This is a genomic window from Nocardioides jejuensis (genome assembly GCF_004337475.1).
GTDB lineage: Bacteria > Actinomycetota > Actinomycetes > Propionibacteriales > Nocardioidaceae > Nocardioides > Nocardioides jejuensis.
The window spans coordinates 1-100,833 of sequence record NZ_SJZJ01000009.1 but is presented as its reverse complement, the minus strand read 5'-3'; the positions used below and the strand labels follow the sequence as shown (position 1 = coordinate 100,833).

The window sequence follows — 100,833 nt, the reverse complement described above, 5'->3', positions numbered from 1 at the left end:
CGGCGCGCTGATCAGATGAAGAAGGCCGCGAGCGCCAGCGTTGCGGTGAAGGTTGTCTCGACGACGGCGCCGTAGACGTCGCCCGTCGTACCGCCGAAGCGGGAGACGGCGCGCAGCGCGATGAGGTGGCCGCAGGCACTGCCCACGAGCGCGGCGAGGAGGGCGGCCTCCACGCGCGGGGGATCCATCCAGCCGGGCAGGCCGAGGAGGCCGGTGGCCGCCAGGACCAGTCCGATCTCGAGCACGATCGCGAGCACGAGCTGGCGACGCGAGACGCTGCTGGAGACGGTGGCCCCGAGACCCCCGGGACGCGCGGCGCGGAAGCGGGGTCCGCAGAGCACGGGCAGCATGCCTCGGCTCGCGACCAGCGCGACGAGCAACGCCGGGAAGCCGCGCCCGGTGCCGATCAGATCGCTCAGTGCGATGACCTGCACCAGCAGGACGATCACCAGCGTCGCGACGCCGAAGGGTCCGATGTCGGACTTCTTCATCACGGCCAGCGCGTCGTCGCCGCGACGGCCGGACCCGAGTCCGTCGGCGACGTCGGCGAGCCCGTCCAGGTGCATCGCCCGGGTGAGCACCGCCAGGGCACCGACCACCAGTACAGCCAGCAGCGCGCTCGAGCCATGGCCCCAGCGCCACGCAAGCTGCATGGGGACGCCGACGAGCAGCGCGAGGACGATGCCGGCGACGGGCGCGAGCGTCATCGCGCGCCCCGCGACCAGGCGGTTCACCACCCGAGGCGGTTGCACCGGGAGCACCGTCAAGGTGCCAAAGAGCAGGCGGAACGGATCGAAGAGCGCGGGCTTCACCACGCGCGTCGCGGGGCCGCTCACAGGCGCACCTGCCGTCCGGCAACGCACCACACGACGTCGGCGACGACGGCCCCGAGCGCGCTGTTGAGGGCGCCCATCTCGTCGACGAACCGGCGCGTGCCCGGGTCGGGCGGGACGATGCCCTGGCCGACCTCGTTGGTCACGAGGACCAGCTCGCGGGGCGACGCTGACACGGCATCCACGAGGGCATCGACCTCTGCAACGAGGCCGGCACGGCGTGTGGCCCAGCCGTCGACCGTCCACGCATCGTGCGCGTCCATCGCGCGGGTGAGCCACAGCGTCATGCAGTCGATGAGCAGCGGTCCGCCCTGGGCGCCGAGCAGCGCTGTCAGGTCGATCGACTCCACCGATGTCCAGGACGCGGGACGCCGGGACCGGTGCAGCGCGACCCGCATGGCCCAGTCGGCGTCGTCTGCAGCGGCCGGGTAGCCGGTGGCGACGTACGTCGTGTCCGGACGGTCGAGCAGCAGGGACTCGGCGTACCGGCTCTTGCCCGACCGGGCGCCACCGATCACCAACGTCTTCACGCGGGGAACCTACCGCCTAGGGTGGAGCCATGAGCGACTTCGACCAGTCCGGAGCCCGTGCGACCGAGGCCCAGCCGTGGCGCTGGCGGCTCGAGGACGGCGCCGGTGGCGTCGTCGAGGCGGCGCCCGACCTGACCGACAAGAGCTTCCCGAGCCAGGCCGATGCGGAGTCCTGGGTGGGCGAGTTCTGGCCCGACCTCGCCGACGCCGGTGTGGCAGCGGTGACGCTCTTCGAGGCGGACCGCGAGGTCTACGGCCCGATGTCGCTCGAGGCGTGAGCCTGAGCCTTCCCGACGAGGTCGCTGAGGTCTGCGATGCCTGGCTGCAGATCGTCGACGGGCTCGCGCCGGGCCTCGTGACCGGGCTGCACGTCCGGGGCGGCCTCGGCTTCGGCGAGTACGTCGCGGAGGTCAGCGACATCGACATGGTGGCGGTGCTCGCGCGACGTCCGGACGACGCGGACATCTCCGCGCTGGAGGAGTCGCACCAGCAGCTCGCCGAGGTGGGCGCGGGGGCGCCGCTCGACGGCTTCCATGTCTTCGCCGACGATCTCGCCGCGGACCCCGATGACTGTCCGGACCTGCCGTGCATCCTGCACGGCTGGTTCGACCCGGCCGGGCGTTTCGACGTGACGCCCGTCGGGTGGCACGAGCTGGCGTTCCACTCGATGGCCGTCCGCGGCGACCTCCCGCCCGTATGGACCGACGCGGCACGGCTGCGTGACTTCACCCGGGACTGCTTCACCGGTGAGTGGGCCGGGATCGCGGCGTCGCTGGAGAAGTTCCCCGCGGAGTCCGCCACCGACGACGCGACCTGGCACGTGCTCGGTGCCGCACGCATGCACCACCTGCTGGTCACCGGTGAGCAGACCTCGAAGTCGGCGGCCGGGCGTTGGGCGCTCGCCACGATGGGGGAGCGGTGGCAGCCCGTCCTGCGCGAGGCGCTGCGGATCCGCGGCGCGAGCGAGGCGGACCGCGCCCACCCTCCGGCGTACGCCGACCCGGCCGAGCGTGGTCGTGACGTGGCGGCGTTCGTCGCGCACGTCGTTGCGTCGGCCTGAGCCGGGTCTCGCCTAGGCTGCATCCGTGCAGACCTATCTCGATCTCCTCACCCGCGTCCTCGAGGAAGGCACCGAGAAGGGTGACCGCACCGGCACTGGCACGCGGAGCGTCTTCGGCCACCAGATGCGCTTCGACCTGTCGGCCGGCTTCCCGCTGCTGACGACGAAGAAGATCCACACGCGCTCGGTCTTCGGCGAGCTGCTCTGGTTCCTGCGCGGCGAGACCAACGTCCGCTGGCTGCAGGAGCGCGGCATCACGATCTGGGACGAGTGGGCCGACGACAACGGTGACCTCGGTCCGGTCTACGGCGCGCAGTGGCGCTCGTGGCCCGCGCCCGATGGTCGACACATCGACCAGCTCGCGCAGGTGATCGACCAGATCCGCGCCAACCCCGACAGTCGCCGCCACATCGTCTCCGCGTGGAACCCGGCCGAGGTCGACAACATGGCGCTGCCGCCGTGCCACTCGCTCTTCCAGTTCTACGTCGCCGACGGCAAGCTCTCCTGCCAGCTCTACCAGCGCAGCGCCGACATCTTCCTCGGAGTGCCGTTCAACATCGCGTCGTACGCCCTGCTGACGCACATGGTCGCCCAGGTGACCGGGCTCGAGGTCGGCGACTTCGTCCACACGCTCGGCGACGCGCACCTCTACTCCAACCACGTCGAGCAGGCGCAGCTGCAGCTCACCCGCGAGCCGCGCGCGCTCCCGACGCTCGTGCTGAACCCCGAGGTGAAGGAGATCGACGCGTTCGAGCTCGAGGACATCTCGGTCGAGGGCTACGACCCGCACCCTGCGATCAAGGCGCCGATCGCCGTATGAGCAAGCACGTCGTGATGGTCGCGGCCGTCGCCCGCAACGGCGTCATCGGCCACGAGGGCGACATCCCCTGGTCGATCTCCGAGGACCTCAAGCACTTCCGGGCCGTCACCAAGGGCCACACGGTGGTCATGGGGCGCAAGACGTTCGACTCCATCGGTCACCCGCTGCCGTTCCGCACCAACATCGTCGTGACCCGTGACCCGGAGTGGTCCCACGACAACGTCTTCACGGCCACCTCGCTCGAGGAGGCCGTCGAGGTGGCCTCCGGGCATACCGGCGACACCGTGATCATGGGCGGCGCGCAGATCTACGCCCAGGCCCTGCCGCTGGCCACGCACCAGATCCTGACCGAGGTCGACCTCGAGCCCGAGGGCGACACGTTCTACCCGGTGTTCGAGGCTGAGGAGTGGGTGGAGACCCGCCGCGAGGAGTACGCCGGGGACCCGGCGTACGCGTTCGTCTGGCTGTCTCGAAGGTAGGACCACGCCGCATGCCCGTTTTGGCATGAATGGCGTGTCTGGGTGGCTAGTCTTCCGCCCATGCTTGAACCTGGGCCTGGCGTCGCCTTCGGCCGTTACCGGATGACCGGGGCACCGGCGTACCACGGGGCCGGGTCCGTCGTCGAGGCTGTCGAGGCGCGCACCGGACAGCCGCGCACGCTGTGGCTGGTGATGCCGCACATCGTCAACGAGCCTGCGCAGCGCGACGAGGTGGTCCGTGTCGCCCGGCTGCTGCGGCGGCTGGAGTCCGACCACCTGGTCCGGCTGTACGAGTTCGGCGAGATCGACGGTCAGCCGTTCTTCGCCACCGGGTCGGTCGGCGGTGTGGCGGACCTGGCGCGGGTCGCGGCACCCGACGGCATCCCGCCCGTCGACGCCATCGAGCTCGTCGCGCAGGTCGGCGCCGGCATCAGCCACCTCCACCACGCCGGGCTCGTCGACGGGGCCCTCGGGCCGCGGCGCGTGCTTGTCGCCGAGCGCGACGGGCGGATCGTCGCGACCGTCCGCGACGCCGGCATCCTGTCCGCGCTCCTGGGCACCAGTGCGCTGTTCGGCACCCTGAAGCAGGAGGCGCTGGACTTCGGCGCCCCCGAGCTGCACCACGGCGGCGAACCGACGACGCGTGCGGACATCTACTCGCTCGGCTGTCTCCTGTGGTTGACGCTGACCGGCGAGACACCGTTCGCGACGTACGTCGGGCACCGGGCCGACGCGGTCCCGCAGGTCGCAGGCGACGGCGCCGTCGAGGAGGCGATCAACGCTGTCCTGCGCACGGCACTCGCGAAGGACCCGGCGGAGCGCTACCGCGACGTGTCGGCGTTCGTCGGAACGCTGCGCGCCATCGCTGGCCTGGCACGCGACGGCGCGGCGGGTCCACTTCCGGACCGGTTCGTGCCACTGCGCGAGGACGTCGAGGACTACCGCGAGCCGGACGAGGCTGCCGCTGATCTGGTCGAGCCCGAGCCGGTTGCGGCTGAGGCACCCGAAGCCGAGGCACCCGAAGCCGAGGCCCCCGAGCCCGAGGCACCCGAGCCCGAGACTCCCACGGAGCCGGCGACCCCGACCGCGGAGGAGCCGGCGCTCGCCAAGGCGCGTGCGGCGTTCGAGGCCAAGGAGCACAGCGCGCTCAACACCTCACCCACAGAGCGTTCTACCCTCGCCGAGGTGGCGGCGGGCTGGGCCCCGATCGAGAGCCTCCGTCCAGAGGACGCGCCCGTCGGCCAGGCCCTGGCGCCGGATCCGGTGGCATCCGGGTCGGAGGTCGCCGGGGACGATGCGCGCGTGGAGCCCGCCATGCTGACCGCGATCGACCACTGGGCTGCAGGTCGCGCCGTCTCGCGGTTGCGCAACCGCCGGGGCAAGGGCGCCCGTGGCACGGCGCGCGCACTTTCGGTGGCGGCCGTCCTCGGCACGATCGCCGTGGTGAGCGTCTGGGGCGTCCGGCACTTCCAGGCGCTGGAGACGAAGGACGCCGCGGCGGACCCATTGGCCAGCAGCCTCCCCGACGCGCACACCAACGGAGCAGGTGTGCCGTCTGACGACGCGACGAAGCCGCTGGCCCGGCTCTTCCCGATCGTCGGCAAGGACGACTGCGTCCAGGACTCTGCGAAGGTGCCGCACCGCCTCGAGCGCTGGACCTGCGAGCGCAACGGCTACCGCGTCGTCCTCACGCACTGGGACAGCCAGCAGCACGCTCGCCAGCTCGTCGCCCACAAGGGCGACGGTCGCGCCTGGTCGCTGCACGGCCAGGGTGCCGGCACCCAGTGGACGTGGCATGCGTCGGACGGCGCCGAGCGGGCCTTCCGCTGGACCGCGGCGTACGCCGATGCGCCGTACGCGGTGATCATCGAGGCCCGCACCCCGGCTCGTCGCGACTACGGGCGCACGCACGTGGTCTTCCAGCCGTCCACCGCGCTCGGCTGACCCCACGCCGCCGGTGCGCGAGCGATAGCCTTGCCCCATGACTGCTCCCGCCGCTCCCTTCGGCCGTGTGCTGACCGCGATGGCAACGGCCTTCACGCCGACCGGCGAGCTGGACCTCGACGCGATCGCGCGCACGGCGGTGCACCTCGTCGACAACGGCAACGACGGCATCGTCGTCTCCGGCACCACCGGTGAGTCCGCGACGACGACGATCGAGGAGGACGGCCGCACCCTCGCTGCAGTGAAGGACGCCGTCGGCGACCGCGCGAAGATCATCGCCGGCGTGGGCACCAACGACACGCCGCACTCGGTCGAGCTGGCCCTGCAGGCCGCGAAGCTCGGCGCCGACGGCCTGCTGCTCGTCACGCCGTACTACAACAAGCCCAGCCAGGCCGGCATCGTGCACCACTTCCAGCAGGTCGTGGACGCCACCGACGTCCCGGTCATGCTCTACGACGTGCCGGGCCGCACCGGCGTCCGGCTCGCGCCCTCGACGTACGAGGCGTTCGCCGACAACGACAAGGTCGGCGCGGTCAAGGACGCCACTGGCGACGTGACCAACGCCGTCCTGCTCCGGGGTCTCGGCTACGACGTCTACTCCGGTGACGACGCGCTGACCCTCGGCTTCCTGGCGTACGGCGCCTGCGGTGTCGTGTCCGTGCTCGGCCACGCCGCCGGCACGCAGCTCTCCACCATGATCGGGGCGTTCCTCGCCGGCGATCTCGCGACCGCGCAGCAGATCGACGCGACGCTCCGTCCCGCGCTCGACGCTGTCATGGGCGTGCCCAACTACGGAGCCACGACCGCCAAGGGAGCCCTGCAGGCGCTCGGCGTCCTCGACAACCGGTCGGTGCGCTCCCCGCTGATGGCCCTCGACGACGAGGAGTACGCCGCGCTGCGTGCCGGCCTCGTCGCCTCCGGCCTGCTCTGACCAACCTGTCCCTCCTGTCCCTAAGGACCTCATGAGCCACCCGCACCTGGAACTCTCCGCCCCCGCCGAGCTCCCCGAGGGAGCCCTGCGCGTCATCCCGCTGGGCGGTCTGGGTGAGGTCGGCCGCAACATGACGGCCTTCGAGTACGCCGGTCGGCTGCTCATCGTGGACTGTGGCGTGCTCTTCCCGGAGGAGAACCACCCGGGCGTCGACCTGATCCTCCCGGACTGGTCCTCGATCCGCTCGAAGCTCGACGCGGTCGAGGCGCTCGTCCTGACGCACGGTCACGAGGACCACATCGGCGCGACGCCGTACCTCCTGCGCGAGCGGGGCGACATCCCGCTCGTCGGCTCCGAGCTGACGCTGGCGCTGCTCGGTTCCAAGCTCCGCGAGCACCGTCTCCGCGAGACCGTGCACCACGTGGTCAAGGAAGGCGACCGGGTCTCGTTCGGTCCGTTCGACCTCGAGTTCGTCGCGGTCAACCACTCGATCCCGGACGCGCTCGCCGTTGCGATCCGCACCGGTGCCGGCCTGGTCCTGCACACGGGTGACTTCAAGATGGACCAGCTGCCGCTCGACGGCCGGATCACCGACCTGCGTGCCTTCGCGCGACTCGGCGAGGAGGGCGTGGACCTGTTCATGACCGACTCGACCAACGCCGAGGTGCCCGGCTTCACGACCGCCGAGCGCTCGATCGCGCCGGTGCTCGACCGGGTCTTCCACCAGAGTTCGCAGCGGATCATCGTGGCCTGCTTCGCCTCCCACGTGCACCGCGTCCAGCAGGTGCTCGACGCCGCCGCGAGCCACGGCCGCAAGGTCGGCTACGTCGGCCGGTCGATGGTGCGCAACATGGCGATCGCGCAGGAACTCGGCTACCTGCACGTGCCGGCCGGTGTCGTGGTCGAGGCCAAGGAGCTCGCGCAGCTCCCGCCGGAGAAGCAGGTGCTGATCTCCACCGGCTCGCAGGGTGAGCCGCTCTCGGCGCTCTCGCGCATCGCCCAGCGCAACCACAACTTCGTGCACATCGAGGAGGGCGACACGGTCGTCTTCGCCTCGTCGCTGATCCCGGGCAACGAGAACTCCGTCTACCGCGTGATCAACGGCCTGGCCCGCTGGGGTGCCAACGTCGTGCACAAGGGCAACGCCAACGTGCACGTGTCGGGTCACGCCTCGGCCGGCGAGCTCCTCTACTGCTACAACATCGTCAAGCCGCGCAACGTGCTGCCGGTCCACGGCGAGATCCGGCACATGCAGGCCAACGCGGCGCTCGCGAAGGCCACCGGCGTACCGGACGAGCACGTGGTCATCGCCGAGGACGGTGTGGTCGTCGACCTCGTCGACGGCAAGGCGCAGATCGCCGGCAAGGTCGACTGTGGCTACGTCTTCGTCGACGGCTCGTCGATCGGTGACATCACCGAGGCCGACCTCAAGGACCGCCGGATCCTCGGCGAGGAGGGCTTCATCACCGTCATCACGGTCGTCGACCTCCAGGCCGGCAAGGTCATGTCCGGCCCCGAGATCCACGCGCGCGGCTTCGCTGAGGACGAGTCGGTCTTCGACGAGATCCGCCCGAAGATCGTCACCGCCCTCAACAACCTCCTGGCCGAGGGCTGCGACGACCAGCACCAGCTGCAGCAGGCCGTACGCCGCACCATCGGCCGCTGGGTCGGCACCAAGGTCAAGCGTCGCCCGATGATCGTGCCGGTCATCATCGAGGCGTGACTGGTCTCGGCTGACGGCCGCTGCCTCCGGGAGGTGCGGTCCCGGCCGACGGCTCGCTCGCTGCGCTCGCTAACACCGCCGAAGTGCCGGGACTCGCACCTCCCTGCGGCACCAGCCGTCAGTCGCTCCCTAGGTGACCCGGACGTCGCTCAGCGCAGCAGGCCGGCGACGATCAGCGCCTGCCCGACGAGGTACGTGATCATCACCAGCAGGTGACCGCGGGGGAGGGGAGCGACGAACCGGTCCCGCGCGAGGATCGAGTCGCTGGCCACGAAGATCGCGGCGCCGAGCGCCACGAGTCCCAGACCGGTGGCGAAGGCGAACCAGAGCATCGTCGCGATGACGAGCGTGTACGTCGCCATGGGCACGGCGAGCGCCGGACCGCCGGACTTCCAGGCGTTCGGCAGGACCTGCTGGGTGAAGGCGAGCGCCGCCGCCATGAGCGCCACGAAGATCCACGGGCCGAAGCCCGTGGCGAGGTCGGTTGCGCCCCACATGCCTGCTCCGACGGCGGCAAACGCCAGCACGTAGGCCAGGTGCCCGACGAGGAACGCCGCGAGGCCGGCCTTGAAGCGCGCCACGGAATCCGACAGCAGCAACACGTCGCCAAGCAGCCCGAAGGCGAGGGCCACGAAGAGCCACGGGCTGACCACGGCCACGTGGCCGGCGCCGACGGTGCCCATCGTCCCGTGCCACGACCCCAGGAAGGTGGAGGGGTCCGAGGCCACCGCAGCAGCCGGCACTGCCAGCAGGGCGAGCGTCGCCGCCGGCTTGAAGATCGTCTCCAGTCGCTTCGACCCGCGGGCGACCGCCACCCAGTCGGCGAGTGCGAGGACGGCGAACAGGGACCACGCGGCGTACGTCATGGGCGGGAGTCTGCACCAGAACCCGCGACTCAAGACGTCAAAACCCGGGTCTCGACGCGTCAAAACCCGGGTCTCGGCACCTCGACAACCACTGGGGCGCGACACGCACCCTGTGGTCCCTGTGACGGGTGGGGCGATCGCCTAGTGTGCTGAACATGGCGACCCGTACGTCTTCCCCGGCGGGTTCGCGGAGCAAGAGCACGTCTCCTGCGCCCCGGACCCGTAGTACTGGCAGCCAGGCCAAGCGACCCTCGTCGTCCGCTCGGAAGCCTTCCCAGGCCCGACCGGCACCGCGAGCCGTCCGCAGTGGACCTGGCCCGATCTTCCGTGCCTTCCAGGCGATCTTCCGCGCGCTCGCAGCGATGTGGATGGGTCTGGCTGCAGGCGTGGGCTCCATCGCGCGCTCGATCGGCCACACGGCCGGCGAGCTCGAGCCGGAGCACCGTCGCGACGGCGTCGGCCTGTCGCTGATCGGCCTCGGCATCGTCGTCGCCGCAGCGGTCTGGTGGGACCTCCCGGGCTCCGTCATGGAGGGCACGCGCACGATCGTCGCGGGCTCCGTGGGCAAGGTCGCCTGGTTCGTCCCGCTCGCCCTGTGGTTCATGGGCTGGCGCACCCTGCGCGACCCCGAGCAGAACGGCCCGGTCGGCCGTCAGGTCATCGGCTGGTCCGCGCTGGTGTTCGGCATCCTCGGCATCGTCGACATCGCCAACGGCAGCCCCGAGCCGGGCGACGTCGCCGGGCTCCAGGCCGCCGGCGGTGCCGTCGGCTTCGTCGTCAGCTCGCTGCTGATGGACCTGCTGCAGACGCCGTACGTCGTCATCCCGCTGCTCGCGCTGGTCTCCGTCTTCGGCATCCTGGTCATCAGCGCCACGCCGGTGTACCTCATCCCGACGCGGCTGCGCGAGCTGCGCGACACGCTCCTCGGCACGCACCACCTCGACCGGCAGCCGATGGCGCTCGAGCGCGGTCGCAAGCACACGGTCGGCGAGCTCGAGCCCTTCGAGACCCCCATGCTCGAGGAGCGCGAGGTCAAGAAGCGCAAGCGCCTGGCCACCGGCATCGCGGAAGAGGCCGACGCGGTCGACGTCGCCACCTCGTTCACCGGCTCCGCCAGCCCCGACGAGGAGCCGACCGGCCCCATCGCCGGCCTGGTCTCGCGGGTCACCCCCAAGCCCCGCGCCAAGGCGGACGCCAAGGCCGACAAGAGCGACCTCGAGCCGCCCCCGCACAGCCAGCTCCCGCAGCGCGTCGAGCAGCTCGCTCTCTCCGGCGACATCACCTACACGCTGCCGGACTCCAAGGTGCTCAAGGTCGGCGACGCCCACCAGGCGCGCACCAAGGCCAGCGACGACATCGTCGGTCGCCTCCAGGGCGTTCTCGACGAGTTCGGCATCGACGCCCAGGTCACCGACTACACGCGTGGCCCGACGGTCACGCGCTACGTGGTCGAGGTCGGCACCGGCGTCAAGGTCGAGAAGATCCTCGGCATCCAGAAGAACATCGCGTACGCCGTCGCCTCGGCCGACGTCCGCATCCTCAGCCCGATCCCCGGCAAGTCCGCGGTCGGTGTCGAGATCCCCAACCCGGACAAGGAGATCGTCACCCTCGGTGACGTGCTCCGCTCCGGTTCGGCGCGCAACAGCCCGCACCCGATGGTGGTCGGCCTCGGCAAGGACGTCGAGGGCGGCTTCGTCGTCGCGAACCTCGCCAAGATGCCGCACCTCCTCGTCGCGGGTGCCACGGGCTCCGGCAAGTCGTCCTTCATCAACTCGATGATCACCTCGCTCCTCATGCGGTCCACGCCGGACGAGGTGCGGATGATCATGGTCGACCCGAAGCGCGTCGAGCTGACGGCGTACGAGGGTGTCCCGCACCTGATCACGCCGATCATCACGAACCCGAAGAAGGCCGCCGAGGCGCTCGAGTGGGTCTGTCGCGAGATGGACATGCGCTACGACGACCTCGCCAACTTCGGCTTCCGCCACATCGACGACTTCAACAAGGCCGTCAAGGCCGGCCAGGTCGAGGTGCCGGCGGGTTCCGAGCGCGTGCTCGCGCCGTACCCGTACCTCCTGGTCGTCATCGACGAGCTCGCCGACCTGATGATGGTCGCCCCGCGCGACGTCGAGGCCTCGGTCGTCCGCATCACCCAGCTCGCGCGTGCCGCCGGTATCCACCTGATCCTCGCCACGCAGCGTCCGTCCGTCGATGTCGTCACCGGTCTGATCAAGGCCAACGTCCCGTCGCGTCTCGCGTTCGCGACGTCCAGCCTCGCCGACTCCCGCGTCGTCCTCGACCAGCCGGGTGCGGAGAAGCTCGTCGGCCAGGGTGACGGCCTCTTCCTCCCGATGGGTGCCTCCAAGCCGGTCCGCGTCCAGGGCGCCTGGGTCGGCGACAAGGAGATCGACGCGGTCGTCAAGCACGTCAAGGCCCAGCTCGAGCCGACGTACATCGAGGAGGTCACCGCTCCGGCGGCGTCCAACAAGGTCCTCGACGACGACATCGGCGACGACCTGGACCTGGTCATCCAGGCGGTGGAGCTCGTCGTGTCGACCCAGTTCGGCTCGACCTCGATGCTCCAGCGCAAGCTGCGCGTCGGCTTCGCCAAGGCCGGCCGCCTCATGGACATCCTCGAGAGCCGCGGCATCGTCGGCCCGTCCGAGGGCTCGAAGGCTCGCGACGTCCTCGTGAAGCCCGATGAAGTCGATTCCGTCATCGCGACCCTGCAGGGGGAGATGTGAGCACCAACGAAGCCATGCCGTACGACGACCACGAGGGCGGTCGCGAGTCGACCTCGTCCGTGATGCTGTCGGCTGCGCCCGACGCCGTCGAGGTACGCCGCAACGGCGGCCTCGCCGCGCTGCTCGGCGGCGCGTCGTCCGCGGTCGCGATCGGCTACCTGGCGCGCGCCGTCTCGACGGGCTCGGTGTTCGACTGGGCGCTGGCGGTCGTGCTCGGCCTGCTCGGCGGCTACTACCTCCACGCCTTCGTCGACGCGCGTACGCCGCTCATGGTCGCCGACTCGCAGGGTGTCCGGATCCGCCTCGGTCGCGCCTGGCGCGGTATCCCGTGGGGCGGCCTTGCCTCCGTCGAGGTGACGCCGAGCACCGGCTTTGCCCGTGACGGTCGCCTGACTCTGGTCCCGCGCAACGCCGAGCGCGTGCTCGCTTCCTTCGATGCCTCGGGCCGCCGTCAGGGACGTCTCGCCGAGCGCCTGTACGGCTCGCCGTTCGCGGTGCCGCTGGGTCTCTCGACCCGCGTCGCCGGTGCCGAGGAAGACCTGACCACCTCGCTGCGCCAGCTCGCCGGCAGCGGTGCCCGGGTCGTCGAGCTGGTCCGCGACCAGCCGGAGGCGGCAGCCGAGGTCGAGGTCGTCGAGACCACGACCGACGCGGATGTCGAGCGCGGCACGCGGCACCTCGTCGACCCCCGTCCGGCTGTCGCCCACGCCATCTCCACGGTGTCCGACGCCCTCAAGTCGCGCTCGGAGGCGCGGGCCGAGGCCCGCACCGAGCGGCGTACGGCCAAGGAGGCTGCTGCCGAGGAGGAGCGCGTTGCCGCCGAGGCTGCGGCTGCGGAGGCTGCCACGCCCGTCGTCGCGTCGCCCACCCCGGTGCCGCTGCGCGAGGCCCGCGCACCGCGTCGTGCCGAGCTCACGTCGGTGCCCGCCGAGATCGACGGCCGTCAGCTGCGCCGGCCCGGCTCGGTCGACCTGGTCGAGGAGAAGGCGTCGTGGGGCGATCGCGTCCGCCCGCTGGCCCGTCTGCGCGAGTCGGTCGAGCCGCTGGTCATCGACGACTTCGCCGTGCAGCCTGCTGCCGACCCGGTGATTGGTCCGGACCTGAAGGCCGCCCGCACGCGCATCGGCCTCACGGTCGAGCAGCTCGCCGAGCGCACCCGGATCCGTCCGCACGTCATCGAGTCGATCGAGGTCGACGACTTCGTCCCGTGCGGTGGCGACTTCTACGCCCGCGGTCACCTGCGCACGCTCTCCCGCGTCCTCGGTCTCGACCCGGCGCCGCTCCTCGCGACGTACGACGAGCGCTACGCCGACGCGGAGATCAGCCCGCGCCGGATCTTCGAGGCCGAGCTTGCCTCGGGTGCCGCCGGTGGCATGCGCTCCATGCGTGGCGGTCCGAACTGGTCGATCCTCGTCGCTGCCGTCATGGCCGTCGTGCTCGCCTGGTCGATCGCGCACCTGATCATGTCCGAGCCCGCCGAGGTCCGTACGCCGACGGCGCCGTCGATCGTGGCCGGCCCGGATGGCTCCGGTGTGCCCAACTACATCGGCACGCAGCCGGTGAAGCTGCACCTCGAGGGTCTCGAAGACGGCGCCCGTGTCCTGGTCAAGGATGACGACGGCGTCGCGTTCCGTGGCTCCATCGCGGCTCTCGGCAGCCAGGAGCTGACCGTCATGCCGCCGTTCACGGTCAGCGTGAAGGACCAGGGCGCCGTGCAGGTGACCGTCGACGGCAAGGACAAGGGTGTCCTCGACGGCGCCACCGACCAGTCGAGCCGCGACTTCAAGCCGAAGCAGTAGTCCGCTCCGCAGGTAACGCGCCGTTACCCGCACCTCTGCGCCCGTCGGTGGGCGCCGTTGTGCAGGTAACGGCGCGTTACTGCGTTTCGGTGGGCGGAGAGGGGCCGTGGGATACTCGGCGGGCCATGACTCAGACCCCGACGGCGCCTGCCGAGACCGAACTCCTGTCCGTTGCGATGGTCACCCTCGGGTGTGCGCGCAACGAGGTTGACTCCGAGGAGCTGGCCGGCCGGCTCCAGGCCGGAGGCTTCCGGCTGGTCGCTGACCCGGAGGACGCCGACACGGTCGTCGTCAACACCTGCGGCTTCGTCGAGGCGGCGAAGAAGGACTCCGTCGACACCCTGCTCGAGGCCGCGGACCTGAAGGCCGCAGGCAAGACGCAGGCCGTCGTGGCCGTCGGCTGCATGGCCGAGCGCTACGGCAAGGACCTCGCGGAGAGCCTGCCTGAGGCGGACGCGATCCTGGGCTTCGACGACTACCCGGACATTGCTGCCCGGCTCAAGGGCATCCTGGCGGGGGAGCAGCACCACTCGCACACGCCGCAGGACCGTCGCAAGCTGCTCCCGGTCTCGCCGACCTCGCGTGACGCCTCCGCGATCTCGGTGCCCGGTGTCTCCGACGGCAGCGGTGACCTTCTGGGCATGCCGTTCCGTGCGCGCCTCGACTCCGGCCCGATGGCGCCGCTGAAGCTGGCCTCCGGCTGCGACCGCCGCTGCACGTTCTGCGCGATCCCCGCCTTCCGCGGCTCGTTCGTGAGCCGCCGGCCGAGCGACGTCCTCAACGAGGCGCGCTGGCTCGCGGAGCAGGGCGTGCGTGAGGTCTTCCTGGTCAGCGAGAACAACACGTCGTACGGCAAGGACCTCGGCGACATCCGGCTGCTCGAGACGCTGCTGCCCGAGGTGGCGGCGATCGACGGCATCGACTGGGTGCGTGTCTCGTACCTCCAGCCGGCCGAGATGCGCCCGACGCTGATCGACGCGATCGCGCAGACGCCGGGCGTGGTGCCGTATTACGACCTCTCCTTCCAGCACGCCTCCGCGACCGTGCTCCGTCGCATGAAGCGCTTCGGCGACCCGGAGAGCTTCCTCGGCCTGCTCGAGCAGGTGCGGGCCAAGTCGCCCGAGGCCGGTGTGCGCTCCAACGTCATCGTCGGCTTCCCGGGGGAGACCGAGGAGGAGTTCCAGACGCTGTGCGACTTCCTCGAGGCCGCGCGTCTCGACGTCACCGGTGTCTTCGGCTACTCCGACGAGGACGGCACCGAGGCCGAGCGCTTCGAGGGCAAGCTCGACCAGGACGAGATCGACGCCCGCGTGGCTCACCTGCAGGACCTCGTGGAGGAGCTCACGGCGCAGCGCGCCGAGGAGCGCATCGGCGAGCGGGTGCAGGTCCTCGTGGAGTCCCTGACGGACGAGGACGGCGATCCTGCGGTCGTCGGCCGCGCGGCGTTCCAGGGTCCGGAGGTGGATGGCACCACACTGGTGCTCGACGCCCCCGAGGGCGTCAAGGTCGGCGACCTGCTGACCGCCGAAGTGACCGGCTCCGAGGGCGTTGACCTCGTGGCCGGTTTCGCGAACGAGGAGACGCGCCGATGACCACCGAGACCCCGGTCAAGACCAGCAACTGGAACGTGCCCAATGCGCTGACCACGCTGCGGATCGTGATGGTGCCGTTCTTCGGCTACGCGCTCCTGCACGACGGCGGCGACTCGATCGGCTGGCGCATCACGGCGTACGTCCTCTTCGCGCTCGCGATGGTGACCGACAAGATCGACGGCGACCTCGCCCGCAAGCACAACCTGGTCACGGACTTCGGCAAGATCGCCGACCCGATCGCCGACAAGGCGATCACCGGCATGGCGTTCATCGGCCTCTCGATCGTCGGCTCCCAGTCGGGCGAGGCCTGGTACGTCGCCGGCGGCGAGATCTGGTGGTGGGTCACGATCCTCGTGCTCGTGCGCGAGTGGAGCGTCACGCTGCTCCGCCTGTCGATCATGAAGGACGTCGTGATCCCGGCCGCCCAGCTCGGCAAGATCAAGACCACCGCGCAGGGCGTGGCTCTCGGCCTGCTGTCGCTGCCCCTGGTTGCCGATGACAACGCCTGGGGTGACACCGGACGCGTGATCTTCTACGTGTCCCAGGTGATCCTCGCCGTGGCCGTGGGCCTGACCCTGTGGTCGGGCTACGAGTTCTTCCGCGACGCCTTCCGCCAGAAGCGCGCCGCGCGCGCCTGACGCGCCTCGTTAGTCTCGGACCCATGAGCTCCGGGGAGATCATCGAGGCAGAGACGGTGGCGGTCCAGCTGGTCGTAACGCTCGCGGCCCGCGGTCAGACCGTCGCCACGGCGGAGTCGCTGACCGGCGGGCTCGTGGCGGGCGCGCTGACGGACGTACCCGGCGCCTCCGCGGTCTACGTCGGTGGGGTGGTCAGCTATGCCACCCACGCCAAGGAGGAGTTGCTCGCGGTCTCTCCAGAGGTGATCGAGGGCGCGGGTGTGGTGTCCGCAGCGTGCGTCGAGGCGATGGCCCGCGGCGTACGACGGCTGCTCGGCACGACGTACGGCGTGGCGACGACCGGGGTCGCGGGGCCGGACGAGCAGGAGGGCAAGCCGGTCGGCACGGTCTTCATCGGCCTGGCCGGTCCAGGCGGCGTCACCTCGGTCGCGCTGCGTCTCGGCGGGGACCGCCGCGCCATCCGGGCCGCGACCGTCGAAGCCGCGCTCGCGCTGCTCCGCGAACAGGTCCCGCGGGAAGAACCACGCCTCGGGTAGCGTTGCCCCCACCCAACGATACGAAGGAGATCGCCATGGTGCTGTTCCGTCGAGTGCTCGGCGACGTGCTCCGCAGCCAGCGCGTCCAGCGCGGCATGACGCTGCGCGAGGTCTCCGCCGGTGCCCGTGTGTCGCTGGGCTACATCTCCGAGATCGAGCGCGGCCAGAAGGAAGCCTCCTCGGAGCTCCTCGCCTCGCTCTGCGGTGCGATGGACCTGACGCTCTCGCAGGTGATCCGTGAGGTGTCCGACCAGGTTGCGCTCGAGGAGGCCGCACTGGCCCCGATCCCGCTGCCCGTCCGTGTGGACGCCCCGGCCGCGTCGTCCGCTGCCTGACGGCGAGAGGGCAGCACCGCCGGATTTGATCAGAGCGGGAGAAGCTTCGCGCTGCGGAAGCAGCGTTCGCTCCCGTCCACCGGGTCGGGGAACGCAAGCTCGCTCGCGAGCAGCTGAAGAGGCGTCGAGAAGTCGTCGACGCTCACACCGGTCGCGCGGGGGTAGAGCGGGTCGCCCTCGATCGGGATCCCGAGCCCGTGCAGATGCAGCCGGAGCTGGTGGGTCCGGCCGGTCAGCGGCGTCAGCTTGTAGATCGCCCGCCCGTCGTCGAGGCGGGTCTCCACCTCGACGTACGTCTCCGCATTGACGGGCGCATCCGGCACGACCTCGCCCTGCCACTGGCCGCGCGGCTTCTGCAGGTGGTTGCGGACCCAGACGGGCTGCTCGCGCGCCGCGTCGTACGGGGCGACGGCGCGGTAGGTCTTGCGCGCCGTTCCGTTCTCGAAGACTCCCTGGTACGCCGCGCGCCACCGCTTCGCTGCGGTGAGCATGAGGACGCCGGAGGTCACGCGGTCGAGCCGGTGGGCCGGTGAGAGCTCGGGAAGACCGAGCTCCTCGCGGGCACGGACCACGACGCTCTGCACGACGTGGCTGCCACGGGGGATCGTCGACAGGAAGGCCGGCTTGTCGATGACGACGATCCGCTCGTCCTGGTGGAGGACGGTGAGGTCGCCCGGGACGACCGGCTCCTCCCGCAGGTCGCGGTGGAACCACACGAACGTGTGCGGCCGGTAGGTGTCGTCGGGGCGCACGGCCGTGCCGTCCTGCCAGACGAAGCGGCCGCTGGCGAGGAACCCGTCGACGTCGACGCTGGGCTGCTGGCCGTCGCCCAGCGGCACGGCCAGGTCCGCCATCGCGTGGACGCCGGTGGCCTCGAGGTTGCGCGGCGGCAGGCGGTAGTGCAGCCAGTCACGCATCGAGCCCTCGTGCTCCGCCACGGTGCCGGCGTGCGGAAGCCGCACCCACGCGGCGTTCAACCCATGGCGCGGCGGCAGCGGGGAGCGGGGAGGCACGGGTGGAATCGTAGGCGCGCGCCGAGCGGGTGGCCGCGGCCGGGGGAGCGTCTGTGATGATCAGGCCCATGACTGACGTGTTTTCTCGGGCGCGTGGCAGGCAGAAGTGGGCTGTCGTGGTGCTTTTCGGTGTCCTGGCAGGGCTCATGGTGTGGTGGTGGTCGCATGCGACCGTCTTCGAGGGCAGGCTCGGCGCGAAGCCGGTGGCAGCAATGCAGAAGGGCGCTGGTTCGCGGGCGGTCTTCGTCGGCGTCGGCATCCCCGACGCCCACGGTGACGGTGACGAGACGATCACCTTCCGGAGCACGTCCGTCGACGTCGCCGAGAACACCGCCGGTGCTCACGCGAGCCTTGCTGTCTGCGAACGAGCCGGTCGGACCGACCTCGTGGGATCGGTCCTGGGCACTCCGCTGCAGTACTGCTCGGCGATCCGGCCGGTGGTCAAGGGCACGAGGATGCGGTGGCAGGAAGGCGGTCAGCCGTCGGAGTACCTGGTGCTGCGGGTCGTGCCGACCCACCCGGGGACGGTGGCGGTCGACGGGATCTCGGTCTCCTACCGACGCTCGTGGTCGCACGGATGGCAGCAGGGCACGGAGAAGGCTGCGGTTAACGTCAGGGTCGAGGGCGCTCCGGCGCCGCCTCGGTGACCCTCAGCGCTGGCAGCTCGGGCACCAGTAGCGGATCCGTTCGCGCCCGGGCTCGCCCTGCTCTTCGCGGCGTACGGCGGTGCCGCAGCGCTGGCATGCCCGCTGGCCGTAGACCCAGTGCGACCGGCCGCGGCGGGTGTCACCGGTCGTCACCATGCCCGGTCGGTCGCGGTTGAGCATCAGCAGCTGGTGCGCCCGGGCGAGGAGGCGCTCGAGCCGCTCCACCTCGCCGACCGGAGTTGTCGGCAGGCGCCCGGTCAGGAAGCAGAGCTCGGCGGCGTAGACGTTGCCGATGCCGGCCAGGTTGCGTTGATCCAGAAGTGCCTGCGCGAGAGGCCGCGCGGGGTCGCGCAGCAGGTTGCCGAGGGCCCGGTCCACGGACCAGTCGGCGCCGAGGAGATCAGGACCGAGGTGGCCGACAGCGTCCGCCTCCGCCGATCGGGGCAGTAGCTCGACGACGCCGAGCGAGAAGCCGACCGCCTCGACGTCACCCGCGCGCAGCACCACGCGGGCGGTGTGGGCCGGGCTGCGCCATCGGTCACCGACGCGCCCGGTGACCCACGACCCCTCCATCTTCAGATGGGTGTGGAGCGTGACGTCGTTGCCGATCCGGGTGAGCAGGTGCTTGCCGCGCGCGATGCTCCCGGTGACCGGCTGACCGCTCAGGTCGGCGGTGGCGTGCGCCGGCACCCGGAAGTCGGTGGAGGTGAGGACACGCCCCGACAGGGCCCGATCCAGCGACCGGGCGGTCCGCCAGACCGCGTCACCTTCAGGCACGGATCCGCAGGCCCTGCGGCGTCGCGATGAATCCCGCCGCCGTGAGTGCCTCGCGCAACGGCGTGGAACCGCTGCCGAGGACCTGCTCGCCGTCGGCCCGCTGGACCGTGAGGCGGCCGAGCTGCCCGCGGCGTACGGCGTCGGCGAGCGCAGCGCTGGCCGGACCGAGGAGGTCGTGGGATTCGGTGAACGTCAGCAACGTGCGGCCGCCACGCTCGACGTAGAGGACGAGGGCGCCGTCGACGAGCACGACGATCGCTCCGGCCTTGCGGCCGGGACGATGGCCCGGACCGCTCTCCGCGGTCGGGTCGGACACCGGCCTCTCGGGCCAGGGCAGGGCGGCGCCGAACGGGTTCGCCGGATCGGTCGCGGCCAGGGCGACGGCGACGGTCTCCTCACCGGGCTCCGAGAAGGTGCGGAGCCGGTCCACCGCTCCCGCGGAGCCGAACTGGGCGGCGCCGAGCCCGGCCACGAAGTAGCCGCGACGGCAGCGGCCGGACTCCTCGAACTGGCTCAGCACCTTGTACGCCGCGGCGAAGCCTCCCGGAGCCCGCTCGGCCTGCACTGCGCCGCGGGTGACGACACCGTGGCGCTCGAGCAGTCCTTCGGCGAGGGCATGGGCGCGTCGCGTGGGATCGAGGTCGACGGCAGGTAGCGCGCTCCATCGGCCCGAGGTCTGCGGAGGGCCGCTCCGGCTGGGCATCGCGGGGCGGCGGGAGGCCGCGCGGGCGCGCGGCGCCGGTCGGCGCGTGCGGTGGGTGGTGGAGCCGCCACCGAGGAGCGCACGCACGGGAGCGAGGGTGTCGTTGCCGATGCGTCCCGCCCACACGAGCTCCCACAGCACGGCGGCCAGCGCGGCATCATCGGTCGCGCCCACTGCATCGGCGAGCTGACGGAAGAACCAGGCACCACCCGGTGCGAGCGCGTCGAGCACAGCCTGGTGCAGCTCGGAGTGCTCGAACGCCACCGGCGCCGGCAGCGTCAGGTCGCACTGGTCGGCGAGGTGGAGCGAGACCCACCCGTCGTCGCCGGGAAGCGCGCCGTGGCCGGCCCAGAGGACCTCGCCCGTCGTGGTCAGCTCGTCGAGGAACGCCGGGGAGTAGTCGCGCACGCGGGCCGGCAGCACGAGCGACTCGAGTGCGCTGGCGGGCACGGGACAGCCGGCGAGCTGCTCGACGGCAGCTAGCACTCCGTCGACGCCACGAAGCGCGCCCTGCTTGCGGGTGACGCCCTGCCAGTGCGGCAGGAAGCGCCCCAACGCCTCGGGATCGACCGGCTCGACCTCGGCACGCAGCCGGGCCAGCGAACGCCGACGCAGCCGGCGCAGGACCTCCGCGTCGCACCACTCGGCGCCAGCACCGGCAGGGCGGAACTCGCCTTCGAGCACCCGGCCTTCACCCGCGAGACGGGTCAGCGTGTGGCGCACGACGGCGATGCCGAGGCCGAAGCGCGTCGCCACCTCGTCGGCGGTGAACGGGCCGTGCGTGCGGGCGTGCCGGGCGACCAGGTCGCCGAGCGGATCGTCGACCGACTCGGCGAAGACCGAGGGGGTGCCGGGTGGCACGGGGACGCCGAGACCGTCGCGTAGTCGCGCCACGTCCTCGATCGCCGCCCACCGCTCGATGCCGGCGACGCGCAGGAGGGCGGCGCGGCGAGCGCCGGCGAGGGTGGCCAGATCGGCGGCGGCGTCCGGTCCGGAGTAACGCGCCTCGATCTCGTCGATGGCCAGGGGCCCGAGCAGGCGCAGCAGGTCGGCGATGCCCTCGGCGTCACGCGCCTTGCGGTCCTCGACGAGGCGCTGGAGCTCGGCCTCGGTCTCGGTCAGCACGGCCGGATCGAGCAGCTCGCGGAGCTCGGCCCGTCCGAGCAGCTCGGCGAGCAGGCCCTGGTCGAGCTGCAGCGCGGCGGCGCGGCGTTCGGCGATGGGGGAGTCGCCCTCGTAGACGAACTGGGCCACGTAGCCGAACAGCAGCGACCGGGCGTACGGCGAGGGCAGCGGCGTATCGACGTCGACGACCTGGACCTCGCGCTGGTCGATCCGGGTCAGCAGCCCGACGAGCCCCGGCAGGTCGTAGACGTCCTGGAGGACCTCGCGGACGGCCTCGAGCACGATCGGGAACGACGGGTACTTCGCGGCGACCTCGAGCAGCTGTGCCGAGCGCTGGCGCTGCTGCCACAGGGGCGAGCGCTTGCCGGGATCGCGCCGGGGGAGCAGCAGGGCGCGGGCAGCACACTCGCGGAACCGTGAGGCGAACAGCGCCGAGCCGCCCACCTCCGTCGTGACGATGTCCTCGATCTCACCGGGCTCGAAGACCACGACGTCACCGCCCGGTGGCTCGGCGGACGTGTCGGGCACCCGCAGCACGATGCCGTCGTCGGACGCGACCGCCGAGGCTTCGACGCCATAGCGCTCCCGGAGGCGCGCGTTGATCGCCAGCGCCCAGGGTGCATGGACCGGCGTGCCGTACGGCGAGTGGACCACGAGACGCCAGTCGCCGAGCTCGTCGCGGCATCGCTCGACCACGATCGACCGGTCGCTCGGCACGATGCGGGTCGCCTCCGCCTGCTCCCCGACGTACGCCGCGAGGTTGCTCGCCGCCCACTCGTCGAGGCCCGCCTCGCGTGCCCGCGCAACGGCCGCTGCGGTCGGCAGGGCGGCGAGCTCGCGGCCCAGCGCGCCCACTGCTTCGCCCAGCTCGGCGGGGCGGCCGAGGGTGTCGCCCTTCCAGAACGGCAGCCGCCCGGGCACACCGGGAGCAGGCGTCACGAGCACGCGGTCGTGGGTGATGTCCTCGATCCGCCAGCTGGTCGCGCCAAGGGCGAAGACGTCGCCCACGCGGGACTCGTAGACCATCTCCTCGTCGAGCTCGCCCACGCGCTTGCCGGTCGTGTCGGAGCCGACCAGGAAGACACCGAAGAGCCCGCGGTCGGGGATGGTGCCGCCACTGGTCACCGCGAGGCGCTGCGCACCGGGACGTCCTGTCACCTGCCCCGTGACGCGGTCCCAGACGACGCGCGGCCGCAGCTCGGCGAACTCGTCCGAGGGATAGCGCCCGGCGAGCAGGTCGAGGGTCGTGTCGAAGGCTGCCCGGGGCAGCTGGGCGTAGGGAGCGGAACGGCACGCCAGCTCGTAGAGCTCGTCGACGTGCCAGGCATCGAGGGCGGTCATCGCGACGACCTGCTGGGCGAGGACGTCGAGAGGATTGGTCGGCACCCGGAGCGACTCGATCGCGCCGCTCCGCATGCGCTCCACCGCTACGGCGGTCTGGGCGAGGTCGCCACGGTGCTTCGGGTAGAGCACCCCGCGGGAGACCTCCCCGACCTGGTGGCCCGCGCGCCCGACCCGCTGGAGCGCAGAGGCGACCGACGGTGGCGACTCGATCTGCACCACGAGGTCGACGTCGCCCATGTCGATGCCCAGCTCGAGTGAGGAGGTCGCGACGACGCAGGGGAGCCGACCGCGCTTGAGGTCGTCCTCGATGAGGGCGCGCTGCTCCTTCGAGACAGAGCCGTGGTGCGCCTTGGCGATCACCGCCCCCGCGGCGTACGCCGTGCCCGACTGCGCCATCACGGCGGCGGGCGTTGCCCCATTGCGCTCGACCGCGAGTCCTGCGCGCTCTGTGGCGATCTCGTTGAAGCGCGCGGTCAGCCTCTCCGCGAGCCGCCGCGAGTTGGCGAAGACGATCGTGGAGCGGTGCTGCTCGATCAGGTCGACGACGCTCTCCTCCACGTGCGGCCACAGCGAGCCGGAGCGTGCAGGGTCCTCGCCCTCCTCGTCGTAGTCGCCCGGGCTGGTCATGTCCTCGACCGGCACGACCACGCGGAGGTCCCACTCCTTGGTCGAGGGCGGCGCGACGATCTCGACCGGCGCCGAGCCGCCCAGGAAGCGCGCCACCTCGTCGAGCGGGCGCACGGTCGCCGAGAGGCCGATCCGCTGGGCCGGTCGCTCGAGCAGGGCGTCCAGTCGCTCGAGCGAGAGGGCGAGGTGGGCGCCGCGCTTCGTCCCCGCGACGGCGTGGACCTCGTCGATGATCACGGTCTGCACACCGCGGAGCGCATCGCGAGCACCGGAGGTCAGCATCAGGAAGAGCGACTCGGGCGTCGTGATCATGATGTCCGGCGGAGCGGTGGCGAGCTTGCGGCGCTCGGCTGCCGGGGTGTCACCCGACCGCACGCCGACACGCACGTCGTTGACGGGCAGACCGAGCCGGTCGGCGGTGTGCCGGATGCCGGTCAGCGGCGCCCGCAGGTTGCGCTCGACGTCGACGGCCAGTGCCTTGAGCGGCGACACGTAGAGCACACGGCAGCGCAGCTTGCGGTCCTCGGGCGGCGCCTCGCTCAGCAGCTGGTCGAGCGCTGCGAGGAACGCCGACAGCGTCTTGCCCGATCCTGTCGGGGCCACGACGAGCGCATGGCGACTTGCCGCGATCGCGTCCCAGGCGCCCGCCTGTGCAGGCGTGGGCTCGGCGAACGCGGCACGGAACCACGTCCGTGTCGCCTCGCCGAAGCGCTCCAGGGGATCAGCCATGGGGCCATCCTTGCGGACGGCACTGACAACGTCAGCGGGCGACGTCAGCCGACGAGGTCCTCGAGGGCGTCGGCCTCGTCGTCGTTGGTTGCATCGACGGCCTCCGCGAGGTCCCGCGCGTCCGCATTGGCTCCGGCCTTCTCCTCGACAGAGGCGATCCGGTCGCTGTCCTCGAGCTCGGCGAGCCAGGCCGCCACCCAGACATCCTGGAAGGTGCTGCCGGAGGCGTTCTCGACCTCCGGGAGCGGATGGGCACCGGAGTGCTCCGAGGCGTGGTCGCGCACCGTCCTCGGGACCTCCTTGCCCCAGTCCGTGAGCCACCGTGTCGTCGTGTCCACCTCCGACGCCCGCACCTCCCGCGCATCGTCGAGGAACGAGGTCAGCCGCCCGTCGAGCGTGCGCCCCACCGTCAGGTCGATGAGCGCGAACTCCTCGGCGCGCTGCTTCAGCAGGTCGCTCGCGAACGCCGCGTCAGCCGCGTTGAAGACGTCGCCGTTGGGAGCGGTCTGGCGCGGTGCAGGTGCGGCCGATTCCTCCGCCGTGCAGGCGGCGGTGCCGAGCACGAGGGCGACCGGGACGACGGCAGCAGCCACGCGGCGTACGACGGAGGGGTGCATGGCAGGGATGCTGCCATGTCTGGCAGGAACTCCTGCGACGCGGAGGGTGCTGACTGGTTCAATGAGCCGCATGTCGACGCTGCAACCGATCCCTGACGACAAGGACTGGACCTGGGTGCTGAGCCGTCCCTGCCCGGAGTGCGGGTTCGCGGCCGACACCGTGGAGACGAACGAGCTCGGCGAGATGGTCCGGATCAATGCGGAGCGGTGGGTCGCGGTGCTCGAGCGCGCCGACGCTGCAGCGCGACCGGCCGAGCGCACGTGGTCGGCCCTGGAGTATGCGTGCCACGTCCGCGACGTGCACCGGATCTTTGCCGAGCGCCTCGTGCTGATGCTCGAGACCGACAACCCCCGGTTCCCCAACTGGGACCAGGACGCGACCGCCGTCGAGGAGCGCTACGCAGACCAGGACCCGGCGGTCGTGGCGGCCGAGCTCGTGGAGGCCGCGGCGCACGTCGCGTCGATCTACGACGGAGTCCGCGGTGAGCAGTGGCTCCGTGCCGGCACGCGCAGCAACGGTTCGGTCTTCACCGTCGACTCGATCGGTCGCTATCACCTGCACGACGACGTGCACCATCTCTTCGACGTGCGCGGCTGATGCGGCACACGGAGTTCTGGGAGCGGATGACCGAGGCCCTGCGCGACGAGGCGTACGCCCGCTACTGGGCGAGCAGCACCGTCATGGGCAGCCTCGAGGGTCGCACCGTCCAGGAGGCGCTGGCGGCCGGAGAGAGCCCCAAGACGGTGTGGCGGGCGGTGCACGACGTGCTCGACCTGCCCGCGCGCGACCGGTGAGCAAGCACCGATGAGCAACGCTGATGGGTTCGCGATGAGCCTCGAGACCGGGCTGGTCGACACGGCGCAGCTGCAGCGCCGGACGGTGCGCAGCCTCGTCGCCACGCAGGCGGTGGGTGCGCTGGGCATCACGATCGCGCTGGCGACGGCGTCGCTCCTGGCGCGTGACCTCAGCGGCTCGGACAGCCTGGCCGGCCTGGCCCAGACGAGCCAGGTCCTTGGGGCCGCCGTGGCCTCCTGGACGCTCGCCTCGGTGATGGCGACCCGTGGGCGCCGTGTCGGCCTGCTGTCCGGCATCGGCTTCGCCACGGTCGGGTCGCTTATCTGCGTCGTTGCGGGCGTCCTGGGATCGATGACCCTGCTCCTGCTCGGCACGTTCCTCGTCGGGTCGATGACCGCCGCCAACGCGGCAGCGCGGTATGCCGCCACGGACCTCGCGGCCCCGGCGACCCGGGCGAGGGACCTGTCGCTCGTCGTGTGGGCGACCACGATCGGCGCCGTGCTGGGTCCCAACCTCGCCGAACCCTCTGCTCGGCTCGCCGCATGGCTCCGCCTGCCGCCGTTGACGGGGCCCTTCCTCGTCGGCGCGATCGGCATGGCCGTCGCCGCGGTGGTCGTCGCCGTCCTGCTCCGGCCGGACCCCCTGCTCGTCGCGCGGCAGCTGGCGGGCGACACCGTGCCCCGGCGTACCGGCCCGGGTGGGGTGATTGCGGGCGCCCGGGCAGTGATGCGGCAGGAGCCCCTGGTGGCCTGGGCGATGGCTGCGGTCGCCGCTGCCCACGCCGTCATGGTCGGCGTGATGGTGATGACGCCGCTGCACATGGAGCACGGTGGGGCACACCTGCACGTGATCGGCCTCGTCATCAGCGTCCACGTGCTCGGGATGTTCGCGTTCGCACCGCTCGTCGGCTGGTTCACCGACCAGATCGGTCGCCCGCAGATGATCGTCCTGGGTGCGCTCGTGCTGCTGGTCGCGCTCACGCTGGCGGGCGTCTCACCGCGGGGCAGCTCGTGGCAGGTGTTCGCTGGTCTCTTCCTGCTCGGTGTCGGCTGGTCCTTTGTCACGATCGCCGGCTCGACGATGCTCACCGACCTGACGCCGCTGGCCTCGCGCACCGACGTCCAGGGCGCGTCCGACCTCGCGATGGGCCTGTCTGCAGGCCTGGCGGGCGGTGTCTCGGGAGCGATCGTCGGGATGTTCGGCTACGGCTCGCTCAACGCGTTCGCGGCCGTGCTCGCCGTGGCGGTTCTGGTCGCAGGGATCGCGGCGTCGCGGGTCGTCAGTAGCGGGTCCGGTCCGCTCGCTCCAGCCATGCGGTGAAGGGCGCCGCCGCGTCCGGCGTACGACGGTGGGCGATGTCGGCCGGCCAGTCACTGCGCTCGCCGGTGAGGAGCTCGCGGAACCGGCGGTCGTCGAAGCCGGCGTGTGCCGCGTCATCACGATCAGCGGCGAAGACGACCCGGTCGACGCGGGCCCACAGGGCCGCACCCAGGCACATGGGGCAGGGCTCGCAGGAGGCGTAGAGCGTCAGCCCCGCCAGATCGTGGGTGCCGAGCACCTGGCCGGCTCGGCGCAGGGCCACGACCTCGGCGTGCGCCGTGGGATCGGCGTCGGCGGTGACGCGGTTGGTGCCGGTGGCGATCAGGTCGGCGCCGCGGACCAGGACGGCGCCAAAGGGCCCGCCGCTGTCGGCGACGTTGTCGCAGGCGAGGGCGACTGCGCGCTCGAGCCAGTGCAGGTCGTCCACGTCAGCCCTCGAGGAGTGCCTTGGCCTTCGCCAGGCCGGCGACCTCGGCGTCCATGCTCTTCTGCACGGCCGCGCCCATCATCAGCTTCTTGAGGCCGGTGATCTCGGCACTCAACGAGAAGTGCACGTGCGTGCCGTCTTCGACGACGGTGAACGTGTAGCGGCCCACCGGGCGCACCGGCCCGGTGATACCGCGGAAGCCGTACGCCGCGTCCTGCTCGAGCGCGGTGATCTCGATGTCGGCCGGGATGCCCTTGCCCATCGGACCGGCGATCGTCTGCTTCACGACTGCGCCGACGGCCGGGGTGCCACCGCTGATCTCCTTCACGCCGCTACGCCACGTGGGGTCGTTGGCAGGCGTGGTGAAGAACGCGAAGACGTCCGCGACGGGACGTGCGATGACGACGGTGTTGGCGGCCTGCGGCACGGTGTCCTCCTGCGATCGGGTGCGTCCCTCCATCCTGCCCGGGTGGTGTGCGACACGCCGCTCGACACGACGACGTTCGAACAGTTGTTCGGGTAGGTTGTGGTCACCGGGTACGACGTCCGGGCGAGGTTTTCCACAGGTGTCGACAGGGCTGATCAGGCTGTGTCGGTGGTTCGTCCTAACGTCGCCGATGTACTCGGCTGGTGACTACGTGAAGAGGAAATGAAGATGGCTGGAGACCGCGGCAAGGCGCTCGACGCAGCGCTCGCAAACATTGAGAAGCAGTTCGGCAAGGGCTCGATCATGCGCCTGGGTGATGAGACCCGCGCTCCGCTCGAGGTGATCCCGACCGGCGCGATCGCTCTCGACGTCGCCCTCGGCATCGGAGGCCTCCCGCGTGGCCGCGTCGTCGAGGTCTACGGCCCCGAGTCGTCCGGTAAGACGACGGTCGCGCTGCACGCGGTCGCCAACGCCCAGCGCAACGGAGGCCTGGTCGCCTTCATCGACGCCGAGCACGCGCTCGACCCGGAGTATGCGAAGAACCTCGGCGTCGACACCGACGCCCTGCTGGTCTCGCAGCCCGACTCCGGAGAGCAGGCGCTCGAGATCGCAGACATGCTGATCCGCTCCGGTGCGCTCTCGCTGATCGTCATCGACTCCGTCGCCGCGCTCGTGCCCCGTGCCGAGATCGAGGGCGAGATGGGTGACAGCCACGTCGGTCTCCAGGCCCGCCTGATGTCCCAGGCGCTCCGCAAGATGACCGGCGCGCTCAACCAGACCGGCACGACCGCGATCTTCATCAACCAGCTCCGCGAGAAGATCGGCGTCATGTTCGGCTCGCCGGAGACCACCACCGGTGGTCGCGCGCTGAAGTTCTACTCCTCGGTCCGCCTCGACGTGCGCCGCATCGAGACGCTCAAGGACGGCACCGACATGGTCGGCAACCGGACCCGCGTCAAGGTCGTGAAGAACAAGGTGGCTCCGCCGTTCAAGCAGGCCGAGTTCGACATCATGTACGGCAAGGGCATCTCCCGCGAGGGCGGCCTGATCGACGTCGGTGTCGACGCGGGCCTCGTCCGCAAGGCCGGTGCCTGGTACACGTACGAGGGCGATCAGCTCGGCCAGGGCAAGGAAAACGCGCGCAACTTCCTGCGCGACAACCCTGACCTCGCCAACGAGCTCGAGAAGAAGATCCTCGAGAAGCTCGGTGTCGGTCCGACCGTCGACGCTCCCGCTGAGGAGCCGACGAACGTCGACTTCTGATGTCTGACCCCACCACGGCGGCCCCGGCGTGGCACGGCGACGTGCACGCCGGGGTGGCCGCGTGGCTCGGCCAGGCCGGTCCGCCGCCGGACTTCGCCTCGACCGCCGACGCCATGCCGCCCGATGACCTCGAGGCGCTCGGGCCCGAGGCCGATCACGAAGCCGTCGCCCGCAAGATCCTCCTCGACGCCCTGACCGGTGCGGCCCGCTCGCGCAAGGAGCTCGCCGACAAGCTGGCGAAGAAGGACGTGCCGCCGGCGATCGCGAGCCGGCTGCTCGACCGGTTCACCGACGTCGGCCTGATCGACGACGCCGCCTTCGCCCGTCAGTGGATCGCTTCCCGCCAGCCCGGCAAGGGGCTCGCCTCGCGAGCCCTGGCACAGGAGCTGCGTCGCAAGGGCATCGACGACGAGGTCGCGCGTGAGGCCCTCGACGAGATCGACCCCGACGATGAGCTCGAGGTCGCGCGCCGCCTCGTGCAGCGCAAGCTGCGCTCGATGCGCGGCCTCGCTCCCGAGGTCGCCACCCGACGCCTCGTCGGGATGCTCGCCCGCAAGGGCCACGGCCCCGGCGTGGCCTTCGCCGTGGTCCGCGAGGAGCTCGGCGCAATCGACGACGAGTGACGTCGAAACCCGGGTTTTGACGGGTTGAGACCCGGGTTTTGACCCGTTCAGTCGCGGGTTCTGGCCGCGGTTCTAGTGTTCTGCCATGAGCTCCTTCGCTGACGCGCACGCGCTCGCGCCAGGCCCCGTCGACCTGACCGCGATCGACCCGGCCGCCACGCCGGCGTACGACGGGAAGAAGGGCGACGCCGAAGCAGCCCTGGAGGAGCTGGGCCCGGAGCTCGCCGACCTCCAGGAGCGCCTGTACGCCAACAAGGACAGCGGACGCAGCGTCCTCCTCGTCCTGCAGGGGATGGACACCTCCGGCAAGGGAGGCGTGCTCGAGCACACCGTGGGGCTGGTCAGCCCGGCCGGCGTGAAGGTGACCAGCTTCAAGGCACCGACCGACGAGGAGCGTGCGCACGACTTCCTCTGGAGGATCGAGAAGGCGCTCGCCCCGGCCGGGCTGATTGGCGTCTTCGACCGGTCGCACTACGAGGACGTGCTGATCGGCCGGGTCCGTGAGCTGGCGCCAAGCGAGGAGATCGAGCGTCGCTACGGCGCCATCAACGAGTTCGAGCAACGCATTGCAGACGCGGGCACGACGATCGTGAAGTGCATGCTCCACATCTCCGCGGCCGAGCAGAAGGAGCGTCTGCTCGCCCGGCTGGACGATCCGACCAAGCACTGGAAGTACAACCCGGGCGACATCGACGAGCGCGCCCGCTGGGCGGCGTACCGCGAGGCCTATGAGATCGCCCTGGAGCGGACCAATACCGAGGCAGCGCCCTGGCACGTGATCCCCAGTGACCACAAGTGGTACCGCAATCTCGCCATCGGCCACCTCCTGCTCGACGCCCTGCGCGGCCTGGATCTCAGCTGGCCTACCGCCGACTTCGACGTCGAACACGAGAAGCAGCGACTGCGTGACGAGGTGCCGGTCCAGTGATGCCCACCGTCTCCGTCACCCGCTACGTCGCACCGCTTCGCGAGGGCGGCTCGCTCCCGGGCATCGTGGAGGCCGACGACCTCGGCACCTACGTCTGCAAGTTCCGGGGCGCCGGGCAGGGTCTGCGTGTGCTTGTCGCCGAGACCATCGCCAGTGGACTGGCGACGCGCCTCGGGTTGCAGACCCCGCGCCTCGTCGCCCTGGAGCTGGCCGACGCGCTGGCTCGCTACGAGGCGGACGAGGAGATCCAGGACCTGCTGCGTGCCAGCCTCGGGCTCAACCTGGGCGTGGACTTCCTGCCGGGATCCTTCGGTTTCGACGGCACGACGAGCCTGCCCGAGGGCGTGGCCGGCACCGTCTTCTGGCTCGACGCCTTCATCGCCAACGTCGACCGCTCCTGGCGCAACCCGAACCTCCTGCTGTGGCACGGAGACCTCTGGGTCATCGACCACGGAGCATCGCTCTACTTCCACCACGGCTGGAGCGGGGGAGTCGGCGACCCCGCCCGCTTCGCCGCCCTCCGATGGAACGCCGACGACCACGTCCTCCTCGAAGCGGCCAAGGCAGACGATCTCGAGGCGATCGACCGGCGCGCGCGGGCGACGCTGAGCCGCGCGGCCTTCGAGGAGATCCTGGCCGACGTGCCGGACGCCTGGCTGGAGCCCGTGCCGGGTGCCGACTCGCCGGATGCCGTGCGCGCCGCGTACGTCGCGTTCCTCGATGCCCGTCTGCAAGCCACCGCGTGGTGGGAAGCGGTGTCCCGATGACCGAGCGCCATCCCTACCAGTACGTCGTGCTGCGGTGCGTTCCTCGCGTCGAGCGCGAGGAGTTCCTCAACGTCGGCGTCGTCGTGTACTGCCAGGAGACGAAGTTCCTTGCGGCCGCCTGGAGCTGCGACACGGCGCGCCTGCGCGCCCTCGACGCCACGCTCGACGTGAGCCGGGTCTGCGACGCGCTGTCGTACGTCGAGGGGGTCTGCGCCGGCGACGCGGCGGTCGGCGCCGCTGGTCGTGGGGACCTCGGCACCCGCTTCGGGTTCGTGAAGGCCCCGCGGAGCACCGTCCTGCAGCCGGGCCCGGTGCATGGCGGCATCACTGCCGATCCTGCGCGCGAGCTCGCGCACCTGCTGCAGCGCTTCGTCGGCTAGCCCGCTGAGACGGGCCTCGTGCCAACGCGAAACGGGCCCCGTGCCAACGCGAAACGGGGCCCGTGCCGCAGCACGAGCCCCGTTTCGACGGGGCACAAGGCCCGTCTCGGCAGAGGTGGGTCAGACGGGGACGAGCTCGACGGCGCCGACGGCGTACCGCGCGAGGATCGTGCGCGCCAGCTCCGGGTGGGCGCCCAGAGGCTCGGAGACCGCGACGGCGCCCGCCTCGACGGCGAGCTCGGAGGCACGGTCGATGAGCGACCCGGGGGCCAGGAAGAGGGACGCGACCGCGATGTGACGACGGCCCTCGTTACGGAAGGCGCGGACGGCCTCGCCGGTCGCTGGCGGAGCGGTCGACGCGTAGGCAGCCTTGACCGGCAGCTTGTGGTGCGCGCCCCAGACACGGGCCAGGCGGGCGACTGCCTGGTTGGCGAGCGGGTCGGACGAGCCTGCCGCGGCGAGGACGAGGGCGTCCAGCTCGCGACATCGGGCAGCGGCCAGCGCCTCACGCAGGCGCTGGTCGAGCACCTCGAGGAACGACATCTCGTGACCGAGGATCGCCGTGGCGCGGATCTGCAGGCCCTCGTGACGCGCGGCCTGCTCGGCAACGGCCGTCGGGACGTCGATCTTGGCGTGGAACGCCTCGCTGAGCAGGAGCGGAACGACGACGATCTCGTCGAATCCGGCCTTCACCAGGCGGTCCACGACGGTCGAGAACGACGGACGCGACAGGTCCAGGAACGCGGCCTCGATGCGCAGGTCGGGGCGCAGTGCCCGGACCTCCGCCACGAGGGCGTTGATCGTCGCGGCCGACCGCGGGTCACGGGAACCATGAGCCAGGGCAACCAGTGCAGGAGCAGCCATCGTGTGCGGCCTCCCTTCGGGATATCGGTGCGAGTCGACAACGCTGTCGATTAGACGGTCAATTCAGTTATCGAAAGTTCACGCTGCGGCTCAGGTGTGGATGCCGCACTCGGTCTTGTTCTGGCCGGCCCAGCGTCCCGAGCGCGGGTCGTCGCCGGGCTTGACGCGCGAGGTGCACGGCCAGCAACCGATCGAGGGGTAGTCGTCGTAGACGAGGGGGTTCACGAGCACACCGTTGTCCTGGATGTACTGCTCGACCTGCTCGTCGGTCCACCGCGCGATCGGGGAGACCTTGACCTTCTTCTTCTTGGCATCCCAGCCGACGACCGGAGCGGACACCCGGTTGTGGGTCTCGGCCCGGCGCAGGCCGGTCGCCCAGGCGTCGTAGCCGTCGAGGGAGGTCGCGAGAGGCTCGACCTTGCGCAGCTTGCAGCACAGGTCGGGGTCGCGCTTGTAGAGATCCGGGCCGTACTGCGCGTCCTGCTCGGCCACCGACTGCACGGGCGTGATCGTGATCAGGTTGACGGGCATCGTGTGCTTGACGGCGTCGGCGGTGCCGATCGTCTCGGCGAAGTGATACCCGGTGTCGAGGAAGACCACGTCGACGCCCGGCACGACCTTGGACGCGAGGTGCGCGAGCACCGCGTCGCCCATCGAGGACGTGATGCAGAAGCGCTCGCCGAAGGTGGCGGCAGCCCACTCGATGATGTGCTCGGCGGGGGCGAGCTCCAGCTCGGCACCCACGTGGGACACGATCTCGCGCAGCTCCTCCTGGGAGCGGCCCTCGATCTGCGAGCCTCGCGAGAGGCGCGCGGCGCGCGTCGTTGCGGCGGTCATGCGAGATCCTCCGATGCAGATACGGACCCGCTGGATCCGTTCGGTCGGATGAGACCCAGCAGGGTGACGGTGAACGCCCGGAGGCAGCTGCGGCATTCCCACTCGCCCGCGGACGCGGAGTGGGGACGGAGGTCCTCCTCGCCGCAGTACGGGCAGTGGTAGATCTCCGCGCGGGAGCTCATCGTCGAGGTGGTCATCAGCGCAGCAGGTCCTCGTCGGCACGCTGCACCCAGGTCTGGAACGACTCACCCGCGGCGCGACCCGCGAGGTAGTTCGTCACGACCTTGGTGATGTAGTCGTCCAGGCCGGCCGAGGTCACCTTGTGCGCACGCAGCTTGCGGCCGAAGTTCGCGCCGAGCGCCAGGCCGCCACCGAGGTGGACCTGGTAGCCGGAGACCTGCTCGCCGTTCTCGTCGAGGACGAGCTGGCCCTTGAGGCCGATGTCCGCGACCTGCGTACGCGCGCAGGCGTTCGGGCAGCCGTTGAGGTTGACCGAGATGGGGGAGTCGAGCTCGGGGAAGCGCTTCTCCAGCTCCTCGATCAGGTCCTTGGCGCGGTCCTTGGTCTCGACGATCGCGAGCTTGCAGTACTCGATGCCGGTGCAGGCCATCGTGCGGCGGCGCCAGTTGGACGGGGCCGCCGTGAGGCCGATCTTCTCGAGCCCCGCAGCGAACGCCTCCGTGTCGGCGCCGTCGACGCCGATCACCACGAGCTTCTGGTACGCCGTCAGGCGGGCGCCCTGGGCGCCGTACTGCTCGACGAGGTCAGCCAGACCGAGCAGCACGTCGCCGTTGATGCGGCCGACGACCGGCGCGGCGCCGATGAAGAACTTGCCGTCCTTCTGCTCGTGCACGCCGATGTGGTCACCCTGGTGCTCCGGCACGGCCGGCGACTCGCACCGGACCATCTCGCGCTTGAGGTACTTGACCTCCATGACCTCGCGGAACTTCTCCATGCCCCAGTCGGCCACGAGGAACTTCAGGCGGGCACGCGAGCGCAGGCGGCGGTAGCCGTAGTCACGGAAGATGCCGGCAACGGCCTCCCAGACATCCGGGACCTCCTCGAGCGGGATCCACACGCCGAGCTTCTGCGCGAGGTGCGGGTTGGTCGAGAGACCGCCGCCAACCCAGCAGTCGAAGCCGACGCCGAGCTCGGGGTGGACGGTCGCGACGAAGGCGACGTCGTTGACCTCCGGCGCCACGTCGTGCGACGGGTGGCCGGTCAGCGCGGTCTTGAACTTGCGCGGGAAGTTGGAGTACTCCGGGTTGCCCAGCGAGCGACGCTTGATCTCGGCGAGCGCGGAGGAGCCGTCGATCAGCTCGTCCTTCGCGATGCCAGCGACGGGGGAGCCGAGGAACGGACGCGGCGAGTCACCGCAGGCCTCGATGGTGGTGAGACCGACCGCGTCGAGGCGCTCCCACATGTCCGGGACGGAGCCGATCTCGATCCAGTGGTACTGGATGTTGTTGCGGTCCGTGATGTCGGCGGTGCCGCGGGCGTACTCGTTGGAGAGCGAGCCGAGGGTGCGCAGCGCGGCACCGGTCAGGATCTGACCGTCGGTGCGCACGCGCATCATGAAGAAGCTGTCGTCCAGCTCCTCCTCTTCGAGCGTCGCGGTCTTGCCGCCGTCGAAGCCGGGGGCGCGCTGCGTGTAGAGGCCGGCCCAGCGGAAGCGACCGCGCTTGTCGGCCGGGTCGATCCGGTCGAACTCGGCCTGCGCCCAGGTGCTCTTGATGCGGCCGATCGCGTTGAGCGGGTTGTCGTCCCGCTTGGACTGCTCGTTCTTGTTGAGCGGCTCGAGATAGCCGAGTCCCCACTGACCCTCTCCGCGCTTCGGACGGGGGATCTCCACCTTGACGGCAGGGGTGGGCTGGTCGTTCATCGATGTCCTTCGAACGGGGCAACGGGAATGCGGACGCAGGCCGGGGCCGGGTCCCACATTGACGCGGGCAAGTCTCACGTTGCGGACACCCGCATCACAAGCCGAAATCTCGTGATGTGGACGGAGAGTCCGTGATTCGAGACATCGTGGGCCGGTTTCCCGGTGGCGAGGGCCTGACGTGTGACCGACCCGACACGACCTGACGCGAGCGACCGGTCAGGCCGGAGGGATGTTCTGGTTGTGCCTGAAGACGTTCTCAGGATCCCATGCCCGCTTGATCTCCCGGAGCCGGGCGTACTTCGCCGGGCCGTACGCCGACTCGACCCGCGTCAGCCCTTCGTCGCCGATGAAGTTCAGGTAGACGCTTCCGGTGGTCCACGGCTTCATGGCGGCGGCCAGGCCACGGATGTGGTCGATGTTCGCCTGGTCCTGTGAGGGATCGGGCGGCCACATCCCCAGCATGTGCAGGTTGAACGGCGCACTGCGGTTGCCGAACGCCGTGGCATCGTCGGAGACGCGCGCGATCGCTCCGCCGCCGGCCACGACGATCAGCTGGGTGAGGGGTGACACGGGCGGGAAGCCGTGCTCGACCCATGCCGCGACCGCCTCGTCGGGGAAGTCGGTCAGGAAGTCGCCGGTCCAGTAGTTGTGCATGCCCTTCTGGTTCGGCGGGTCGAGCAGCTGCTGCACGGCGACGTAGGGCATCGGCTGGCACAGGTTTGCGGCGGGCGGGCCGAACTCCAGCAGCGGAGCCAGTACGCCGGGTGCGGCGGCCGGGTCGCCGGCGTACGCGATGACGACCCCGACGCAGGGCTGGCCGCGTGCGGGCTCGGGCACGAACTCCTCCGGCGGCGCCGTGATCAGGGCGACGCCGGATCCGACCTCGTCGGGAGCGGTACGCATGAAGTCCCGCCAGTTGCGGAGCACGTCGACGGCCATGAAGCCGGGGTAGAGGAGCATTCCGCCGAAGACGATCGGCCCGAGCGGGTGCAGGTGGAGGGTGAACTCGGTGACCACGCCGAAGTTGCCACCGCCGCCGCGGATCGCCCAGAAGAGGTCGGGGTTCTCGGTGTCGCTCGCGGTCACGATGCGGCCATCCGCGGTCACGACCTCAGCCGCGAGCAGGTTGTCGCAGACGAAACCGAACGCCCGCTCCAGCCAGCCGCTGCCGGAGCCGAGGCTCAGCCCGCCGACACCGGTCGTGGAGACCCGTCCGCCGGTGACGGCCAGTCCGTGCTCCTGCGTTGCCGCGTCGACGACACCCCACGTGGCACCGCCGCCGACGCGCGCGATCCGGGCCTCCGGGTCGACCGCGACCCCGTCGAGCCCGCGCAGGTCGACGCACACGCCGCCGTCGACCACGGCGGAGCCGGTGACACCATGACCGCCGCCGTACACGCTGAGGGGGAGACCGTCGGCACGAGCGGAGGCGATCGCCGCCGCCACGTCCGCGGCAGAGCTGCACCGCATGATCCGCTGCGGACGTCGGTCGACCAGCCCGTTGAAGACGGTCCGCGCTGCGTCGTACCCGGGGCTCGCCGGGGTAAGCGTCTCGCCGTTGAAGCTCTGGTTCACGGTCTCGGTCATGACAGCGCCACCTCCGTGTGAAAGGTCCGGGATTCGAGCGTCCTGCGCCGCGCGAGGGGGCGACAACCGACCCCGGCGAACACTGGAGGGGGCACTGGGGTTCAGGACGATGCAGGACCAGTCCGAAGACGTCACTAGGATCTGCGGCATGACCGATCTCTCTGCCCTCACCAGCTCTGCGTACAAGCAGGCCCTCGAAGTGATCGCCTCCGTCGAGCCGCGCGTTGCCGAGGCGACCCGCAAGGAGCTCGAGGACCAGCGCGCGTCGCTGAAGCTCATCGCGTCCGAGAACTACGCCAGCCCCGCCGTCCTGATGACGATGGGCACCTGGTTCTCCGACAAGTACGCCGAGGGCACGGTCGGTCACCGCTTCTACGCCGGTTGTCAGAACGTCGACACCGTCGAGACGCTCGCCGCCGAGCACGCCAAGGAGCTCTTCGGCGCCGAGTACGCCTACGCGCAGCCGCACTCCGGCATCGACGCCAACCTCACGGCGTACTGGGCGATCCTGGCGCAGCGCGTCGAGGGCCCGTGGCTGGAGAACGTCGGCGTCAAGAACATGAACGACCTGTCCGAGGCCGACTGGGAGAAGCTGCGCCACGAGCTCGGCAACCAGCGCCTCCTCGGCATGAGCCTGGACGCCGGTGGCCACCTGACGCACGGCTTCCGCCCGAACATCTCCGGCAAGATGTTCCACCAGAACCAGTACGGCACGGACCCGGTCACGGGCCTCATCGACTACGACGCCCTCCGCGCGAAGGCGAAGGAGTTCAAGCCGCTCATCCTGGTCGCCGGCTACTCGGCGTACCCGCGTCGGGTGAACTTCGCCAAGATGCGCGAGATCGCCGACGAGGTGGGCGCGACCCTCATGGTCGACATGGCGCACTTCGCCGGTCTGGTCGCGGGCAAGGTCTTCACGGGCGACGAGAACCCGGTTCCGTTCGCCGACGTCGTCACCACCACCACGCACAAGTCGCTTCGCGGCCCGCGCGGCGGTCTGATCCTCGCGACCAAGGAGTACGCCGGCAACGTCGACCGCGGCTGCCCGATGGTCCTCGGCGGACCGCTCTCGCACGTCATGGCCGCCAAGGCTGTGGCGCTCGCGGAGGCGAAGACCGAGTCGTTCCAGACGTACGCGCAGAACGTTGCGGACAACGCCAAGTCGCTGGCCGACGGCTTCCTCAAGCGGGGCGCCAAGCTCGTCACGGGCGGCACGGACAACCACCTCGTGCTCCTCGACGTCACGAGCTTCGGCCTGACCGGTCGCCAGGCCGAGCAGGCCCTGCTCGACGCCGGTGTCGTCACCAACCGCAACTCGGTCCCGGCCGACCCGAACGGCGCCTGGTACACCTCCGGCATCCGCTTCGGCACGCCCGCGCTCACCACGCGTGGCTTCGGGCACGACGAGTTCGACAACGTCGCCGACCTGGTCGTCGACGTCCTGAAGAACACGACGCCGGGCGTCACCAAGGACGGCGGCTCGTCGAAGGCGACGTACAAGCTGGCGGACGGCGTCGCGGACAAGACCCGCGCCGCGTCGGCCGAGATGCTCGACAAGCACCCGCTCTACCCCGGTCTCGACCTGGCCTGAGCGACGACAGGGTCCCGGCACAGCGCTCAGGCGCCGGCCGGGACCCTTCGGCATTTCACCGCCAGCGGTAGGCGATCTCGGGTCGGCCGGCCCCGCCGTAGCGCTGGGTGCGCTCGACGGAGCCGGTGTCGGCAAGGTGCTCCAGATAACGACGTGCCGTGACCCGCGAGGCGCCGATCTCCGCAGCGACCTCGGAGGCGGACATGCTCGCCTCGGCCGCGCGCAGCGCGTCGGCCACGTCGCGCAGTGACTCGGCGGACATCCCCTTGGGGAGCGGTGCGCTGCCACCCCGCGAGCGCAACGCTCCGAACATGGCGTCGACGTCGTGCTGCGCGACCTGCGTGCCGCTCGAGGAGAGCTGCGCGCGGTACGCGGCGTACTGCTCGAGCTTGTCGCGGAACGTCGCGAACGTGAACGGCTTCAGCAGGTACTGCACGACGCCCTGCGCCACCGCAGCACGGACGACGTCGGCGTCACGCGCGGAGGTCACCGCGATGACGTCACAGAGATGCCCGGCGGCGCGCAGGCGCTGCACGAGCCCCAGGCCGTGGCCGTCGGGGAGGTGCATGTCGAGGAGCACGAGCTGGATGTCCGGGTCGGCGCCGAGCATCCGGAGCGCTTCGCCCGCGGAGCGCGCGACGCCAGCGGTCTCGAACCCCGTGACCCGCTCCGTGTACGCCGCGTGGGCGCGCGCCGCGATCTCCTCGTCCTCGACGACCAGCACCCGGATGCTCATGGCGCCTCCACGGGGATCGCGACGTGGAAGCGGGCGCCGCCCAGCGGGGCGTCGCCGACGGTGACCGTGCCGCCATGTCGGCGGACCAGCTGGGCCACGAGGGCGAGCCCGACGCCGCGCCCCGAGGCGGCCTTGGTGGACCAGCCGCGCTCCAGCACCCGGTCCACGTCGCCTATGGGGATGCCGGGGCCGCTGTCGTCGACGGTGACCGCGAACCAGCCGCCCCCGCTGTCGAACGCGACGCGCACCCGGCGTACCTCGGAGCTCGTGGCGGCGTCGAGGGCGTTGTCGACGAGATTGCCGACGAGCGTGAGCAGCTCGCGCGACGACAACGGCAGTCCCGCGGTCGTGAGCCGGCCGGCGACCTCCAGCGCGATGCCGCGCTCGGCGGCCTCGGCGCTCTTGCCGAGCAGGAGTGCGGCGACCACGGGTTCCTCGATGGAGGCCGTCAGCCGGTCGGTGAGCAGCTGGGCGACGTGGAGCTCGCCGATGGCGAACTCGACTGCTTCCTCCGGCTGGCCCATCTCGATGAGCGACACGACGGCGTGCAGCCGGTTGGCTGCCTCGTGGTTCTGCGCGCGCAGCGAGTCTGTCAGCCCGCGGACCAGGTCGAGCTCACCGGACACGTCCTGGAGCTCGGTCCGGTCCCGTAGCGAGACCACGGAGCCGACGGTGCGCCCGCGCCAGACGGCAGGGGAGGAGCTCACGACGAGCACGTGGCGGTCGGTGACGTAGATGTCGTCGGCTGCGGCGTTCTCCCCGACCGCTGCGCGGCTCAGGGCCGGAGGCAGACCCAGCTCGTGGACCGAGCGGCCAGCCACGTCGTCAGGCAGGGAGAGCAGGCGCCGCGCTTCGTCGTTGACGAGCTGGACGCGGTCGCGGGTGTCCACCAGGACCAGGCCCTCACGCACCGCGTGGAGGACCGCGTCGTAGTACTCGTACATCCGGGTGATCTCGTCGGCGCCCATGCCGTGGGTCTGGCGGCGGAGGCGCCTGTTGACGAGGAAGGCTCCGGCTGTGCCGGCGAGCAGCACGAGCCCGCCCGCGATGCCGAGCGGCAACAGGGCGCGCACCAGCTGGCTGTTGAGCCGGTCGAGCGTGATGCCGACGGCCACGTAGGCGATGACCTCCCCGCCGTCGGTGACCGGCACGACCGTGCGGACCGAGGGGCCCAACGTGCCGGCGTACTCCTGGCTGAAGGGGCGTCCCTGCGGCGCAGTGCCGAGGTCGCCGATGAAGAGCTTGCCGATCTGCGTCGGGTCGGGGTGGGTGCAGCGGGTCCGGTCGGGACGCATGATCACCACGAAGTCCGTCCCCGTGTCCTGCCGCACGTCCTCGGCGTACGGCTCCAGCGCACGGCAGGGCTCCGGGCCCCGCAGCGCCGCCAGCACAGTGGGGGAGTCGGCCACCGCGCGGGCGGTCACCAGCGTCTCGGCCCTCGCCTGGGTCCGCACATCACCCCGTGCGTCGTACGCCGCCAGGCCGAGCGCGGCAGCGACCAGCACGGTCACGAGCAGCAGCTGCAGGAGCAGGATCTGCCGCGCGACGGAGCTGTCACGACGGGGTCGGCGCATGTCGGTGATTCTGCACGGTTCGCGGCTGCCGTGCAGGGCCGTGAACTCTGTGAACAGAACGGTGACGGCCGTCACATCGGTGGACAGCATGAGGTGGTCGGGAGGGACCCGCACACCGCTGGAGGAACTGATGAGCGACAGCACCGCACGGCCGAACGGCCAGGCAACGGGCCGCAAGGACCGCACCCACTACCTCTACCTCGCCGTGATCGGCGCGGTCGCCCTCGGCATCGCCGTCGGCATCCTCGCGCCGGACTTCGCGGTGCAGCTCAAGCCGCTCGGCCAGGCCTTCGTCGCCCTGATCAAGATGATGATCCAGCCGGTCATCTTCTGCACGATCGTCCTGGGCGTCGGTTCGGTACGCAGCGCGGCCAGGGTCGGTCGCGTCGGCGGCCTGGCGCTCGGCTACTTCCTGGTGATGTCGACGGTGGCCCTGGGCATCGGCCTGGTCGTCGGCAACCTGCTCCACCCCGGCAGCGGCCTGCACATCACGGCCGCCACGGCGTCCGCGGGTTCGGGTCTCGCCGAAGGCGCTCACGCCACGACGGCCGACTTCCTGCTGGGCATCATCCCGACCTCGATGCTCGGCGGCCTGACGTCGGGCGAGGTGCTGCAGACGCTCCTGGTTGCGCTCCTGGTCGGCTTCGCGCTCCAGGCGATGGGTGCGTCCGGCGAGCCGGTGCTCCGGGGCGTGGGCCACGTGCAGCGCCTGGTCTTCCGGGTGCTCTCGATGATCATGTGGGTGGCGCCCGTCGGTGCCTTCGGCGCCATGGCCGCGGTCGTCGGGGAGACGGGCGTTGACGCCCTCAAGAGCCTGGCTGTGCTGATGCTCGGCTTCTACCTGACCTGTGCGCTCTTCGTCTTCGTCGTGCTCGGCACGATCCTGCGCGTGGCGGCCGGCGTGAACCTCTTCAGCCTGCTCCGCTACCTCGGCCGCGAGTTCCTGCTGATCCTGTCGACCTCGTCCTCCGAGTCGGCCCTGCCGCGTCTCATCGCCAAGATGGAGCACGCGGGCGTCGACCGACCGACGGTCGGTGTGGTCGTGCCGACCGGCTACTCGTTCAACCTCGACGGCACCGCGATCTACCTGACGATGGCCTCGCTCTTCATCGCGTCCGCCATGGGCAACCCGCTGTCCGTGGGGGAGCAGATCTCGCTGCTTCTCTTCATGATGATCGCCTCGAAGGGCGCCGCGGGCGTCACCGGTGCCGGCATGGCCACGCTCGCCGGCGGCCTGTCGTCCCACCGCCCCGAGCTGCTCGACGGGGTCGGCCTGATCGTCGGCATCGACCGCTTCATGTCCGAGGCGCGCGCCCTCACCAACTTCGCTGGCAACGCTGTCGCCACGGTGCTCGTCGCCGGGTGGACCGGCGGCATCGACCGCGCCCAGCTGGACCGGGTGCTGTCGGGCGAGGACCCCTTCGACGAGTCCAGCATGGTGGACGACGGTCATGGCGACACGGGCAACCCGGCCGTCGTTCCGGCCACTCAGGAGCACGCCACGGTGTGAGTCACACCGCCAAGTCGGCGCTGGGGGCGTTTCCCGGCGCCGACTTGGCATTTCCGGTCGCTAGGTTGATCCCCATGACGTCGGACGAGCTGCTTGCGCTGCTCCGCCGCGTCGTACGCCGGGTGGGTCATGACCTCTGGCGGTTGATCACTGCGACGGTCGCGTCCTGCCTGCGCTGGCGGGTGACCGGCCTCGCGGCCGAGGCGGCGTTCTTTGCGGTGCTGTCGGTGCCGCCCCTCGTCTTCGCGCTCACGGGGGCGATCGGCTTCTTCGTGCGGGAGTTCACGGCGGTCCAGATGCGGGAGATCCGCTCCGACGTGATCGACCTGGCCAGTCAGGCGATGACGGAGAGCACGGTCAACGCGGTGATCGCGCCGACGTTCGACATCGTCACCAAGGGCGGTCGCCTCGACGTCATCTCGATCGGCTTCGTGCTGGCGCTCTGGTCAGGGTCGCGCGCGCTCAACGTCTTCGTCGACACCATCACGATCATGCACGGGCTCGGCGGCGAGCGGGGGATCATCCGGACCCGCGTGCTCTCCTTCGGTCTCTACATCCTCGGCCTGCTGACGGGCATGGTCACGATCCCACTGGTCATCGCCGGGCCGTCGCTGGTCCGCCGGTGGATCCCCGACCGCCTGGACTTCCTGGAGAGCCTCTACTGGCCCACGGTGTTGCTGCTCTGCGTGTGCTTCCTGACGACGCTCTACCACGTGAGCGTGCCGTCGCGATCGGCCTGGCGCTACCACCTGCCGGGGGCCTTCTTCACGATCGTCTGCTGGATCGGGGGCTCCTGGCTGCTTCGCACGGTCCTCACCGCGACGGCGGGGGAGTCGACGAGCGTCTACGGCCCGCTCTCCGCGCCGATCACCGTCCTGATCTGGCTCTACATCGTCTCGATCGCCGTCCTCATCGGAGCCGCGGTCAACGCCTCGGTCGACGTCGTGTGGCCGCACCTGACAAACAGGTCCGTGCGAGACTGACGCCTGTGGGAAACGTGAACCTTCCGACCCCCGTTGTCATCGCTGCGGGCGTCATCGTCTTCGCTGGCGGCTACCTGACGGGGGCGGTCACCGGCTGGGACTCACCCGACCGCACCACAGCCGTCGTCTCGTCGTACGACGCGAAGACGCACCGTCTCTGCCTGAAGTCCGACGCGGTCTCCGACCTGGCGGGCGCCGAGGGCAACACGATCTGCGGCCAGTGGGAGCGGGTCTCCGGATCCGCCCTGCCGGCGGTCGGTGACGACTTCCGCTTCGTCTCCTCGGTGACCAAGGGCCAGTCCGGCACTGCCGACGACCGGGTCAGCATCTTCGGCGAAGTCGCCGACTGACCGACGTACCGCCTCCGCGCCCGCTCAGCGGGTGGGGCGTGCGCGCGTCAGGTAGCCGACTCCGGCTCCGACGACGACACCGATGATCGTCTCGATCCAGCGGTCCCAGAGCAGGACACCGGTGGGCGTCGGGCTGGCCAGGTGGACCATGAGCAGCGCCAGCGGCGTGATCGTGACCAGCGCCAGCGCGTAGTTGCGACCGACCAGCGCCTCGGTCATGGCGAGCAACGCGGTCACGATGAGGATCACCACCAGGCCGCTCAGCCGCAGTTCGAGGAGGACGGCGGCGAGCAGGAGGCCGATCGTCGTCCCGGCTGCACGCTGCAGTGCCCGGGTCAGCTGCGCGTCGAGCTCGCGAGCCGCAAGAGGTACGACGGCGGCGATCATCGCCCAGTAGGGCCGCCCGATCCCGACAGAGGTGGCGATCGTCCCGGCCAGCGCAACGGCCACGACGCTCCGGGCGACGTGGCGGCGCAGCGCATGGTCGATCGTGCGCGCGGGGCGGGGCCGCGGCGCGCCCCACCCGCTCCGGACGGCGCCGACGGCTCCGACGAGGACGGCGAACGCGGCAGCAGCCGAGGCGACGACGGCAGCTGTCGCCGCGGTGCCCGGCTGGGCCGGGATGGAGGCCGTCGAGGCGACGGCGAAGACGAAGAACATCGGGCCGGGCGGGTGCCACTGCTGCAGGTCCGACAGCACGGCTCCGACGGCTGCGATGGCCGCGGACGCGACGATCGCGATCCACGCGCGGCTGTCGAGGCAGCCGACCAGGGTGCCCAGCGAGACGGCGACGGTGAGCAGCATCCCCACCGTCACCTGCATGACGAAGCGCGCCCGGTGCGACTCTCCGCGGCCGTAGACGGAGGCGAAGGCACCGAAGGTTGAGAAGAGCGACCACTCCAGGTGCCCGGTCGCCCAGAGGAGGAGCAGCGGTACGCCGGTCGAGGCCGCGGCGCGGAGCGCGACCCAGCGCGTGCCTTCCTGCGGTTGCAGCACGAAGGCCGCCTGCACCGGCCCCGGAATGCTCACGCCCATCCTCCTCGCAGGAATGAGAAAACCCCGCTGGTCGCGTTACCGCGGACCAGCGGGGCTTTTCCCGCGGTGGGTGATACTGGGTTCGAACCAGTGACCCCTTCGGTGTGAACGAAGTGCGCTACCACTGCGCCAATCACCCGTGGTGTGTCAGAAACCCTAGCGCACAGGGTTGAGCGAGCCGAAACCGGGCCAGCCGAACTGCCAGACCAGCACTGTTGCGATGCCGCCGACGAGGGCGACCGCGAGCGCCAGCAGGAGCGTGCGGCGCCGGCGTACGGCCGGGTCCATGGTGCGCGCCTGCTCGGCGGTCGCCGCCGCCTTGTGCCGCGCAGCGGCGAGCCAGCGGCGTGCCCAGTCCCACTCGAGAGCCAGCAGACCGAGGCCGGCCAGGATCCCGACGACGCCGGGGCCGGGCGTGACCATCATGACCAGCCCGGCCGTGAGCACGAGGAGGCCGAGCACGGTGATCACGACCTTGGTGATCGCACCGCTCACGGGATGCGCGTGCAGGCGCTGGTGGATCCGCCTGAACCAGTGCACCTCCGCCATGGGGCGAGGTTAGTCGGCGCGCGTGCGGACGGCAGTTGGTTGCACCCGGCCAGTTTCGTGTGACTGGGGTCACCCGAGAACTGATGTCGAAACCGCGTCATGACGGATGTCAAGGACCGTTCCTCTCGCGTAGGGCCCATGACGAGGGGCCCCTCGACGGAGGTAATCACCATGAAGTTCGACGAGATCAGGACCATGACGGTCACCGAGGCCGTCACCCTCGACTGTGTCGACGGCGGTGGTCAGACGATGACCCTGCCTGGTGAGCTCGGCTACACCTCCGTCGACCCGTACGCCGTCACCACGACGTTCCGCACCGCGGGTGGCGACGTCGTCTGGACCTTCGCCCGTGACCTGATGGTCCGTGGCCTGACCACGCCGGCCGGCGACGGTGACGTCCACGTGTGGCCGTGCCTCGACGCCGAGGGCCAGGCCGTCGTGATCATCGAGCTCCACTCGCCCGACGGCGAGCTGCTGGTCCAGGTCGCGACGAAGGACCTCTACCGCTTCGTCAACCGCACGCTCGCCGCTGTGCCGCTCGGCACCGAGGGCGAGCACCTCGATCTCGACATGCTGATCGGACAGCTGATGGCTGCCTGACCTGCTGCTCGTCGACATGGGTCCGAACCCCGGAGGGAGGGGTTCGGACCTTGTGTCATTTCCGGGGCGTGTTGCGGCCGGACTGTCAGTCGTCGGTGGCGAGTGCCGCCCACGCCTGCTGGGCTGCTCTCGTGACGGGACCCGGCCCGCCGATCTCCCTGCCGTCGACAGCAGTCACCGGTTGTACGCCGCGCAGGCTGCTGGTCAGGAAGACCTCGTCGGCCCGGCCGAGGACGTCGTACGGCGCGTCGACCTCCACGGCGCCGGTCGCGTCCAGGAGTAGCTGCCGCGCGATGCCGTTGAGCAGGCCCGTGTGGAGCGTGGGTGTCCGGAGCTCGCCGTCGACCACGTAGAAGACGTTGCTCGTGGCTCCCTCGCACAGCAGGCCGGCCGTGGTGGCGAGCAGTGTTTCGCCTGCGCCGTGCTCCTGGGCCCACGCGACGAGAGCGCGGCCCTGGCTGCCCAGCGCGTCGGTCTTGGCGCCGGCGGTGGGGGAGTCGGACTCGCGCGGATCCGGAGCCCTCAGGACGGTCGTGGTGCGCGGGTGGCCGGCGAAGGGCGCGATGGCCACAGTCGCCTCGGTGCCGTCCCAGTCGAGACGCATGCGGGCTGCTGTCGTGGGCGCATCGGGTGCCGTCAGGGCGACGGTGACCCGGCGGCGTACGGCGTCGGGTGTGGGCTGGGGGAGCCCGACGATGCGGGCGCTCTCGACCAGCCGCGCGAGGTGCAGGCCGAGGTGGTGCGGCTGCCCGTCTCGCACGAGGGCGGTCGTGAAGACGCCGTTCGACCTTGCCTGCATGGGCAAAGCCTCCCACCCGACACGCTCGGGACCCCCGATTTTGCACGCCGGATGCGTTCCGCTAATGTTCTCGTCGTTGCCCGGGGCGGAAACGCCAAGGAAAACAAGCGGACGTAGCTCAGTTGGTAGAGCACAACCTTGCCAAGGTTGGGGTCGCGAGTTCGAGTCTCGTCGTCCGCTCGGAGAAGTCAAGTGCACCTTGACTGGGCCACACCAGGCCTCCATGGTGGGTTGGCCGAGAGGCGAGGCAACGGACTGCAAATCCGTGTACACCGGTTCAAATCCGGTACCCACCTCCAACTCACCACAACTCAAAAGCTTGGGCGATTGGCGCAGCGGTAGCGCGCTTCCTTGACACGGAAGAGGTCACTGGTTCAAACCCAGTATCGCCCACCACCACGTAGCCCCTCCGGTCCTCCGGAGGGGCTTCGTCGTTCTCGGCGCGAGGCGTTGTTCGACGCTCTCTTCCTGGGACCTGGGCGGCGCGCCGAGACCCCGAAGCGGCGGTTTCACCACAGAGGCCCTACGCTGGTGATGTTGAAGGGGCGGTTTCACCGTCCTGGCCGCACACCACGCGCGGCCTGTATCTCGTAGTTCCTGGTTTTCGGCTTGCCGGTCATCAGCACATTCGAATGGCTTCGGCAGCTCGGACTGCACAGTGCGTCCGGCGAAAACAGAAGGACACAGATCATGGCTCAGGGCACCGTCAAGTGGTTCAACGCTGAGAAGGGCTTCGGCTTCATCGCCCAGGACGGCGGCGGCGAGGACGTCTTCGTTCACTTCTCCGCGATCCAGACCAACGGCTACAAGTCGCTGGATGAGAACCAGAAGGTCGAGTTCGACGTCGTTGCTGGCCCCAAGGGTCCGCAGGCCGAGAACGTTCGCGGCATCTGATTTCACTCGTGGGGCCCCGACCGCAGCTGCGGTCGGGGCCCTTCGTGCATTTGCGTGGACTCAGGCGGCTGCCTTGAGCGCGTCGACCGCTGACTTGAAGACCGGCCAGCCGTTCAGGCCGCCGTTGACCTTCCGGCGTACGAGCTCCCACTGGCCGCGCCGGGCGGCGTCGTCCACGCCCCGCTGGTCGAAGTACGCCACCAGGACCTGCGCAGCCACCGCCGGGTCGAGCGCGATCTCCGGACGGTCCTCGAGCGGGAGTCCGAGGCGCGCCCCGTAGGTGCGGTAGTTGGCCCGCCCGGTCAGCTGGATGTAGCCGCGGCCGTGGTAGCGCGCGCCATCGCCCGGTTCGGTGTTGCCGAGGTCGGTGCGCCCTTCGTACATGCGGGTGAAGTAGTCGGCGTCGCCGAACTCGTTGATCGGCTGGAAGCCGGCGCCGACCTCGACACGGACGGTTGCTGCAGCGGCGATCTTCGCGCGGGGTCCGCGCATGCCTGCCCGGCGTAGTGCACGGGCAATCAGCGGCCAGTTGCGCGCGACACCCGAGGGGTCGGCGCCCACGGCGGCCGCGATCCGGGCGGGGGAGAGCCAGCCACCACCTGCCCCGGCCTCGGCCTGGTCGGCCGCCTGGTCCGCTGCCTGCAACGCGGCGAAGGTGGCCCGGTCGACGACACCGTTGGTGGCGAGGCCCTTGCCCGGGGCGACGTCGGCACCCGCGGCGTCGTGAGTGACCTGGAACGCCGTCACCGCCGCTTCGGTGTCGTCGCCGAAATACCCGTCGGCGTGGACCTGGACCAGCCGCTGGACCTGCGCGACGAGGCCGGTCCCGGCGTCCGGGTCGGGATCCTTCGTGCCGTTGCGCAGCGGCAGTGCCGTGGCCTCCCTCCACCGCGAACGCGCCGCCGTGCCGCGCCACCCGTGCGGGAACGACGCGATCAGCTCCGCCAGCGACGGCGCGCCCGCAACCTGGAGATGCGGGAAGTCCTTGAAGGAGCGCCAGTCGCCGCCCCACTCGAAGTTGTGGCCCTTGCAGATCTGGACGAAGCGGCGCCAGTCAGCGTCGTTCTGGTCCCAGACCGCCTGGCCGTTGCGGACCACGACGAAGTCGAACGCGAGGCCGAAGTTGTGATAGCTCTGGCCCGGACGCGCCCGGGTGACGATCTGGCCGGGAGTCGTCCGGCCCTGGTCGAAGAGGCGCTGCTGCTCGGCAAACGTGCGCAGCCCTTGCGTGACCATCACGCCGACGCCCTCCTTGGCGGCGTCATCGAACGCCGCCTGGGCAAGGCGTCGCGCCTTCGGCTGGAGGCCGTCGATCCGTTCCAGATGCGCGTCACTCATCTCGCGCTCCCGTCTGCTGAGTCGCGTCTGGTCCGATCGTCCGACAGCGCCTGTCACGACGGCGTCACCACCTCGGGTGCCGCTGCGGACCCGCGGTGCCGCTGACGCTGCGGTGACGCGGGCGGAGGACGCTGAGGGGATGGCCGGAGTACTCCCGTTCCCGCTCCTCATCGCCCACAAACCGGAGTGGCGGACCTATCGCTTCTACAACGGCGCGGACGGGCCGGCGCGCGTGGCGAGGACGGGGGCCAACGCCTGGGACAACGACACCTGCGTCGACGGCGACGACGTGCAGCAGTCGAACCACTGGCCGGTGCCCGGCGTGCACGAGGGCTTCCGGGCCGGAGACGTCGCGCGCCACGCGCGCCTCGACCGACTCCGGTCGGTGGTCGTGGCACGGCTCCGCACAGACCGCGGCAGGACCCGGATCCCGACATGCGCCGAGCAGCTGATCGAGGGGAAGAAGCACGGGGTGACGCCGTGCTTCGAGATCAAGACCTGGACCGAGGCTGGCCTGCGCCGGCTGAAGGCGGACGCCGACGCAGCCGGCGTACCGCTGGTCATCATGGGGCAGCCCGGCCGCGTCGACGCGCTGCGCTTCGGCCACGAGATCGGCTGCGTCACGATCCTGCTGACCCGCGGTGTCGTACCCGCTGACTGGGGTGACTTCCTCACGTACGCCAAGGGGTCGGCGGCGGCGTGCCGCGGCATTCCCGCCGTTGCCCGCCTCGGCACGGGGCCGCGCAACGCCACCGCGTTCGGCGCCGGATGCAACGCCGCGAACGTGCGATCCGTACGCCGCGCGGTCGAGCGCGAACAGCGGGAGGGCGTCCGTTGACACGCCGAATTCGCCGCTGCCACGCTGAACGAGCCGGTCGCTCGGCCGGCGTACTCCGGACTGTGTGAGGTGCCCATGCAGGTGTCCCGTCGCCGTTTCTGGATCGCGACCGTGCTCGCCGCGGCGTCGGCGTTACTCGGACTGCTCACGCTGGTCTGGCAGACCTGGATCGAGGGCGCGAGCGGTCTCGAGCCCGACGGGGGCAGCGGTGAGCTCGAGTGGCTGATCGTCGCGGGGTGCGCCGTTGCGAGCCTGGCCTTCAGCGGGCTGGCGCGGCGCGAGTGGGTGCGGATGCGCACGGTTGGTGTGGCCAGATGATTGGGGAGCGTCCCTCCCTGTCGTGACGTACTCTCGATCTCGAGCGTTTCTGGATCGTCACGGCTGCGTTCGGCCGACACGCTCAGGTGACGCGTGAAGGGGGACGTTGGTGGACATGAGGGGCGACCTGCGCAGCGGTGTCATCTGCCTGGTGACGGCAGAGGTGCAGGGCGAGGGCGTCCTGATCAAGGTCCGGACCAGCTCGGGCACGGAGCGCAACCGCCAGGATCACGAGCGCAGCTACGTCGATCCGGACGAGGCGCTGGCCGCGGTGTCGTCGTTCCTGCACTCCTTCACGGACACGATCGGGCCCACCACGCACGAGCCACGCACCGAGCTCGGCTGAACGGCGCCATCTGGTGGGCGCCACCTGACGTGCAGCACCCCAGAGTTTCCCGGTTTCGGTGACGGACCGGTGACGAGCGCGCCACTATTTTCGGACGGGGCTTTCCTTCTCGTTCGAGAGGTTTGCGATGGTCGTACAGGACGTGCACCCGGCGCTCCCGGGGACGACGGTGCACCTCTTCGATGGCCCGTTCGTGACCATCACCGGCTCCCGGATCTCGGTGCCGGAGGGCAGCAAGCGGCTGCTCGCCTTCGTCGCGCTGCGGCAGGGCAGGGTCGAGCGGCGCCACGCTGCGGGCATGCTCTGGCCCACCTGCGATGACCAGCGTGCTGCCGGCAACCTCCGCTCGGCTCTCTGGCGGCTACGCGGTGCCGGTATCGACATCGTCGCCTCGGACAAGTGGGCGCTCGAGCTGCGCAGCGGCGTCCAGGTCGACGTCATCCAGTCGCTCGAATGGGCGAGCCGCTTGATCCGCAACCTGGCGCTGCCGACGGACCTGACCCTGGAGACGGGGCGGATCGACGGCCTCGACCTCCTGCCCGGCTGGTACGACGACTGGGCCGTGATCGAGCGCGAACGCGTCCGCCAGCGGATGCTCCACGCGCTCGAGGCGCTGAGCACGGCTCTCGTCGTCGTCGGCAGGTACGCCGAGGCGGTGGAGGTCGCGATGACAGCCGTCAATGCCGAGCCGCTGCGCGAGAGCGCCCAACGGATCTTGCTCGAGGCGCATGCCGCCGAGGGCAACTGGGTCGAGGTACGCCGCAGCCACGACCGCTATCGCGAGCTCGCCCGTCGCGAACTCGGCGTGGACCCGTCGCAGTCGTACACGGCGTTCGCCTATGGGCAGCAGCTCGGGCACCCGTTGCGGGTGCCGGGGCAGCGCCCGCCGACGTCCGCGCCGTACTACAGCCGCGGCTGAGGAGGGCGCGAGGCAGCAAGCGGCGGGTCAGAGGGTCGCGGCGAGCCGCCACCGGTTGAGCTTGCCGACGTCCTGCCCGGCACGATCGGCGACAGTCAGGGCCCAGGTGCCCTGCACCTGCTTGCCCACGAACGACGCCAGCACACCGGACTCGGACGTGTAGGTGGTGATCAGGTTGTCGTTGCCCGCACCCGTGCGGCCGTGGACCTTCACTCGCGTCCCGTCGGGCCCGACCAGCTTCACCTCGAGGTCGCCGATGTAGGTGTGGGTGATGTCGACGTCGAGCAGCAACGCGGAGATCACCCCGGTCTCGGTGATCGTGACCTCGCTGCGGATGCCCGTCGCCTTGTTGTCGGGGATCGGCAGCGCCGGGGTGGCGGACGCCTCGACGCCGGTGCGCTTCTCTCCGACGGCGATCTCCAGCGACCAGCTGTCGAGGCGACCGGTGTCACGGGCGGCCCGGTCGGCTACGGCCAGCGTCCAGGTCCCGCCGGACGGACCGCCCGTGAGCGTCCCCAGCCCCGGGAGGTCGGCGTTCGTCCAGGTGTGGTGCAGGTCGTGGCCGCTGCTCCCGGCGCGGGAGTGCAGAGCCACGCTGTGACCATCGGGGGAGGTCAGCGCGACCTCGAGGTCGCCGATGTAGGTGTGGGTGATGTCGACGGTCACCGAGACGGATTCGACCGGTCCGCTCTCGGGCAGCTCGATCCGGCTGATCACGCCGGCCACCTGGTTGTCGGGGATCGCGAGGGCGGGGGCAGCGGCGCCGTGCAGCGTGGCTGTCGCGGTGGGCCGCGGGGGAGGTGCAAAGTCCGTGACGATCCCCGTCAGGTTGGCGGCGCCTCCGGTGCGGGCCTGCGGCCCCATGCCGCGCTGCGCGAAGACCGTCCACACCGAGTGGACGAAGTCGGCGCGGGTCGTCGCGTCGTCGCCGCGGGCCTGGGAGTAGTGGTCGGCCGCCAGCAGGATGCCGTCCCGTGCAGCGAGGAAGCTCGGGTTCGCTGCGGTCAGCTTGAGCGCATCGACGACCACCTGGGCCGCGGTCCAGGCGCCGATGACGCGGGAGAGCGACATGAGCGTGGCGCACCAGAGCTCGCCGATGTTGTGCACCTCGTCGTACCGGCCGGTGCCGAGGTCGCCGTAGTCGTCGGGGAACGACTCGTCGTAGCGGAACCGCCGGATGCCGCCCGGCTGGTTGACCACCCAGTCGCCCACCACCGTCTTGCCCATCGCGGTGCACGCGAAGAAGTCGCTCCAGCCCTCGCCCATCCCGGCGGACTGGATCGCGTCGAGGGAGGCGTCGTCCAGGGCACCACCGACGAGCCGGTTCGTGAGCCCGTGGGTGTACTCGTGGAAGACGACGTCGGCGTCGAGGGCGGTGTGGCGGTTGGTCGAGGTGACCAGCCCCATGTTCATGGTCGGCTGGCTGCCATCAGGCGGCGAGCCCATGTTGGCCGTGCCCCAGACGGCACCGGGGTGCACGTGCGCGAGGACAGCATCGGCAGGCCGTCCGCCGTTCCCGAGGTTGTCGGCCTGGAAGTTCCCGTCGACCTCACGGAAGCCCAGCAGGTACAGCAGGTCGTGCATGCTGCTGCAGAGCGCGAAGAGGTTCACCGCCAGTCCGTCGGGCGTGGCCGGATCGGTCTGGAAGGTGACCTTCCCGTTCTGCGAGGTCCCGGAGACCGTCGTCGATCCTGGCTCGATGACGGCCTGCACGGAGCTGCCCCGCGTGGTCGTGTCCGTGAGCCAGTCGTAGGGGAAGCCTGCCGGGAGGTTCGCCGGCACCGGGGCGCCGTACGTCGTCGCGGCGAGTGGGAAGTCGACTGCTGCCGCCGGGGCACCGGGCCGGAGGACCACCGTCGCCCTCCCGGCGACAGCCTGCGTGAGCCGCTTGACGAGCAGCAGCCGGCCGTCCTGCGCGTCGACGATGATCCGGAACGCCGCTCCGCCGGGCACGGCGAGCTTGGTGTGCCACGCCAGGCGCAGCGAGTCACCCAGCGGGAACCAGACCAGCGACACCGTCACGACATGGGTGAACGGGGGCGCGTCGAACGTCGTCGGCCGATCGGCGCGGTCGGCGCCACTGGTCCGCTGGACCGGCGCGAAGGCGGTCAGGTCGAGCCCGGGATCGGTCATCGGCTGACCGAACTGGTCGAGCGGTGCGTCTGCCGGATCTCCCGGCTGCGCGACGTGGTCTGCCGCGGACCGGAGTGCCTGCTCGGGCGTGACGGTCGGGGCGACGGGGAGGTCCGGGGGCGCTGTGACCGAGCTGCCGGCCACCTCACGGATGCTGCCGTCGGGCTCGAAGCGCACGGTCTCGGCAGCGTCGTAGATCAGGATCCCCTTGTACTGCTGACGCAGGTGGACGGCGACCGCCCCGGCGGAGGTCGTCTGCTCGACGGGGTCAGCGACGTACTCCGGCGGCTGGTCGGCGGTAAGTCCAAGGGCCGGACTGATCCGCTGCACGTGCCGCAGGGCGCGCGCCACGTGGTCGCCCTGACCCGGGCTCGCGTCGTGCGAGGAGACCACGGCTGCGTTGCCGGTGGTTGCGTCGAGGCTCATCACCTCGACGCGGTGGTCGCCGGGCAGGACGTTGTCGGACACCTCTTCCGCGGCAGCCTGGAGCGTTTCTCGGCGGCTGTTGTCGGCGCGGTCCCCGGGCTCTCTGACGTCGATCTCGTGGATCATGACTCACTCCTTTGCGCGGGTCGGGTGGATCAGGTGAGGCCCATGTCGAGCAGCCAGGCAACGGCCTGGGTGAGCTCCCGGTTGGTGGGACGCTTCTTGGTGCCGCCGGGCATCGTGACCTCGGGATTGCCGGTGGTGCCGGTGCCGCCGGCGTTCAGGGTCGGGGACGTGGCGATGCGCAGCCAGGCCCGCCAGAGCGGGAGCCAGCCCATGGCCTCGGCGAGCTGGCGGCCTGCGTCGCCGGGAGCCTGGAAGCCGGTCGGGACGGTGCGGCGGTGGGCCGATTCGTCGGGCGGGGCAGCAGCGCCGTGACCCGTGACGAGGGTCCGCCACTCGTTCATGCGACGGTGGTCGAGGTTCCACCGACGAAAGACCTGAACGACCTCGCCGACCGCAGGCGTCGGAAGTGCCGGCCTCGTGTCGTTGACGGTCACGGTCGCGAAGCTCGGCGCTGCCGCGACGAGGAGCAGGGTGGCCAGATCAGCAGCGTCACCGATGCCGGTGCCGGCCTCGGAGTCGTTGGCGCCCGTGGGGAGGAGCGGGTACGGCGTGGAGGCGGTCGGCGTGCGTCCTGCGACCGTCGACTGCTCCAGCCGGGGAGACTGACGGAGGACGAGCGCGTGGCTCTCCGTCTCGGGCACGCGCTGGAACGCCGTGCGCAAGGCCTCGGCACGCTCGAACGGGACGCTGTCTCCGGGGTCGGAGAGGGACCGCGGTCGGGGAACTTCCAGCGGGGGCGTATCGGGCCCGATGAGGCTCGCGTGGAGGCCGGTCACCGCTCCCTCGAGGCGGGAGGCGATCGCGGTCGCGGTGGGGTGGTCGGGGAGCACGACCTCCTGGTCCGGTCTGCCTTCCCGGCGGAAGCGCAGGATCTCCTCGCCGACCTTCACCTCCAGCGGGGGCGGTGCCGGGGTCCCTGCCTGCGGCTGCGCCCAGATCCGGGCCAGCGGTCGAACGCCGGCGGGGTAGCGCTGCTGGTCGACGGTCGCGGCGGCTCCTGGTGGGACCCAGAGCTGGGCGGCGTCGAACACCCGCGCTGCCGAACTCGGGATCAGTCCGGCTGTGCCGGGCGCCGGGTCACCTGGCAACGGCGGGCTCGGCGGAGCCGTTGGGTCGGCGGGTGTCGGCACGGAGGGCACGAGACCGGTGTGGGCGGCAGCGTCGAGGAGCGACGGGCTGGTGCCGGAGCCGAACCACGAATGCCACCCTGCGCCGTTCGACAGCGCCATCGCCGACAGGCTCGCGCCGACGATTCCCAGGGCGCCGCTGATGCCGGTGATGAGCCCGTAGGCAACGTCTCGTCCGGTCTGGTCGTCGGGCGTGGCTGGTTCGCTCCCGGTGATCGCGCGACCGATGCCGAGGAGCCCGAGCGTCGTGAGGGCGGTCAGCGACGGCAGCGTCTGCAGGCCGAAGACCTTGCTGATCCCGGGAAGCCGGCCGGAGTCCGCGAGGGCGCGGATGGCGGCGTACGCGTCGGCGCCGATCAGCGGCGGGAACAGGCCCGCCCACCGCACGGCAGGGGACTGGCCCTCGTCACCGGAGGTGGCCAGCGCCGCGGTCGTCACTCCGAGCCGGGCCAGGCCCATGACGAGCGCGGTCGTGAACGCTTCGGTGCGGTCCGGCACCTTGCTCCACATGATCATCGAGTAGACGAACGGCGTCAGCGACCCGAGCCCCATCGAGAGGGCGAGCGCTTCGAAGACCTCTCGTTCGCCGAGCGGGCCGCCCTGGATGAAGGCCTTGCCGTGCGGCAGCGCGCGGGCTGCGGCAAACGCCACGGTGGGCATGGTGAAGATCGGGAGCATGAGGCCCAGCCACGGCCAGAAGCCCCAGTTGGCGATGCGGGTGTCGTCGTGGAGGAGTGCATAGCTGTCCGCGAATCCGCTGGAAGTCGCTGCTGGCGGTGGGCCGGCGAGATCGCGTTCGAACGGGCCGAATCCCGGCACGAGATGGGACGGAAAGCCGGCCAGCGCGGTCACGGAGGTCACGAACGGTTGCCAGGCGTCGGCAGGGAGCTGGCCGGGTGCTGGCAGCCAAGGCGTGAGGGGAGCCGTCGGCCCGCCGAGGTAGCGGGATCGGAGCTGGTACTCGAGGGCGCGCATGCCCCGCGATGGCGCGAACGGCGACCAGTCGGCGTTCGTCTCCTGGGCGAAGAGGCCGGTCAGCTGCGGCGACAGGACGACGTTCGCGGCAGCGCCGCTGAGCAGGCCGAGGCCGAAGGCATCGACGGCGTCCTTCGCCGGCAGTGTCTTGGCCAGCTGGGCCAACCGGAAGGGGATCTCGGTGGCGTTGACCGCGACGAGACTCATGTGGGGGTCGGCGGTGCCGTGGCGGATCGTGTCCGAGAACCAGGCTCCACCCGGTGTGAACGCCCCCAGGTAGCGCGGGATCTCGAAGCCGAGCGAGCCGAGGACGGCGAAGCCGCTCAGTCGGTTGCTGACGGCCGGCACCCCTGCGATCGCGGTGCGCTGGGGGCCGGTCTCGAGCCGTTGCTGGGTGACGCGCGCCATCGCGAGGACGCGGCGTTCGACCGGGTGGACCGTGGCATGCGCCGTGCCGACCTTGATCTGCAGCTTGTCGGCCAGGTCGACCAGCCGCCGGTGGGCGAGCACCGTGGTGGCAAGCGGCGCGAAGAGGCCCGTGCCTCCGGCTGGCGCCGCGCGTCCGGCGCCGTCGATCACCGTGACCTTGCGGACAGCGACCAGCCTGGACGTCGTGGTGAGCGCCACCGCTTGCGTGAGATCGGAGCCGGCGGCGGTGGCTACGTCTGCAAAGCGGTCGGCGTCGTGGTGGAGCAAGGCCACCAGGCGGTAGTTCTTGTTGGCGATGGTGCTCAGCCTCGGCAGCAGCGCAGAGGACAGCGCGAACGTCGCCACGCCCGGCCGGTTGTTGATCAGGCCGCTCAGCGTCGTGGTGCCGACGGCCTTCCAGGTGTCGGTCGTCCCTGGATCAGACCCCGCCGCGTAGCCGGCGACCCAGCCGGGCAGGGCGTCGGTGGCCGGGCCGACGAGGAGGCTCACCCGGACGTTGTCCGCACGCCGCCAGCCGCGGTTGCGTACGACGACGTGCACGCGGGTGATCGCTTCGGCGTTGCTGTCGTCGGTGGCGAGCACCTCCGGCTGCGGGCGCAGGTTGAAGAGCTCGGTCACGTTGGGCGCCACGTCTCCGCGGAGGCTGAAGAGTCCGTTGACCTGCTGCGGTTCGACGTAGATGTCCGGGCTCTCGTCGAGGGTGCTCGGGTTGCCGTCCGTCAGGGGGCCGACGTCGGTGCGCGCGCTCCGGTAGCGGCGGTCCATGCCGTTGGCGCGGATGTACAGCTCGATGCCTGGCTGGGGCCGGTCGAGGCGGAGCTCGAAGACGCCGCGCCCGTGGGTGGTCGCGCGGAGCAGGCGGACCGGGCCCGCGGTGACGAAGTCGAGATCGACCACCGCGACGTCGGGGAGATTCTTTTCCAGGGGCCGCCAGCTGGCACCGGAGTCCGTGGACTCCCACACGCCGAGGTCGGCTGCGGTGAAGAGGTGCGTCGCGTCGCTGGGGTCGACGAGGAGCGCGTTGTGCTGGATCGGCAGCAGACCGGTCGAGCGCGGAGCCCACCGCGTGGCGCGCGAGGTGTCCACCTGGAAGACGTGACTGGCGAACGCCGCAGGGGTGGAGACCCCACCGACGGTGACGTAGAAGGCGGAGCCGTCCGCCTTCGAGCGGTCGATGCAGATCCCCGTGATGGGCCGGGTCTCCGGCGTCGCCGGGGCGTCATCGCGGGCGAACTCGGTCGGGGCACCCCACGTGGTGCCGGCTCGTTGGTAGCGGAACACCCGTCCGCGGGTAGTCCCGACGTAGAAGAGGTCCCGCGAGTGCACGGCGACCGCACGGATCAGTCCGGAGTGGGCGGGAAGAGCCGGCAGCGAAGAGTTCCAGGTCCGGGTGAAGTCCGAGCTGACGTAGGGCTTCTGACCACCGAAGACCACGAAGCTTCCCTGACCGGCCACGGGTGACGACGCCATCGGCGGGTAGAAGAGGGTGTCGCTGGCCGGGGGATTGCCGAGCGAGCGGGTGTAGCGCTGGCCGTTCACCGCGAACCGGCGTACCTCCTTGTTGGTGTAACCGCTGAGCACCTCACGGTCGGGTGGCTTCGGAGGGTGCGCGGCGTTCGGATGGGCAGAGACGGGGGTGTCGTGGTTGACGACGGTGGTGCCTCCGTCGCCGTACATCTGGTGGTCCCAGACGTCGCCCCCGCGCCAGCGCAGGCCACCGTTGTCCTGCGCGCCGCAGAAGGCGTATGACTCGTCACCCGGGATGTGGTCGAGTCCCATGAGCATGGCTGTCGAGAGCCCGGTGTTGCGGTCTTCGAACAGCAGCCGGCCCGACGCGGTGGAGTCCGCCGCGACGTAGATGCCGCCGTCGCAGCCGACCCAGAGCTCGCGGGACGAGCCGGGCCGGAAGCGGGCCCGGTGAACGTCGGAGTGGACGGCGTCGCCGATCAGCGTCGAGGTGCAGGTGAACGCCGTCGCGGTCGCCCTGACCTTGCAGCGATACAGCGCCGCTGCCCATTCGGTCGTGCCGGCGGGGCCGCCCTGGCGCGGCACCTCGGCGGCCGATCCGCCGACGTAGACAGTGTCGGGGTCGTCCGGAGCCACCGCGATCGCCTGGTCGTAGGACCCCTGCCCCCAGGCGTCGCCGCCCGCGGTGCCGAACAGGCCCCGCAGCTTGCCGGATGGATCGGAGACGGTCCGCCACGTCGGCGTGGCCGCCCCGAGGTCGAGCCGCTGCAGGCTGTGGAAGAAGAAGCGGCCAGGGCTCTGCAACCGGGCGGAGAGCGCGTACAGCTGGACGGGCGCCGACGCGGAGCAGGCGATGCTGACGCGACCGATGTCCGTGCTTCCCCACGGGACGGACGGAAGGCTGGTCCACGGCTGGCTGCCGCCCGTCGCCGCGGGTGGTGATTGCCAGCAGGTGCCGCCGTTCTCCACCGCGTAGAACGCGCCTGACGGACCCATCACGACGGACGTGCACGAGAACATCGGGCCGCCCGGTACCGGTGGGACTCCCATCGGTGCGTACTGCTGCTGGATCCACTTCCAGGCGTGATCGGGTGCGCCCTGATCGGTACGTCGGTACAGACCGTTCGACGTGGCCGCGACGGCGTCGTCGGGGTTGGCCGGATCGAACGCGACGGCGTAGACACCCTGGCCCGCGAGAGGGACGTCAGCCTCCTCGGTCACCCAGGTGAGACCGCCGTCGTCGGAGCGCAGGACGCCGACGCCGAGGTATCCCGACTCCGGGGTGTTGTCCGTCGTGATGCCCCATTGACCCGTTCCGACGTAGAGCCGGTCGGGTCGGCCCGGGCGCTCCACGAGGGCAATCGCCCCGCAGGCGAGTGAGTCGGCCTGGCGGGTGATTCCCGCAGCGGGTACGGGGCCGCCCGGTTCCAGCACCTCGAGCCCGTCGGACATCGGCTCCCAGGTGCGCCCTGCGTCGAGGCTGCGCCACACGCCGCCGTTGGCGGTCGCGACGTACACCCGGAGGCCGTCCTCGGAGATCGCGACGTCGTGGACGCGTCCGCTGACGGTCGGCAGGGTGCCGCCCTGCCCACGGACGACCGCGAACGGGCCAAGCGGGGTCCAGTTGCGAGCACCTGCGGTGTCGTCCGCCGCGAAGCCCGCGGCGGCAGGCTCTGCCGACGCTGCCCGGTACAGAGCCAGCGCAGCGAGCCGCTCCTCGGCCGGTGACGGCGGCGCCGTGAACGCCGACGGCCCGTCGACTGCTCCCGCCGATCGCTCGCTGTAGAAGGCGTCGAGGCGCTTGAAGGCATTCCCTGACCCGGGCACTAGAAGCTCACCCCCACGTCGACCGAGACCGATCCGCCGATGCTGTTCTCCTGGACCTCGGACGGCAGCGCGTCCTGCAGTTCCTGCAGCGCGTCGCCGGTGTGGTCGAAGCCCTCGTCGAGCTGCGCCGCGATCCCGTCGAACGCCGTCAGGACCGGCTGCAGCAGCGAGACCAGGTCGAGGCCGGAGACGATCGCCATCACCTGCTGGTAGAGCGTGAGCACGGGCGCGAAGACGACCGTCGGTCGCACGGAGTCGAAGACCTGGTCAGCTGCGTCCAGGGCGGCCTGCACGATCTGCTTGACCGGCGCGAGGGGGTCGAAGGCGTTGAGGCGGTCGACCACCTGCGTGCCGCTCGCGACGACCGGACCGAGCAGGGCGTCGGGGGAGAGCTGGGCGACCTCGTCGTGGATCTGCGTGTGCAGGGCGGTGAGCTCGTCGACGATCGGGGTCAGGTCGAGCAGGCTCAGCACCGAGTCGAGCGCCTCGACCGCGTCCAGGCCGGACTGGGTGACGACGTCCAGGGCCTCCAGCACCTTGGCGGTGGCGTCGCTGATCAGCCCGGCCAGCTCACCGGGAACCGGTCCATGGACGGCCTCCCGGAGCAGATCGGTGAGGACGACACGGAGAGGGCGGCCGGCAGGGTCGAGACCGAGTGCGGTGAGCACGTCGCGCAGCCGGGAGGGGAAGGCTCCGAGCGGTTCGAGCGCGACGTGGAGCTGTGAGGCCGCTTCGGTCACCTCGCTGCGCCCCGACGCGGCGAGCGTTCCGAGCAGGAGGGCGTCCGCATCGAGGGCGATCTGGTAGCGCCGCCGGTTGTCGGCCAGCCCAGCCAGCAGGTCGTCGGGTACGACGGCGTTCAGCAGCGGGGTGATCGCCTGCGCAAGGGGACTGTCGTCGGGATGTCCGGCGACGGCCTCCCGTAGCGCGCGGTGGTACGCCGACGCGGCTGCTGCCACGGGAGCCGGGTCGAGGGAGGCCACCGCTGCGCTGGTGGCGGTGACCCGCCCGTGCGCCTCGGCCAGCCGCCCCTGGACCACGACGCCGCCGACGCTGACCCCGCTCACCCAGTCGATGACGTCCTGGACGGCCGGTTCGTCGGCACGGAATCCGCTGGCCTGGGCCAGCGAGACGAGGATCGAGCCGAAGGGGCCCGCGGGCGGTCCGGACGGCATCTCGGCCAGCGCCCCGATGACCCGGTCATCGAGGACGTCGACGACTCCGTGCGCGTCGATGCGGCCGAGCACTCCGGCGGCCCGCGTGCGCAGGTCGAGCAGCGTCTCGCGGGCCTCCGCGACCGGGAGAGCGTCCGTGATGGACGTGCGGAGGTCGTCGACGGCCTGCTGTGCCGGGGCGAGCAGCGCGGCAGGATCGAGCCCCTCGATGGCGTCGAGAACGGGAGCGAAGAGCTCCTGCAGCGGGGCGAGCACCTCGGCCTGCAGGTCGAGGTCGGCGAGCAGGTCGCGCACCGAGGCGATGCCCTCGTCGACGGGTGCCAGCAGCGCCATCGGGTCCACGGCGTCGAGCTGGGTGCGCAGCTGGCTCAGGACCGTGCTCTCGAACTCGGCGAGATGCGGCGCCGGGTCGAAACCCGCGAGCACACCCACGACCTCCTGGTAGCCGGCATCGATCTGCTGGAGCGCGTCGGCGCTGAAGCCCTCCCGGATCGTGGCCAGCTCGGCACGCAGCGTGTCCTCGACGGGCTGCAGGTCGAGCTGCTTGATGGGCCGGCACGCGTCGACGATCTCCTGCTGGACGTCGGTCGGAAGCATCCCGAACGGCACCTGGGCGATGATGTCCGCGGCAGTCGTGATGACGTCGATCGCGGCGTCGAAGTACGGGCGCAGCTGGGCTGCCGCCAGCGCCTGGGCGACCGTGCGGAGCGACTGCGAGAGCGTGTCCGCGAGCTCCTGCAGGTGCAGCTCGCCCAGCAGCCCGCTGACCTCGCCGATGCTCGTCTGGACGGACGTCGACGCCGTCGTGACGAACGCCGCCGCGTCGTGCAGACCGCTCTCGATCTCTCCGGCGACGGTGGTCAGCGTCGCCTCGGCACCGCCGATGCCAGCCTCGATCGCGTCCAGCACCGTGACGACCGGCTGGAGGATCGCGTCGAGCGCGGTTGCGACCGGGGTCAGGTCGACCTCGCCGACCGCCGAACGCAGGCTGCGCAGTGCTCCGGTGATCTCGGTGCCGACACCGGCGAGTGCCTGCTGGAACTGGAGGACCGGTGCCAACACGGTGTCGCTCAGGTTGGTCACCGGTGCCAGTGCCCCGGCCACGTCCCAGGTCTGCACCGCCAGCCGGGCCTCGGCCGTCAGCAGCGCCGCCTGACCCAGGAACCCGTCGACGAAGACGTGCGGGTCGGGGAGCGGTGCCTCGAGGAGCGGCCCGGCCATCCGGCGTACGTCAGCTGTCAGGGTGGTGACACCGGACAGGTCGACTCCGGTGAGCACCACCGAGGCCACCTCGATCGCGCCTGAGGTGCCGGTGGCGTCGAGGCCGAGGAGCGCGGCTTCCCCGAAGCCCATCCCGGGTGCCCAGGTCGTCGCGACCTCCGTGACCGCGTCGAGGTAGGCCTCGACGCGGCCCGCCAGCTCAGCCGCCACGGCCGCGTCAGCCGGGTCCGCGTTGCGGAGGGCTGCGACGAGCGACGCGTCACCGGCGAGACCGAGCAGGGTGGCACCTGCCGCGTCGGCCGCATCGCGGTCCAGCAGCCCGGCGAAGCCTGCGGACTGCTCGAGGAGGTGCCGGCTCGTGGTCGCCATGGCGGTGAGTCCCGCCAGGGTCCGGAGCAGGTCGATGATCGCGCCGAGCGAGCCGCCCGCGCGCGTCAGCGTGCCGCTCCACTGGAGCCCCGGCACGAGCCCGAGGAGATCCGCCAGCGGCCCCGTCTCGATCAGGGCGCGCACGCTGTCGATACGTACGCCGAGGCCATCGAGGCCCGTCAGCTCGGGGACGTCGAACGACGGCAGCGCGGTGCGGATCGATCCGAGGTGGGCCACGAGGTCGGCGAGGCCAGGGGGCAGGGACGGGGTCGGCACCTGGAGGTCGAGCCGCGCGCCGGTGACGTCGATCGTCCCGCTGACGGAGGCACGGAGGCCGCCGAGGTCGGGCGGCGCGGCCCCCTCGATCACCGCGAGCAGCGCGGACGGGTCGAAGCCCGTGCTTCCGAAGCTCACCCCGAGCACGTCGGACGCAAGCGTCGTGAACACGTCGGAGAGGTCGAGGTTCGCCCTGACCGTGAGGTCTGCGGAGAGTGCCATCGCTAGCCCTGCCTCACGACCAGCGCCAGCCGCAGGAGACCGCCCGGGGTCCGGTCCCGGTCCATTCCGGTGAGCATCGGGCTCAGCGACGAGGAGAACGGCAGGCCGTTGCCGTCGACGAGGAAGTCGCAGACGACATCGATGAGCAGGGCCCCACCCGCACGCATCAGCTCCTCGAACCCGATCTGACCAGGGTCGATGCTGAGGAAGAGGTTGTTCTTCGACGGCTTGACGATCCGCATGAGTGACCGGACCGGGAACTCGGGGCTGTCCGGTGCGGAGAAGACCTGCACCGCCGACCGCTCTGCCCGCAGCAACCGGTCGGCGTCCATGACCGCGGTCCAGCTGAGGGCAAGGCGCTTGACCAGTGTCGCGGCGTCGGGGGCCGCGACGGGTTCACCGAAGGACCAGTTGACCCCCTTGAGGAACGCGACATCGAGGCCGCCGCCCGGTTCGCCCGGGAAGCCCTGTGGTCCCTGTTCACCCTGAGGTCCCGGCGGGCCGGCGATGCCCGGCGCACCCGGCGTGCCGGTGGCTCCCGGAGTGCCCTGCTGACCCGGCACGCCCTGCGGCCCGGCCGGGCCGGGCACTCCCTGGGGCCCGACCGGGCCAGGTGCACCCTGCGGGCCGACCTTGCCCTGCGGTCCCGCGGCACCGGGTGCGCCCGCGGGACCTGCAGGCCCAATCTCGCCTTGGGGTCCGGCGGGACCTGGGGCTCCCGCCTCGGCCGCGTCGCCGGGAAGTCCTTGCGGACCCTGCTCGCCAGCCGGGCCCGCGGGGCCGGGCTCACCCGGTGCTCCGTTCTCACCGGCCGGCCCCGGAGGGCCCTCCGGTCCGACAGCGCCCGCTGGCCCCTGAGGGCCTTCCGGCCCTGCGGCTCCCGGCTCACCGGCGGGCCCGGCTTCTCCGGCAGGTCCTGCCTCTCCTGCCGGCCCGGTCTCACCGGCCGGCCCCGCAGGCCCTTCCGGTCCCGCAGGCCCTTCCGGCCCCGCGGGCCCTTCGGGTCCCGCAGGTCCAGCCGGTCCGACCGGACCGACACCCCCGGCGCCGCCCTCGAGCAGCGCACCATCGAAGCGCCAGAAACCCGCCTGGTCCCGTACCCACCCGCCACCGTGCTTGTGCCCGTGGCTCGTCGCGACCCGCGAGGCGTCCTGGTCGACCGTGACGCCGCCGGCCTCGCGGTGCACGGTGCCGACGACGAGGGTGTCGGCGTCCTCGGCGATGTCAGGTCCGGTAACCACCTCGGTGGCCAGGAAGACAATGGTCGCCTGGTCGCCGACCTTCGTCGCGGCATCGTCCCGGCTGACCGCGCGGACGGCGACGACGATGCTCGCGTTGTCGTCCGGCAAGGTGACTGCGGTGCTTTCGTCGCGGCGTACGGGCTGGCCGCCGGCGGTGAAGCCGAGGCCGGGGGAGAGGGTGACGGCGAGGTCGTCGTCGACCTCGATCCGGAACCCAAAGCCGATCCGGCCGAGACCGACCACGCGTCGCAGGTCGTCGAGTGCCGTCGTGGCGACGGCCTGGACGTGATTGAGGTGGGCCGGCGTCACCCGCAGGCCGTCGACGAAGCGTGTCCCCGGAGCAGCGGTCATGTCGTCTTGTCTCCCTTCTGGTACAGCACGACGACGTCCTCGAGCGTGAGAGAGCCGGCGGCCCCGACCCGGAGGTGGACCGGTACGACGAGGCGCACCGGGCTTCCCGATGCGGTGGGCGCGACACCGTCACCCAGGCCGATCTCGAGGCCGAGCCCCTCGGGCGTCGGCGTGGCCCCGGTGACCACGGCTGTCAGCGGGCCATCCACCCGGACCGTGACGGCTGGCAGCGGCTGCTTCTTGCCAGGCAGTCCGACCACCCGCAGCGGCGCGAGCAGCGGCGCCTCGTCGCCGACGAGGGGGAGCGGCCTGCCGAGGATGCTGAGCGGCTGGACGCCGCCTCCCGGGAGCCGGCGGAGCAGCGGCGCGGCCGGCACCGACGCGTCGCGCGTGACCTCACAGGCCACCTCGCCGTACGTCGCCGTGAGCTCGAGCCAGTACGGCACGGCCGGGAGCGTGTCGGGAGGAGCGGGTTCCGCGAGGGTGACGGCAGCGGGGAACGGGATGGTGAGCCAGGCCGGCGCCGGCGTGGGTGTCAGGGCGACGGGTGGGACCTCGCCGCCCTTCACCGGATCGCCCGGACGGCCTAGATGGTCGCCGACGAGCAGGCGTCCGGCGAGCTCGCCTCCCCGCGACGCGGAGACCTTCAGGCGGATCGCCTGGAGGGCACCGAACGGCGCGACGAGCTCCGAAGGGATCCCCAGGAGCATCGTCCGACCGCCGCCGAGCACCAGCCTCGTGGCGGGGACCGCCACCGGTTCCTCGACGGGCTCCACGCGCTCGGGGCCGAACGTTCCGCGCACCGTCAGGCTGACCTTCCGGATGCTGTCGCCGGCTGCGAAGGGGCTCGTGATGTCGTTCTCGGCGAGTGCCAGGGTCAGCAGCTGTTCCTCGGCCAGCGGCATCGTGGTGGTGAACGCATGTGGTGCCAGGGGTGGCCGGTACTCGTGGAGGATCTCCGCGCGGACGGTCAGTGCCAGCTGTCCGGGGATGGTGGCGCGCAGGGTCGCCGTCACCACCCGGTTTCCGTTGGCAGGCCGGGCCTTGGCGAGTGCATCGCGCACCGCGTCGGTCCGGTCGACGACGTACGACCCGGGTGTGGTGGATGACGGAGCCAGGGCCGCGGTACTGCCCTGGCGCTCGAACCAGACGGTGCTTCCCTCGACCTGCAGCTCCAGGCCCGTCGGCTGAGTCGGCAGGTCGACGACGCCGTAGTGCTCCAGGGTGTCGGCCAGGTCGTCGGCGGCACCGGAGGTCGTGATGAGCAGGCGTTCGGTCTGCATCTCCGGGACCTTCGAGCCGGACACGGCCGCGGTCGCCCAGCCGACCCCCGTCCACGGGAAGATCCGCGAGATCCCACCGGAGCTGCCGCCCTTCCGGACATGCCCGGTGGTGGTGACGTAGAGGTCGGCGACGGAGACGAGCCGACCGAAGTCGATGGTGCAGCCGTGCTCCTTGTCGAGCCGGGCGTCCCCCGTGGGCGGAACGACGGCTTCGCGCACCGTGGCGACGGAGCTGATGCTGGTCGGACCGCCGGGTGCGGCGCTGATCTCGAAGACCGCGCGGTCCAGCCGCGTTCCCTCAGGAAGGGTGATGCGGGCCTGCACCTCGCTGGCGGCCTCGTCGCCGCCGCGCAGGCGCGTCGAGAACTGCACCTCGGCGTACTTCTCGGTCTTTCCCACGGCGACCTTCGCCATGCCGTCGACGAGCCCCAATTGCGCCTCGACGAGTTCTCCGACTTGCCCGACCCCCAGCACGTCAGCCCCCGAAGGTCTTGATCGCCTTGAGCGTCTCGAGCGCCGCGTCGAGGTCGTGGCCGGGCTCGTCGGTGATCTCGACGCCGGCCCCGGAGAAGATCGCCTTCACCGCGACCGTGTCGGCCGGGGTGACCTGGTCGGAGATCGCGCGGGTGACGATGCCGTTGACCTCGGGATGACCGGGCACGATCTTGTCGAAGACCTGGGCCACGCTGAGGTCCTTGAATGCCTCATGGACGCCGGTGATGACCTTGATCGGCAGGTCGAAGGGCCGTGCCATCACCACGTTGACCGTCGTGCCGACCGGCACCGGCGTGCCGGGAGCGACGCTCTGCGACACCACCTTCACCAGCAGGACCGGCTTGTCGACGATGAACGTGCCGAGCAGACCCGGGTCGATCGCCAGCGGTCCGACCGGCACGCCGTTGCGGGAGATGTTGCTGGAGATGTTGGTCGTGCCGACGTCGACGAAGACGTCGCGCGCCAGGCGGGACGCCCGGAAGTCGGTGGCGGCTGCCCTGATGGGGGACACCTCGGCTACCGGATCGATCTCGTTGAAGTCGGGCAATCCTCCGGTGATCTCGAACGGCATGACGTTCTCCTCTCAGCTCCGCACGCTGGTGTCGCCGAGCACGAGGCCCAGCCGCTCGAGGACCTGACGGGCCTCGGTCATGGACAGGCCGATCAGGCTCGGCATCGTGACGACGGGGTCGCGGCGCAGTGCGGAGGCCACCACGAGCCGCACCCGCCCGATGCCCACCGGTACGACGGTGCCGGCCCCGGGCAGCTGGTACAGCACCGGCGCATCGGCGTACTCGGGCGGGAGCGCAACCCGCGATACCTCGCGGCCCGTGGTGTCGAGCAGCGCATCTGCGTCGACGCCGAGCGCACGCAGCCGGTCGAGCACGGCCCGCGTCGGGACCCCGAAGAAGTCGGGGACGACGACGCCGTCCGTGGTCAGCGTGACCGGCAGCGGATCGGTGCTCGGCAGGGTGACGTCGCGGGTCTCGGTGACGTAGCCGTGCGCCGCGACGTGGATGCGCCACGGCCCGTCGGTCAGGCCGACCAGCAGGTGGCTCGATCGCGTGCCGAACGGCGGCAGCGCGCGCACCGGCCGACCTTCGCCGAGCGGCTCGGCGATGACAGTGACCGCCTCCGCATCAGGCCCGGTGACGGGCACCTCCAGCATCGCTCCGCCGAGCGCGATCACGGCGTCGTAGAGCCCGTCGAGACCGGAGACGATCGCGTTCCAGCCCTGCGCGGTGATCGGTTCACCGGCGCTCACGGCGGTCAGGGTGGGTTTCGTCAGGGGCATGGTGCCTCCTCCGCTCTCTCAGCTCGGTCCTGGTTGCGGTGTGCCGTCGGGCCACAGCTCGGTGCCTGCGACGACGGTCCCGATGGCGTCGTCCTCGGTGTCGCGGACGACGCCGGTGCCGACGGTCCAGCGTGGGTCGGCGTACTCGATGCGGACGTCGACGCCGGCCGCCCGGTGGCGGTCGAGCAGCTGCCGCAGGGGTTCGCGGAGCTTGCTGCCCTTGTCGTCGTCGACCGCTGCGAGCCGGCGCGGGAGCAGGATCCGGACCGCGAACGGCTCGCGCTCCTCCCATGCGAAGCCGATCCGGAACGACGGGTCGCCGGCGGTCGGGCCGTCGATGCCGTTGCTGTCGGCAAGCACGGCCTGGTCGAAGCGGGCGTGCTTGGTCCGCGGCGCGAGGGCGCCCGGTGTCACCGTGCTCGTGTGGTCGACCCGGACGAACGCCGCCCAGTAGGTCTGGCCGAGCCGGAGCCGCAGTGGACCGGTGGTCGCTGCCCCGTGCGGGAACGCCGCGGAGGCCTCCAGCGCGTCGGCGAGCGGCGCAGTGGTGACGAAGTGTCCGTCGTGCTCCCGAGTGGTGGCATCGGTGAAGGCGAAGTCGCCCTGGAGTCGCGCGCGGCCGTCGGCGAAGACCGCTCCGTGGAACTCCCAGGCCGACCCGGTCACCACGTCACCGTCGAGCGTGACGGCCCCCGACGCCTCGAAGCGCAGCTCCGAGCCATCGGGCACGCTGCCCTCCCACACGAGCCCGTGCCCGGCGAGCACATCGACGACCATCGGGCGCACGGTGCGTGCGCCGACGCCGAGGACCCGCACGGTGACATCGACGTCTTCCAGGCCGCCGCGCACGATCCGGAACCGCTGGCCGTGCGGCCGGGGCGCCGGCTCGAGGTCGGCGTGGCGGAACGGGTTCTCCTCGAGCGCGAGCAGGTCCTGATGGGTCTCCAGCAGGTCGTCGCAGTGGGCCAGCGTCCACCAGCGACCGGGCGTCGGCACGACGGTCCCCATGCTGAACCCGAGGTACGCCGCAGTCGCCGCGAGCACGGCGTGCGGCGTGGCGTTCCCGATGCCGTGCGCACCGATCGCCCCCGAGACGACGGCCCGCCGGAGCGCCAGCGCGGCGTCGTACCCGGGCTGCTCGGACTGGTGCTTGAGCCGCTCCAGGAGCGGGCCGTAGACGGGTGCGCGTAGTGCGTGCAGGCCGGCCAGCAGCGCGAGGTCGGCGACGGTCGGCTCCTCGGCGAGCCGGTGTGCGCGGCGTACGTCGGCGGCCTGGCGGGTGAGCACCTCGAGCGACTCGACCAGGCTCCCGACGACCAGCTCGAACCGCTTCTCCGGGTCGCTCGCGGCGATGTGCCGGGGGAACCGGTCGAGGACGGCGATCGCCCGGGCGCTCATGACGTCATCCCCGCGGGCTCGCTGACCCGGACCGAGCGCAGCGTGACCACCTGGCCCGGGTCGAGGGTGAGCGGGACGTTGCTCTGCTGGACCACCAGCCCTTCGTCGGTGAGCTCGAAGGTCCACGAGATCGACTCCACCGTGTACCGGTCATCGGCCGGGAGCATGCCGAGAAGGTGGGCCTGGTCCAGCTGGCTGGGGCTGAGCGCGAAGGCCTGCTTCAGCCGGGCGCTGATGTCCTTCCGGATCGTCTCGAGGGCGTCGGAGGTCTCGATGCCCGAGGTCAGCGGACCGCGCTCGACCTCGACGCTGACGTCGAGGACGACCCGGTCGCCGCGGAGCGTCACGGTGAGGTCGGCGTCGGCGAGGGACGGCCGGCGCCCGGCGTTCGGCCGGAGGTTGTAGCGGGTCAGATCGACCGGTCCGGCCGTGGACTGGAAGCCGATCTCCACGACGGCGTCGAGGACGCCGTCGACGAGCATCACGGCGGCGACGATCCGGTTGTAGACGAGGACCTCGCCTGCACCCACCTCGTCGACGACCGCATGCACGGCAGCCTGCACGTCGGCGGTGAGGCGCGCGCGTTGATCCTCGGTGAGCTGCAGGGACGCGGGCGTCACGACGACCTCGGCGACGACCGGGTCGAAGACGTGGTCCGGGGGTACGACGCCGGCCGGCGCCGGGTCGCCGTCGCCGCCTCCGCCGGTGGCCTCGGCGAGCGTCGGCAGCGGCAGGGCGGGGTCGGGCAGGTTGTGCGCGATCCGCACGCCCGCGGGGCGGTACTCCTCGAGCAGCTGGCTGGCCAGGAGGGCCGTGGCGTCGTCGATCTTCGCCGACACGGTCAGGTGCACGAGGCCGGGGGAGTTGAGGTGGTCCTCCTGCACGAGGACGTCCTGCTCGCGGATGCCGTCGATGCTGGCCAGTGCACCCCGCAGCGCGCCCACGGTCGAGCGACCGCTCGTCTCCAGGGCACGCCGCACGCGGCCGCGCAGTTCGTCGTCGGTCTCGCTGCCGCCGCCGACGGTGAGCTGGTCGGGGTTGAGCACCTGGTCGATGCCGAAGATCGGCCGGTGGAGGACGGAGAGGGCTTCGCGCGGGGCGACGCCTGCCGGCCCGGAGACCTGGGAACGCACCGGGGCACCGACGGAGAAGGCTCCGCGCCGAAGCGTCACGGTCTCGGTGGTCTCGACCGTCACCCGCGGTGCCTCGCTCGTGGAGACGAGGGTCCCGGCGGGGACCGTGATGTCGGCCGGTGCGGGCGTCGTACGTCGCAGCGCCACCTCGCCGCGCGCGTGCGTCGCCCCGCGGCGTACGACGCCCACCAGGGCAGCGACCTGGTCCAGGTCGCGGCCGGTGGCCGTGTCGACGAAGGCCGCGTCGTAGACGAGCTCGAGCTGCTGCGAAAGGACCGCGAACTCACGCGCGAAGGACTCGGCGAGCGTCCGCAGGACGCTGCCGGGGTTGCGGTCGTTGAGCAGCGGTGGGCTGTCGCCGGGCACCCGGTCAAAGCCGACCCAGACATCGGTGCCCTCGTCAGGCAGCCGTGCTGCTGCGGGCTTGAAGTCGGTCGCGTCGCCCGCCCACGTGATCGTGCCGTCCACCTCGACGCGGAAGTCCGTGCCGCGCACGAACTCGGCGAAGGATCCGTCGACCAGGCCGTGCACACGCACGGTCCCGGGCTGCACGCGTTCGTGCTCGGCGAGCCGGAACGGGCGCTCGGCCGGCACGAAGAGGAAGCGGACCCGGCTGGTGCCGCCGGTCAGGTTGGCCAGCAGGTCCTCGACGAACGTGCCGAACGGCTCGGCAGCGAAGCTCATGACGCACCTCCGCCGAGGTCGAAGGGCACCACGAGGTTGAGCGGTTCGTCCTTCTCGATGAGCCGGATCTGGAGCACGACGCGGACCGTGTCGCGTTCGTAGGGACGCGAGGTGACTGTGCAGGAGAGCACCTTCGCCACGCGTGGCTCCTGCCGCAGCGCGTCGAGGATGTAGAGCTTCACGAGGTTGCGGGTGCGCTCGTTGTTGGGCTCGCCGATCAGCTCGTGGTGCCGGCTGCCGTAGTCGGGGTGCCCCAGCGGTGCGAGCTCACCGCGCCGGGTCATCAGCCGGTTGACGAGGAACTGCGCCGCCTGCGGCACCTCTGCTGCCACCGCCAGGTCCAGGAGTACGCCGGGCGGTCCCGGCTCGCGGGTCGTCGCGAGGTCGCCGTCGGTGAAGGCACCGGACGGTCCTGCCCACGCGAGCTGCAGGTCCCGGCCGAGGCGCTGGTGCAGCCGCGTCAGCTCGGCGTACGTCCGGCGGCTCATGGCGCACTCCCGTCGATGACGGTGGGGGTCGCCGGCGGGCCGAGGATCGCCAGCACCCCCGAGCCGGACGGGATCATGTCGCCGATGCGGACCAGTGCCTGTCCGTCGATGGTGACGCCGGTCGAGGCGCCCGCGGAGCCGATCGGCAGCGGATAGGGCACGCCGCTCACCGAGTTGATCATCTGGCAGATCGACCCGGTCACCGCGAGCGGGAGACCGTTGGCCAGCGCTGTGGCCTGAGTGACCGCGACGATCACGCCGGTGTCCGGGGGACCGGAGGCACCGGGTGTCAACAACACCGTGCAGCCGAGGGAGACAGGAAGACCGGACATGTCGCTCACCCCGCCGAGAAGCTCGTGAGTCCGGCGATCCTGGTGACCGCGCCCTTCAGGGTGGCGGTGGCGCTGCTCTGCACGGTCGCGTTGGCCGACGCCTTCGCCTCGAGGTTGGCGAGCGCCTTGATCTCGACGTTGCCGTTGGACTCGAGCTTGAGGTTGCCGCCGGCGGTGATGCTGATGTCGCCCGCTGCCTGGAGCGTGATCCCGCCGCCGTTCTCGACCTTCACCGAGGTGCCCCCGAAGTCGATGGTGACCTCCTCGTCGGTGACGGTCACGGTGTTGCCGTTGGGCAGCTTCAGCTGCACGCGTCGTGCCGAGCCACCGGCGTCCGGCACCTCGTAGACGACCTCGTCCGGGCTGGCATCGGGTGAGGGGACGCCGTCGGCGTGCAGCGAGCCGAGCAGGATCGGACCGTTGACCTCGCCGTCGAGGAACCCGAGCACGACCAGGTCGCCGACGCGCGGGACGGCAGAGAGGCCCGGACGCGCCACGGCCACGGGCACGTGCTGCAGGATCAGGCCCGATCCGTGCAGGCGCACGTTGCAGTCCAGGTGGTGCTCGCCGCTGCCGCCGGCGTTGGTGAAGCTCTCCGTGACCACACCGAGCGACAGGGCACGATGGGATGCGAGCTCGCGGCGCGCCACCTCGCTCATCACCCCCACGAACGTCGTCACTGGTCCCCCTCGAGCAGCAGGTCGCACCGGTAGCCGGTCACGCTGTCGAGCACGTGCCGCACCTCGAGGACCCGGAAGTCGCCGTCCCGCGCGGTCACGGTGCTTCCCGCGCGCAGTCCCGGCCGCCCCGGCACGGAGATCCGGCCCCTGCGCGTACGCCGGCGCGCGGCCGCGTCGCGCGTCGAGGTCGCCGCATCCGCAAGCTCGGGAGTCCGTGCGGACGGCAGTACGTCGACGGGCGCCCCGGAGCCGCTGTCAGGCTCGGCGAGCAGCAGGCCCGCGGGCACCGCGATCGGCGACTGCACCGCCACCGCCGTGATCGGCTGGCGCGGACCGATCCGGAACGACAGGAGCTCGGCGCCCTCCCGGAGCTCGTCCGTGCCGCCCAGTCCGACGGCCGAAGCCACGGATGCGGCAGCTGCGCCCAGACCGCCGCCGGCGCTCGCGCCAGGGACTGGGGTGAACGAGAGCGAACCGTCGGCCCCGGTGCTGATCTGGCATCCCGAGAGGCGGGCGAGGTCGTGCAGCGTCGCCCAGGCCGACCGGCGCGGGTCCACGTGGAAGCTGGGCAGGTTGAGGCCGGAGTCGAGGGTGCCCGCGTCCACTCCGCCCTCGCCGAGCAGGTCGGAGACGACGTCGGCGACCGAGCTGTCGACGTACGCGCGCCCGACGAAGGTGGAGGAGAGGCGGCGGCTCGGGGCGTAGCCGGTGAGGACTGCGCCCCACGCCGAGACGTCGCAGCCGGCGACCTCGACGGTCAGGACGTCTTCCGTGCTGTCAGCCTCGCCGAGTCCGACGACGAGCTTCGCACCGGGGGACGCCTCGGCGAGCAGCGAGTCGCGCCAGAGCTGCAGCTCGACCCAGTCGTGCGCTTCGTCGACCGACAGGACGACGGTCAGTCGGAGCAGTGCCGCCTGGGCCGCGTCGAGCGGGCCGCCGAACGGGCTCGCGCCGTCGAGCTGGAGGCTGGCCGTGGGCCGGGAGAGCGCCATCAGCGTCCTCCTTCGAGTCCGTGCCGCTCGACCTCGCGGCGCAGGATCTGCTCGAGCGCGACCTCGATGCGGTCCTCGTCGTCGAGGCGGAGGGGGCGCTCGTGGTCGAAGGTCGTGCTCGACAGGGGCGTCCACACGGGCGAGCCGCCGATCGAGCCGCCCTCGGGTGCGTCCGGCGCTCCGGGGCCTTCACCGTCCTGCCAGCGGGCGACGAGCTCTGCGAGGCCACCGCCGGAGAAGTCCCGCTGGGTGGTGTTGGCGGCGCGGGCCAGATCGGGGTACGCCGCGGACACCCCGTCCGGTGCGATCGCCGTCCTGTCGACGCTTCGCGTGATTCCACCGGCGTTCGCCTGGCGGGAGGAACCGGAGGCCACGCCGGGGTCATTCGCCCGCTCGGGCGCTCGGCCGCTGGGGACGTGCGAGCGCATTGCTGGTGCCTGCGGGACGTCTGGTTCAGCGCCTGCGCGACGGCCCGGCCGGGTGGCCTGGCGCAGGGCGTTGGTGGACGTTGGCGCGCTGACGCGGGTCGGGTCGAGTCCATCGGCGGGCCGGGCGGTGCCGCCACCCTGAGCGGCTGCGGTCGCCCGGGATCCCGTCGCGCGCGCGGCGCTCGCGGTGCTGCTCGCTCGGGTAGCGGCGGCCGTGCTGCGCGCTGCGTTTCGAGTCGACGCCGTGCGCGTGCGAGCTGCTGCGACCGAGGAGCCCACGCCTGCCGCGGGCTGCAGGGCACGCGCCGAGGCCGCGGCGACGGCGCCGATGCCGCGGGGTGTCGCTGACCCGGCACCGGCCACCGCTCCAGCGGCGGCTGCACCGATCCCGCCATGGTGCGCTGCGGTGCCAGCGCCGGGGAGGGGCGACCCTGCAGCGGCCTGGCGGCCGCCGCTGCGGCGTACCGGGTGAGCATCGGGGGAGCCGCCGACCAGCCGGTCGAGCGCGGAGAGGTCGAGCGCATCGCCGAGCAGGCGGCTGAGCGGATTGTCGAACACCGAGAGAGGCACCGTGGCACCGAGCGCGAGCGAGCGCAGGGCGGCCGCCTCGACGGCTGCCGCGGCACGGAGGACGCTGCGTCCTCCGCGTGCGCTCACCTGCACGCTTCCCCGGTTCACGGTGCCCGGGTTCACGGCCGGTCACCTCGTGCGAGCATCTCGAGGTAGAGCAGCACCTGGCCCACGGTGAGCTCGGCGCACTTGTCCGGCGTCCAGCCGAACTCGCGGGCCAGGATGAAGCAGGCGCGAGCCAGCGGCGCGTGCACCGCCTCGTCGAGGTCGTCGGCTCCCAGTGAGAGTCCGCTCGTGCGGTTGACCTCGCCGAGCAGAAACTCCACCAGACCCGCCGGCAGCCGGTGGACCTGCTCCAGGCTCAGCACCGGATCCACCAGCGCCTTCTGCACCATCAGCGCGCTGGCCAGCTCCCCGTCGTCTCCGGCAGCACGCTGCAGGGTCATGACGTCCGCCAGCACGAGCGGCCGCAGCACGACCTCGCTCGCGGCATCGGCACCTGCCGCACCGGATGCCGGGGCAGCGAGCAGGTGCCCGGGCACCGTCACCCGGTGGGTGACCTCGGCGCCCGCGAGGAGATCGTCGGTGGAGAGGATGGCCATGGTGGTCGGCCTGTCACGAGGCGGTCGCGTCCTGGACGGAGATCCAGAGCGCCTTGAAGGTGACCTGCTCCATGACGAAGTCGTCCTCCGGCATGGCGTAGCTCCAGCCGTCGAGCTTCACCCCGTGCACCGTGAGCGTGGAACGGTCACCGGGCTTGGCAGGGTTCTCGAGCAGCAGGCTGAGGTTGAAGCTCGGGCTGACGAACGCCCCCGCGGGTCGCGTGCCCGCGGCGGCATCGCCGAGCATCAGCCGGAGGAGCGCGCCGTTGATGTGGGCGCGACCCATCGTGCCGGTGATGTTGACGTTGCCCGGACGCAGCTCGGTGGCGTACCGCTGACCCACTTCGTGGAACGGCCGCAGCTCGGAGTGCACCTGCACGCTGACGTTCGAGGCTCGCCCGATGGGGGAGAGCGCGAAGGCCTCCGCGACCGCGTTCGCGGCCTGACCCTCGGGGGACTCGGCGTCGTCGACGGCGACGGTGATCGAGCCGTCCATCCCGGTGAAGACGTTGCTGTTCGGCATGGCTGCTCCTGGCTCACTCGAGGTTCATGGTCACGCGGATGAAGTCGATGGAGAACGTCGGCTTGAGGTTCATGACGACGGCACAGACGCCGGCGATCTCCTGGGCCCGGGTGGCGGTGACGGAGAGTTCGTAGCCCGTGAGCATCTCGTCGAGGACCATCTGGGAGAGGAAGCCGTCGAGTGTGGCCTGCAGGGCCGCGCGGACGCGGGCGTTGTTGAGGCGACCGATGTACGGGTCGGATCCGAGGCGGACGCCGGCCTTCGCGTAGTCGACGGTCCGGCGCACGCTGATCTGGCTGAACGGCGGAGCCGACGTCGTGATCCCGCGGACCACCTGGTTCCCGAACTTCTCCCGTACGACGAGCACCTGGGCGCCGAGCAGGGTCGTCACCGAGCCTGTCGAGTAGCGGACGCTCGGGGTGACCGGCAGGCTCTTGTTGGTCAGCGACACGTGGGGAGCGAGGGTGGCCAGCTTCCCCGCGACGACCGCGGCCGTGTAGGACGCCGGCAGGGTGTCCGTGCCCGAGACGAGACCCGGAGCAACGAGGACGACCCGGTCGTTCTCGAGGGCACCGGCCTCGTCCGTCACGTCGCCGACGTCGGTGGCGCTTCCGTCGGCGGCGACGCCGAGGATCGCGATCCGCTCCCGTCCCTCATTGAGGGTGCGCTGGAGGTGGCCCTGCACGATGTTGCCCACGCGCTTCGACGCCTCGCCCGCGACCAGCAGGATGTTGACCGGCTCGTTCTCCAGCTCGCCGAGGGCGTCCGCGAGGTCGGTGACCCCGACGTTCGCGCCGTCGGCGCCACCGGTCATCGGCCCCTTGGCGGGCGTCGGCCCGCCGGTCGCAGCTCCGGTCAGCGCCGAGACGTCGACGAGCCGGGACGCCGTTGCGGCGGTTCGCAGGTCGCCGAGGGTGGCGGCCTCGAAGACCTCCGTCTGCTTGCGGTAGCTCAGTGCGAGGCGGTGGGTGCCGGTGGCCGCGTCGGTCGACGTCGTGACGGTGATGTCCTGGCCCCACGTGCCGCTGCTGTTGGCGATGGGCGCCTTGTCGCGGTCGAGGTGTCCCTTGGCGGTCAGCGTGAACGCAGCGCTCGCGTCCGAGGCACGGGTGACGCCGAACGACGCTGCCACCGGCAGCTCGTCGTTGCCCGTCGCGAGGTTGGCCGCGCGTACGGCGAGCACCGTGCGGGCGCCGCCCTCGAAGGCCTGCTGCAGAGCGCGGACGAGCGTCAGCGGCGTGTTCGTCAGACGGGGTGCTCCGAAGGCGTCGGGCAGGCCGTAGATGTCGATCGCGTCGGCGAGCGAGCTGAGCGTGCGGACCGCGCCGACGGGGCCGCGCGCGGCGGTGCCGACGATGCCGATGTTGCCGGTCACGATTCCGCCGACCCCGATCAGGCCCTCAGCGCGTACCTCGATATAGGTGCCCGGGATCACCATCTCGGCAATGGACTCAGTCATCCTGCTCTCCTCACGGGTCAGACGATGTGGAAGGTCTCGGTGTGGGTGGTGCCGTTCTCGTCGGCGTGGGCGGTGGCCGCCACGTCGCGGATGACTCCGCCCCCGGCGCCGAGCAGCGGCTGCTCGACCTCGGCGTCGAAGCGGTAGCGGAGGAGCTGGACCCGGGTCTTCGCCGGGACGCCCGGGGTGGTGGCGGTCGCGCCGCTGCCCCAGGCCGTCGGGGTGAGCCGCATCGACGCGTTCGGTCGCGCGAGCTCGGTGGCCACCCGGCGTACGAGGGTGGGGAGGGCGGTCGCCTCGGCCGCGATGCTGAGCTCGCACACGCCCTGGTGGCGGCTGACGACGACGTCCCACTGGCCGATCCGGTACTCGACGTGCAGCGTGCCGGTCGTGCCCACCGCGGTCCCGAACCGGAGCACACCGGCGTCGACGTCCGGCCGGACCTGACGCCCCGTAGGCGTCGCGGCCGTCACCGCCCACGTCCCCGTCGCATCGCGTACGAGGAGGTCTCCGCCGGTGAAGGAGCCGGTGTCGGTGCCGTCCGCCCGCACCAGCGGTCCGTGCGGCAGCACCAGGGACCGCCGGTCTGCCGGGACCAGTTGCAGTGTCTCGCCGCCGTCGAGGTCCAGCGTCGGGTGGGCCAGGTCGACGTCGAGAGTGAGCTGCAGCGCCCCGGAGCGCGTGCCCCGCGGGCTCCGGCCGACGCCGGCCACTTGTTGTGTCACCTCGTCCAGTGCGACCGTCACCGAGGGAACCTCGGCCGCTGCGGTCGGCAGCAGGTCGTCGACACGCGTGCCTGCTCCCAGCCCGGTGCTGATCCGGGCCACCAGGGCATCGACGATCACGGCGAGGCTCATCAGATCCCCAGGGCTCCAGCGAGGGCGGTCAGACGGTCCGGCACGTCGCCGACGGCATCGCGGACCGCGTCCATGGCCGGACGGAGTGCTTCGGTCGGATCCGCCAGCGACGGCACGCCGCCGAGCAGCCCCGGCAGGTCCATGGCGTCCATGAGTGCACCCGCGAGGTCGGCCAGGTCGCCCAGCAGGTCGTCGGGGAGGGAGGGAAGCCCCGACGGCGGCGCAGGTGGCTCGACGTACTGCCGCAGCACCAGGCGGTAGTGGGTGTCGCCGCCGACCTCGCGGGTCTCGGTGAGGTCGAAGCCGACGATCACGACGTTCTCGAGCTCGCTGCTCTCGAGGATGTCGGCGACAAACGTCAGCGGGTCTCCGGCCTGGAAGGGCTCCTGGAGGGCGTCGAGCAGATCGGTGCGGGCCTGGTCGCCCGAGAGGCTGCCCGTGATGGCGACCGTCAGGCTCTCCTTGCCGAGGTCCTGGTGCAGGTCGCCGACCAGCCCGGGAACGCCGAGGCGGGCGAGGCGGCGGGCCTCGAGGAGCTCGACGCGCTCGACGCAGGGAAGTTCGTAGGACCCGAGCATCGGTCGGATGATCATGTGCGTCCCTCTCCCGTGAGGCCCACCCGCGCTCCGAAGGTAGGGGCATCGCGTCACCGGGTCGTCGCACCGGCGTCACGGGTCTGCGGCGCGGGCATCACGTGTGCGGGATCAGGCCCGGCGGGCCGTGACGCGTGCGTGACGCGACAGCGCGATAACGGGTCTGTGAGGAACCTGGTGATCTGCCTGGACGGCACCAGCAACGAACCCGAGCACGGCTCGACCAACGTCGCGCGGATCTACGCCGCCGCGGCCAAGAGCGACGACCAGCTGGCGTACTACGACCCCGGCGTCGGCACGATGGGCGCGCGCGGCGCAGTCACTGCGCTGGGCCGGGATGCCACGCGCGTGGCCGGCCTCGTCGTCGGCTTCGGGGTGAAGGAGAACGTCGAGGAGGCCTACACGTTCCTCATGCAGCACTACCAGCGGGACGACCGGATCTTCGTGTTCGGCTTCTCCCGCGGCGCCTACACGGCCCGCGCTCTCACCGGGATGCTGCGCACCGTCGGGTTGTTGCGCCCGGGTGCGGAGAACCTCGTGCCCTATGCGTTGAAGCTCTACGCGCAGAGCGGCACCGAGCACCCGTCACCGGCCGAGGAAAAGGCCTTCTGGAAGGTACGCAGCGACTTCACCGAGCGCTTCGGCAACCCGGAGTTCCCCAACCCGTTCGACCCCCATCGCGACCAGGTCCACTTCCTCGGCGTGTGGGACACCGTGAAGTCCGTCGGCTGGCTCAACGCGAAGGCGCGGTGGGAAGAGGCCAAGTGGCCCTTCACCCGGCGGATCACGAACGTCGGCACGGCGCGCCACGCGCTCGCCATCGACGAACGGCGTCGTCCGTTCACCGAGTACCGCTTCGACAAGGACGTCGTGGCAGAGCACCCCGACAGGTACGTCGAGATGTGGTTCGCCGGTGTGCACTCCGACGTCGGTGGGGTCTTCGGTGACGACCACCGCCTCTCCGACCTCGCCTTCGCGTGGATGGCCGACGAGGCGCGCGAGGCGGGGCTGGTCGTCGACGGGGCGGCGTACAAGCACGCGCTCGGGGTCCGTCCCGGCGAGGCGTTGCCCGACGACCTGCCGCTCGGTCGGATCCACCGCAACAGTGGCATCTGGGTGCTGGCCGGTGGGTGGCGGACCCGGCCGGTCCTGCCCGGCGACCACGTGCATCCCAGCGTGCAGGAGCGGATCGACCGCACCGCGGGTGACCGCAAGCCGTACCGGCCGGCGCTGCCCGGGCGCAGGACGCGGGGCTGACGGGTGCCCGCCGACGTGAAGCCCGATCCGCTGGCGGTCCCGTTGCCGGGGAGCCGCTGGCTGCGGACGTTCGCCTTCGACCCGATGTCGACGCGGCTGTCCGGACGCCACCTCCGCGTCGAGGTGCCGTTCGAGACGCTGGCGCCGGGCCCGATGGGGCGCAGTGTGCACGTGGTCGACTACGACGACGCACGCCGCACCTGGTACCAGCCGGTCGACCTCGACCTCGGCATCGTGCTGGCCCAGGACGGGCTGCGGCCGTCCGAGAACGACCCGCGCTCCCACCAGCAGATCGTGTACGCCGTGGCGATGAGCGTCATCGACCGGTTCGAGCGCTTCATGGGCCGGCGCTTCCGGTGGCGCCAGGAGCAGGTGCTGCGGCTGGTGCCGCACGCGTTCGAGGGACGCAACGCCTACTTCGATCCGCGCCGTCAGGCGGTGCTGTTCGGGTACTACACCGCGGAGCTCGACGACCCCGGTGCCAACCTGCCCGGCCAGGTGATCTTCACCTGCCTCTCGAACGACATCATCGCCCACGAGGTGACCCACGCGATCGTGCACCGGCTCCGTCGCCGCTACGCGGAGGCGACCAATCCGGATGTGTTCGCGCTCCACGAGGCACTCGCGGACCTGGTCGCCCTGTTCCACCACTTCAACTACCCCGAGGTGGTGCGCGAGGCGATCGCGAGTACGTCGGGCGACCTCCGCTCCGGTGGTGGCCTGCTCGACCTGGCGCGGGAGTTCGGCGAGTCGACGGGCCGGGGCGCGGCGCTGAGGTCGGCGCTGGCGCAGGAGCACGCGGGGGAGAAGCCGCGCCCGTTCGCCACGTTGACCGAACCGCACGAGCGCGGCGCGTCGTTCGTGGTGGCGGTCTTCCGGGCCTATCTCGACTCCTACCAGCACGCCATCGCCGACCTGTTGCGCATCGCGACCGGCGGCAGCGGGGTGCTCCCGCAAGGTGCGCTGCACCCGGACCTCGTCGACCGGGTGACGACCGAGGCCATCCACACGGCCGATCGCATGCTGCGCATGGTGGTGCGGGCCTTCGACTACCTCCCTGTGGTCGACCCGAGCTTCGGCGACCTCGTTCGCGGCATCGTGACGGCGGACCGTGACCTCTACCCGGACGATGCCGCGCACCTGCGCGGCCGGCTGGTGGAGTCCCTGCGCGTGTCCGGCACCTATCCGTCCGGCGTGGGATCACTGGCCGACGACGCGCTCACCTGGCCGGTTCCCGAGAAGGAGATCCGGCTGGGTGATGAAGCGTCGGACGTCGACGTCCGGGGGATCCTCGCCTCGGCGACCCAGGACCTCGACATCGGCGCTGATGCGGGCGACATGGGGTCGGCGTCGTTCGAGACGTGGCTCTCGCCGCAGCAGGCTCCGGGTGAGGTGTCGGCCCAGGGGGAGAAGCTCGGGCAGGCCATCTCGGAGTGGGCCAACCACCATGCGCTGGACCTCGGCCTGGACCCGGAGGCGATCACGACGCTCGCCGGCCTGCACGTGTCGTTCCGGATCGGCGAGGACCAGCAGCCCCGGCCGGAGATCGTGCTGCAGCTCGCCCAGCGGCGCGCCGACCTCGAGGACCAGTCGCTGGACCCGCAGAAGCGGCCGCGCATGCGGTCGGGCACCACGGTGATCCTCCGCGCCGACGGCGTGGTGTCGCGGATCATCGCCAAGCCGCTCCCGCTGCGTGATGACTCCTTGCTCAACGGGCTGCCGAAGCACTCCCCGGCGCGGCGCTTCGACGCCTGGGGGACGGAGCGCCTCGCAGCACTGCGGGCCTGGCAGTCGACGGTCGCCGACGCAGATCCGCTGACCGCGTGGACGGCCGAGCCGGCGCAGTGGCGGCTCAACTTCGCCTCGCTCCACGCCGAGCCTGCGGGGGTGCTCGATGTCGGCGCCTGAGCCGGACCGCGTGACGGTGCGGATGTACCACGTCGGCTTCGGCGACGCCTTCCTCGTGACCGTACGCCGCGGGGGTGGCACGTGGCGGCTCCTTGTTGACTGCGGCGTGCACCGCAGCGGCCAGGCACGTCCGATCGTCGACGTGGTCAACGCGATCATCGCGGACCTCGTGGCCGACGCCGGAGGTGGTCCGCCGCATCTCGATGCCGTGGTGGCGACGCACCATCACGCGGACCACATCTCGGGCTACGCCCGCCCGGAATGGGAGCAGGTCGAGGTCGACGAGGTCTGGCTGCCCTACGTCGAGGACGCCGAGGATGCCGACGCAACCATGCTGCGTACGGCCCAGGCGTCGGCAGCCAAGGAGCTGGTCCGCCTGGTTGAGTCGCGTACGTCGGTGCTCGCCGCCGACGGCGCCGAACCGTCGGCCAAGCTGATGCTGGCGCACGACTTCGCCATCAACGCTCTGACGAACGACGACGCGCTCGACCGGCTGCTGGGCCGCAACGGCCGCGGCTTCGCGGGCGACACGGTCGTCCGTTTCTTCCCGAAGCACGATGCCGCCGACAACACGCTGACCCCGTTGCCCGGCGTGACGGTGACGATCCTCGGTCCGTCGCGCGACCCCGACGAGCTGCGCCGGATGGACCCTCCGACGAGCGCCGGCTGGCAGCGACTCGCCCTGTCAGCGGATACCGCCATGTCACCTGCGATCGGGGACCTCTTCGGGCTTGCGTACGCCGTGAAGGACCACGACGTGCCCGAGGCGCTGCGCACGGCGCGGGACTCGCTCGAGCTGGCCGAGGTCACCAACGACGCGGGCCTCCTCGGGGCCGCAGCGCTGCTCGACCGGGTCGTCAACAACACCAGTCTCTTCTTCCTGCTGGATGTCGCCGGCACCCGACTGCTCTTCCCGGGCGATGCGCAGCAGGGCGCGTGGGAGCACGTCCTGAACGATCCGGCGAAGCGGCTGCTCGTCCGCGACTGCGTCTTCTACAAGATCGGCCACCACGGCTCCGGCAACGCGACGCCGCGCGACTTCGTGGAGGCCGCGTGGGCGGACGGCGGTCACGCGATGTTGCCGTGGGGTCTCGTGAAGGCCTGGGAGGACACGATCCCGCAGGAGAACCTGATGGCGGCGCTCACTGCGCACCACCACACGATCATCCGGAACGACGAGCAGGAGCCCGAGCCCGGCGTGGTGTCGTATCAGGGCGACATGTGGAGCGAGTGGACGATGGTGCTGCCGCCGGCCGGCGAGGTCGACGTTCCCCGTCCGCGTCAGGTCACGGTCGACCGGTGAGGGCGGCTGATCTGTCTGGTCGGAGGTGGTGCGCTAGATGCCGCTCGCGCCCACGGCGCGGCCGACGGCGTACGTGATGGCCATCGCGATCAGGCCGCCGACGAGGACGCGTGACATCGCGCGGCGCCGCCCGGCATCGCCGAGGTGCGCCGAGACGTAGCCAGTGACGACCAGGCCGATGGCAACCGCACCCACGATCCAGAGCAACCGGTGCCAGGCGATGAGGGAGGCGAGGATCGGGACGAGGGCACCGAGGCTGAACGAGATCGCCGACGAGATCGCGGCGTGCCACGGGTTGGTCAGGTCCTCCTGGTCGATGCCCAGCTCCAGCGCCAGGTGCGCACGCAACGGGTCTGCCTCGGTCAGCTCGTGGGCGACCTTCCTCGAGGTCTCGGGGGAGAGGCCGCGCTGCTCGAGCAGTCCGATCAGCTCGAGGAACTCCTCCTCGGGCTCGTGCTTGAGCTCGTGCTTCTCCTTGGCGATCAGCGCCAGCTCGGTGTCCCGCTGGGTGCTGACGGAGACGTACTCGCCCAGGGCCATCGAGACCGCACCGGCGGCCAGACCTGCGATGCCCGCGGTGAGGATCGCCGTCGGCTCCGGCGTGGCGGCGGCGACGCCGATGACGAGGCCTGCCGTCGAGACCAGGCCGTCGTTCGCGCCGAGCACGCCGGCCCGCAGCCAGTTCAGGCGGCTCGCCGTCGAGTCGTGATGCGGCTCGTCGGGGTGAGCCAGAGGCGGTTGCGGGGTGGTGTCGTTCGCCATGGCGGCGACGCTAGCAGCGGCGAGCGTCGCCGGTGGGTCGGCCGCGTGACCAGCTAGTGGGTCGGCACCTGGTCGGCGGATGCGTCGCGGGCGCTGCACTTTTGGCAAAAGTCCAGCGCATGCCCAGCGCACCGAGCAGGATGGCACTGCACGGGATGACATTCGGGAGATTCTTGGGAGTGCAGATGTACGGAAAAATGCTGGTCGCCGGTCTGGTCGGAGCAGCGGTGATGGTGCCGTCGGCGGCGTCCGCGACATTCCTGCCGGGAACGGAGCCCCCGGTCGAGTACGACTGCTCGGCCACGTCCGCTCATGCCGGTGTCAGCGGCCGTTGCGAGCAGCAGCTGACGAAGTCGGTCGCCTCGCACACCGACGTCATCGGCGCGGCCGTTGTCACGACGAAGGGCGCATCGTTCGCCTTCAGCGGTGACGGCGCCTCGACCGCGACCTCGTCCGCTTCCGTCGCCTCCAGCGTGGTCAACGTGAACCTCGGTCTGCTCCGGGTGCGGGCGGTGGGTGCCCGGTCGACCGTCCACAGCGTGTGTGGCGACCCGAGCAACTACGGCAACGATCTCTTCACGGGCAGCGTCCACGTGGACCGCCTGGTCATCAACGGGCACGTCTACACGGACCTCTCGTCCGGCACGTTCACGACGCCGTACGGCAAGGTCACCGTCGGCGCGACCTGGCGCAACTACTTCGACAGCTCCTTCGACGCGGACGAGGGCCTGACGAAGGTCGCCGTGCTGGTGACCTCGGGTCACACGTCGGTTCGCATCGCGGCGTCCGACGTGACGGTGTGGAGCTTCCCCTGCCGGTGACGTGGCGCCTGCGCCTGCCGTGAACGGGCTGTGCCAACCCGGTTTCTGTCCACAGGAAAAGTGGCCCTGACCTGCGGAAACGTGTGGACCAACGGTTGACATCGAACATGCGTTCGATAAATAATGCTGCGTATGGACTACTTCTCGGGGTCCGGGCATGAGCCGCTGTTGGTGGCGGCGGCGCATGCGCTGGATGAGCAGCTCAAGGCGGTGGCGGGCAGTGACCCGACGTTCTTGAGCGTGCTTGAGAAAGAGGATCTGCTGCTGACGTTGTCGTCGGTGCGGGCGAAGGTCGAGGGCCTGCTGGTCGACGCCCTGTCGGTGGCTGGTGATGTCGCCGACGAGCACGGTTCCCGGTCGGCGGGTGCCTGGCTGGCGGCTGTGCTGCACGACGACGGCGCGGTCACGGGTCGGATGCAGCGCCTGGCGGGCGATGTCTGCCGGCACCCGGAGCTGCGGACGGCTTTGCGATCGGGACGGATGTCGGTGCGGCACGCCGAGGTGATCGTGCGAGCAGTCGATGCGTTCGGGCCCGACGTGCCGTCGGCGGTGCGCGACGAAGCGGTGGGTCACCTGATCGAGCGCGCGGGGGAGTTCGCTCCGGCGGAGCTGCGGCGGCTCGGTGACGGGATCCTGGCGGTGATCGACCCCGCGTCCTACGACGACGCCGAGCGGGCGAAGCTCGAGGCTGAGCTGGCCCGGGCGCGTGCCGCGACGCGGCTGACGCTGCGTTCGGCGGGTGACGGTGTGACCAGGGTCAGCGGCGTGCTGCCGGATTCCGTGGCTGCGCGGCTGCGGATCTACCTGGAGTCGTTCTCATCTCCGCGGCACGACGCCGCGACAGGCGCTGGTGAGGCTCCGTCGCGGTACCTGGACCCGGTCACCGGCCGTCGTCTGACGCACGAGCGCGTGCTGGGTGAGGCGTTCGCGGCGATGCTGGAGTGCATGGACGTCGATCGGCTGCCGATCCATGGTGGTGACGCGACGCAGGTGGTCGTGACGATCGACTGGAAGGACCTCCTCGCGGGCACTGGTGTCGCGATGGCGGGCGATGAGGCGATCCCGGTGGGGGAGGTCCGCCGGCTGGCGTGTCAGGCGGGCGTCCTGCCGGCAGTGCTGGGTGGGCGTTCGGAGGTGCTGGATCTGGGGCGCTCGCGGCGGTTGTTCAGCAAGGCGCAGCGACGGGCGATGGGGCTGCGGCAGCACACCTGTGCCTTTAACGGATGTGACGTCCCCGGCCGGTGGTGCGAGGCGCACCATCTGGACCCCTGGTCCGCTGGCGGGAAGACGGATCTGGCGCGTGGTGTGCTGATCTGTCCGCGTCATCATCACGTGGTCCATGACGAGCGGTATGTGGTCACGCGTCTGCCCGGCGGCGCGATGACGGCGGTGCTGCGGCGCTGAGCCGCACTGTGGAGGAGCACTTCCCGGGTTGGGGTGGGTCGGCTTACGGTGCTGGGGCGTGCCCTGGTCCTGGGGTGTGCGCTCTCGGGATCAAGGGACGGCCCTTCATGGCTCTTCATCGACTGACCGCTGCCGCTGCGGCTGGTGTGCTCGTGCTCGGACTCGCCGGTTGTGGTGGTGACCCGCAGCCGTCGGCCTCCTCGGCTGCGCCGAAGCCGACGCCCTCGGTATCCGCGACGGGTCCGGTCGCGCCGGTGTTGCCTGACCTGGCCAAGCGCGATGACGCAATTGGTGCGAAGGCCTTTGTGAAGTACTGGTTCGACGCGGTCACCTACGCGATGCACACGGGCGACACGGAACCGTTCATGGCTGTGTCGGCGAAGGAGTGCAAGACGTGCTCAAACCTTGTTCGGGAGGTCAGGGCGATTTATGACGAAGGTCGCTTGAGCGGCGGCGGATGGACGGTCGAGGCAGTCGAGGCAGATCCGAAGTCGAATGCACCGCTGTATCGGTTTGCGGTGCGAGTGCGGCAGGCGCCTCAGTCGATCAGGCATCAGTCTGGGCGTGTCACCGACCGACAAGGGAAGCAGTCCTTCTTGTTCTACGCGGGCACCCGCTGGTCCAACGGATTCGAGTTCCTCGGGCTGGATCGAATCGATGAGTAGAGAGTTGTCGCTCGGGGCGCGACATGGCGCATGGGGACTTGCGGTTGCGGCGCCCGTGTCCCTGGTTCTTGTCCCGGCTGGCGCGGCTTCAGCCCACCACACGACCGACGTGTCTGTGGGGCATGGAGACTTCGTCGGTTCGGCGGAGGATTACGCGGGCGGAACTATTGCGAAGCCATCGCGAGGAGGCGAGGACGCATCGATTTCGCAGGATCACACACTGCCTATGTGCGGGGCGCCGGCGCTCGACGTTGACTGTCGGCCGGTGACCTCATGTGCTCCGTTCGTGGACTCACCCACTGGGTACATCCTCCAGACGGTGTTCGCGTTCGGCGGGGGCGCCACCGACTTCTCTTACGGCGGCCCCTGCACACCGTCGACGCCTGCCGCACAGCCCAGCCTCCCGTCGCTCGTGCTCCGCGCGTTCCAGCGGGTGCCGCTTCCGGTGTCGGAGCTCAGCATCCAGCCGCCGAAGGGCAAGACCCTCGTCGGGTTGGAGACGATCTTCTCCACGAAGGCTGCGCCGTTCACGAAGACCCTGACGCTGCTCAATCGCCAGGTGCAGCTGAGGATCCGGCCGGCCAGCTTCGTCTGGCATCACGGTGACGGCACGACACAGCCGACCGATTGGGCGGGCAAGGCCTGGGACCACGACGATCCCGATATCGACGGCTACATCACGCACGTCTTCGAGCACGCGGGCACGGTGCGGCCCAGCGTGGAGGTCACGTGGGAGGCCGACTATCGCTTGGGCACCGGAGCGTGGCAGCCGGTCAACGGCACCGTCACGCGCCAGGGCCCGAGCACCGATCTGAGGATCGTCGAGGGTCAGCCTGTCCTCAACGGCTACTGAAAAACCCATCCGATACGCGTTCGAGCCGAGCAGGCAGCCTCGCTAGGATCTCGCCACGAGGCGGGGCCGTAGCCCGCCCGCAACCTGAGGGAGCTCAACCGTGTCCGAGATCAAGGTCAGCATCGTCACCGCAGACGGCACGGAGGAGCGCACCGTCGCCGCCGGCACGAAGGCGTGGGAGCTCTTCACCGAGCAGCCCGACGTCATCGCTGCCCGCGTCGGTGGTCTCGACGGCGCCCTCAAGGACCTGAGCTACGAGCTCGTCGACGGCGACACCGTGCAGGGTGTCGAGATGGCCTCCAAGGATGGCCGCGACATCCTGCGCCACTCCTGCGCCCACGTCCTGGCGCAGGCCGTGCAGGAGATCTTCCCGGACGCGAAGCTCGGTATCGGCCCGCCGATCGAGAACGGCTTCTACTACGACTTCGACGTCGAGATCCCGTTCACCCCGGCCGACCTCGACAAGATCGAGAGCCGGATGAAGAAGATCATCAAGGAGAACCAGAAGTTCTCCCGTCGCGTCACCAACGACGCCGACGCGCTCGTCGAGCTGGCCGACGAGCCGTACAAGATCGAGCTGATCGGCCTCAAGGGCAACAGCGCCGAGGCCGCCGAGGGCGCGAGCGCCGAGGTCGGTGCCGGCGAGCTCACCATCTACGACAACCTCAACCGCAACGGCGAGACGGTCTGGAAGGACCTCTGCCGTGGTCCGCACCTCCCGACCACGAAGCGCATCCCGGCGTTCAAGCTGATGCGGTCGGCGGCGGCGTACTGGCGCGGCAACGAGAAGAACAAGCAGCTGCAGCGCGTCTACGGCACCGCCTGGGAGTCGAAGGAGGCGCTCGACGACTACCTGCACCTCCTCGAGGAGGCCGAGCGCCGCGACCACCGCAAGCTCGGCAAGGAGCTCGACCTCTTCTCGTTCCCGGACGAGATCGGCTCCGGCCTGCCCGTCTTCCACCCCAAGGGTGGCGTCATCAAGCGGGTCATGGAGGACTACGTCCGCCAGCGGCACATCGAGGAGGGCTTCTCCTACGTCGGCACCCCGCACATCACCAAGGACGGCCTCTTCCACACCAGTGGTCACCTGCCGTACTACGCGGACACGATGTTCCCGCCGATGGAGTTCGAGGGTCAGAACTACCAGCTGAAGGCGATGAACTGCCCGATGCACAACCTGATCTACAGCTCTCGCGGTCGTTCCTACCGCGAGCTGCCGCTGCGCCTCTTCGAGTTCGGTCACGTCTACCGCTACGAGAAGTCCGGCGTCATCCACGGCCTGACCCGTGTCCGTGGCTTCGCCCAGGACGACTCGCACAGCTACTGCACCAAGGAGCAGGCGCCGGCCGAGGTGAAGCACCTGCTCAACTTCATGCTCACGGTGCTCCGCGACTTCGGCCTGCAGGACTTCTACCTCGAGCTCTCGACCCGCGACGACTCCAAGAAGGACAAGTTCGTGGGCTCGGACGAGGACTGGGCCGTCGCCACGCAGGTGCTCGCCGACGTCTGTGCCGAGACCGGCCTCGAGCTCGTGCCCGACCCGGGAGGCGCTGCGTTCTACGGCCCCAAGGTCTCCGTCCAGGCGAAGGACGCGATCGGCCGTACGTGGCAGATGGGCACCGTCCAGTACGACTTCAACCAGCCCAAGGGCTTCGGTCTGGAGTACGTCGGCCCCGACGGCACCAAGCACCAGCCGGTGATGATCCACTCGGCCAAGTTCGGCTCGATCGAGCGCTTCTTCGGCGTGCTGCTGGAGCACTACGCCGGCGCGATGCCGCCGTGGCTCGCCCCGGTCCAGGTCACCGCGATCCCGATCGCTGAGCGCCACGTCGACTACCTGTACGACGTCGCGAAGCGCATGAACGCGCAGGGTCTCCGCGTCGAGGTCGACGAGTCCGACGACCGCATGCAGAAGAAGATCCGCAACGCGCAGCTGCAGAAGGTGCCGTTCATGATGATCGCGGGCGACGACGACGTCGAGAAGGGCGCGGTCTCGTTCCGTTACCGCGACGGGCGCCAGGACAACGGCGTGCCGATCGAGGAAGCGATCGCGCGCGTCCAGGCCGCGGTCGCCTCCCGCGAGCAGGTCTGACCCACGCACGACACGAACGCCCCGCCGGCCGGTCCGGCGGGGCGTTCCTGCGTGATGCGCTCAGGCGTTGCAGGGACTTCCGTTGGGATAGACCACGTCCGACTTCGCCAACGAGGCCCAGTACGGCGACTTGGGATTTCGGCGCTCGATGTAGACGGCGTACTGCACCGCGGCCACCTTGGGTTGGGGTGCGCCGTTCATCCAGGGGCCGGACGCGGTGTCGCGCAGGATCTGCGTGTAGTTGAGCGCGATCAGCCACTCGCCGAGGACATAGGTCTTCGGCTCGTGGATCGGGCCGAGGTCCAGCACGACGGCCGGCACGCCGGGGACACCGCTCGCCTGGCGGATGACCAGGCGATCGATGCCGGAGGCCAGATCCAGCGTGGGCTCGCCGCCCAGGCTGGCGCAGGTCGCGGCCGCTTCCGTGTGCATGCCCCACGCCTCGATGCTGAGCGGCCCCACGCTCCAGGTTGCGCGGGTGACATCGCCGCTGGTCCGGCCGAGGTCGCCCACGGCCGGTGCGGTCCGATAGGGGTCCACGATGTTGGTGGACGTGTGGTGCGAGACCCCCGTCAGCGTGCCCGACCCGTCGGGGAGGGTGACCGACCCCCAGCTCTTCTCTTCGTTCGGACAGAAACCGGTCGGGGTGCCGGTGTAGTCGGTCGGTGCGACGAGGTCCACGTCCCAGCCGGAGGAGCAGAACAGCTCGCCGTCGCGGGTCGTGTCGGTCACCGGGGTGAAGGCCCAGCCCGACGAGACTCCGGCTGGGGCCGCGATCACCTGGGAGATGTAGGTGGCTGCGACGTCCCGGTCGTCACCGACGATCGCGAAGGTTGCGACCGCTCCCACCTCGCCGGCGCTGATGGTGACGGTCCGGGTCTGGTCCCAGCTCGAAGGCCAGTAGGTGCCTGTGTAGCGGGTGAATCCGACCGTCAGCGTCATGTCCGTGGCGGCTGGTTCCGACAGCTGGAGGGTCACCGGAGCCGGGATGGTCTCTCCCCACGCGGGCTCGACGAGGCTGCTGCCCGTGAGGTCCACGTTCATGGATCCGGCGGCTGCGGCCGGGAACGGAGCAAGCGCAGCCGCGGCCATGGCGAGTGCGACGGCGCCCCGGCGTACGACGGAGGGCAAGGTGGTCATGGGCGCACTCCTGGTCAGTCACCTACCCGAGAGTGCCCGAGCGGCGGGCTGAGCGACGTTATACGCCACTGCCAGCGCGAAATACAGGGCGCCCTGCAACCATCCCGCCCGTCACTGGCTGGAAGGATGACGCCATGCAGACTGAGGAGCAGGCGATCCGTCAGGACGGCGTCGGGGAGCCCGACGGGCTCGAGCGACTGTGGACCCCGCACCGGATGGCGTACATCAAGGGCGAGTCGAAGCCCGACGACGAGAGCGTCGCGCAGTGCCCGTTCTGCCGTATCCCGACGCTGGAGGACGGCCCGGGCCTGGTCATTCACCGTGGCACCACCGCGTACGTCGTGCTCAACCTCTACCCGTACTCGCCGGGCCACCTGATGGTCGTGCCGTACCGCCACATCGCCGACTACACCGAGACGTCGGCGGAGGAGGCGGTCGAGATCGCGGACCTGACCAAGCGCGCGATGGAGGTCATCCGCTCGGTCTCGGGCGCGCACGGCTTCAACATCGGCATGAACCAGGGCTCCATCGCCGGGGCCGGCATTGCTGCGCACCTGCACCAGCACGTGGTCCCGCGCTGGTCGGGCGATGCGAACTTCATGCCGATCATCGGACGCACGAAGGTGCTGCCGCAGGTCATGGGCGACACGCGACAGCTCCTCGCCGACGCCTGGTGACGCGAGCTCGGTGACTGGTACCCCAGAAGGGGTTGCGTTACCCGCCAGTCGGGCGGACGGTGGAGGGGAGCGGCGGCGCCGCCGGGGCGCCGTCCCCGTCCGAGGGAGACCGACGTGTTTGCACGCTCCACCACGATCCACGGGAAGCCGGAGAACGTCGACCGGCTGATCGACTTCGTCCGCGACACGGTCATGCCGTCGCTCACGGAGGCAGAAGGATGTCTCGGCATCTCGCTCATGGTCGACCGCGTACAGGGTCACTGCATCGGCACCAGCTCGTGGATCGACGAGGAGTCGCTCCAGTCGAGCTTCGAGAGCTTCAGCTCACTGCGAGACGAGGCGGCCCGCGTGCTCGGCGGCTTCGCCGGCGTCGAGGAGTGGGAGATCGCGGCGATGCACCGCGAGCACTTCACCCACACCGGTGCGTGCGCCCGTTCCGTCTGGCTGCGCACCGACCACACCGAGCTGGACCGGGGGATCGGCATCTACCGCGATGTCCTGCTGCCGATGCTGGAGGAGCTCCCGGGCTTCTGCAGTGCGAGCCTGCTCGTCGACCGCGAAATGCGGCGTGCCTGCGCGACGACCGCGTTCACGAGCCGCGAGGCGATGGAAGCGAGCCGGGAGGACAGCTGGGCCATCCGCGAGCGCGGCGTACGTGAGGCAGGGGTCGACGTGGTCGACGTCGCCGAGTTCGACCTCGCGATCGCCCACCTGCGGGTGCCCGAGCTGACCTGAGAGACGAGGACGGGAAGGGTGCGCGGCACTCCTGTTCGCCGCATCGCCGCGCACCCGACTCCGACCGGCAACCTCCCGGCGGTAGCGTGCGCGGCATGGACGACCTCCGTGCCGACCTGCAGTTCGCCGCCACCCTGGTCCGCGAGGCCGGCCACCTCGCGGCGACGATGCGCGCCGACGGACTGGCCGCCGACCACAAGACGTCGCTGTCGGACATCGTGACCGCAGCGGACCACGCCGCCGAGGCGCACGTCGTCGCGCGGCTGCGAGCGTTCCGACCCGACGACTCGATCGTCGGTGAGGAGGGCGCAGCGCACGACGGCAGCTCGGGTCGCACCTGGGTGATCGACCCGGTCGACGGCACGTGGAACTTCTTCCACGGCCTCGACTGGTGGTGCTCCGCGATCGCGCTGACCACCGACGAGGACGTGCTCCTTGGCGCGATCCACCACCCCGCCACCGACACGACGTACGCCGGCGGGCCCGGGTTGCCCGCGACCGCCAACGGGCAGCCCATCACCGTGCCGGACGACCGCCCGCTGGCCGCCGTCTGCGCGGCGACGTACCTGCACCCCGACCGGTACGCCTCGCCGGCCGGGGCCGCCTGGCTCCGCGTAGCCGCGCGGCCTGCCACGCTGCGGATGCTCGGCTCGGGCAGCATGGACGCTGTGGCCATCGCGACGGGCACGCTCGGTGTCAGTTTCCAGCACGACGTACCGCTGTGGGACCGGCTGCCCGGCGAGGCGATCGTTCGTTCCCTCGGCGGTGCACGGTGCGGCGTCGAGGCCGGGGGAGTCACCTGGAACGTCGTCGGTCTCCCGACCGCCACGGACGACGTTGTGACGGCGCTGCGCGACGAGCGATAGCCTGCGGCCACCATGCTCGAACGCTTCCGCGGTTTCTGGACCGCCCTTCTCGCCCCGATCGCCAAGCTGTTCCTCCGTCTCGGCATCAGCCCGGACGCGGTCACGCTGGTCGGCACCATCGGCGTCTGCGCCGGTGCCCTCGTCTTCTTCCCGCAGGGGATGCTGCTGACCGGTGTCCTCGTGATCACCGCGTTCGTCTTCAGCGACCTCATCGACGGGCACATGGCACGCCTGGCGGACCGCTCGACGCCGTTCGGCGCGTTCCTGGACTCCACGCTCGACCGCGTCGGTGACGGCGCGATCTTCGCGGGCCTGGCGCTCTACTTCGCCGGGCCGGGGGACTCCCAGCTCTACCTGGTGCTCTCGCTGATCTGCCTCGTCATGGGCAACGTGACGTCGTACGCGCGTTCGCGCGCCGAGACCCTCGGCTACCAGGCCAAGGTCGGCATCGCCGAGCGCGCCGACCGGCTGGTCATCTGCCTCGTCGCCACGGGCGTCGGTGCGCTGGTCGGTCTCCCCGTCCTGATGTACGCCGCCCTGTGGTTCCTCGCCGCCGCCAGCACCATCACGGTCGGCCAGCGGATCTGGGTGGTCCGCAAGCAGGCCCTCGCCGCCTGAGCCGTCAACCCCCGGCGGTAGGCTGGGGTGTTCCCCGCATCGATTCTCGAAGGATCCCCAGCAGTGACTGAGCAGCAGACCCCGGCCACCGGCACCTCCCACGTCAAGCGCGGCATGGCCGAGATGCTGAAGGGCGGCGTCATCATGGATGTCGTCAATGCCGAGCAGGCGAAGATCGCCGAGGACGCCGGTGCCGTCGCGGTGATGGCGCTGGAGCGTGTTCCGGCCGACATCCGCGCCCAGGGCGGCGTCTCGCGTGCCTCGGACCCGGACATGATCGACGGCATCATCGAGGCCGTCTCGATCCCGGTGATGGCCAAGGCCCGCATCGGTCACTTCGTCGAGGCGCAGATCCTGCAGTCGCTCGGTGTGGACTACATCGACGAGTCCGAGGTGCTGACGCCGGTGGACTATGCCAACCACATCGACAAGTGGGCCTTCACGGTTCCCTTCGTCTGTGGTGCGACGAACCTGGGTGAGGCGCTGCGTCGCATCACCGAGGGCGCGGCGATGATCCGTTCGAAGGGCGAGGCTGGCACGGGCGATGCGTCCAACGCGGTGACGCACATGCGCACGCTGCGTTCGCAGATCCGTCGCCTGACGACGCTGGATGCTGATGAGCTGTATGTCGCGGCGAAGGAGCTGCAGGCGCCGTACGCGCTGGTCAAGGAGATCGCCGAGACCGGCAAGCTCCCTGTCGTGCTGTTCACCGCCGGTGGCATCGCGACCCCGGCCGATGCCGCGATGATGATGCAGCTCGGTGCCGAGGGCGTCTTCGTCGGCTCGGGCATCTTCAAGTCCGGCAACCCGGCGCAGCGTGCCGAGGCGATCGTGAAGGCGACGACGTTCTTCGACGACCCGGACGTGCTGGCGAAGGTGTCGCGTGGTCTGGGTGAGGCGATGGTCGGTATCAACGTCGACGAGATCCCGCAGCCGCACCGCCTCGCCGAGCGCGGCTGGTGATTTCGCCTCGGGCGATCCACACCGCATGAGCACCAACACCGAACGCGCGGAGCGGGAGCTCCGCGCGTTCGCGCGTCTCCAGGTCCGGGCGGGCCTGCTCAACGACGACCAGCAGCTCGCCGAGGTCACCGAGGCGATCCAGGCGGAGCTGGGCGGCGCCGACGCCGGCATCCTGGGGCGCGCCTGGCTGGCTGCCGCCCGCAGGGAGCTGCTTGAGGAGCAGGCCGGCTGGCCTGCCACGACGGACGTCGACCGTCTCCGGGTGGCGTTCGTCGAGTGCCAGCAGCACGGCGTCAAGGTCCTCGCCGGCGTCGAGGACCACTGGGCCGCGCGGCGCGCGCTCGAGGAGAACGCCGGCCAGCTCCACGGCGTGATCTGGTTCGTCCCGATGGACGTCTGGCACGCCGTCGACACCCCCATGCTCGAGATCAATCTCTGGCACGCGGACGGTGCCAACGCGGCTGACGGCGACCCGCTCGCAACCTCCGTCCTGGCCTGCCTCGAGCGCCACGGGCTCCGGGCCCGGTTCGACGAGGGACGTATCGAGGTCGCAGCTCTCTGGCAGCGCCGCATCTGAGTTCATCGCACGGTCACTGACGGGACATCGTGCCCGTGTTCGGTGGCTCCCATGGCTCGGGCACGGATGGACTGGATGGACACGCTGCGTGGAGGTGCCGTCGTCGCCGTCGTCGTTCTCCACGCGCAGCTCACGACAACCCTGGTGACCGGTGCCGCGCTGGCGCCGCTCGTGTGGGTCAACGACCAACTGGAGCAGGTCCGGATGCCGCTCCTGATGCTGCTGAGCGGCGTCCTCTTGTCGCGCTCCCTGGCCAAGGGGCTCGGCCGGCACCTGTCCGGCAAGGTCCGCGCGATCCTCTGGCCGTACGCCGTCTGGATGACGATCGACCTGACCCATGTGTTGCTGGACGCCGCCGCGGCGGGACGTCCGGTGCCCTGGCACCTGGTCGGTCAGGCGTTCCACGATCCGCAGGGCTATCTCTGGTTCCTCGCGTGGCTCTTCGCCTTCCACCTGATGGCAGGCGCGATCCCGGCGCCGGCGCGCACGATCGCCATGCCAGCCGGCTTCGTCGTGGCGCACGTCGTCAGCGGTCTCGGACCGGATGCCGAGCGCTTCGTCTGGCTCTTCCCGTACTTCCTGCTCGGAGACGTGCTGGCCAGGACGCTGCCGGGTCGGGTCCCGGCCGTCGTGGCGCGGGCCGCGGACCGTGTGCAGGTGCCCGCCCTGGCAGCGATCGGGCGGAGCTCACTCGTCTACTACGTGTGCCACATGCCCGTGCTCGTGTACGCCGTCCCGTTGCTCTGGTCGGGCCTGGAGATCCGGATGCCATGGCTGGTGTGGCTGCTCGCCGGCGGGCTGGCCATGGCCGTCGGGCGCGGGCTCTCGAGCGTGCAACACCGTCCACGATGGCGCCTGCTGTTTGGCTGGCCGCGTCGCGATGTGACGCAACCCACGGTCGGAAACACCCCCTTTCCTGTTTTGCGCGACGTCGTGTCGCATTAACGTGGTTGTCATGAACACGGTGTCTCACTAACTGGTGAGCGCGGTCACACGACGAGGTGAAGCATGACGACTGACGTGACGTACGAACAGCACCTGGCGACGCTGTCGCAGGGTTCGGTGGATCTGCACTTCGACCCGTTCGTCGACATCGACTGGGACTCCTACGACGTCGCACCGGACAACGACCAGTGGATCCTGCCGCCGGAGCACGAGATGGGTGCGCACCCGTGGTACCAGGCGCTCCCCGCGGACCGTCAGCGCCAGATCGGCCGTGCCTACATGGCGCAGGTCGCCAAGGTCGGCCTCGAGTTCGAGAACCTGCTGATCCGTGGCCTCATGCAGTACGTCTACGACCTGCCCAACGGCTCGCCGGAGTTCCGCTACGTCACCCACGAGGCGACCGAGGAGACGCACCACACGCAGATGTTCCAGGAGTTCGTGAACCGCTGCGAGTACGACGCCCCCGGCATGCAGCAGTGGACCAAGACGTTCGTCATGCAGAACCTGATCCCGTCGTTCGCGCGGATCTTCCCCGAGTTCTTCTTCATCCTCGTGCTCGGCGGCGAGGAGCCGATCGACCACATGCAGAAGGTCTACCTCCGTGCCGGCGAGGGCAAGATCCACCCGCTGATGCGCCGGATCATGCAGATCCACGTCGCCGAAGAGGCGCGCCACATCTCCTTCGCCCACGCGAAGCTGACCGAGGACGCGCCCGGCATGGGCCGCATCCGCCGTGGCCTGCTCTCGGCGCTGACGCCGCTGGCGTTCCGGATCATGGCCGACATGATCCTGATCCCGCCGGGTCGCATGTGCAAGGAGCTGGAGATCCCGCGCGAGGTCATCAAGGACATCTACTGGGGCAGCCCGGAGCGGCAGACCGTCCTGAGCGAGATCTTCGGAGACGTGCGCATGCTCACCGCGAAGGTCGGCCTGGCCAACAACCGCGTGGCCCGCCACCTGTGGAAGCGCCTCAACATCGACGGTGCGCCCTCGCGCTTCCGCGGCGAGATCCACGACCGCACGATCCACGCGCCCGACGCCGCGGACACGCACGCGGCCTGACGGCCCGCCGCCGGTCGCCACCCGATCCCGCTTCCCCAGACAGGTCGTCATGCCCCACGTCGTCACCCAGTCGTGCTGCGCCGACGCCTCGTGCGTCGTCGCCTGCCCGGTCAACGCCATCCACCCCGGCCCGCTCGATGACACCTTCGCGCTCGCCGAACAGGTCTACATCGACCCGAAGACGTGCGTGGACTGCGGTGCGTGCGTCACGGCCTGCCCCGTGGGTGCGATCAAGGCGCACACCCGCCTGGAGCCCGCGGAGCTGCCGTTCGTCGACATCAACGCGGACTTCTTCGCCGAGGTCGACCGCACCGGTCGTCCGGTCCTCGCGCCGCTGCGCCGTCGTGAGAAGCCGGCCGCGGACAGCCTGCGCGTCGCTGTCGTGGGTGCCGGTCCTGCAGGTCTGTACGTCGCCGACGAGCTGCTCCACTTCCCGGGTGTCACGGTGACCGTGCTGGACCGCCTGGACGTCCCACACGGCCTGGCCCGCTTCGGCGTCGCGCCCGACCACGGTCACACGCGCAAGATCCGCAGCCTCTTCGAGACGATCGAGAAGCAGCCCGGCTTCACCTACGAGCTCGGCGTCGAGGTCGGCAAGGACGTCACCCACGAGCAGCTCCGCGCGGCGTACGACGCGGTGATCTACACGGTCGGTGCCTCGGCGGACCGGTCGATGGGCATCCCGGGCGAGGAGCTCGCGGGCAGCGTCTCCGCGACCTCGATCGTCGGTTGGTACAACGGGCACCCCGACCACGTCGGTGCGGCTCCCGACCTGACGGGCGAGCGTGTTGTCGTGGTGGGCAACGGCAACGTCGCCCTGGACGTCGCCCGCATCCTGACCGCGGACCCGTCCTCGCTCGAGGGGACCGAGATCGCTCCGGCCGCGCTGGAGGCACTGCGTGGCAGCAGCGTGCGCGAGGTTGTGGTGCTGGGGCGCCGCGGCCCGGCCGAGGCAGCGTTCACGATGCCCGAGCTCGTCGGTCTCGCGGGGCTGGCGGATGTCGACGTGCTGGTGCACGGCGGCGACGCCGTCTTCGCTGGTCTGCCGTCGAGCCCGAAGGTCGACCTGCTGCGCGAGATCGCGGCACGCCCGGCCAGCACGGGGGAGCGTCGGCGCATCGTGCTGCGGTTCTTCACGGCTCCCGTGGCTGTCGTCGGCGCTACCCATGCAACCGGCCTCGAGGTGGCGCGCACCGAACTGGTCGCCGGCCCTGACGGCGTACTCCGTGCGGAGCTGAGCGAGGACCACGAGGTCATCGAGGCGTCGATGGTGCTGCGCAGCGTGGGCTACCGCGGCCGTCCCGTGCCGGGGCTGCCCTTCGACGAGAAGTCGGGCACGGTGCCCAACGAGCAGGGCCGCGTCGAGCCCGGTGTCTACGTCGCCGGCTGGATCAAGCGTGGTCCGACCGGGTTCCTCGGGACGAACAAGACTTGCGCCGAGCAGACCGTTGACAGCCTGCTCGCCGACGTTGCCAGCGCACGAATCGCCCACGGATCTGACAAGATGGCGGCCCGATAGCAACTTCTGGGCCGAAAGTGGGTCATGGGGACCGACGAACAGCAGGTGGACGGGCGCAGTGTGCGCTGGGAAGCGCACAAGCGTGAGCGTCGCGCTGCCATCATCCGGGCAGCCATCGAGGCCACCGAGGAGCATCCGCCCGGCACGGACATCCATGTCCAGCTGATCGCGAAGAAGGCCGGCATCGGGCGCCCCGTCGTCTACCGGCACTTCGTCGACCGCGACGACCTCGACCGGGCGGTGCAGCGCCGCGCGCTGGACATGCTCACCGAGCAGATCATCGGTGCCGTCGCCGCGGGCGGCGGCCTGCGCGACGTCATCGAGCGCGCCGTCCTCCAGTACGTGCAGTGGGCGCACGACCACCGCGCCCTGCACCGTTTCGCCATGCGCGAGCTTCCGGGCAAGATCGACAACCCGGTGCGCAACGTCATCCGCGGCATCTCGGAGCAGTTCAAGCCGCTGCTGCTCGAGGGCGCCACCGTGCTCGGCATCGAGCTCGACGAGGACGACGCAGCGACGGTCGACCTGGTCGCGTTCGGTGTCGTCTCGCAGATCGTCTCTGCGGTCCGTCTGTGGCTGGCACGCGGCGAGGACCGCAAGCCCGGTCCGGAGGCGCTGGCGTACCGGCTGTCCCAGATCATCTGGTACCAGCTCGACGGCATGGCGAGCACCCGCGGCGCCCGGCTCGACCCGAACCTGCCCGTCGCGGACCTCACGACGCTGCTCGCCGCCACGCAAAACTAGAATCGTCCGGTGAGCACCGCCAGCACCCTGACCATCGGAGTCCTCGCCCTGCAGGGCGACGTCCGTGAGCACCGCGCCATGCTCGAGCAGTGTGGCGTCCGCACCATCGGCGTACGCCGTCCCGCCGAGCTCGCCCAGGTCGATGGCCTGGTGATTCCCGGCGGCGAGTCGACGACGATCGGCAAGCTGGCCGGCATCTTCGAGCTCCTCGAGCCGATCCGGGCTGCACTGCGCGCGGGTCTCCCGGCGTACGGGACCTGTGCGGGCATGATCATGCTCGCCGACGGGATCGAGGGCGGCACCGCGGGCCAGGAAACCTTCGGTGGCATCGACATGGTCGTACGCCGCAACGGCTTCGGGCGGCAGGTCGACTCCTTCGAGGCGACCGTCGAGTTCGCGCCTACGTGGGCCGACCACTTCGACTACCCGGCGACGTTCATCCGCGCGCCGTACGTCGAGAAGGTCGGCGGGGCAGCCGAAGTGGCCGCCACGGTCAGCGGTCCGGGTGGGGATAGGATCGTCGCGGTCCGACAGGGGCGCCTGCTCGCCACGTCGTTCCACCCGGAGATCACCGGTGACACCCGGATCCACGAGCTCTTCGTCGAGCTCGTGCGGCACGCCTGATCCCACCTGCACGAGCACGACGACGGAAGAGAGCGCATGTCCGGCCACTCCAAGTGGGCAACCACGAAGCACCAGAAGGCTGCGAAGGACCAGAAGCGCGCGAAGGCATTCGCGAAGCTGATCAAGGTCATCGAGATCGCTGCCAAGGCCGGCGGCGCCGACACGTCCGGCAACCCGGCCCTCTTCGACGCCATCCAGAAGGCGAAGAAGCAGTCGGTCCCCAACGACAACATCGACCGCGCGGTCAAGCGTGGCGCCGGCCTCGACGGTGGCGGCGTCTCCTACGACGAGATCATGTACGAGGTCTACGGCCCGTCCGGCGTGGCGCTGCTGGTCGAGTGCCTGACCGACAACAAGAACCGTGCCGCGATGGAGGTCCGCACCGCGGTGACCCGCAACGGCGGCACCATGGCCGACCCGGGCTCCGTCTCGCGCCTCTTCGGTCGCAAGGGCATCGTCGTCGTCGCCAAGTCGCAGGACGGCAAGGAGGTCGACGAGGACACCGTGCTGGAGGCGACCCTCGACGCCGGTGCCGAGGAGGTCAACGACCTCGGCGAGGCCTGGCAGGTCCAGTCCGAGGCCACCGACCTGGTCGCGGTCCGCACCGCCGTTCAGGAGGCTGGGCTCGACTACGACTCCGCCGAGACCGAGTTCGTCGCGTCGATGGACATCCCGGTCCCGTCCGCCGAGGTCGCCCTCAAGGTCATGAAGCTCGTCGACGTCCTCGATGACCTCGACGACGTCCAGAACGTCTTCTCGAACGCCGACATCTCCGACGAGATCCTCGCGGAGCTCGACGAGGACTGATCGCACCACGTCGAAACCCGGGTTTTGGTCCGCCGAAACCCGGGTTTTTGCATGTTGAGTCCCGGGTTTCGCCGCGAGACTGACTCCATGACCGAGATCGAGTCGTATCTGGAGTCGTTGGCACCCGAGGACGCGGAGGTGATCCGCAGCTACTACGCCCGCGCGCTGGAGCTCGCGCCTGCGGCGACGTCCGGGAGCAAGTACTCGATGGCCTGCCTGACGTACCGCGGGCGTGGACTGATCGCGATCATCCGCACGGAGGCGGGCTTCTCGATGTTTCCCTTCGGCTCCGAGCCGGTCGCTCTCGCCCGCCCGCTGCTCGAGGGGTTGCCGACGACGCGCGGTGGTGTCCAGTTCACGGCCGAGCGGCCAGTGCCGGACGCGGCGTTCGGGCTGATGGTGGAGTGGTCGCGCGACCACAT

The 100,833-nt window shown here is 70.8% G+C and carries 93 protein-coding genes and 4 tRNA genes; 56 read left to right on the top strand and 41 right to left on the bottom strand.

Going from position 1 to position 100,833, the window contains the following annotated elements:
- Positions 1-11: 11 nt before the first annotated feature.
- Entirely contained in the window at positions 12-836 is an 825-nt protein-coding gene (gene cobS, locus EPD65_RS07510; protein WP_207891453.1) for an adenosylcobinamide-GDP ribazoletransferase, read from the bottom strand.
- On the bottom strand, positions 833-1,363 hold the full coding sequence (locus EPD65_RS07505) for a bifunctional adenosylcobinamide kinase/adenosylcobinamide-phosphate guanylyltransferase (protein WP_131582750.1): 531 nt from the start codon (positions 1,361-1,363) through the stop codon (positions 833-835). Before EPD65_RS07505 ends, cobS begins: the two co-directional genes overlap by 4 nt.
- A gap of 29 nt (positions 1,364-1,392) precedes the next feature.
- Between EPD65_RS07505 and EPD65_RS07500 the strand changes: the two genes are divergently transcribed.
- The 7 genes from EPD65_RS07500 to EPD65_RS07470 are packed head-to-tail and all read left to right on the top strand — an operon-like array spanning position 1,393 to position 8,320.
- Entirely contained in the window at positions 1,393-1,641 is a 249-nt protein-coding gene (locus EPD65_RS07500; RefSeq protein WP_131582748.1) for a hypothetical protein, read from the top strand.
- Positions 1,638-2,423: an aminoglycoside adenylyltransferase domain-containing protein gene (locus tag EPD65_RS07495; protein WP_131582746.1), complete on the top strand. Its 786-nt coding sequence runs from the start codon at positions 1,638-1,640 to the stop codon at positions 2,421-2,423. Before EPD65_RS07500 ends, EPD65_RS07495 begins: the two co-directional genes overlap by 4 nt.
- Positions 2,424-2,448: 25 nt before the next feature.
- Positions 2,449-3,243, top strand: coding sequence for a thymidylate synthase (locus EPD65_RS07490; RefSeq protein WP_131582744.1), 795 nt, complete (start codon positions 2,449-2,451; stop codon positions 3,241-3,243).
- Positions 3,240-3,722: a dihydrofolate reductase gene (locus EPD65_RS07485; protein WP_131582742.1), complete on the top strand. Its 483-nt coding sequence runs from the start codon at positions 3,240-3,242 to the stop codon at positions 3,720-3,722. The genes EPD65_RS07490 and EPD65_RS07485 overlap by 4 nt, the downstream gene beginning before the upstream one ends.
- 60 nt (positions 3,723-3,782) lie before the next feature.
- Entirely contained in the window at positions 3,783-5,666 is a 1,884-nt protein-coding gene (locus EPD65_RS07480) for a serine/threonine protein kinase (protein WP_131582740.1), read from the top strand.
- 37 nt (positions 5,667-5,703) lie between these two features.
- Entirely contained in the window at positions 5,704-6,597 is an 894-nt protein-coding gene (dapA, locus tag EPD65_RS07475) for a 4-hydroxy-tetrahydrodipicolinate synthase (RefSeq protein ID WP_131582738.1), read from the top strand.
- Between the two features lie 31 nt (positions 6,598-6,628).
- Positions 6,629-8,320: a ribonuclease J gene (locus EPD65_RS07470; RefSeq protein ID WP_131582736.1), complete on the top strand. Its 1,692-nt coding sequence runs from the start codon at positions 6,629-6,631 to the stop codon at positions 8,318-8,320.
- Between the two features lie 149 nt (positions 8,321-8,469).
- Here EPD65_RS07470 and EPD65_RS07465 read toward each other — a convergent pair whose 3' ends face one another.
- On the bottom strand, positions 8,470-9,186 hold the full coding sequence (locus tag EPD65_RS07465; protein WP_131582734.1) for a lysoplasmalogenase: 717 nt from the start codon (positions 9,184-9,186) through the stop codon (positions 8,470-8,472).
- 155 nt (positions 9,187-9,341) lie between these two features.
- Between EPD65_RS07465 and EPD65_RS07460 the strand changes: the two genes are divergently transcribed.
- The 6 genes from EPD65_RS07460 to EPD65_RS07435 all read left to right on the top strand — a co-directional run bounded on the left by EPD65_RS07460 (position 9,342) and on the right by EPD65_RS07435 (position 16,830).
- Positions 9,342-11,930: an FtsK/SpoIIIE family DNA translocase gene (locus EPD65_RS07460; RefSeq protein WP_207891452.1), complete on the top strand. Its 2,589-nt coding sequence runs from the start codon at positions 9,342-9,344 to the stop codon at positions 11,928-11,930.
- A complete protein-coding gene (locus EPD65_RS07455) occupies positions 11,927-13,729 on the top strand; it encodes a helix-turn-helix domain-containing protein (protein WP_131582730.1) in 1,803 nt (600 codons plus the stop codon). Before EPD65_RS07460 ends, EPD65_RS07455 begins: the two co-directional genes overlap by 4 nt.
- A 164-nt stretch (positions 13,730-13,893) precedes the next feature.
- A complete protein-coding gene (rimO, locus tag EPD65_RS07450; protein ID WP_207891456.1) occupies positions 13,894-15,321 on the top strand; it encodes a 30S ribosomal protein S12 methylthiotransferase RimO in 1,428 nt (475 codons plus the stop codon).
- Positions 15,318-15,959: a CDP-diacylglycerol--glycerol-3-phosphate 3-phosphatidyltransferase gene (pgsA, locus tag EPD65_RS07445; protein WP_131582726.1), complete on the top strand. Its 642-nt coding sequence runs from the start codon at positions 15,318-15,320 to the stop codon at positions 15,957-15,959. Before rimO ends, pgsA (EPD65_RS07445) begins: the two co-directional genes overlap by 4 nt.
- A 23-nt stretch (positions 15,960-15,982) precedes the next feature.
- The gene (locus tag EPD65_RS07440) at positions 15,983-16,495 is read left to right on the top strand and encodes a CinA family protein (protein WP_131582724.1); all 513 of its coding nucleotides are present in this window, start codon (positions 15,983-15,985) and stop codon (positions 16,493-16,495) included.
- 29 nt (positions 16,496-16,524) lie between these two features.
- Positions 16,525-16,830: a helix-turn-helix domain-containing protein gene (locus EPD65_RS07435; protein WP_279387556.1), complete on the top strand. Its 306-nt coding sequence runs from the start codon at positions 16,525-16,527 to the stop codon at positions 16,828-16,830.
- A gap of 29 nt (positions 16,831-16,859) precedes the next feature.
- Here EPD65_RS07435 and EPD65_RS07430 read toward each other — a convergent pair whose 3' ends face one another.
- The gene (locus EPD65_RS07430; protein ID WP_424450410.1) at positions 16,860-17,684 is read right to left on the bottom strand and encodes a pseudouridine synthase; all 825 of its coding nucleotides are present in this window, start codon (positions 17,682-17,684) and stop codon (positions 16,860-16,862) included.
- 227 nt (positions 17,685-17,911) lie between these two features.
- On the opposite strand from EPD65_RS07430, the gene EPD65_RS07425 reads away from it, so the two are divergent.
- A complete protein-coding gene (locus EPD65_RS07425; RefSeq protein WP_131582718.1) occupies positions 17,912-18,490 on the top strand; it encodes a hypothetical protein in 579 nt (192 codons plus the stop codon).
- Positions 18,491-18,493: 3 nt separating this feature from the next.
- Here EPD65_RS07425 and EPD65_RS07420 read toward each other — a convergent pair whose 3' ends face one another.
- From EPD65_RS07420 to EPD65_RS07410, 3 genes are read right to left on the bottom strand one after another with little or no spacing between them, the layout of a single operon-like run.
- Positions 18,494-19,267, bottom strand: a complete 774-nt coding sequence (locus tag EPD65_RS07420; RefSeq protein WP_131582716.1) for a DNA-formamidopyrimidine glycosylase family protein — start codon at positions 19,265-19,267, stop codon at positions 18,494-18,496.
- Positions 19,260-23,795, bottom strand: a complete 4,536-nt coding sequence (locus EPD65_RS07415; RefSeq protein WP_131582714.1) for an ATP-dependent helicase — start codon at positions 23,793-23,795, stop codon at positions 19,260-19,262. The genes EPD65_RS07420 and EPD65_RS07415 overlap by 8 nt, the downstream gene beginning before the upstream one ends.
- Positions 23,796-23,839: 44 nt before the next feature.
- Positions 23,840-24,412, bottom strand: a complete 573-nt coding sequence (locus EPD65_RS07410) for a DUF305 domain-containing protein (protein WP_165872925.1) — start codon at positions 24,410-24,412, stop codon at positions 23,840-23,842.
- A gap of 70 nt (positions 24,413-24,482) precedes the next feature.
- Here EPD65_RS07410 and EPD65_RS07405 point away from each other — a divergent pair, with 70 nt between their 5' ends.
- From EPD65_RS07405 to EPD65_RS07395, 3 genes are read left to right on the top strand one after another with little or no spacing between them, the layout of a single operon-like run.
- Entirely contained in the window at positions 24,483-25,010 is a 528-nt protein-coding gene (locus tag EPD65_RS07405; protein WP_131582710.1) for a DinB family protein, read from the top strand.
- Entirely contained in the window at positions 25,010-25,207 is a 198-nt protein-coding gene (locus EPD65_RS07400; protein ID WP_131582708.1) for a DUF3046 domain-containing protein, read from the top strand. The genes EPD65_RS07405 and EPD65_RS07400 overlap by 1 nt, the downstream gene beginning before the upstream one ends.
- A 10-nt stretch (positions 25,208-25,217) precedes the next feature.
- Positions 25,218-26,528, top strand: a complete 1,311-nt coding sequence (locus EPD65_RS07395; protein WP_243640495.1) for an MFS transporter — start codon at positions 25,218-25,220, stop codon at positions 26,526-26,528.
- On the opposite strand, the gene EPD65_RS07390 is transcribed toward EPD65_RS07395, so the two are convergent.
- Positions 26,488-26,955: a nucleoside deaminase gene (locus tag EPD65_RS07390; protein ID WP_131582706.1), complete on the bottom strand. Its 468-nt coding sequence runs from the start codon at positions 26,953-26,955 to the stop codon at positions 26,488-26,490. The genes EPD65_RS07395 and EPD65_RS07390 overlap by 41 nt on opposite strands.
- Before the next feature lies 1 nt (position 26,956).
- Positions 26,957-27,415 (bottom strand): SRPBCC family protein, encoded by a 459-nt coding sequence (locus EPD65_RS07385; RefSeq protein WP_131582704.1) that lies wholly within the window; start codon positions 27,413-27,415, stop codon positions 26,957-26,959.
- 189 nt (positions 27,416-27,604) lie between these two features.
- Between EPD65_RS07385 and recA the strand changes: the two genes are divergently transcribed.
- The 5 genes from recA to EPD65_RS07360 all read left to right on the top strand — a co-directional run bounded on the left by recA (position 27,605) and on the right by EPD65_RS07360 (position 31,343).
- Entirely contained in the window at positions 27,605-28,645 is a 1,041-nt protein-coding gene (gene recA / locus EPD65_RS07380; protein WP_131582702.1) for a recombinase RecA, read from the top strand.
- Positions 28,645-29,268, top strand: a complete 624-nt coding sequence (locus EPD65_RS07375; RefSeq protein ID WP_131582700.1) for a regulatory protein RecX — start codon at positions 28,645-28,647, stop codon at positions 29,266-29,268. Before recA ends, EPD65_RS07375 begins: the two co-directional genes overlap by 1 nt.
- A gap of 85 nt (positions 29,269-29,353) precedes the next feature.
- Positions 29,354-30,196: a PPK2 family polyphosphate kinase gene (locus tag EPD65_RS07370; protein WP_131582698.1), complete on the top strand. Its 843-nt coding sequence runs from the start codon at positions 29,354-29,356 to the stop codon at positions 30,194-30,196.
- A complete protein-coding gene (locus tag EPD65_RS07365) occupies positions 30,196-30,963 on the top strand; it encodes a HipA family kinase (protein ID WP_243640494.1) in 768 nt (255 codons plus the stop codon). The genes EPD65_RS07370 and EPD65_RS07365 overlap by 1 nt, the downstream gene beginning before the upstream one ends.
- Entirely contained in the window at positions 30,960-31,343 is a 384-nt protein-coding gene (locus EPD65_RS07360) for a DUF3037 domain-containing protein (protein WP_131582695.1), read from the top strand. The genes EPD65_RS07365 and EPD65_RS07360 overlap by 4 nt, the downstream gene beginning before the upstream one ends.
- Positions 31,344-31,463: 120 nt before the next feature.
- Here EPD65_RS07360 and EPD65_RS07355 read toward each other — a convergent pair whose 3' ends face one another.
- The 4 genes from EPD65_RS07355 to EPD65_RS07335 all read right to left on the bottom strand — a co-directional run bounded on the left by EPD65_RS07355 (position 31,464) and on the right by EPD65_RS07335 (position 36,513).
- Complete coding sequence (locus tag EPD65_RS07355; RefSeq protein ID WP_131582693.1) at positions 31,464-32,207, bottom strand: sirohydrochlorin chelatase; 744 nt, start codon at positions 32,205-32,207, stop codon at positions 31,464-31,466.
- Positions 32,208-32,297: 90 nt separating this feature from the next.
- Positions 32,298-33,044, bottom strand: coding sequence for a phosphoadenylyl-sulfate reductase (locus EPD65_RS07350; RefSeq protein ID WP_131582691.1), 747 nt, complete (start codon positions 33,042-33,044; stop codon positions 32,298-32,300).
- Positions 33,045-33,240: 196 nt separating this feature from the next.
- Complete coding sequence (locus EPD65_RS07340; protein WP_131582689.1) at positions 33,241-34,926, bottom strand: nitrite/sulfite reductase; 1,686 nt, start codon at positions 34,924-34,926, stop codon at positions 33,241-33,243.
- Between the two features lie 216 nt (positions 34,927-35,142).
- Positions 35,143-36,513, bottom strand: a complete 1,371-nt coding sequence (locus tag EPD65_RS07335; protein ID WP_131582687.1) for an FAD-binding oxidoreductase — start codon at positions 36,511-36,513, stop codon at positions 35,143-35,145.
- Positions 36,514-36,661: 148 nt separating this feature from the next.
- Here EPD65_RS07335 and EPD65_RS07330 point away from each other — a divergent pair, with 148 nt between their 5' ends.
- Positions 36,662-38,104 (top strand): glycine hydroxymethyltransferase, encoded by a 1,443-nt coding sequence (locus EPD65_RS07330; protein ID WP_131582685.1) that lies wholly within the window; start codon positions 36,662-36,664, stop codon positions 38,102-38,104.
- A gap of 55 nt (positions 38,105-38,159) precedes the next feature.
- Here EPD65_RS07330 and EPD65_RS07325 read toward each other — a convergent pair whose 3' ends face one another.
- Positions 38,160-38,840: a response regulator gene (locus EPD65_RS07325; RefSeq protein WP_131582683.1), complete on the bottom strand. Its 681-nt coding sequence runs from the start codon at positions 38,838-38,840 to the stop codon at positions 38,160-38,162.
- Positions 38,837-40,414: a sensor histidine kinase gene (locus EPD65_RS07320; RefSeq protein ID WP_131582681.1), complete on the bottom strand. Its 1,578-nt coding sequence runs from the start codon at positions 40,412-40,414 to the stop codon at positions 38,837-38,839. The genes EPD65_RS07325 and EPD65_RS07320 overlap by 4 nt, the downstream gene beginning before the upstream one ends.
- A 130-nt stretch (positions 40,415-40,544) precedes the next feature.
- On the opposite strand from EPD65_RS07320, the gene EPD65_RS07315 reads away from it, so the two are divergent.
- From EPD65_RS07315 to EPD65_RS07305, 3 genes are all read left to right on the top strand, one after another.
- Entirely contained in the window at positions 40,545-41,924 is a 1,380-nt protein-coding gene (locus EPD65_RS07315; protein ID WP_131582679.1) for a cation:dicarboxylate symporter family transporter, read from the top strand.
- A 74-nt stretch (positions 41,925-41,998) separates the two neighbouring features.
- The gene (locus tag EPD65_RS07310; protein ID WP_131582678.1) at positions 41,999-42,907 is read left to right on the top strand and encodes a YihY/virulence factor BrkB family protein; all 909 of its coding nucleotides are present in this window, start codon (positions 41,999-42,001) and stop codon (positions 42,905-42,907) included.
- Between the two features lie 5 nt (positions 42,908-42,912).
- Positions 42,913-43,257 (top strand): hypothetical protein, encoded by a 345-nt coding sequence (locus EPD65_RS07305; RefSeq protein WP_131582676.1) that lies wholly within the window; start codon positions 42,913-42,915, stop codon positions 43,255-43,257.
- A gap of 24 nt (positions 43,258-43,281) precedes the next feature.
- Here the strand turns inward: EPD65_RS07305 and EPD65_RS07300 are convergent, their stop codons facing one another.
- From EPD65_RS07300 to EPD65_RS07290, 3 genes are all read right to left on the bottom strand, one after another.
- On the bottom strand, positions 43,282-44,286 hold the full coding sequence (locus tag EPD65_RS07300) for an FUSC family protein (protein ID WP_207891449.1): 1,005 nt from the start codon (positions 44,284-44,286) through the stop codon (positions 43,282-43,284).
- 73 nt (positions 44,287-44,359) lie between these two features.
- Positions 44,360-44,431, bottom strand: a tRNA-Val gene (locus EPD65_RS07295).
- A gap of 17 nt (positions 44,432-44,448) precedes the next feature.
- Positions 44,449-44,841: a PGPGW domain-containing protein gene (locus EPD65_RS07290; protein ID WP_131582672.1), complete on the bottom strand. Its 393-nt coding sequence runs from the start codon at positions 44,839-44,841 to the stop codon at positions 44,449-44,451.
- Between the two features lie 171 nt (positions 44,842-45,012).
- Between EPD65_RS07290 and EPD65_RS07285 the strand changes: the two genes are divergently transcribed.
- Positions 45,013-45,441: an SsgA family sporulation/cell division regulator gene (locus tag EPD65_RS07285; RefSeq protein WP_243640493.1), complete on the top strand. Its 429-nt coding sequence runs from the start codon at positions 45,013-45,015 to the stop codon at positions 45,439-45,441.
- A gap of 85 nt (positions 45,442-45,526) precedes the next feature.
- Here EPD65_RS07285 and EPD65_RS07280 read toward each other — a convergent pair whose 3' ends face one another.
- Positions 45,527-46,240 carry an aminotransferase class IV gene (locus EPD65_RS07280; RefSeq protein WP_131582670.1) on the bottom strand — a complete coding sequence of 238 codons (714 nt, stop codon included), beginning with the start codon at positions 46,238-46,240 and terminating at the stop codon, positions 45,527-45,529.
- Positions 46,241-46,347: 107 nt separating this feature from the next.
- Here EPD65_RS07280 and EPD65_RS07275 point away from each other — a divergent pair.
- The 4 genes from EPD65_RS07275 to EPD65_RS07260 all read left to right on the top strand — a co-directional run bounded on the left by EPD65_RS07275 (position 46,348) and on the right by EPD65_RS07260 (position 47,134).
- A tRNA-Gly gene (locus tag EPD65_RS07275) sits at positions 46,348-46,420 on the top strand.
- 45 nt (positions 46,421-46,465) lie between these two features.
- Positions 46,466-46,539, top strand: a tRNA-Cys gene (locus EPD65_RS07270).
- A 22-nt stretch (positions 46,540-46,561) separates the two neighbouring features.
- Positions 46,562-46,636: transfer RNA gene (locus tag EPD65_RS07265), tRNA-Val, on the top strand.
- Between the two features lie 294 nt (positions 46,637-46,930).
- A complete protein-coding gene (locus EPD65_RS07260; protein ID WP_131582668.1) occupies positions 46,931-47,134 on the top strand; it encodes a cold-shock protein in 204 nt (67 codons plus the stop codon).
- A 60-nt stretch (positions 47,135-47,194) separates the two neighbouring features.
- On the opposite strand, the gene EPD65_RS07255 is transcribed toward EPD65_RS07260, so the two are convergent.
- The gene (locus EPD65_RS07255; RefSeq protein ID WP_165872924.1) at positions 47,195-48,472 is read right to left on the bottom strand and encodes a M15 family metallopeptidase; all 1,278 of its coding nucleotides are present in this window, start codon (positions 48,470-48,472) and stop codon (positions 47,195-47,197) included.
- Positions 48,473-48,611: 139 nt separating this feature from the next.
- On the opposite strand from EPD65_RS07255, the gene EPD65_RS07250 reads away from it, so the two are divergent.
- From EPD65_RS07250 to EPD65_RS07235, 4 genes are all read left to right on the top strand, one after another.
- Positions 48,612-49,310: a hypothetical protein gene (locus EPD65_RS07250; protein ID WP_131582664.1), complete on the top strand. Its 699-nt coding sequence runs from the start codon at positions 48,612-48,614 to the stop codon at positions 49,308-49,310.
- Between the two features lie 81 nt (positions 49,311-49,391).
- Positions 49,392-49,628, top strand: a complete 237-nt coding sequence (locus tag EPD65_RS07245) for a hypothetical protein (protein WP_243640492.1) — start codon at positions 49,392-49,394, stop codon at positions 49,626-49,628.
- A gap of 109 nt (positions 49,629-49,737) precedes the next feature.
- On the top strand, positions 49,738-49,974 hold the full coding sequence (locus tag EPD65_RS07240) for a hypothetical protein (protein ID WP_131582660.1): 237 nt from the start codon (positions 49,738-49,740) through the stop codon (positions 49,972-49,974).
- A gap of 127 nt (positions 49,975-50,101) precedes the next feature.
- On the top strand, positions 50,102-50,893 hold the full coding sequence (locus EPD65_RS07235) for an AfsR/SARP family transcriptional regulator (RefSeq protein ID WP_131582658.1): 792 nt from the start codon (positions 50,102-50,104) through the stop codon (positions 50,891-50,893).
- Between the two features lie 27 nt (positions 50,894-50,920).
- Here EPD65_RS07235 and EPD65_RS07230 read toward each other — a convergent pair whose 3' ends face one another.
- Genes EPD65_RS07230 through EPD65_RS07140 form a run of 19 tightly spaced genes read right to left on the bottom strand, consistent with a single transcriptional unit; the run spans position 50,921 to position 78,069 of the window.
- Positions 50,921-53,578 carry a M36 family metallopeptidase gene (locus EPD65_RS07230; RefSeq protein ID WP_131582656.1) on the bottom strand — a complete coding sequence of 886 codons (2,658 nt, stop codon included), beginning with the start codon at positions 53,576-53,578 and terminating at the stop codon, positions 50,921-50,923.
- A 29-nt stretch (positions 53,579-53,607) separates the two neighbouring features.
- Complete coding sequence (locus EPD65_RS07225) at positions 53,608-59,403, bottom strand: hypothetical protein (protein WP_131582654.1); 5,796 nt, start codon at positions 59,401-59,403, stop codon at positions 53,608-53,610.
- On the bottom strand, positions 59,403-62,666 hold the full coding sequence (locus tag EPD65_RS07220; RefSeq protein ID WP_131582652.1) for a hypothetical protein: 3,264 nt from the start codon (positions 62,664-62,666) through the stop codon (positions 59,403-59,405). The genes EPD65_RS07225 and EPD65_RS07220 overlap by 1 nt, the downstream gene beginning before the upstream one ends.
- 2 nt (positions 62,667-62,668) lie before the next feature.
- Positions 62,669-64,258 (bottom strand): collagen-like protein, encoded by a 1,590-nt coding sequence (locus tag EPD65_RS07215; protein ID WP_207891448.1) that lies wholly within the window; start codon positions 64,256-64,258, stop codon positions 62,669-62,671.
- Positions 64,255-65,973, bottom strand: a complete 1,719-nt coding sequence (locus EPD65_RS07210) for a hypothetical protein (protein ID WP_131582650.1) — start codon at positions 65,971-65,973, stop codon at positions 64,255-64,257. The genes EPD65_RS07215 and EPD65_RS07210 overlap by 4 nt, the downstream gene beginning before the upstream one ends.
- A gap of 43 nt (positions 65,974-66,016) precedes the next feature.
- Positions 66,017-66,607: a PASTA domain-containing protein gene (locus tag EPD65_RS07205; protein ID WP_131582648.1), complete on the bottom strand. Its 591-nt coding sequence runs from the start codon at positions 66,605-66,607 to the stop codon at positions 66,017-66,019.
- 12 nt (positions 66,608-66,619) lie between these two features.
- A complete protein-coding gene (locus EPD65_RS07200) occupies positions 66,620-67,300 on the bottom strand; it encodes a PASTA domain-containing protein (protein ID WP_131582647.1) in 681 nt (226 codons plus the stop codon).
- Positions 67,301-67,348: 48 nt separating this feature from the next.
- On the bottom strand, positions 67,349-68,728 hold the full coding sequence (locus EPD65_RS07195; RefSeq protein WP_131582645.1) for a hypothetical protein: 1,380 nt from the start codon (positions 68,726-68,728) through the stop codon (positions 67,349-67,351).
- A complete protein-coding gene (locus EPD65_RS07190; RefSeq protein WP_131582643.1) occupies positions 68,725-70,545 on the bottom strand; it encodes a baseplate J/gp47 family protein in 1,821 nt (606 codons plus the stop codon). Before EPD65_RS07190 ends, EPD65_RS07195 begins: the two co-directional genes overlap by 4 nt.
- Entirely contained in the window at positions 70,542-71,033 is a 492-nt protein-coding gene (locus EPD65_RS07185; RefSeq protein ID WP_131582641.1) for a GPW/gp25 family protein, read from the bottom strand. The genes EPD65_RS07190 and EPD65_RS07185 overlap by 4 nt, the downstream gene beginning before the upstream one ends.
- On the bottom strand, positions 71,030-71,365 hold the full coding sequence (locus EPD65_RS07180; protein ID WP_131582640.1) for a hypothetical protein: 336 nt from the start codon (positions 71,363-71,365) through the stop codon (positions 71,030-71,032). The genes EPD65_RS07185 and EPD65_RS07180 overlap by 4 nt, the downstream gene beginning before the upstream one ends.
- Before the next feature lie 5 nt (positions 71,366-71,370).
- A complete protein-coding gene (locus tag EPD65_RS07175; RefSeq protein WP_131582638.1) occupies positions 71,371-72,045 on the bottom strand; it encodes a phage baseplate assembly protein V in 675 nt (224 codons plus the stop codon).
- Positions 72,042-73,037, bottom strand: a complete 996-nt coding sequence (locus tag EPD65_RS07170) for a hypothetical protein (RefSeq protein WP_131582637.1) — start codon at positions 73,035-73,037, stop codon at positions 72,042-72,044. The genes EPD65_RS07175 and EPD65_RS07170 overlap by 4 nt, the downstream gene beginning before the upstream one ends.
- Positions 73,037-74,122, bottom strand: a complete 1,086-nt coding sequence (locus tag EPD65_RS07165; protein WP_131582635.1) for a hypothetical protein — start codon at positions 74,120-74,122, stop codon at positions 73,037-73,039. The genes EPD65_RS07170 and EPD65_RS07165 overlap by 1 nt, the downstream gene beginning before the upstream one ends.
- Positions 74,123-74,154: 32 nt before the next feature.
- Positions 74,155-74,637, bottom strand: coding sequence for a hypothetical protein (locus EPD65_RS07160; protein WP_131582633.1), 483 nt, complete (start codon positions 74,635-74,637; stop codon positions 74,155-74,157).
- Positions 74,638-74,650: 13 nt separating this feature from the next.
- Complete coding sequence (locus EPD65_RS07155) at positions 74,651-75,160, bottom strand: hypothetical protein (RefSeq protein WP_131582631.1); 510 nt, start codon at positions 75,158-75,160, stop codon at positions 74,651-74,653.
- Positions 75,161-75,173: 13 nt separating this feature from the next.
- Positions 75,174-76,619, bottom strand: a complete 1,446-nt coding sequence (locus tag EPD65_RS07150; RefSeq protein ID WP_131582629.1) for a phage tail sheath C-terminal domain-containing protein — start codon at positions 76,617-76,619, stop codon at positions 75,174-75,176.
- A 17-nt stretch (positions 76,620-76,636) separates the two neighbouring features.
- Positions 76,637-77,476, bottom strand: coding sequence for a hypothetical protein (locus EPD65_RS07145; protein WP_131582628.1), 840 nt, complete (start codon positions 77,474-77,476; stop codon positions 76,637-76,639).
- Positions 77,476-78,069 (bottom strand): hypothetical protein, encoded by a 594-nt coding sequence (locus EPD65_RS07140; RefSeq protein WP_131582626.1) that lies wholly within the window; start codon positions 78,067-78,069, stop codon positions 77,476-77,478. The genes EPD65_RS07145 and EPD65_RS07140 overlap by 1 nt, the downstream gene beginning before the upstream one ends.
- A gap of 177 nt (positions 78,070-78,246) precedes the next feature.
- On the opposite strand from EPD65_RS07140, the gene EPD65_RS07135 reads away from it, so the two are divergent.
- Genes EPD65_RS07135 through EPD65_RS07125 form a run of 3 tightly spaced genes read left to right on the top strand, consistent with a single transcriptional unit; the run spans position 78,247 to position 82,537 of the window.
- Complete coding sequence (locus EPD65_RS07135) at positions 78,247-79,326, top strand: DUF2235 domain-containing protein (protein WP_207891447.1); 1,080 nt, start codon at positions 78,247-78,249, stop codon at positions 79,324-79,326.
- Between the two features lie 3 nt (positions 79,327-79,329).
- The gene (locus EPD65_RS07130) at positions 79,330-81,234 is read left to right on the top strand and encodes a gluzincin family metallopeptidase (RefSeq protein ID WP_131582622.1); all 1,905 of its coding nucleotides are present in this window, start codon (positions 79,330-79,332) and stop codon (positions 81,232-81,234) included.
- On the top strand, positions 81,221-82,537 hold the full coding sequence (locus EPD65_RS07125; RefSeq protein ID WP_131582620.1) for an MBL fold metallo-hydrolase: 1,317 nt from the start codon (positions 81,221-81,223) through the stop codon (positions 82,535-82,537). Before EPD65_RS07130 ends, EPD65_RS07125 begins: the two co-directional genes overlap by 14 nt.
- A 33-nt stretch (positions 82,538-82,570) precedes the next feature.
- Here the strand turns inward: EPD65_RS07125 and EPD65_RS07120 are convergent, their stop codons facing one another.
- Positions 82,571-83,299 carry a VIT1/CCC1 transporter family protein gene (locus EPD65_RS07120; protein ID WP_131582618.1) on the bottom strand — a complete coding sequence of 243 codons (729 nt, stop codon included), beginning with the start codon at positions 83,297-83,299 and terminating at the stop codon, positions 82,571-82,573.
- 179 nt (positions 83,300-83,478) lie between these two features.
- Between EPD65_RS07120 and EPD65_RS07115 the strand changes: the two genes are divergently transcribed.
- The 5 genes from EPD65_RS07115 to thrS all read left to right on the top strand — a co-directional run bounded on the left by EPD65_RS07115 (position 83,479) and on the right by thrS (position 89,134).
- On the top strand, positions 83,479-84,120 hold the full coding sequence (locus tag EPD65_RS07115; RefSeq protein WP_131582616.1) for a hypothetical protein: 642 nt from the start codon (positions 83,479-83,481) through the stop codon (positions 84,118-84,120).
- Positions 84,121-84,252: 132 nt separating this feature from the next.
- Positions 84,253-85,524 carry an HNH endonuclease signature motif containing protein gene (locus tag EPD65_RS07110; protein WP_165872923.1) on the top strand — a complete coding sequence of 424 codons (1,272 nt, stop codon included), beginning with the start codon at positions 84,253-84,255 and terminating at the stop codon, positions 85,522-85,524.
- 107 nt (positions 85,525-85,631) lie between these two features.
- Positions 85,632-86,189: a DUF6318 family protein gene (locus EPD65_RS07105; protein WP_131582612.1), complete on the top strand. Its 558-nt coding sequence runs from the start codon at positions 85,632-85,634 to the stop codon at positions 86,187-86,189.
- A gap of 286 nt (positions 86,190-86,475) precedes the next feature.
- On the top strand, positions 86,476-87,042 hold the full coding sequence (locus tag EPD65_RS07100) for a hypothetical protein (protein WP_131582610.1): 567 nt from the start codon (positions 86,476-86,478) through the stop codon (positions 87,040-87,042).
- Positions 87,043-87,142: 100 nt separating this feature from the next.
- On the top strand, positions 87,143-89,134 hold the full coding sequence (gene thrS / locus EPD65_RS07095; RefSeq protein ID WP_131582608.1) for a threonine--tRNA ligase: 1,992 nt from the start codon (positions 87,143-87,145) through the stop codon (positions 89,132-89,134).
- Positions 89,135-89,194: 60 nt separating this feature from the next.
- On the opposite strand, the gene EPD65_RS07090 is transcribed toward thrS, so the two are convergent.
- Positions 89,195-90,274 carry a hypothetical protein gene (locus EPD65_RS07090; RefSeq protein ID WP_131582606.1) on the bottom strand — a complete coding sequence of 360 codons (1,080 nt, stop codon included), beginning with the start codon at positions 90,272-90,274 and terminating at the stop codon, positions 89,195-89,197.
- A gap of 134 nt (positions 90,275-90,408) precedes the next feature.
- Here EPD65_RS07090 and EPD65_RS07085 point away from each other — a divergent pair, with 134 nt between their 5' ends.
- The 13 genes from EPD65_RS07085 to EPD65_RS07025 form a co-directional block, all read left to right on the top strand.
- Entirely contained in the window at positions 90,409-90,951 is a 543-nt protein-coding gene (locus EPD65_RS07085; RefSeq protein ID WP_131582604.1) for an HIT family protein, read from the top strand.
- Between the two features lie 114 nt (positions 90,952-91,065).
- Positions 91,066-91,686, top strand: a complete 621-nt coding sequence (locus tag EPD65_RS07080) for an antibiotic biosynthesis monooxygenase (protein ID WP_131582602.1) — start codon at positions 91,066-91,068, stop codon at positions 91,684-91,686.
- A gap of 95 nt (positions 91,687-91,781) precedes the next feature.
- The gene (locus tag EPD65_RS07075) at positions 91,782-92,552 is read left to right on the top strand and encodes an inositol monophosphatase family protein (RefSeq protein ID WP_131582600.1); all 771 of its coding nucleotides are present in this window, start codon (positions 91,782-91,784) and stop codon (positions 92,550-92,552) included.
- Between the two features lie 12 nt (positions 92,553-92,564).
- Entirely contained in the window at positions 92,565-93,170 is a 606-nt protein-coding gene (gene pgsA, locus EPD65_RS07070) for a phosphatidylinositol phosphate synthase (RefSeq protein ID WP_131582598.1), read from the top strand.
- Positions 93,171-93,233: 63 nt separating this feature from the next.
- Positions 93,234-94,133: a pyridoxal 5'-phosphate synthase lyase subunit PdxS gene (gene pdxS, locus EPD65_RS07065; protein ID WP_207891446.1), complete on the top strand. Its 900-nt coding sequence runs from the start codon at positions 93,234-93,236 to the stop codon at positions 94,131-94,133.
- Between the two features lie 25 nt (positions 94,134-94,158).
- Complete coding sequence (locus EPD65_RS07060; RefSeq protein WP_131582596.1) at positions 94,159-94,710, top strand: DUF6891 domain-containing protein; 552 nt, start codon at positions 94,159-94,161, stop codon at positions 94,708-94,710.
- A gap of 51 nt (positions 94,711-94,761) precedes the next feature.
- Entirely contained in the window at positions 94,762-95,655 is an 894-nt protein-coding gene (locus tag EPD65_RS07055) for an acyltransferase family protein (protein ID WP_131582594.1), read from the top strand.
- Positions 95,656-95,718: 63 nt separating this feature from the next.
- Positions 95,719-96,717: an AurF N-oxygenase family protein gene (locus EPD65_RS07050; protein WP_131582592.1), complete on the top strand. Its 999-nt coding sequence runs from the start codon at positions 95,719-95,721 to the stop codon at positions 96,715-96,717.
- A gap of 49 nt (positions 96,718-96,766) precedes the next feature.
- Entirely contained in the window at positions 96,767-98,236 is a 1,470-nt protein-coding gene (locus EPD65_RS07045) for an FAD-dependent oxidoreductase (RefSeq protein ID WP_131582590.1), read from the top strand.
- 45 nt (positions 98,237-98,281) lie between these two features.
- Positions 98,282-98,980 carry a TetR/AcrR family transcriptional regulator gene (locus EPD65_RS07040; RefSeq protein ID WP_207891445.1) on the top strand — a complete coding sequence of 233 codons (699 nt, stop codon included), beginning with the start codon at positions 98,282-98,284 and terminating at the stop codon, positions 98,978-98,980.
- 9 nt (positions 98,981-98,989) lie between these two features.
- The gene (gene pdxT / locus EPD65_RS07035) at positions 98,990-99,604 is read left to right on the top strand and encodes a pyridoxal 5'-phosphate synthase glutaminase subunit PdxT (RefSeq protein ID WP_131582586.1); all 615 of its coding nucleotides are present in this window, start codon (positions 98,990-98,992) and stop codon (positions 99,602-99,604) included.
- Between the two features lie 36 nt (positions 99,605-99,640).
- On the top strand, positions 99,641-100,411 hold the full coding sequence (locus EPD65_RS07030) for a YebC/PmpR family DNA-binding transcriptional regulator (protein WP_131582584.1): 771 nt from the start codon (positions 99,641-99,643) through the stop codon (positions 100,409-100,411).
- Between the two features lie 87 nt (positions 100,412-100,498).
- Positions 100,499-100,833 (top strand): hypothetical protein (locus EPD65_RS07025; protein WP_131582582.1); only part of this gene is annotated, 335 nt, incomplete at its 3' end.

What these genes read in the sequence shown, in the direction of transcription:
- EPD65_RS07500 (WP_131582748.1), top strand. Translation starts at nt 1,393, where the DNA reads ATGAGCGACTTCGACCAGTCCGGAGCCCGTGCGACCGAGGCCCAGCCG.
- EPD65_RS07485 (WP_131582742.1), top strand. Translation starts at nt 3,240, where the DNA reads ATGAGCAAGCACGTCGTGATGGTCGCGGCCGTCGCCCGCAACGGCGTC.
- EPD65_RS07480 (WP_131582740.1), top strand. Translation starts at nt 3,783, where the DNA reads ATGCTTGAACCTGGGCCTGGCGTCGCCTTCGGCCGTTACCGGATGACC.
- dapA (WP_131582738.1), top strand. Translation starts at nt 5,704, where the DNA reads ATGACTGCTCCCGCCGCTCCCTTCGGCCGTGTGCTGACCGCGATGGCA.
- EPD65_RS07470 (WP_131582736.1), top strand. Translation starts at nt 6,629, where the DNA reads ATGAGCCACCCGCACCTGGAACTCTCCGCCCCCGCCGAGCTCCCCGAG.
- EPD65_RS07465 (WP_131582734.1), bottom strand. Translation starts at nt 9,186, where the DNA reads ATGACGTACGCCGCGTGGTCCCTGTTCGCCGTCCTCGCACTCGCCGAC.
- EPD65_RS07460 (WP_207891452.1), top strand. Translation starts at nt 9,342, where the DNA reads ATGGCGACCCGTACGTCTTCCCCGGCGGGTTCGCGGAGCAAGAGCACG.
- pgsA (WP_131582726.1), top strand. Translation starts at nt 15,318, where the DNA reads ATGACCACCGAGACCCCGGTCAAGACCAGCAACTGGAACGTGCCCAAT.
- EPD65_RS07440 (WP_131582724.1), top strand. Translation starts at nt 15,983, where the DNA reads ATGAGCTCCGGGGAGATCATCGAGGCAGAGACGGTGGCGGTCCAGCTG.
- EPD65_RS07430 (WP_424450410.1), bottom strand. Translation starts at nt 17,684, where the DNA reads ATGGCGGACCTGGCCGTGCCGCTGGGCGACGGCCAGCAGCCCAGCGTC.
- EPD65_RS07425 (WP_131582718.1), top strand. Translation starts at nt 17,912, where the DNA reads ATGACTGACGTGTTTTCTCGGGCGCGTGGCAGGCAGAAGTGGGCTGTC.
- EPD65_RS07415 (WP_131582714.1), bottom strand. Translation starts at nt 23,795, where the DNA reads ATGGCTGATCCCCTGGAGCGCTTCGGCGAGGCGACACGGACGTGGTTC.
- EPD65_RS07410 (WP_165872925.1), bottom strand. Translation starts at nt 24,412, where the DNA reads ATGCACCCCTCCGTCGTACGCCGCGTGGCTGCTGCCGTCGTCCCGGTC.
- EPD65_RS07405 (WP_131582710.1), top strand. Translation starts at nt 24,483, where the DNA reads ATGTCGACGCTGCAACCGATCCCTGACGACAAGGACTGGACCTGGGTG.
- EPD65_RS07400 (WP_131582708.1), top strand. Translation starts at nt 25,010, where the DNA reads ATGCGGCACACGGAGTTCTGGGAGCGGATGACCGAGGCCCTGCGCGAC.
- EPD65_RS07395 (WP_243640495.1), top strand. Translation starts at nt 25,218, where the DNA reads ATGAGCAACGCTGATGGGTTCGCGATGAGCCTCGAGACCGGGCTGGTC.
- EPD65_RS07385 (WP_131582704.1), bottom strand. Translation starts at nt 27,415, where the DNA reads ATGGAGGGACGCACCCGATCGCAGGAGGACACCGTGCCGCAGGCCGCC.
- recA (WP_131582702.1), top strand. Translation starts at nt 27,605, where the DNA reads ATGAAGATGGCTGGAGACCGCGGCAAGGCGCTCGACGCAGCGCTCGCA.
- EPD65_RS07375 (WP_131582700.1), top strand. Translation starts at nt 28,645, where the DNA reads ATGTCTGACCCCACCACGGCGGCCCCGGCGTGGCACGGCGACGTGCAC.
- EPD65_RS07370 (WP_131582698.1), top strand. Translation starts at nt 29,354, where the DNA reads ATGAGCTCCTTCGCTGACGCGCACGCGCTCGCGCCAGGCCCCGTCGAC.
- EPD65_RS07365 (WP_243640494.1), top strand. Translation starts at nt 30,196, where the DNA reads ATGCCCACCGTCTCCGTCACCCGCTACGTCGCACCGCTTCGCGAGGGC.
- EPD65_RS07360 (WP_131582695.1), top strand. Translation starts at nt 30,960, where the DNA reads ATGACCGAGCGCCATCCCTACCAGTACGTCGTGCTGCGGTGCGTTCCT.
- EPD65_RS07355 (WP_131582693.1), bottom strand. Translation starts at nt 32,207, where the DNA reads ATGGCTGCTCCTGCACTGGTTGCCCTGGCTCATGGTTCCCGTGACCCG.
- EPD65_RS07350 (WP_131582691.1), bottom strand. Translation starts at nt 33,044, where the DNA reads ATGACCGCCGCAACGACGCGCGCCGCGCGCCTCTCGCGAGGCTCGCAG.
- EPD65_RS07340 (WP_131582689.1), bottom strand. Translation starts at nt 34,926, where the DNA reads ATGAACGACCAGCCCACCCCTGCCGTCAAGGTGGAGATCCCCCGTCCG.
- EPD65_RS07335 (WP_131582687.1), bottom strand. Translation starts at nt 36,513, where the DNA reads ATGACCGAGACCGTGAACCAGAGCTTCAACGGCGAGACGCTTACCCCG.
- EPD65_RS07330 (WP_131582685.1), top strand. Translation starts at nt 36,662, where the DNA reads ATGACCGATCTCTCTGCCCTCACCAGCTCTGCGTACAAGCAGGCCCTC.
- EPD65_RS07325 (WP_131582683.1), bottom strand. Translation starts at nt 38,840, where the DNA reads ATGAGCATCCGGGTGCTGGTCGTCGAGGACGAGGAGATCGCGGCGCGC.
- EPD65_RS07320 (WP_131582681.1), bottom strand. Translation starts at nt 40,414, where the DNA reads ATGCGCCGACCCCGTCGTGACAGCTCCGTCGCGCGGCAGATCCTGCTC.
- EPD65_RS07315 (WP_131582679.1), top strand. Translation starts at nt 40,545, where the DNA reads ATGAGCGACAGCACCGCACGGCCGAACGGCCAGGCAACGGGCCGCAAG.
- EPD65_RS07310 (WP_131582678.1), top strand. Translation starts at nt 41,999, where the DNA reads ATGACGTCGGACGAGCTGCTTGCGCTGCTCCGCCGCGTCGTACGCCGG.
- EPD65_RS07290 (WP_131582672.1), bottom strand. Translation starts at nt 44,841, where the DNA reads ATGGCGGAGGTGCACTGGTTCAGGCGGATCCACCAGCGCCTGCACGCG.
- EPD65_RS07285 (WP_243640493.1), top strand. Translation starts at nt 45,013, where the DNA reads ATGAAGTTCGACGAGATCAGGACCATGACGGTCACCGAGGCCGTCACC.
- EPD65_RS07280 (WP_131582670.1), bottom strand. Translation starts at nt 46,240, where the DNA reads ATGCAGGCAAGGTCGAACGGCGTCTTCACGACCGCCCTCGTGCGAGAC.
- EPD65_RS07260 (WP_131582668.1), top strand. Translation starts at nt 46,931, where the DNA reads ATGGCTCAGGGCACCGTCAAGTGGTTCAACGCTGAGAAGGGCTTCGGC.
- EPD65_RS07255 (WP_165872924.1), bottom strand. Translation starts at nt 48,472, where the DNA reads ATGAGTGACGCGCATCTGGAACGGATCGACGGCCTCCAGCCGAAGGCG.
- EPD65_RS07250 (WP_131582664.1), top strand. Translation starts at nt 48,612, where the DNA reads ATGGCCGGAGTACTCCCGTTCCCGCTCCTCATCGCCCACAAACCGGAG.
- EPD65_RS07235 (WP_131582658.1), top strand. Translation starts at nt 50,102, where the DNA reads ATGGTCGTACAGGACGTGCACCCGGCGCTCCCGGGGACGACGGTGCAC.
- EPD65_RS07230 (WP_131582656.1), bottom strand. Translation starts at nt 53,578, where the DNA reads ATGATCCACGAGATCGACGTCAGAGAGCCCGGGGACCGCGCCGACAAC.
- EPD65_RS07220 (WP_131582652.1), bottom strand. Translation starts at nt 62,666, where the DNA reads ATGGCACTCTCCGCAGACCTCACGGTCAGGGCGAACCTCGACCTCTCC.
- EPD65_RS07215 (WP_207891448.1), bottom strand. Translation starts at nt 64,258, where the DNA reads ATGACCGCTGCTCCGGGGACACGCTTCGTCGACGGCCTGCGGGTGACG.
- EPD65_RS07205 (WP_131582648.1), bottom strand. Translation starts at nt 66,607, where the DNA reads ATGCCGTTCGAGATCACCGGAGGATTGCCCGACTTCAACGAGATCGAT.
- EPD65_RS07195 (WP_131582645.1), bottom strand. Translation starts at nt 68,728, where the DNA reads ATGAGCGCCCGGGCGATCGCCGTCCTCGACCGGTTCCCCCGGCACATC.
- EPD65_RS07190 (WP_131582643.1), bottom strand. Translation starts at nt 70,545, where the DNA reads ATGAGCTTCGCTGCCGAGCCGTTCGGCACGTTCGTCGAGGACCTGCTG.
- EPD65_RS07185 (WP_131582641.1), bottom strand. Translation starts at nt 71,033, where the DNA reads ATGAGCCGCCGGACGTACGCCGAGCTGACGCGGCTGCACCAGCGCCTC.
- EPD65_RS07180 (WP_131582640.1), bottom strand. Translation starts at nt 71,365, where the DNA reads ATGTCCGGTCTTCCTGTCTCCCTCGGCTGCACGGTGTTGTTGACACCC.
- EPD65_RS07170 (WP_131582637.1), bottom strand. Translation starts at nt 73,037, where the DNA reads ATGGCGCTCTCCCGGCCCACGGCCAGCCTCCAGCTCGACGGCGCGAGC.
- EPD65_RS07160 (WP_131582633.1), bottom strand. Translation starts at nt 74,637, where the DNA reads ATGGCCATCCTCTCCACCGACGATCTCCTCGCGGGCGCCGAGGTCACC.
- EPD65_RS07155 (WP_131582631.1), bottom strand. Translation starts at nt 75,160, where the DNA reads ATGCCGAACAGCAACGTCTTCACCGGGATGGACGGCTCGATCACCGTC.
- EPD65_RS07150 (WP_131582629.1), bottom strand. Translation starts at nt 76,619, where the DNA reads ATGACTGAGTCCATTGCCGAGATGGTGATCCCGGGCACCTATATCGAG.
- EPD65_RS07145 (WP_131582628.1), bottom strand. Translation starts at nt 77,476, where the DNA reads ATGAGCCTCGCCGTGATCGTCGATGCCCTGGTGGCCCGGATCAGCACC.
- EPD65_RS07140 (WP_131582626.1), bottom strand. Translation starts at nt 78,069, where the DNA reads ATGATCATCCGACCGATGCTCGGGTCCTACGAACTTCCCTGCGTCGAG.
- EPD65_RS07125 (WP_131582620.1), top strand. Translation starts at nt 81,221, where the DNA reads ATGTCGGCGCCTGAGCCGGACCGCGTGACGGTGCGGATGTACCACGTC.
- EPD65_RS07120 (WP_131582618.1), bottom strand. Translation starts at nt 83,299, where the DNA reads ATGGCGAACGACACCACCCCGCAACCGCCTCTGGCTCACCCCGACGAG.
- EPD65_RS07110 (WP_165872923.1), top strand. Translation starts at nt 84,253, where the DNA reads ATGGACTACTTCTCGGGGTCCGGGCATGAGCCGCTGTTGGTGGCGGCG.
- EPD65_RS07105 (WP_131582612.1), top strand. Translation starts at nt 85,632, where the DNA reads ATGGCTCTTCATCGACTGACCGCTGCCGCTGCGGCTGGTGTGCTCGTG.
- EPD65_RS07090 (WP_131582606.1), bottom strand. Translation starts at nt 90,274, where the DNA reads ATGACCACCTTGCCCTCCGTCGTACGCCGGGGCGCCGTCGCACTCGCC.
- EPD65_RS07085 (WP_131582604.1), top strand. Translation starts at nt 90,409, where the DNA reads ATGCAGACTGAGGAGCAGGCGATCCGTCAGGACGGCGTCGGGGAGCCC.
- EPD65_RS07075 (WP_131582600.1), top strand. Translation starts at nt 91,782, where the DNA reads ATGGACGACCTCCGTGCCGACCTGCAGTTCGCCGCCACCCTGGTCCGC.
- pgsA (WP_131582598.1), top strand. Translation starts at nt 92,565, where the DNA reads ATGCTCGAACGCTTCCGCGGTTTCTGGACCGCCCTTCTCGCCCCGATC.
- EPD65_RS07060 (WP_131582596.1), top strand. Translation starts at nt 94,159, where the DNA reads ATGAGCACCAACACCGAACGCGCGGAGCGGGAGCTCCGCGCGTTCGCG.
- EPD65_RS07055 (WP_131582594.1), top strand. Translation starts at nt 94,762, where the DNA reads ATGGCTCGGGCACGGATGGACTGGATGGACACGCTGCGTGGAGGTGCC.
- EPD65_RS07050 (WP_131582592.1), top strand. Translation starts at nt 95,719, where the DNA reads ATGACGACTGACGTGACGTACGAACAGCACCTGGCGACGCTGTCGCAG.
- EPD65_RS07045 (WP_131582590.1), top strand. Translation starts at nt 96,767, where the DNA reads ATGCCCCACGTCGTCACCCAGTCGTGCTGCGCCGACGCCTCGTGCGTC.
- EPD65_RS07030 (WP_131582584.1), top strand. Translation starts at nt 99,641, where the DNA reads ATGTCCGGCCACTCCAAGTGGGCAACCACGAAGCACCAGAAGGCTGCG.